Origin of the sequence: Paenarthrobacter aurescens, assembly GCF_025421775.1 — a bacterium.
GTDB lineage: Bacteria > Actinomycetota > Actinomycetes > Actinomycetales > Micrococcaceae > Arthrobacter > Arthrobacter aurescens_B.
This window is the reverse complement of record NZ_JAOEFX010000006.1, coordinates 1-115343: the sequence shown is the minus strand read 5'-3', so window position 1 is coordinate 115343 and position 115343 is coordinate 1. Positions and strand designations below refer to the sequence as shown.

The following is a 115343-nucleotide window of genomic DNA, read 5'->3' as shown; positions in this document are numbered from 1 at the left end:
CTGCGACGCGTTCACGGCCCTCCTGGGCCAGGCCGTGGCGTCGGCTCCTTCCCTTCCTTCGCGGCTGGTGTTTGCTGGAGTCCTCGGAGCCTTCGCTTCGGACGAGAACACGTACTTCCAGGATTGCTTCAATGAACTGGACGTACCTGAAGCAGACAGGACAACACCAGCCCTCGGACAGGCCACCCGCGATTTCGATGCCCTCATGCGCAGCGCCCTCGCCACCCGTTCCTACCCGGATGTCCTGGCCGTGCTGCTGGTTGCCGAGTGGCTCTACGGCGACTGGGCAGCGCGCGCAGGCAATCCTGACAGCTGGCCCGCCGAACCCAAGCACGCCGAGTGGATCCGTCTCCACAACAACCCTGGGTACAACGCGTGGGTGACGTGGTTGCGCGACGAGTTCGACGCCGTCGAACCTTCATCGCCGCAAGAGCGGCAACGCGTGGCTGCGACGTTTGCGGAAGCGGTGCGGCTGGAGCGGGCGTTCTTCGACGCGGCGCTTGTCAGCGCAGCTATCCGCTAGCTCTGCTTCCGCAGGGTGTAGCTGAGCTCCACCAGGCCTTGGTCGTAGCTGTTCACGTCCACGAGTTTCAACAGCGCGGGGTCGTGTCCGGCGGGGAAGACACCCCGGCCGGAGCCCTGCCCCACCGGCATGACCACCAACCGGACCGCGTCAACCTCGCCTGCCGCAAAGAACGTCTCACCGAGGGACAAGCTCCCCCACAGAACAATGTCCTTGGTGGACTCGCGCTTGATGCGGCGGATCGCTTCGATCGCATCGCCGGATTCAATGGTCGACGGCGGGAAATCACCCCACGGGGCTTCCTTCAGTTGGCGGGAAAACACGTGGCGGCGCAAACCATTCAGGGCTGGCGCGATGATCTCGCCCTCCGACGCGGGCGTCGGCCAGAACTCCACGAAGTATCTGTAGGTGTTGGCACCCAGAACCATGGCTTCAACGCTGCCGAGCCATTCGAGTTGGGCGCGATCGAACTCGGCTGTTCCACCCTCCAGCAGCTCATAGGCCTTGAACTCATTGTTGGTGTCGGCGGCGAATCCGTCGGCGGTGACAAAATCCTGGACGATCAGCTGTCCCATGGCTCACTCCTCGAATGCGGTGATGGCCTGCAGGAGCCTACGCCGCGAAGTATGAGCGGACAACCCTTCTGCGGTTCTCCTGCTCAGCGGACCCGTGTTCATCGGACCCGCGGCAGGCCTCAGGAGTTCCCGCCAGGTTCGTCCAGTGCCAGCTGTCAGGGCAGTCGTCGTTGTCGCAAAATTGCCAGGTCATGGGGTCCCTCATTGTCGCCTGTTCGTGTGTCCATAGATAGAGGACACACGAGCAGCCGGAACGTGACGAAGGAAGGACCGTGACCTGCGCCCCATTAACCTGCCGAAGTGAAGGTCAGCCTGCTGAGGTGAACGCGAAGATCAGCGCCGAGCCCAAGGACAGGAGACCGATGCCGTAGCCCACAGCCAAAGCGGCAATGGCGAATCCGCGTCCCCGTTCGCCGCGCTGCTGAATCTGGTTCAAGGCCACGTGTCCTGCCCCAACGACGAAGACCGCGATGACTGCCATGCCCGCGAAGAACAGCCCCACGAGGGCAACGACTGCCATTGCGGCGGCTACGAGGGCCAGCCGGTTGATCGGCTGGGTGGATGCTTCAGTGTGGTTAGCCTGAACGATCTCCGTTGACATGTTCTCTCCCCATTTGTAAGTGCACCGAGTCTATCCCCGCCGCACCCGAAAACACGCGCGAATTACCGGTGTTTGAACTCCGGTTGGCGCTTCTCGCTGAACGCCGCCATGCCTTCCTTCTGGTCCTCGGTAGCGAAGAGCGAGTGGAACACCCTCCGTTCGAAGACAACCCCTTGGGACAGTCCCATCTCGAAGGCCGCGTTCACTGCTTCCTTGGCCACCATGGCGGCGGGCTTGGATTTGGACGCGATGACTTCTGCTGCCTTGATTGCTTCGTCGATGACTTCAGCAGCGGGAACCACCCTGGAGACCAAGCCGGAGCGTTCGGCTTCGTCCGCGTCCATGAACCGGCCCGTCAAGACCATGTCCATCGCCTTCGCCTTGCCCACGGCGCGGGTCAACCGCTGGGAACCGCCCATGCCCGGGATCACGCCCAGGTTGATCTCCGGCTGGCCGAACTTGGCGTTATCTCCAGCGATGATGAAATCGGCCATCATGGCCAGTTCGCAACCGCCACCGAGGGCGAAACCGGAAACCGCAGCAATGACGGGAATGCGGAGGCGGGTGAGGTCCTCCCACCGACGGAACCAGTCTGCCGCGTACATGTCCATGTAGCTGTTGGAAGACATTTCCTTGATGTCGGCCCCGGCAGCGAACGCCTTGGCGGAGCCCGTGATCACCACGGCCCCCACTTCCGGGTCGGTGTCCATTGCCGTCACAGCATCCACGAGTTCATTCATGAGTGCCGTGTTCAGCGCATTCAACGCTTCCGGCCGGTTCAGGGTCACCAGTCCAACCCGGCCCCGCAACTCAACCACAATGTTCTGGTACTGCTCCGTCATGCTCTCCCTCTCCGCCAAGCCCAACAAATCCACAACCACTCAGTTCCAACCTCTCACACGGACTTGTCGCGGATCTCCGTAATGATGCCGGAGAAGTCCCTGCCGGCACCCTCGCCGGCGGCAAAAGCATCGTAAATACGCGACGCCAGCGGTCCCATCTCCGCCGCAACACCCGTGCTTTCCAACGCGTTCAATGCCAGGCGCAGGTCCTTGGCCATCAACGCACCGGCAAACCCCGGCTGGTAATCGCGGTTGGCAGGGCTGGTGGGCACCGGTCCCGGAACGGGGCAGTTGGTGGTCAGTGCCCAGCATTGCCCGGACGCGTTGGAGGCGACGTCGAACAACGCCTGGTGCGTCAGTCCCAGCTTCTCGCCGAGGACAAAAGCCTCGGCAACAGCGATCATGGACACGCCCAGAATCATGTTGTTGCAGACCTTGGCGGCCTGCCCGGCGCCGTGGTCCCCGCAGTGGACGATACGTTTGCCCATCAATTCCAAGATGGGCCGCACCGTCTCAAAGTCCTCCGGCAATGCACCCACCATGAACGTCAAGGTGCCCGCTTCAGCGCCCACCACGCCGCCGGAAACCGGCGCGTCAACGGACCGGTGCCCGGCTTCCACGGCGATCGCCGCGGCTTCCCGGGCTTCGTCCACATTGATGGTGGAGCAGTCCAGGAACAGGGTGTTCGGCTTCGCAACCGACAGCAGCCCCGGTCCGCCCACGCCACGGTAGGCGTCCAGGACGTGTTTGCCGCTGGGGAGCATGGTCAGAACCACTGCCGCCTCTGCTGCCGCTTCGTGAGCCGTTGAGGCCATGGGAATCCCGTGGGCCAGCGCTGCCTCGACGGCCGCAGGGACTGGGTCATAGCCGATGACTTCGTGCCCCGCTTTGATCAGGTTCGCCGCCATGGGTCCGCCCATGTGGCCGAGGCCGAGGAAAGCGATGAGTCCCGTTGCCGGGGCTTGGATATCTGACACGGCTGCGTTCTCTGTCATGTGGTCTCCTTCAATTCGACTGGCTGGTAAGTCGGGTCAGTCCCAGCTCCCGTTCGCCGAGCGACGCAAAGTAGCCTTCGACGTCGGACGGCTGGACTTCAGCCAGCGTCGGCGGCTTCCATTGGGGGTTGCGATCCTTGTCCACCACCTGCGCGCGGATTCCTTCGCGGAAATCGGGCCCGGCCAGGCAGCGAAGCCCCACGCGGTACTCCTGGTCCAGCGCCTCCTCAAGGGACAGTCCCCGGACCCTCCGCAGCGATTCCAGGGCTACCTTCACGGACGTGGGCGACTTCGCCTCAATCGTGTCCGCAACGGCGGCTGCTTCAGCCCCCGCGGAGCGAAGGCTCCGCACGATTTCCTCGGCATCGTCGTACGCGTATGCGACGTCGATCCACTCCTGTTGGGCTGCCAGGGCCGAGTCCGGCGCGGCTTGTGCGAAACGCTCGACGGCGGCCTCCGCCGTCGAGCTTTCCAGCGCTTCCGCCAGCGCGGGCAGGCTGCCAGACGGCACGAAGTGGTCTGCGAGCCCAAGGAACACTGCGTCAGCGCCGGAAAGGTGCGCACCCGTCAGCGCCGCATGGGTCCCCGTCTCCCCCGGCGCGCGTGAAAGCAGGAGGGTGCCACCGACGTCGGGCACGAATCCAATGGTGGTTTCCGGCATACCGGTCCGCGTGCGCTCGGTGACCACACGCAACGAACCATGCGCCGAGATACCCACGCCGCCGCCCAAAACAAGCCCGTCCATGAACGCCACATACGGTTTGGGGTAGTGGGCAATCAACGCGTTCAGCCGGTACTCGTCCGCCCAGAAATCAGCCGTTTCAGTCCCGCTGTGCAGCATGTCCTTGTAAATGGCAACGATGTCGCCGCCCGCGCACAGGCCACGGTCTCCAACGCCGCGCACCAAGACGGTGGAAATGGCGTCATCATCAGCCCAGTCCGCCAATTGCCGAAGCATGGCTTTCACCATTTCCGCGTTCAATGCGTTGACCGCTTTCGGGCGGTTCAGCGTCACAACACCCAGATGGCCGCGGCGTTCAAAGAGGACTTCGTCTTCTGTCTCCACAGCTCCCATCAGCTGCCTGCCGGCATGATGAAGCTGGCGCCCTGGCGGATTCCGGAAGGCCACCGCGACGTCACGGTCTTTGTCTTGGTATAGAAGCGGAAGGCGTCGGCACCGTGCTGGTTCAGGTCGCCGAAGCCGGACGCCTTCCAGCCACCGAAGGTGTAATAGGCAATCGGCACGGGGATGGGCACATTAATGCCCACCATGCCCACCTCCACGCGGCTGGCGAAGTCGCGGGCGGAGTCGCCGTCGCGGGTGAAAATTGCGACGCCGTTCCCAAACTCGTGTTCGCTGCAGAGCCGCAGCGCTTCGTCGTAGTCGGCTGCGCGGAGCACGCTGAGGACTGGTCCGAAGATCTCTTCCTTGTAGATCTTCATGTCCTTGGTGACGTTGTCGAACAGCGTGGGGCCCACCCAGAAGCCGCCGTCGTAGCCGTCCACGGTGAGGCCTCGCCCGTCAGTGACCAGGGTTGCGCCTTCATCCACGCCGGACTGGATGTAGCCCTCGATCCGTTCCTTGGCTGAAGCAGCCACCACGGGTCCGAAGTCCGAGTCCTTGTCCAGGCTGTGGCCCACCTTCAGGTCCTTGACGCGCTCGGTCAGTTTGGCCACCAAAGCATCGGCGGTTTCCTGACCCACCGGCACGGCAACGGAAATCGCCATGCAGCGCTCGCCCGCGGAACCGTACCCGGCGCCAATCAGGGCGTCGGCTGCCATGTCCAGATCGGCGTCGGGCATGATCACCATGTGGTTCTTCGCCCCACCAAAGCACTGTGCGCGCTTGCCGTGCGCCGCTGCGGTGGCGTAGATGTACTGGGCGATCGGTGTGGAGCCCACGAAGCCGATTGCCTTGACGCGCGGATCTTCAAGCAGCGCGTCCACGGCTTCCTTGTCACCGTTGATCACGTTGAAGACGCCGTTCGGAACCCCGGCTTCGCTGTACAGCTCGGCGAGGCGCAGGGGCACGGACGGGTCCCGCTCGGAGGGCTTGAGGATGAACGCATTTCCGGCGGCGAGCGCAGGGCCCGACTTCCACAGCGGGATCATGGCCGGGAAGTTGAATGGCGTGATGCCCGCGACGACGCCCAAGGGCTGGCGGAGCGAGTGGACATCGATCCCTTGGCCTGCGTTGTCCGAGAACTCGCCCTTGAGCAGGTGCGGCGCGCCTGCCGAGAACTCGACTACCTCGATGCCGCGCTGGATGTCTCCCTTGGCATCCGCGAATGTCTTGCCGTGCTCCGAGGAGAGCAGCGTGGCGAGTTCGTCCATGTTGTCGTTGACCAGGTCCACGAACTTGAGAAGGATGCGTCCCCGGCGTTGCGGGTTCATGGCCGCCCATTCGAGCTGGCCCTTCTCGGCATTTGCGACGGCGTTGCGAACCTCGTCCGCGCTGGCCAGCGGAAGCCGGGCCTGGACTTCGCCCGTGCAGGGATCGTAGACATCGCTGAACCGGCCGGACGTGCCGTCAATCCTTTGGCCGTCTACGTAGTGTGAAAGCTCGCGCACCATGGTGGAATGCTCCTTTGCATCGTGAATGACTGCCGTGCCGCTGGGTGCTGGGACCACTACGGGAACACGTGACCAAGTGTGATCCAGGTCATCTCTGAATCCGAATATACTCGGACTTCCTACTAATTTCCAGAGGGGTGTTCTTCCCTTGGACCGGCGCTAATGGACTTCCTTCATTCCCTTGTACGCTTCCAACGCCTCGGCCCGGGTGGTCTTGAGGTCCACGATCTCCTCCGGGTAATCCGGCGTGCCGAATTCCGGAATCCAGTGGGCAATGTACTTCCCCTGCGGATCGAACTTAACCCGCTGAGCCTCAGGGTTGAAGATCCTGAAGAACGGAGAGGCGTCTGCCCCGGAACCGGCCACCCACTGCCAGTTGGCGGGGTTCGACGCCGGATCGGCATCCACCAAGGTGTCCCAGAACCACTGCTCTCCGAGCTGCCAGTGGATGCCGAGATTCTTCACCAGGAAGCTCGCAGCAACCATGCGGACACGGTTGTGCATCCAACCCGTATGCCAGAGCTGACGCTGCCCGGCGTCCACCATGGGGAATCCGGTACGGCCCTGCTGCCAGGCTAGGAGCTCTTCGGGCGCACTTTCGTGGCCCGGATGCTTGCCGTTACTTCCGTTGCTGCCCGGCCACGCCCACGGGAAACGGTCGAACTCGGAACGGAGGTTGGCCGTTGCGAGCTGCGGGTTGTGGAAGTACTGGTGCCAGCAGAATTCGCGCCATCCCAGCTCCGAAGCATAAATACCTGCGCTTTCCGACCGTTTGGAACCCAGGGCGTGCCACACCTCGAACGGGCTAAGCTCACCCCACCGCAAGTAAGGCGAGAGGCAGCTGCTGCCATCAGTATCGGGACGGTTGCGGCCCTCGCTGTAATTCGAAAGCCCGTTCTCCACGAATTCCGCGAGGCGTTTGTGTCCGGCTGCCGCTCCCGGCGTCCACATATGGGCCAATCCGCCGGACCAGTCGGGCTTTGTGGGCAGGAGGCGCCAGGAATCCAACTCGTCACAGGCAGGCAAGATGCCGCCGTGTCCATGTCCCCGTTCAGGCACGGCCAGCGGCTCGCGGAAATCCTGCGCAGATACGGTTCGCCAGAAAGGAGTGAAGACCTTGTATTGCCCGCCTGTCTTGGTGGTCACTTCCCACGGCTCGTGGAGGAGGGAGGCCTGGAAACTGGAGACGTGCAGTCCTGCGTCACCCGCCCACGTCTTGATGCCGGCGTCGACCGTTCGCTCCGCCGAGCCGTACCGGCGGTTCCAGTAGAGCCCGCCGGCGCCAACCGCCGTCGTGATCTCCGGAACCACATCCGCAGCCGGTCCACGACGAAGCAGCAAAGGAATGCCAAGCTCGTCCAGATCCTCACGGAGCGCAGCCAGCGAATGGTGTAGCCACCAGCGGGCCGCACCACCATACGGGCGGACGCCGGGCGACTCTTCGTCGAGGACGTAAAGGGCCACAGCCGCACCGTCGTCGACGGCGGCACGCAAAGCAGGGTTGTCGGCGACCCGCAGGTCATCACGGAACCATACGATGGACGGTTTCATTAGTTCCTTTCAACAAACATCCCGGAAACGGGAACAGCCCATGCCCCCTAAGAATCCTAGGGGCATGGGCTGAACACTCGCTGTTTTATGCGGTTAGGCGATGGATGGAACAGCTTCCTCGACGATCTGGGAAAGCTCGGGAACGCTGGCGTGGTCTTCGTTCCACGTCGGGACGCTGTTAACCACGTAGTCCCTGGCAGCCGGTCCCACCATGCTCATGCCGGGATAGATTCTCTGGCCATTTTCTTTGATGGGCCTTAGGCCCTCAAGTCCGAGGGCGGTTTTGAAAGCGGAGTCGGGAATGGGAATTTTACGGCCGAGAACGCACCAACTGATGTAAAGGCCATAGAAGGTGTCAAAATCCAGGCCCTTCTCAGTGTCGTCCTCGAACACCACGCAGTCGCGTAGAAAGCTGCTTATTTGGGTGTCGGTCATTACGGGGCCTCCGGCGTCGGAAGGAAAAGCGGGCCGCCGGTCTGCATCAGCGAATGTCCTGTCCCTTCACTATAGACCTGTTGTGGTTTCCCGCACGCGGAAAAGAGGTTAACTCTGGATTGCGCACCAGGTTCGCACCTCCCCGAGGGGCGAAAGACTGGGCTCTGGTGCCGGCCCGCTCTCCGGCGTAGCGTCGCATACATCCATGCGGATGGCCGCTCGCCCAAGAGCGGCCGCAAGGCTCAGGCGATCCGCAGGCCCAGGGGTAAGGAGCATCAAGTGGTTGGATGGAACGCTGACACCACGGCCGGGCCCCTGGGGTCCGGAACGGTCACCTTGGTAGAAGGCTCGTCCTTCTGCATTTCCTCCGCCAACGGAGACATTCATCCCGAACGGCCCCATGGGGTCTTCCATCTGGACACCCGCATTCTTTCCCGGTGGGAGCTGACCATCAACGGCCAGGAGATCGAACCGCTGGCCGCAGAAACCCGGGAACCCTACCGCGCTCTGTTTGCAGGGCGCGTTGCCCGCTCGGACGGGTACGCGGACAGCCCCCTGCTGGTGGAGCGGCTGCGGGAAGTCGGAGCCGGCATCCTGGAGGAAATCACAGTCCGCAACTACTCCAAGCGACCTGCGGAATGCCGGATCCTCCTGACCGCCGAGTCGGATTTCGCAGATCTTTTTGAGGTCAAAGAAGCGCGAATCACCCGCGAATGGACAGAAACCCGTGTCCCGGAGGGCGATTCCTTGGTGATCCGCGGAAAGTGGGAGGGTATCCGGAAGGGCGTGGTGATCCGGGCCGAGGGCGCCGGTGCCGGCGCCAAGGCACTTGGCTTCACGGCAAGGATTCCGGCTTCGGGGAGTTGGAGCACCCGTGTCAGCGTTGTTCCCACCTCGGACGGAGCCGGAACGCACTTCGACCATCCATCCCGGGGCGAGTTGTCTCCCAGCGATCGCCGCCGACAAGAATGGGTGTCCCGCATCCCTCGCCTGCAGGTGGGAAACCGCTCCATTGAACGCACTCTCAAGCGCAGTTATGAAGACTTGGGAGCACTGCGAATCCAAGATCCGGACCATCCTGACAGGGTGGTCGTGGCCGCCGGAGCACCCTGGTTCATGACCTTGTTCGGCCGGGACTCCTTATGGGCGTCAGAGATGGCGCTGGCCGTTGACCCGTCTTTGGCACTGGGGACCCTCCGTACACTGGCTGACCGTCAAGGAACCGTGGTGGACACTGCCAGCGAGGAAGAGCCAGGGAAGATCCTGCATGAAGTCCGGCTGGATGTCTCCAGCGGCCTGGCTTTGGGAGGCAAGTCCGCTTACTACGGCAGCGTTGACGCCACGCCCCTTTTTGTCATTGTGCTGGGCTCCATCAGCCGCTGGGGTTTCGCCAAGGATGTGATTTCGGAGCTTCTGCCCAACGCGGACCGCGCGTTGGAATGGATACGCGACTACGGCGACCGGGATGGCGACGGCTTCGTGGAGTACGGGCGCCCCAACGAGCACGGCCTCATCAACCAGGGCTGGAAGGACTCCTGGGACGGTATCAACTATGCCGATGGCACCATCGCTGAACCGCCGTTGGCGTTGTGCGAAGTCCAGGCATACGTGCATGGCGCCTATATGGCGCGCGCTTGGATGGCTTACGACGACGGCGACCTCACCTTGGCAGCTGAGCTTCGGGAACGCGCGGATCGCCTGAAGAAGAAGTTCAACGAGGAGTTTTGGCTTCCGGACAAGGGGTACTACGCGATTGCCCTGGATAAGGACAAACGACCCGTCGACGCCTGTGCTTCAAACATGGGGCACTGCCTGTGGTTTGGATTAGTGGATGAAGACAAGGCTCCGCGTGTGGTGGAGCGGCTGATGTCTCCGGAGATGTTCAGCGGTTGGGGCGTCCGGACACTGGCCAGCGACATGGGCGCGTACAACCCGGCCAGCTACCATAACGGCTCGGTGTGGCCACATGACAATGCGCTGATAGCGGCAGGGCTGCTTCGCTACGGCTTCGTGGAGGAAGCCCAGCGCATCGCCACTGCCCTCTTTGAAGCTGCCGAGTATTCGGGTGGCAGGCTCCCCGAACTCTTCTGCGGCTTTGACCGCGAACAGTTCAGGGAGCCCGTGCCGTATCCCACGGCTTGTTCCCCACAGGCTTGGGCTGCCACCACTCCCATCCAGCTGATTACCGGGCTCATGCGCTACGACACCCACATTTCCCTGGGAGGCGTCTGGTTGGATCCGGTGTTGCCTGAGTCCTACGGTGACCTGCACATCACCAATGCCCCCATGGGAAGCGGGCGCATCACCATCGATGTGGTGGGTTCTTCCTCCCAGGTTGAGGGACTTCCGGATGGATTGACGCTCCATCGTGCCCAACGGCCATGGATCACGGAGCTCGTGGAGCGGGCCGCGCTACGGCGCCCTGAGCCTTCGCCTTAAGCTCTGGCTACGCGTCGATCACCATATCGGTCCTTGCGGTGGAGCAGCAGGGAAGGAACTTGCCTGCGTCGATCTCACGTGCCCGGATTCCGCCTTGGTGGTTCATCTCCACTTCGCCTGAAAGTTTGACCACCTTGCAGGAGCCGCACATGCCCTCTTTGCAGTTGGCACCGATCCTGACGCCCGCACGCTGGGCCGGGCCCAGGATGTGCTCGGACGGGTCCACGCGCACATTGATGCCGGTGCGCATGAAGGACAGGGTGAGGCTCCCCGTTCCCACCGTCTCAAAGCTCGAAGCATCGGGAGTTGAGACCTCCGCTCCCGCATCCGCACCGCCGTCGGAAGCTTCGGGACCGGTCAGGTCCGGCTCGGCGGATTCCAGCTCCAGGCCGGTCGCCTGCAGGGTTCCCCCGGCGTCGTAACCTGGCTCGTAGAGCCCAAACGCCGCGGGCTGGCTTTCGTAGTAATCCTCGGCGGATTCCGCTATTTCCTCGGCGATCTCCTCCGCGATGTCCGCCGCATGAGCAAGCTCCGCCGCGTATTCAAGGATGGTCTGGCGATCGCCGGTGAAGAACTCCATGTGGATGGAGGTGTCGTCCACGCCCACCTTCCCCAGGAGCTCAGTGGCGGTGTTCAGGTAGCCTTCGGGACCACACGCATAGACCTGCCGTCCGTTGGCATCCGGCGCCACCTCGTCCAACATGGCCGCCGTGAGCCTTCCACTCAGCCCTTCCCAGTCCGCGGGTTTGGCCCGGTCGCCCAGGGAGTAGAAGACCTTAATGCGCGAGTCCACCGAAGCGATGTAGGCGAGCTCCTTGTTAAAGGCAAAACCCTCGTCCGCCGCCCCGTGATAAAGCACCACCACATCGGCCTGTCCAGGGAGGGAATGGATGGTCCGCACCATGGACATGATGGGGGTGATGCCGGCCCCGGCAGCCAGCAGGAGGTACCGTGCCCGCCGGTCGGCGTCGGGCAGGTGGAAGGCCCCCACGGGCCCCAGCATCTCGAGGACGGTGCCGGGCTTGATGTTCTCGTGCACCCACGGTGAAACGAGGCCCGTCGGATCGCGTTTAACAGTGATGTCGAAGGTCCACGGCTTGGTGGGGGCGCTGGACAGCGAGTAGCTTCGGTCCGCTGGATCCTGGTCTTCCCCGTTCACAGGGAAAGCCACGTTCACGTACTGGCCGGCTCGGAACGCCAGGGGTGCACCATCGGAGCGACGGAACACGAAGGTCATCATGCCGCCCACTTCGGGAACAATCTCCACGCATTCGGCCATGAACTCCTGCGGATGCCAGGGACCCAACGCACGGGCTGCGCTGGCGGGTCCCTCGCTGCTTCCCATCACCCTGTTCCACGGCATTTCAAGACCGCGAATGCGATGTGGCTCCTGGACTACCGTCTCAGTGAGGAGTTCGGTCATGCCAAGTGCTCCTGGACACGCTGTACGTACCAGTTAATGAAGGCCTCCACCTGGTACTCGCTCTTCATGTATGGGCCGGGCTCGTAGGCAGGGCTGCCGGCGCCGGTCTGGCACAGCTCTACGAACTCCTTGTCCTGCAGGTTCGTCTGCTTCCAGGTGTAGGTGAGCTTCTCCAGGTCGTAGTCCACACCTTCCACCGCGTCGTCAGCTACCAGCCAGGTGGTTCGCACCAAGGACTGGTGTTCGTTGATGGGGAAGACACCGAACGTGATGACATGGTCGCTCTGGAAGTGGAACCAGCTGTTGGGCTGCAGGTGCATCGAGCAGCGGCCAAGGCGGAAGTCCGGCAAGTCACCGAGCAGCTTCTTGGAGAGCCTGCGCCCATCGGCCGAGAACGATTCGCCCTCGCCGTCGAGCGATTCACGTGAGATGCGGATTCCCGCAATGCGGGTATCGAGCTCCTCCACCACCTCGAAGGGAAGGGCGTAGCGGCGGCAACGCTCCTCGAGCGATGCCTGCGCTTCCTTGTTGCGGTCCCATACCTCTTCAAGGTGGGCAGGGATCAGACCCTCAGTCAGGCCCCAGGTGGGGAAGAGGGAACAGGCGAGCTCCGGGTGTCCGTCGCAGTGGTAGCACTCACGGTTGTTCTCCATGACGAGCTTCCAGTTGCCTTCCTCGATGATGTTCTGCTGGTAGGCGACTTTGGTCTTCGACAGATCGTGGGGCGCGAGGTACGGCTCAAAGATCTTGGACGTTTCGTCAAAATCCGCCGGCGGCTCGTCTGCGATGCAGACGAAGATGAGTCCGGCCACCACACGGCTGTGGGCGCGCTTGAGGCCGAAGCAGCTCTTGTCGAACTTCGTCTCTCCCGGTGCCGAGGCGTGGATCAGGTTGCCTTCCGGGGAGTATGTCCAGGAGTGGTAGCCGCACACCAGGTTTCCTGTTGACCCGGCAGCCTCGGTCAGGACGCGGGCTCCGCGGTGGCGGCAGACGTTGTGCAGGACATTCACGCCGCCGTCGTCATTGCGCAGCACGATCAGGGAGTAGGGACCGTAGTCCACCGTGACGTAGTCGCCCGGCTCCGGAAGCTCGGCGACGCTGCCGGCAAAAATCCAGTGCTGGCCAAAAATGGCTTCCATGTCGATCTTGAAGATCGTGGCATCGGTGTAGAAAGGCGCATCGAGGGAAAATCCCTTGCGCCGGAACTCGAACAACGCGCTGATCTCCGCCAGCTGCTCTGCAGACAAAGATGAGGCGAGTTTTCCGCGTGAGTTGAGGGGCAAGACTGGAGCAGACATATGTTTTCCTCCCGGGAGGCGTGGGTCAGAGTGTGTTTCGTGGGGAGCACCGCTGCGTTGGGGGCGGGCGGCGTGGTCGAAAACCTTATAGTCATGAGATTAGGGACGATTGAACCGCAACAAAAGCGCAAGATTCAGAAGATAACCGTGCACAATAGGTGCATGATTGATGCGAGGCTCATCACACTTCGGGTGTTTGCCCGGTGCGGCACCATTGGCGCAACCGCGGAGCTCACTGGTTATTCTCCTTCCGCCGTCTCCGCGCAGCTGCGGGAGCTGCAGCGGATGCTGGGAATGCAGCTTCTGACCAAGGACGGCCGGGGTGTACGACTGACCGCCACGGGCCGCTTTCTCGTGGCAGGATCCGACACCCTCATTGCCGAATGGGAGAGCCTGCGCGCTGCGGCCATGGAGGCCGGCGACCAGGTGCAGTCCCGTTTTGGCCTCGGCGGATTCTCGACGGCGGCCGCCCAACTGCTGGCGCCACTGGCCGCAACCCTGCGCTCTACACGCCCCCTCTTGGAGGTGCAGGTACTCGAAGCCAATCCGGCGCGCTGCTTCGACTTGCTGGTTGCCGAACGAATCGACCTTGCGGTCATTGTCGCCATGCAGTCCGACACCTATGTTGAGGACGATCCCCGCTTCGAACAGACCGTCCTGCTCGACGATCCCCTGGACGTGATCATTCCTTCAGACCATCCGCTGGCATCGCGGGAAACAGTGACGCTCGAAGAGCTCGCGTCGGAACCATGGATCACCGAATCCGCCGGTTCCACCTACCACTCCCTCTTTACGGCGGCATTCACGGCAGTTGGGGTGACGCCACGCATTGCCCATGAGGCCGTTGAATGGGAAACCCAAATCGCCCTTGTGGGAGCGGGGCTGGGCGTGGGCCTGCTGCCTCGCCTGGCACCCCTGCACAGCACCGAAAACGTGGTTCGACTACGCATCAGTGGCAAAGGGAAGCCTTCGCGCCGCATCGTCGCTGCTGTTCGCAGGGGCAGCATTGCATCGCCCCTCATCCAGGAGTCGCTCGCCATCCTTCAGGAGAGCGCTCATAGGATCCTCACGGCCCGTCCCGAGGACGATCGGTGACACTCCAATCGGTGGCTGCCGCACTTTTTCATTCACGACACCTGCATCCGGGCATCGACAGTCCTCGTGGGTGGCCGATACGAATATGCGCGTCGTCAACGGCACACAGGGCCGACGTGTCCGGCTAAGAGCCGCTCAGGCCCACACCTGATAGCCCGTCGACTTGTCGAACAGCTTCCTGGTGGAGAGACCCTCCGCCGCGATCCAGAGCACCGAATCATCATCCGCAGCCTGCTCCACCACCCCCGTGAGAATGTGGTGATCCAGCAGCCACACCTCCACCGTGTGGCCGATCAGCTGGGCCCAATCCTTCCTCAAGCCACGGCCGTGAACGGTTCTGACCAGACTGAGATCCGTCATTCGCCTTACCAGCCGCGTTCTGCGAGGCGGTGGGGCTGCGGAATGTCGTCGACGTTGATGCCGACCATCGCTTCGCCCAGGCCGCGGGAAACCTTGGCAATGACATCAGGATCGTCGTAGTAGGCAGTGGCGTTAACGACGGCGGCGGCGCGCTCTGCCGGGTTGCCGGACTTGAAGATGCCCGAGCCAACGAACACACCATCGGCGCCGAGCTGCATCATCATCGCAGCATCAGCCGGGGTGGCGATGCCACCGGCGGTGAACAGGACCACGGGGAGCTTGCCGGTGGCGGCAACTTCCTTGACCAGTTCGTACGGGGCCTGCAGTTCCTTGGCCGCAACGTAGAGCTCGTCCTCCGGGAGGGCGGCGAGCTTGGCGATCTCGGAACGGATCTTGCGCATGTGCCCGGTGGCGTTGGAAACATCGCCGGTGCCGGCTTCGCCCTTGGAACGGATCATCGCCGCGCCCTCGTTGATGCGGCGCAGGGCCTCACCGAGGTTGGTGGCACCACAAACGAAGGGGACGGTGAAGTTCCACTTGTCGATGTGGTTGATGTAGTCCGCCGGGGTCAGGACCTCGGACTCGTCGATGTAGTCAACACCGAGGGACTGCAGGACCTGGGCTTCGACGAAGTGGCCGATGCGGGCCTTAGCCATGACCGGGATGGACACGGCGGCGATGATCGCGTCGATCATGTCGGGATCGGACATGCGGGACACGCCACCCTGGGCGCGGATATCGGCAGGGACACGCTCGAGCGCCATGACAGCGACGGCACCGGCGTCCTCGGCGATGCGGGCCTGCTCGACGTTAACGACGTCCATGATGACGCCGCCCTTGAGCATCTCCGCCATGCCCCGCTTAACGCGGCTGCTGCCCGTCAACGGTATGTGTTCAAAAAGAAGGGGTCTTGTAGGCACGTGATACTCCAAGGGCTGAAGGCTGTGATTGCATCCCGGGCACCCGGATGCAGCAGGGGCCTAGAGGCCTCGCCCGCCTGATATCCGGGTGATATATTAGTGGGAGTCTTCAGTATGCAATCACCGAAGCGTGGAGTCAACAGTGGTGTTTACGTTGGAAACTAGGCCGCGAAAAGAGCCTGGCGCACAGCATGCTCGAAGCCGCTGACATGAACACGGGCCAGTTCGGCAGCCTTCTCCTCATCGCCATCAATGACGGCCCTCAACAGGTCCAGGTGCTCGCGCACATGATGCTCCAGATCCGGAAGGCGATCCAGGACCATGCACCAGATGCGGGTCGCCAGGTTGTCGTAGCGAATCAGGATGTCTTCAAGGTGCGGGTTCGCCGCCGCGGCATAGATCCCCTGGTGGACACTGGCATCGAGACGCAATGTTTCAACCACCGATGCGGCGCTGACGTCAAAGTCCTCCACGGCGCGCATCACATCACGCAGGCGTTGCTTCGTGGCGGCAGAAGCAACCCTGGCTGCACGTGCGGCAGCCAGCGGTTCCAGCTGGGCTCGAATCTCGGAAATGAAGGCAAGGTCGGTTACTTCAACGCGGGTGGCAAACGTTCCCCGCCTCGGATAGGTGATCACCAAACGATCCAGCTCAAGCCTCTTCAGGGCTTCGCGCACCGGAGTGCGCCCGATCTCCAGATCTTTAGCAAGCTGGTCATCATTGAGCAGGTCGCCCGGTTTGATCTCCAGCATCAACAGTCGATCGCGAAGGCGCTCATAGGCGACGTCGGCCAAGGACTTCTTCGTAGCGTCAGTACTGACCGCCAAGGTTTCAAAAGCCACAGCGCCTTCCCCTTCTTCATCTCCAAAAAACCTATTGACCCGCTTCAGCCATCAGTATACGCTGATTCCCAATTCTAATATATCAGTTCAGGACCGAAGAATATATCTTAAGGAGGCGACATGACCCTCATGGCGACAGATTCACCCGTAAGCATCCTGCCGAAGCCGGAAATGCTCAACGACGAGCAGGCACAGAAATTCGTACTCACATTGACGTGCGTCGAACGGGCCGGGATTGTGCAGGCAGTCACCACCTTCCTGTTCGAGCGTGGTTTCAACATCGAAGAGCACCAGCAGTTCGACGACGGCCTGCGCCAGACGCTGCACCTGCGGACAGCGTTCTCCGGCCCGCTGTCCTACTCGCCGGAGCGGCTCGAAGAGGAGTTCAGCGCCATTGCCGACCGCTTCGAGATGAAGTTCAGCTTCCATGACCAGACCAAGAAGCGGGTCCTGGTCATGGTGTCCAAGTTCGGCCACTGCCTGAACGATCTCATCTTCCGCTGGCGGGGCGGAAGCCTCGGTGGCGACCTCGTAGTGGTTGCCTCAAACCACGAGACCCACCGGGCCATGGCCGAAGCCGCCGGCCTGCCCTTCGTCTACATTCCCGTCACCCCCGATACCAAGGCAGACGCCGAGCAGCAGCTTTTGGATCTCGTGGAGGAATACAACGTAGACCTTGTGGTGCTCGCACGGTACATGCAGGTACTTTCGGACGACTTGTGCCGTGCCCTCGAAGGACGCGCCATCAACATCCACCACTCTTTCCTGCCGGGATTCAAGGGCGCCCGCCCTTACCACCAGGCCTATGACCGCGGCGTAAAGCTGGTGGGTGCCACTGCCCACTACGTGACCGCGGACCTGGACGAGGGACCAATCATCGAGCAGGAAGTCATCCGCGTCGATCACAGTTACGGTCCCACCACCCTCTCAACGGTGGGCCAGGACGCCGAAGCCCTGGCGTTGTCCCGCGCCGTCAGGTGGCACTGCGAACACCGCGTGCTGCTGGACCAGACCAGCACAGTGGTTTTCCGCTAAACCAAGCACTAGAACACCAGCAGACTCACCCCTTAACTTCAGCAGGAGAACCCCCATGGCATCCACGCCTCGCATTGTCATCATCGGAGCTGGGATTGTTGGCACCAACCTCGCCGACGAACTGGTCACCCGCGGTTGGAACAACATCACCGTCCTGGACCAAGGACCCCTGAACATGCCCGGTGGCTCCACGTCCCACGCACCGGGCCTCGTTTTCCAGACCAACCCCTCAAAGTCCATGGCACTCTTCGCCAAGTACACGGTGGAAAAGCTGCTGTCCCTCACTGAGGACGGCCAGAGCTGCTTCAACCAGGTGGGCGGACTCGAAGTTGCCACCACAGAGACCCGTTTGGCCGATCTGAAGCGCAAGCTTGGCTACGCACAGGCATGGGGCATTGACGGCAAGATCCTCTCCCGCGAGGAATGCAAGGAGCTCTACCCGCTCATCAACGAGGAAGACATCCTGGGTGGCCTCCACGTCCCCACCGATGGCCTGGCGCTTGCCGCCCGCGCCGTGCAGTTGCTGATCAAGCGCACGGAAGCCGCCGGCGTTAAGTACATCGGCAACACCGAGGTCACCGGAATTGAGCAGTCAAACCGCCGCGTGACCGGCGTCGAGACCGCCGACGGCGTGATCCCAGCGGACATCGTGGTTTCCTGTGCCGGCTTCTGGGGCGCCAAGGTGGGCGAGTTGATCGGAATGTCCGTTCCGCTCCTGCCGCTGGCACACCAATACGTCAAGACGACGCCGGTTCCCGCGCAGAAGGGCAAGAACGAGCTGCCCAACGGCGCCCAGCTGCCCATCCTGCGCCACCAGGACCAGGATCTCTACTACCGCGAGCACGGCGAGCGTTACGGCATTGGCTCCTACGCTCACCGCCCCATGCCCGTGGACCTCGATGAATTGGGTAGCTACGAGCCCAGCAGCATCACCGAACACAACATGCCCTCGCGCCTGGACTTCACGTTGGAAGACTTCCTCCCCGCGTGGGAAGCAACCAAGCAGATCCTGCCTGCGCTCCGCGAAAGCGAAATCGAGGATGGCTTCAACGGCATCTTCTCCTTCACCCCGGACGGCGGCTCGTTGGTGGGCGAATCCAAGGAAGTGGACGGCTTCTTCGTGGCCGAGGCCGTCTGGGTTACCCACTCCGCCGGGATTGCCCGCGCCGTGGCCGAACTGCTCGTGGACGGAAAGTCGCAGATTGATCTGGGAGACTGCGACATCCACCGCTTCGAAGAGGTCCAGCTGACTCCCGAGTACGTCAGCGAAACCTCCCAGCAGAACTTCGTGGAAATCTACGACGTCATGCACCCGCTCCAGCCCAAGCTCTCTCCCCGCAACCTTCGCGTCAGCCCCTTCCACGCCCGTCACAAGCAGTTGGGTGGCTACTTCCTGGAAGGCGCCGGATGGGAACGCCCTTACTGGTTCGAAGCCAACGCTGAGCTCCTCAAGGAAATGCCGGACGAGTGGCAGCCCCCGGCGCGTGACGCATGGTCCGGCATGTTCAGCTCGCCCATTGCCGCTGCCGAAGCGTGGAAGACCCGTACAGCAGTTGCGATGTACGACATGACGCCGCTGAAGCGCCTCGAAGTGTCGGGCCCCGGCGCCCTGAAGTTGCTGCAGGAACTGACCACTGGAGACTTGGCCAAGAAGCCCGGCGCAGTCACGTACACCCTGCTCCTGGACGAGGCCGGCGGCGTCCGAAGCGACATCACCGTGGCCCGCCTGAGCGAGGACACCTTCCAGCTCGGTGCCAACGGCAACATAGACACCGCCTACTTTGAGCGCGCAGCCCGGCAGCAAACGGCCAACGGCGACGCCGGCGACTGGGTTCAGGTCCGTGACACCACCGGCGGCACCTGCTGCATCGGCTTGTGGGGTCCGCTGGCCCGCGACCTCATCGGCACGGTCAGCAGCGATGACTTCAGCAATGACGGCCTGAAGTACTTCCGTTCCAAGAAGGTCACCATCGGAGGCGTCACCGTCACCGCGATGCGCCTTTCCTACGTGGGCGAACTCGGCTGGGAACTCTACACCAGCGCCGACAACGGACAGCGCCTCTGGGACGCTTTGTGGAAGGCCGGCCAGCCGTTCGGCGTCATCGCCGCAGGCCGCGCCGCTTTCAGCTCGCTGCGACTGGAAAAGGGCTACCGCTCCTGGGGCACGGACATGACCACCGAGCACGATCCCTACGAGGCCGGCCTCGGGTTTGCCGTGAAAATGACCAAGGAGAACTTCGTCGGGAAGGCCGCGTTGGAAGGCCGCACCGAGGAAGGATCCGCCCGCCGCCTGCGCTGCTTGACGGTCGACGACGGCAGGAGCCTGGTACTGGGCAAGGAACCGGTGTTCTACAAGGACCAGGCGGTGGGTTACGTCACCAGCGCCGCCTACGGCTACTCGGTCCGTAAGCCGATCGCCTACGCTTACCTGCCCTCCGCTGTCTCCCTGGGAGACTCCGTGGAAATCGAATACTTCGGACGCCGCATCCAGGCGACCGTCACCGAAGATCCGCTGTACGACCCCACCATGAGCCGGCTCCGCGGCTAGGACACCCGCAACCCCCAAAGGCATGCGGCCCGGACCCTGCCCCTCGCAACAGAGCGGGCCCGGGCCGCTGCTTTCCCCTCTTCAGCCAGGACCACACATGATCAGCTCAGAAACCATTAATGACTACCTCTCCCGGTTGGCGTCACGTCAGCCGACCCCCGGTGGCGGTGCCGCTGCAGCACTGCATGCAGCACAGGGTGCTGCATTGGTTGCCATGGTGGCCAGATACACCACCGGCGCCAAATATGAGGAGCATGCCGCACTGGTCACCCGGATCACCAGCGCCGCCGATCACCTGATCGTTGAATCCTTGCGTCTCGCGGACGCCGATGAGCACGCTTTCCAGTCCGTGATCGACTCCTACAAGCTTCCGTCGGACACCGACGAACTCAAGACCGTAAAAACAGCAGCCATCCAGGAAGCACTGGTTCAGGCAGCCCATACTCCGGCCCAGCTGATCAAAGTTGCCGGTGAGGTGGTGGACCTCGCCACCGAACTTTTTGATGTGGCCAACCCCAACGTCATCAGCGACGTCGCCGCTGCCGCGGACGCTGCCCGCGCAGCTGCCACAACGGCCAGGGTCAACATCGACATCAACGTAGTCGCCATCAAACGCGGCGAAGCCCGTTCCCGCCTGGCGGAACAGACGGACGGGATTGAGGACAAAGTGGTTCTCGCCGCCGATGCCCTGGTGAAGCGCGTCCGCGAAAGGATCCTGTCATGAGCACCGAAGTACGCGGGAACACCGAAGTACTGTCCGGCAAGCCGCTCGCTGCCCTCATCCAGCAGCGCGCCCAGGAGGAGTCCACCCTCCTGGACGATGAGGGCCTCCGGCCGGTCCTGGCTGTTGTTGTTGCAACGGAGGATCAATCCACGCACTGGTATGTCCGATCCATTGAGCGTGCTGCCGGGCGTGCAGGTATCGGCTGCAGGATCATCGATCTAGGCCACGACGCCACCGAACAGGTTCTGGCCAGTGTCCTGGCGGACCTCAGCGCGGAACCAACTGTTCACGGCATCATCCTCCAGACTCCCCTGCCGGCGGCTGTCCGCGCTGACCGGCTGGTGGGCCTCATCGCTCCGGAAAAGGACATCGACGGCGCCAACCCCCTCAGCCTCGGCCGCTTGGCTGTGGGGCAGCCCGCCTTCGCCCCCGCTACTGCCCAGGCTGTGGTGGAGTTGCTGGACCATTTCCAGATCCCGGTCGCAGGTCGGAACGTGGCCATCGTCGGGCGTTCCGCCGTGGTGGGCAAACCGCTGTCCCTGCTCCTCCTCGCCAGGGATGCCACCGTTACTGTCTGCCATTCCAAATCCGGACCGCTGGAACGCTACACCCGGCCTGCCGACGTCGTGGTGGTTGCCGCCGGGCGGACCGGGTTGCTGAAGGGCAGCCACATCTCGCCGGAGGCGGTGGTGATCGACGTCGGCACGAACGTCCTGGCCGACGGTTCCCTGGTGGGAGACGTGGACGAGGCCAGCGTCACCGGCGTTGCGGCCGGGTTGAGTCCTGTCCCGGGCGGCGTAGGATCAGTGACCACTGCTCTCCTGCTGCTGCACACCGTGGAAGCCGCGCGGCAGCAGTCCCGAACCACGCTGCTCACTGCTTCCACTTCCCGGATCTGAAGGGGTTCCCATGCATTCCAAAGCTCCACGCGAGAACATCGACGAGTCAAAGCTGACCGTCACCAAACCCAAAACCAAGGCCGTGGGCATCCCGGCTGTCGCCAACGCCTTGAAAATTTCGCTGGAACAGATGGGGCCCCTGCGGAGTGTCCAGACGCTGCTTGCGGTGAACCAGCTGGACGGGTTCGACTGCATGGGTTGTGCCTGGCCGGAACACGAAAAGCGCAATGCTGCAGAGTTCTGCGAGAACGGCGCCAAAGCAGTGGCGGAAGAAGCCACCCGTCGCCGTGTCACTCCGGAATTCTTTGCCCAACACTCCGTCGCTGACCTCAAGACCCGCGATGACTTCTGGCTTGGCCAGCAAGGGCGGCTCACGCACCCGATGTTCCTCGATGAAGGCGCAACCCACTACAGGGCAATCGACTGGGAGGAAGCCTATGACCTCATGGCCGAGGAGCTGCGGGGCATGGAACATCCCGATCAGTCGGTCTTCTACACGTCCGGCCGGACGTCCAACGAAGCGGCCTTCGTGTACCAGCTTCTGGTACGGGGAATTGGTACCAACAACCTCCCGGACTGCTCCAACATGTGCCATGAATCCTCCGGCTCCGCACTGGTGGAAACCATCGGCATCGGCAAGGGTTCAGTCAGCCTGACGGACCTGGAAACGGCATCGCTGATCTTTGTCGCGGGACAGAATCCCGGGACCAACCACCCCCGCATGCTCAGCGCCCTGGAGAAGGCCAAGAAGAACGGCGCGATCATCGTGTCCGTCAATCCCCTTCCCGAAGCAGGGCTTCTGCACTTTGAAAACCCACAGCACGTGGCCGGCATGGTGGTGGGAACCCAGCTGACGGATGACTTCCTGCAGATCCGCGCCGGCGGCGACCAGGCCCTCTTCCAAGGCCTGGGCAAATACCTTCTTGAAGCCGAAGCTGCCGGACGAAGCACCCCGGGGCTGCAAACGGTCCTGGACCACGACTTCATCAACAACCACACCGTGGGACTGAACGACTACCTGCGTTTCCTGGAAAAGGTGGAGTGGGATGACATCGTGGAGGCTACCGGCCTCACCCTGGAACAGATTCATGCGACAGGTGAGCGGATGCTCGCGTCCAGCGCCACCATCGTCTGCTGGGCCATGGGACTGACCCAACACAAGCATTCTGTTCCCACCCTCCGCGATGTAGTCAACGTCCTGCTGCTCCAGGGCAATATCGGCAAGCCCGGCGCCGGCGTTTGCCCGGTGCGCGGCCACTCCAACGTCCAAGGCGACCGCACCATGGGCATCTTCGAAAAGATGCCGGAGACCTTCCACGACCGTCTGGACCAGGAATTCGAGTTCCGGTCTCCCCGTGAGCACGGCTATGACACCGTGGCAGCCATCCGCGCCATGCGGGACGGAAAAGTCCGCTTCTTCATGGGAATGGGTGGCAACTTCGTCCGGGCCGCCCCTGATTCAGACGTCACCGAGCAAGCCTTGGCCAACACCCGGCTGAGCGTTCAGATCTCCACAAAACTGAACCACTCGCATCTTTCCACCGGGCGCCGGGCGCTGATCCTGCCCACCCTCGGACGCACCGAGAAGGACACCCAGCGCACCGGAGACCAGCGGGTCACCGTGGAAGACTCCATGAGCGCCGTCCACGCATCACGGGGACGCCTCAAACCCGCAAGCGAACACCTCCATTCCGAAGTAGCGATTGTCTGCAACCTCGCGGACAGGCTGTTCACCGATGGCCACAGCCGCCTGCCCAACACGCCCCAGGCTTCGTGGCTCGCCATGAGGGACGACTACACGCTGATCCGGAAGCATATTGAGGCCGTCTTCGATGGTTTTGAGGACTTTGAAGCACGGATCCAGCATCCTGGCGGCTTTGTGCTGCCCCACCCGCCGCGCGATGCCAGGAAGTTCGACACCGCGTCCGGGAAGGCACACTTCACAGGCAATGAGCTGGAGTTCATCAAGATCCCACCCGGCCGGTTGGTCCTGCAAACCCTGCGCTCACACGACCAGTACAACACCACCATCTACGGCAAGGACGACCGCTACCGTGGCATCCATGGCGGGCGACGCGTGGTGCTGGTCAACGCCCAGGACATCACCGAGCTGGGATTTTCCGACGGCGACATGGTCCACCTGATTTCGGAGTTCGAAGGAACGGACAGAAGGGCCGAGAACTTCCGGATCGTGTCGTATTCGACGCCGAAGGGTTGCGCGGCCGCGTACTACCCGGAAACCAACGTGCTGGTGCCCCTGGATTCAGTGGCGGATACCAGTGGGACGCCAACCTCAAAGTCCGTGATCATCCGGCTGGAGAAAGCCTAGATCCAGAACAAGATTTCCACCCGTCTAATTTTCCACCCGTCCGGTGGGCCGTGAAAGGTGCTTCGGTGCCTGAAACCTGGGGAGGTATTTCCTCATCGAAGCACCGTTTTCGGTCCACTGGGCAGCATTTTTCAGTAACAGCCAAAGAATAGGGAGTGACCATGTCAGGAAACAGAGCAGTCGCCTACAAGGAACCCGGTGTCGTCGAAATCATCGACACTGACTACCCAACGTTTGAGCTCAAGGACGGACCGGGCGTCAACCCGGCAAACGTGGGGCGGAAGGTGCCGCATGGCGCGATCCTCCGGACGGTGACCACCAACATCTGCGGTTCGGACCAGCACATGGTCCGCGGCCGCACCACAGCTCCGCAGGACCTGGTCCTCGGCCACGAAATCACCGGCGAAGTGGTGGAGGTGGGACCGGACGTCGAATTCATCAAGGTGGGCGACATCGTCTCGGTTCCGTTCAACATTTCCTGCGGCCGCTGCCGGAACTGCAAGGAGCAAAAGACCGGCATCTGCCTCAACGTCAACCCTGACCGCCCAGGCAGCGCCTACGGGTACGTGGACATGGGAGGCTGGGTGGGCGGGCAGGCTGAGTTCGTGCTGGTCCCCTACGCTGACTGGAACCTGCTGCGCTTCCCGGACCGCGACCAGGCACTGGAGAAGATCATGGACTTGACCATGCTCTCGGACATCTTCCCCACCGGCTTCCATGGCGCCGTCACCGCCGGAGTCGGCGTTGGCTCTACCGTCTACGTTGCGGGTGCCGGACCAGTGGGCCTTGCTGCCGCCGTGGGCGCACAGTTGCTGGGCGCCGCCGTCGTGATCGTGGGCGACATGAACGAGGACCGCCTGGCGCAGGCGCGCTCCTTCGGCTGCGAAACAGTCAACGTGTCCAACGGCGACCCGAAGGAACAGATCGCCCAGATCCTCGGAGTTCCGGAAGTGGATTGTGGCGTTGACGCGGTTGGCTTTGAAGCCCGCGGCCACGGCAAGGATGCCTCGCACGAGGCTCCCGCCACGGTATTGAACTCCCTCATGGACATCACCGCCGCCGGCGGATCCCTGGGCATCCCGGGCCTCTACGTCACCGGCGATCCGGGTGGAATCGACGACGCCGCCAAGCACGGCTCCCTCTCGCTGTCCCTTGGTACCGGCTGGGCCAAGTCCTTGTCCTTCACCACTGGCCAATGCCCGGTCATGAAGTACAACCGTCAGTTGATGATGGCCATCCTGCACGACAAGGTCCAGATCGCCAAGGCCGTCAACGCCCAAGCCATCCCGCTCGAGGACGCTCCCCGCGGCTACGCCGAATTCGACGCCGGAGCGGCAACAAAGTTCGTGCTGAACCCCAACGGCTACGTGAAGGCGTAGTACGAACCAAACCCAGTACGCACCAAACGGATACCGGGGACTGCGCGGCAAGAATTACGGGAAGGCCGTGCAGTCCCCGGTATCTGCGTCACAAGAAGCATTACCTCAGGAAGCGGACACCCATGCTTGCACCAGAAATCGTCGTCAACGCTCCCAGTCCCCCGGTTTCGGATCAACGAAGGCATGCCCTGACGTGGGCCGGGGCCCGTCAGGTGGCCTACGACTGTGCCGGCCCACTGACACCGCTGAACGTTCCCCTCGCCGATGCGGTGGGACACTCCCTGGTATCCGGGCTGATGGCCCGCCAGGCCATTCCGCACTATGCCTCCTCTGCCATGGACGGCTGGGCCATCAACGGCAGCGGTCCATGGACATTAACAGCGTCAGGCCGCCCGCTTGCCGTCGGTGAAGCCAGTGTGATCGCCACCGGCGGGCTGATTCCACCCGGCGCCACGGCAGTCCTGCGCAAGGAAAGCGGCGTGGTCTCCGGGGACATCCACCTCTCACTCAGGCACGATGCGAAGCACGGGGAAACACTCTCCGGCCGGCACATTCGTCCTGCCGGAGAAGAGGCCTCAGCGGGGGAAGTCCTCATACCCGCCCGAACGCTCCTTAACCCGGCACACCTTGCCCTCGCCGCTGTGGCGGGGTACGACGAACTGCGCGTACAGCGCAAGCCGAGGGTCGCCGTCGTACTGACCGGCTCGGAGGTGGTGACCTCCGGCGAGCCGGCACCGGGACAGGTCCGCGACGCGTTCGGCCCGCAGCTGGACGCAGTCATTTCGCAATTGGGCGGCGTGCCCGGCGGCCAGCTCAGGATTGGCGATTCCTACGATGAGTGGCTGGCAGCGCTTGCTTGCGCTTCCGAGGGTGCGCCGCCGGACGTGACCATTACCACCGGCGGAACCGGGAAATCCGCTACAGACCACTTCCGCGACGCCGTTGCGGCACTCGGTGGTCGGTTCCTCCTGGATGGGATCGCCATGCGGCCGGGTCATCCTGCAGTGTTGGCAGAACTTCCTGATGGCCGTTTCATCGTTGGCCTGCCGGGGAACCCACTGGCCGCCTTGATGGCACTCATGACCCTTGGCGAACCCCTTTTGGCCGCCCTGGGAAGCCGTCCTTTCCCGGCGGCAGCGCCCATGGTCTCCGGCGCGGACTTTGACCCTGCCCCGGGAAATACACGGCTTATCCCCTGCACCTTTATCCATGATCTCGCGTTACCCGCCTCCCACACCGGTCCCGGGATGATGCGCGGGCTTGCCTGCGCAGACGGGTACATGGTTGTTCCCCCTGAAGGCGTAGCGGCGGGCGCGCCCGTTCCCGTTCTGCCACTGCCGTGGACAGCGCCGATCAGTTCCGTTGACCGTCGAGGGAGGCATGCACCATGGCACGCATGACCCAGCGCAGGAAGATCCACCGTTTCCAGCTGAACGCCACAGGAACCGAGTATGCCGTGCGGTTCAAAGAGGATGTTCTGGCTGCCGAGGAGCCCTTGGAAATCCGGATTGGAGGCCAATCCTTTGCCGTGACCATGAGGACGCCCGGAGATGACTTTGATCTGGTAGCTGGCTTCCTGGTGTCTGAGGGCATCATCCGCAGCCAGTCCGAGCTGATCTCCCTGCGGTTCTGTGCCGGCGAAAAGGACGGGATGCAGACCTTCAATGTGGTGGAGGCCCAGCTGGGACCGGACGTAAAGATGCCGGACACCATGCGCCACGTCTATACCTCAAGCTCGTGTGGCATCTGCGGCACGGACTCCATCGAGGCCGTGCGAAAGACCATCCACTTTGATCCGTCCCTGGACGAAACTCAGGTTCCAGTGGACTTCCTCGCACAACTGCCGGAGCGGCTCCGCGAAGCGCAGGCTGTTTTCGACAGGACGGGCGGCGTGCATGCTGCGGGACTCTTCAAAGTAGATGGCCCCCACCCGGAACTGCTGTGCCTGCGCGAGGACGTCGGCCGACACAATGCGGTAGATAAAGTGGTGGGATGGGCACTCCGGCAGGACCTGCTGCCCCTGGCTGGTTTGGTCCTCCAAGTCTCGGGCAGGGCATCGTTCGAACTCGTCCAGAAGGCAGCTTTGGCCGGCATTCCCGTTCTGTCAGCTGTCAGTGCACCCTCAAGCCTTGCCGCCCAGCTGGCCGCGGAGACAGGAGTGACGCTGGTGGGGTTCAGTCGTGGACAAAGCCTGAATGTCTACGCCGGCAGGGAACGGGTGGCCAGCCCGCGAGAGGACCTGCCCGAAGCCGCCATCAGCGCGTAAACAAGGCCAGTCCCCATGGTGTGAAAGGGCGTGCAAAACTCCGTCTAGGATGTGGAAAGACGAAGGTGCAGGCCGGGCAGGGCAACCAGCCCCGGTCGGCCTGCCTGGACAACGGACACGAGGCACCATGGCCGCACGCAACAACCCTGACTCTGATAAGGACGCAGACGCCCAGGGCGGAGGGGTCCAGTCAGTAGACCGCGCCCTCCAGATCCTGGAAATCCTGGCCCGTGAAGGCGATGCCGGAGTCAGTGAAATCGCGGAAGAAATGGGCATCCACAAATCCACCGTGTCCAGGCTGGTGGGCTCCTTGGTTAACCGGGACATCGTCCGGCAGAACAGTGAGCGCGGAAAGTATCAGCTGGGCTTTGGGATCCTCCGCCTGGCATCTTCCATTCCCGGCCGTCTGAGCGTGGTGCATGAAGCACGGGAGGTCCTGGAGGCGCTGGCGGCCGAGTACAAGGAGACCGTCAACCTGGCCGTCCTGCGATCCAACTATGCCGTCAACGTGGATCAGGCAATGGGACCCTCAACCCTTGCCACCTACGACTGGGTGGGCAGCCTGACGCCGTTGCACGCCACGTCCAGTGGAAAGGTCCTGCTTGCCGCGCTGACCGCCGACGAACGCAACCAGATTCTCAAAGCAGTGGGCCTGCCCGCGCGTACGCCGCGGACCGTAACGAACCGCGGGGAGCTGGAAAAGCAACTGCTGGACGTGGCCCGCAACGGGTACGCCACAGTCCACGAAGAGTTTGAAATTGGCCTCACTGCCATCGCGGTGCCCATCTTCAACCACGCGGGAAGCGTCATTGCCGCCATCAGTATTTCCGGACCAGCGTTCCGCTTTTCGCCGGAGGACCAGCCTGGGCTTATTGAGGGCCTTCGGGAAGCCGGACTGGCTATCAGTACCCGGATGGGCTACAGGCGGCGCTAGCCCCGAAGGCCTTCTACTGACGCACTATTCGCAACGCAACCCATGATACGCAACGTTTTACTTCCAGCCAATTGATATATCAATATGCTGTTAAAGAGCGCGGATCCCTTGACTTTGCATGTGACGGAGCGCACTCTGTTGCATAGCGCGGATGTTGTTGATTCCTGCGGAACACGGCTTGGAGCACTCAACAGCCCCCGTCCCACGAACCAGAAGAGGTGCATCATCCCTATCGCCTGCCCGCTCCGTGACCGCGCACCCGGGGAGGCGCCACGGCCCGCCATGACCATCGGATCGGAGGAAGCCCCAACCTTCCCATCGACCCATTCACCAAGGCCTCGTAGAAATGCAGGCTCATGACACGCCGAGCAAAGGACCCGCTCATGGCTACAAACAGTGACACAAAACATCTGACACCCGAGGAATTACCTGCCAACGGTTCCGTGGCAGAAACCCCGGGTGCAGCCAGCCCAACCAACCCTGCCCACGCGGAGAACCCTGAAGCAGTCATCAGTGTCTCCCCCGACGACACCAACCTGGCAGCCCTCAACGCTGAGGACGGAGGCGCAGATTCACTCTCCGATTCCGTAGAACACGAACAAATCATGGAAGAGCTGCGCCACGCCAAGACCGAGCAGGCCGTCTCGGCCCGCCGGAACCGCAAACTTACCCTCGACAAAGTCACCTTCGGGATCACGGGCGCCATCGCCGTCGCCTTCGTGGTCTGGGGCTTTGTTGGACGGGACAGCCTCTCCGCTACCTCCAAGGGCGCCCTGAACTGGGTCATGGAGTACACCGGCTGGCTCTTCATGGTCCTCGCTTCCCTGTTCGTCGTCTTCGTCCTGTGGCTTGCCCTCGGCAAGTTCGGCAACATCCCGCTGGGCAAGGACGGCGAGAAGCCCGAGTTTCGCACCATTTCCTGGATAGCCATGATGTTCGCCGCCGGCATGGGCATCGGGCTCATGTTCTACGGTGTTGCCGAACCGCTGTACCACTACATCTCACCCCCACCCGGGACAGTGGACGGTCGCACACCCGCGGCCATTCAGACCGCCATGGCTACCTCGATCTTCCACTGGACCCTGCATCCCTGGGCCATGTACGCCGTAGTTGGCATCGCGATGGCCTATGGCACCTACCGCCTGGGCCGCAAGCAACTCGTTTCCGCGGCCTTCACCTCGCTCTTTGGCATCCGCATGGTGGAAGGGCCGCTCGGCAAGTTCATCAACATCCTGGCCATCTTCGCCACGCTCTTCGGAACTGCCGCCTCGCTGGGCCTCGGTGCCCTCCAGATCGGCAGCGGCATGACGTCCAACGGTTGGCTGGGTGAGATCGGCACCCCGGTACTGGTGGTCATCGTCGCCATCCTGACCTTCTGCTTCGTGGCATCAGCTGTTTCCGGCATCAGCCGCGGCATCCAGTGGCTGTCCAACATCAACATGGTCCTGGCCGTTGTTCTGGCCCTGATCGTGTTCGTCGCCGGACCCACCTTGTTCATCCTCAACCTGATCCCCTCAGCCGTGGGTGACTACGCCAGGGATTTGGCTGAAATGTCCTCGCGTACCGAAGCCGTGGGAGACGACTCCCTGCGCAGCTGGATGACCAGCTGGACCATCTTCTACTGGGCCTGGTGGATTTCCTGGACGCCCTTCGTGGGAATGTTCATCGCCCGCATCAGCCGTGGCCGCACCATCCGCCAGTTCGTCACCGGCGTACTGCTGGTGCCGAGCGTAGTCAGCGTGATCTGGTTCGGCATCTTCGGCGGTGCTGCCTTCCACGTTCAGCAAGAGGCGGATAAGGCCGGCACTCCCGGGCTTGTGACCATGGTGGACGGCGCTCCCTCCATCAACTTCGATGGCGCCCTCTTCGACCTCGTCAAGAACCTGGGTATGCCCGGTTGGCTGACCGCAGCCGTCATTGTCCTGGCCATGGTCCTGGTGGCGATCTTCTTCGTCACGGGTGCCGACGCAGCTTCCATCGTCATGGGATCCCTCAGCTCCAATGGTGCTGAGCACCCGCGTCGAGGAGTGGTGATCTTCTGGGGAAGCCTCACCGGTGCAGTGGCAGCGGTCATGTTGCTTGCCGGTGGCGATAAACCATCGGAAGCCTTGTCAGGCCTGCAAAGAGTGACCATTGTGGCCGCCCTGCCCTTTGTGGTCGTCATGCTGTTGCTCTGTTTCGCCTTGGTCAAGGACCTTCGCCGCGATCCCCTGCAATTGCACAAACGCTTGGCCACCTCAGTGGTGGAACGAGCCATCCGGACTGGCGTCGAGCAACACGGCGGCGTTCAGTTTGACCTCGTCACCAGGCACGATTGCGCCGAAAAATGCACGGAGTCCGATTGCGCCGGAGCAACACCCACGGGAACCATCCCCCTGGTTGGCAAACCCCAGCTGGAATCCGACGACAAATAGCCCGGCTCCGGCCAACACCATTCACACATCAGGAAGGTCCACCATGCCCAAAACCTCTGCCCCAGGCACCCTCCGTCTCAACACCCAGGCCAATCGCGCTACCCGAGCCAGCGAGGATGTGACCCTCACCTTGGACTCATCCAAGCCAATGACAGTCCGGATTGAGGTTGACCACTGCCCCTGCGGATCGGAACACAACAGGACCGGCTCCTACGTCGACAGTGACTTCGGCCGCTAGGCCTCGCCACAACACTCCGCAACACAACAAAGCAGGCGCCGGATTCCGGCGCCTGCTTTCGTTTAATGCTGGGTCAGGGCTAAGGCTTATTTCGGCATCAGCACTGAGTCGATCAGGTAGACCGTGGCGTTGGCGGTCTGGACGCCACCGCAGATCACGTTGGACGCTCCGTCAACCGTGAGGGCATCCTTGGTGCCGGCAACCGTCACTTCGCCACCCTGCACAGTCTTGTGGGTGCCGACGATCTGGTCCGGGGTCAGCTGACCGGGGACTACGTGGTAGGTGAGAATCTTGCTCAGCAGGGCATCATCCGTCTTGAGCGTCTCGATTGTTGCGGGATCGATCTTGGCGAAGGCATCGTCAACCGGTGCGAACACCGTGAATTCGCTGCCGTTCAGGGTGGAAACCAGGTCCACCTTGGGGTTGAGCTTGCCCGAGACCGCGGCGGTCAGGGTCTTGAGCAGCGGGTTGTTCGATGCTGCTACGGCTACCGGGTCCTTGGCCATACCCGTTACCGAACCGGCACCGTCCGGAACCTGTGCGGCGTAACCGGCGCAGCCGGGGCCCACAAGGTTAGCGGCCGGATCCATGGCGGCGCTGCTCATGGCGGAGGACGATGGCGAAGCAGACGGCATGGCCGACGACGTCTCCGGCGCGGAGGACGGAGCTGCCGACGAGGATGAAGGTGTGCTGGAACCACCACAGGCAGTGAGACCGAGAAGGGCGGCTGCAGTGAGGCCAACGAAGGCGAGGGCGGGGCGCTTTGTGGACAACATGTCATTCTCCTTGTTTTTGGAACCAGGGCGTTGGATCCATTGGGTGGTGGGACACGGGCTGCAGGTGCGGCTTTTGCTACACCGGCGGTTTGTGTCTCACCAGCTATTCGGAGGGTAGGACGGCATGGATGGGTGCGGATTGAAAAAGTTTTTTAAACCAAGCCAAGTCCTGCGCCGAACCACTGGCTACCTGTTCTTGAAGTACTGGAAAAGGTGCTTCTCCTTGGTGAAAAACACACCTGAGCAAGCGCCGACAACAAATGCGGCCGCCGCGACCACTGGCGGTTTGATTCCCAGCAAAGCCAAGGCCGCAGAATCCGCTGAATGAGCCATGGAGAGCACTGCGGAGACAGCGAGCACCAGTGAGGTGGCTGCTATCACCGTGGATTCAACAACCATCTGAAGTGCCTGGCTGAGGGCCGGGACACCGCTGTGCCGGGCAGAAGCGAGTTCCAACCGGCGGCTGCGAACGGAGATAAAACCCAGGGCCACGCTGACAGCGAAAGCTGCCATGGCCCCGAAACGGGAGATTCGTTCTTCGAAGACGGCAGGCCCGTTGAAGGTTAGCCCGTGCCGGGTATTCAACTGGCTCACGAGCGGAGGCTCCATGACCGCCGTTTCATCCACCGGGACCATGGACAAACGGATGAGCGTGCGTATTTCCTGGGACTGCGGCCACGCCCGGACCCAGCACTCGTCGAAGAGACCCGTAGGAGGGACGGGCTGCAGCACTCCATATCCAAATCCGGGCCGTCTACCGTCGGCCGGGTAGTCGTAAATGCCTGCGACGGCAGCATCGCCGAGCGTTGTCAGAAGAGCAGGCCGGCTACCGGCACCCAATGCTGTCAGACCAAACTGTTCTGCGACCTCCGTGGAAACAACAAGGCCACTTCCAGACGTCTGCTGGGCGCCCAGGACCGGCAGGAAACCCGTCGTTACTTCCCGGGCGGGTACCGTGGAGCCGGGCAGCGTCAAGATCCTCATCTCTCCTGAGCTTCGCAACGCACCCGCCGCTGACACTCCTGGCAGGTCTTTCAACTGTTCACAGCTGCGTCCATCGATGGCTCCCGCAGCCACGAGTGTAGTGATGTTCGCACCTGCCCCTTGGAAAGCCTCGGCTTGCGCCACCAGGCTGCTGGCGCTGGCCACTTCCGCCGCCCCGAAACCGGTGCCAACGACGGCAAGAGCCACCGCAAACCACACACCACGGGAAGCTCCCGTCACAATGTTCCGCCAGGCCTCGCTCAGCACTGCCGTGCAGTTCAAGGACGCAACGCCCCTAAATCGAGTACTACATGGCACGCATCGCGGGTGGCGGGATCGTGTGTCGCCACGATGACCACGCATCCGCGTGCTGATACCGCCTGCAGTGCACTATTCACAGAAGCCGCGGTCCGGGGGTCCAGCTGAGCCGTCGGTTCGTCGACCAACAGCACCTGGGGGCGGGCCGCCATGGCGCGGACGAGCATCAGCCGCTGGGCTTCCCCTCCGGAAAGCTCACTGAACCGGCGGTCCGCCACCACCGACAGTTCAACCGACGCCATCAGTTCCAGCGCGGTCCCCTCGGCATCGCTCCTTGAATACCCCTGGGCCAGGAGCGGTAAAACTACATGATCAAGCGCCGTGCGGGGACCCACTCCATGTGGGTTCTGAAAGACCCACGAAATCCGGTCTATCTGGTCCCGGATCACCCTTCCGGAGCTTGGCGGCATCCAGCCGGCAATAATGCTGAGGAGAGTGCTCTTTCCTGAACCAGACGGGCCCGTCAGGGCGTACTTACGACCCTCCACAAAGTCGTAGCTCAAGTCCGCGAAGAGAGGTGGCTGGCCGCCAAAGACGCACTGCACCTCCACCAGGCTCAGCTGCATGACGCAGCCAGGTCTGGTGCAAGATCGACTTCAGTGAGATGCATGATGCCTTCTCCTGCAACGAAGGTGGTCCCAAGCTGGGAGCCAACAACTGTGACCCGGTGAACTACCCCACCGGAGGTCAGGCAGCCGTCCGAGTCCTCAACGTCGAAAAGAGCGCTTGGAGGAACGCTCAGCACCGGCACGCCCTCGGTCAACTCATACTTCGCTGCGAACCCCGCTTGGCCATCGGTCGATTGGGCTGATGCGAAGCTCGGCAGCCGCATAAGCCCAGTCAGTGCCGCAGGGTCCTCAATCCGTCCGTCTGCTGATACGGCAAAGGCGGAGGCATCGACAATAATCCGGCGCTTGCCTTCCGCAGCGTCGGAGGGAATGTTAGTGACTCTGGCCCCCGTCGCCAGAGGAGGGAAATCGGCCAGCGATTGTCCTTTGTTGATCCTCGACCCCAACGCGACAGGGCATCTGATCACCACCGGCTCGTTGCGGGGTAACCAAACAATTCGCTTCAGGTGGATGGCCGGTCCCATCGCAGCGTCGGGATCCGTCGTGGTCAACAAGGCCGCGAACGCATCCACGGTGCCAAAGGAGACAGTCCCTGTCACTTCCACCGTATGTCCAAGCCTGGTCAGCTCGGTCTGGAGGGCACGCACGTCTTCGCCGGACTCGCCGACGTGAAGGTCGCGCCAGAGTGGGGTTTCCGTCGCAAGGCCGAGCAACGGAATACCGTCCACGGCGAACGGGCTGGCGCCCGATTGCAAAGGCCTTCCTTCACTGCACGCCGATGCCGTCACCACACCCTCCACTCCGGAAGTGACCACTTGTGGCCCTGATTGCTCCACAGCGATTTGCACTGTCCGGGAGTCCTTAAAGTTTGTGGGAGAGACCGTTGCGCTTCTGGCCGGGCCCAGGGAGGCCAAGGCATCAGGCTTGGGCGCGACACTGAGACCCAGTGCGAAAGCAAACAAGCCAACTACCATGACAGCCAGAAGCACCAGTCTTCCGCCCCTGGTATTCCTTGCAACTATCCAGTCCCTCAAGGCGCGCTTCCTTCGAGATTAAGTGGATCCAAACTGCAGGACCGGAACCTGGAGTCTTCGGCGTCGAAGGAATATTTTTGCTCTTTGAACCCCGCCTCGTAGTCCTGCGCGGAATACCCGGGTTCCGCTAAACCGCTTTTGGCCAGACACTCGGCCATAATGGCGAACTCATCCCTATTGTCAGGGTTCCGACCCATTTGGTAGTAGAGACCAGATATTTGACCCGATGTATCTGCCCTGCAATCATTGCTTATTTCGTTGTATTTGGCGTCGGTCATCGACGACGGTGCTACAGACTTGATTGAATCCTTTTCCTGCAGTTCCACGTGGATATCAAACGCAGCCATGCAGGACACAAAGGCGGTCCTGACCTCATTGTTTTCTTGTTCCGTGATTTTCTCATCGGACAGAACCTCCCGCTGAAGATCCGTAGTAGCAGCAGAATAGGCGGAGCGGAAGTAATCGGCCCAGGGCCCGGAAAAATCCGGGGTCTCTGAATTTTGCCGGCCCTGTGGGCCGATTTCCTCGGCGTTCCCATCACTCGAACAACCGGCGATCGATAGTGCCGTGGCGAAGAGGATCACGGCATGTCGCCTGTAGCGATGAGGACGGGTCATGGCTTGCTACACCCGAGCCCAACCGTAGGAGGTCATGTTGGCATAGTTCATCAACTGCCAGGACTCACTGCAGCGTCCCTCTACTGCGGCTGCAGGCTGGGCAACCGCAGCCATCGTTCCGACGACCAAGAGGCCTGTTACGGCTGCAGCAGCGGAATTCTTCTTAAAGGTAGGAACAGACATGCCAATACCGCCCTTTTAATGCAGCGGCGTTTGTCGTCGCTGCTGTACGGCGAACCTAGGCCTTCACCTTTCGGGGCAACAAGTCACACTAACAACGCCTGTGGATAACTCATTGGCAGGGGGCTTGAATATCACGGCGGAGTGTCTAGCGCAGGTTCGCAGGCCAGTGACAAGATGGGCGCCATGGCAATCGAAGTGCGGCCCGCAACAGAGTTCGATGACGTGAAGACCATGGTGGGGCCCAAGAGCCCTGATTCCAACGTGTGCTGGTGCCTGAGTTACAGGATCCCGTCCAAACTGAACCAGGAGCTCCAGAAACAGGAGCGCGGGAAGTTCGTGAAGAAGCTGGTCTCAGAGGACCCGCCTCCCGGCGTGTTGGCCTACGACGGCGACGAAGTAGTCGGGTGGGCAGCAGTCCACCCCCGCGCGGACACCACTTTCGCGAAGAACCGCAAGATCCCCCACATGGACGAGAGCAATGTGTGGTCGGTGTGGTGCATCCGTGTCAGGCCCGGGCATCGCGGCAAAGGCATCTCCCATGAACTCCTGCGCGGAGCCATCGACTTCGCCAAGAGCCACGGCGCGCCCGCCATTGAGGGTTATCCCGTGGACAATAAGGGCGGCAAGGTTGATCTGACCATGGCCTACGTAGGCACGCGGAAGCTCTTCGAGAAGGCAGGTTTCAAGAAGGTAGCTGAGACGACCTCCGTGCTCAACGGCTTCCCCCGGGTGCTGATGCGCCTCGACCTCAGCTAGCCGCCCTGCAACCTGGCCGTCATTCGGTGGGCTTCCTCGAGCAACAGCTTGCCCAGGAATTCCTGACGGTCCGCCCGGAACCTGGGCTCGATCCCCGTCAAGGAAAGAGCCCACATAGGCCGTCCCTGTTGGTCGAAGACGGCGGCGCCCATCCCCCAGCTTCCTTCCAAGATCAGCCCGGGATTGACGGAGTAACCCGTCAGCCGCGTCCGTTCCAGGTTGTCCAGCACCACGGCAGCAGGATGCCCCAGGGCGAAGTCGCCGGCATGTCCTGGCCAGTCCCCCAGCAGGGATTCCTGTTCGTCAGTCGGTAGGAAAGCCATGATGGCCGTCCCCGCAGAGGCCACTCCCAGCGGAAAGCGCACGCCCTCGTGCAGCACAAAGGACCTCACCGGGAACGAGCCCTCTTCGCGCAACACGCACACAGTTTCATTCCCGCGACGGATCGAGAAGAACGCGCTCTCCCCCGTCTCCGCAGCCAATCTGCGCAGGGACGGCCGGGCAATGTCCTCCATAGGGAAACGAGCAGCAGCTACTGATCCCAGCAGGAAGATCTCCGGGCCCAGGACCCATTTCCCGGTGCCGGAGTGGTGTTCAAGCAAGCCCTCGGCAGCCAACGACGTCAGGAGCCGGTGGACGGTGGGACGCGTAAGCCCGGATTCACGGACCAAGCCCGCCAGGGACGTCCCTTCCGGTTTGCGCCCCACCAGTCGCATCAGCAAGGCCACCCTGCCTACAACCTGCGCTCCTTGCACCGCCACGGGACCCTTTCGAAGAATTCATCCACAATATGGACACCTTCCAGCCTAGCGTCCACACCGTGAGTAGCCAATACCCCCGCTCGTTGACCACTCCCCCAGAAGGAACCTAGGCTCCAGTGCAGAGGGAACGAGTCCACAAAGTGGATACCATCCAGCCACACTCAATGAGGAGTCCAGAATGTCCATAATCCACGCGAGCGCAGCCCAGGCGCTCCATGACCTGATGGCAGATGGCCTGACCATCGCCGTCGGGGGTTTTGGCCTCAGCGGCATCCCCGCCGACCTGATAGACGCCGTCCGCGAGTCGGGTGCGAAGGACCTCACCATCGTCTCCAACAACATGGGCGTGGACGGCAAGGGACTCGGCGTTCTGATCGAAGCCGGTCAGGTCCGGAAGGTCATCGCGTCTTATGTCGGCGAAAACAAGCTCTTCGCTGAGCAGTACCTGGCCGGCCAACTGGAGGTCGAGTTCACGCCGCAGGGCACCCTCGCCGAGCGTCTCCGCGCCGGCGGCGCAGGCATTCCCGCCTTCTACACGCGGACCGGCGTCGGCACCTTGGTTGCCGAAGGCAAACCGCTGGAAGAGTTCGACGGCGTGACGTACGTCCGCGAGCGCGCCATCACTGCCGACGTCGCGCTGGTCCACGCCCACACGGCAGATACAGACGGCAACCTGATTTACCGCTATACCGCGCGGAACTTCAACCCCGTGGTCGCCACCGCAGGCAAGGTGACCATCGCCGAGGCCGAAGTCATTGTGCAGCCGGGCGAGCTGGACCCCAACCACGTCGTCACCCCGGGCGTCTACGTCCAACGGCTGGTGCAGGCGACCGATCGCGTCAAGGACATCGAACAACGCACGGTCCGGCCCCGCCCTGAAGTGCAGCGGGCCGAAGCCCTCACGGTTTAGAAGCAAAGGAGCACATCACCATGGCATGGACACGCGACGAAATGGCAGCGATTGCGGCCGAAGAACTGAACGACGGCGACTACGTCAACCTCGGGATCGGCATCCCCACGCTGGTGGCCAACAACCTGCCCGACGGCGTACGGGTGGTCCTTCAAAGCGAGAACGGCCTGCTCGGTATGGGCCCCTTCCCCTACGAAGGCGAGGAAGACGCTGACCTCATTAACGCCGGGAAGCAGACCGTAACCATCACCCCCGGCGGGAGTATCTTCGACTCCGCTACCTCGTTCGGCATGATCCGCGGCGGGCACGTGAAGGTGGCCATCCTGGGCGCGATGCAGGTGTCCGGCAACGGCGACCTCGCAAACTGGACCATCCCGGGAAAGATGGTGAAAGGCATGGGCGGTGCGATGGATCTGGTGGCGGGAACGCCGCGGGTGGTTGTTCTTACGGAACACAACGCCAAGGATGGCGCGGCCAAGATCGTCACCGAATGCACCCTCCCCTTGACCGGGCTCGGATGCGTTGACCGGATCATCACAGATCTGGCGGTTTTCGATATCGCACCGGATGAAGAAACGCACGACGGCGGCGCCCGGCTGCGCCTGACCCGTCTCGCCCCCGGCATCACCGTTGAGGAAGTCCGCAGCAGGACGGACGCAGAGTTTGCGGTCGCCCTCGAAAAAGCACAGGAAAACACCCTCGAAGGAGCACACGCATGAGCTTGAAAGACCAGTTCGGCAAAGACATCCTGCTCACCGGGTGGGGGCACAGCAAGTTCGGCAAACTGGCTGATGACACCCTGGAATCACTGATCGTCCAAGTGGCGGGCGAAGCAATCAGCAACTCCGGGCTGGACCCCAAGGACATCGACGAGATCTACCTCGGCCAGTTCAACTCCGGCATGCAGCCACTGGGCTTCACGTCGTCCCTGGCCCTCCAGCTCTCCGCAGACCTCGCCAACGTCCCCGCCACCCGCACGGAGAACGCCTGTGCTTCCGGCTCAGCGGCGTTCCAGCAAGGAGTGAAGGCTGTACTCGCCGGAACCGCCCGGAACGTGCTGGTGATCGGTGCCGAGAAGATGACCGACGCCGGCGCGGATGTGGTGGGGGCAGCCCTCCTCGGAGCTTCCTACGAAATGGCCGGCAAGGCGTCCAGCACGGGATTCACGGGCCTGTTCGCAGAGGTGGCCAAGCATTACGACAAGCGTTACGGGGCAAAGATAGCGGGTGAATCGCTGGGCGACGTTCTCGGTTCCATCGCCGCCAAGAACCACCACAACGGCATGGACAACCCGTATGCCCAGATGCACCGCGACTTCGGCGTAGAGTTCTGCCGGACCATTTCCGAGAAGAACCCCATGGTGGCCGAGCCCTTGCGCCGCACGGACTGTTCGCCGGTCTCGGACGGAGCGGCCGCCGTCGTGCTCTCAACGTCGGCAACCGGAGGCGCAACCGCACCTGTGCGCTTGGCTGGTTTTGGCCACGCGAACGACTTCTTCCCGGCGGAGAAGCGCGATCCCACCGAATTCGCCGCCACCAGGGCGTCGTGGGAGCGTGCATTCACCATGGCAGGCGTCGGCATTGAGGGCCTGGACTTCGCCGAGGTCCACGACTGCTTCACCATCGCGGAACTCATCATGTACGAAGCCATGGGCCTGACACCGCGCGGCGAAGGCAGTCGCGCCGTCCAGGAAGGGTGGGTCTTCAAGGACGGCAGGCTGCCCATCAACGTCTCCGGCGGCCTGAAAGCAAAGGGCCACCCAGTGGGTGCCACGGGTGTGTCGCAGCACGTCATCGCGGCCATGCAGCTCAGCGGCACGGCCGGCGACATGCAGCTCCCGAATGCCCGTCGGGGTGCCGTCCAGAACATGGGCGGCGTGGGCATCGCCAACTACGTGAGCGTGCTGGAGGCCATCTAGCCCCGGATCAGCGCCGCGATCTCCTTGAATCCGAGCCGCTCTGCATTGTGCAGGGCGGTTCGGCCCTGGGGATCGCGGATGTTCGGGTTGGCTCCGGCCGCGAGAAGTTGCCGGACCACGTCCTGCTGCTTGGGGCCGCCGTTGTTGAGCAGGATGGCTTCCTGCATGGCGGTCCATCCAAGATTATTGACGTGGTCCACGGGCACACCGGCGGCGATGAGGATCCGGACCGTCTCCGTATGCCCGTGTTCACTCGCCGGGATCAGGGCCGTGCCGCCGTACCTATTAATGCTGCGTACATCGGCTCCGGCAGCCAGCGTCAACTGAAGGACCTCGTTGAAGCCTTCGGCTCCGGCGTAGAGGAACGCTGAGTCCTGGATGTCGTCCTTGGCATTGACGTTGCCGCCGGCCGCGATCAGTTCGCGGACCCTCGCCACATCGTTGGCTTTCGCGGCGAGGATCAGTTGCTGGTCGGTTTCCGTTTGGACCTCCGGTGAGAGTTTGGGCGGCGACGCGTTCGACGACGCCGGGCCGGGACTTGGGCTCGACGCCGCGGTTGAGGTGGGGGCTGCGGGAGTCGGGACGGGGCTGGAAGGCTGCGGGCTGGAAGCCTGCGCGCCGGACTGCGGGGTTGCCGCCGTCGTACATCCGGACAGCAGCGCAAGCACCAGCAATCCCGCCCCAACCACGGGAGTTTTTGTACAGAAAACGCCCCTAAAACGCTTCCATAAGGGCGGTATCTGTACAAAAACTCCACGAGGATTCATGGCTACTTCGCTGCCACGGCCAGGGCCTCAGCACCCGCGGTGGCGCAGGCTTCGTCGAGCGCGCCGTCGGGAGCGCCGCCGACGCCGATGCCTGCCACCGAAACACCGTTGACCTTGAGCGGGACGCCGCCGCCCAGGAAGAGCGTGCCGGGGAGGTCGGCGATGGACGGGCCGTTGCCGTTGATGCGCTTGGCGAGTTCGCTGGTGGGAGCACCGAAGGCTGCAGCCGTGTAGGCCTTCTGCTTGGCGGCTTCGATGGTGTGCTCGGCAGCGTTGTCGCCGCGGAGCAGGGCCTGGACGGTGCCGAAACGGTCAACCAGAGCCACAGTCACGAACGGCAGCTTGTCCGCCTGGCACTTGGCAAGCGCAGCGTTGACGGCCTTGCTCGAGGCGCCCACGGTGATGCGGTTCTGGGCAACGACGTTCTCCGGTGCAGGCTGAACATCTGCGGCAACCTTCGCCGGCGCGGCAACGGGTGCGGCCGCCGGTGCCACGGCATTGGCTACGGCCGTGATTCCGCCGGTGAGCAACAGTGCTCCGGCAGCGGCAGCGGCAATCATCTTGTTGGACTTCTTCACGGAATTCTCCTCATAGTAAGCATCGGGTACACCTCCATGCTCCCGGGACGGAACCGCTGCGGCATCGGCCCGAAGCAGGCGCCGGGCTCATACCTTTCGCCGGCCGTATCAGCCAAAAGGTGGAGAGACCAACAACGGCAAGGGACCTAGCATGGAAAGAACGCCCCCAACGGAATCGGGAACACCCCATGCCAACTGCTCCTCCACGGCCCGGGCCGGGCAGCCGGATCGACAGCCGCATTGACGCCGTGGTGCACCTGGGCTTCGCCGTCCTGATGGTTGCCTCGGCAGTCCGGTACGTGATGCGCCACTCCCCCGCAGACAACCTGTGGACGGTGGCCCTGGCCGGGTCAGTGTGCGTGTTGTATGCGGTGACCGCCGTGGTGGCCCATCGACGCGCCGTTCAGCGGCGACCATTGTGGATTCCCTGGATGATCGCCCTGGTGGCAGCATGGGCGGCGCTGGTTATCGTCGCCCCGAGCTTCGCCTGGTGTTCGTTCGCCATCTTCTTCCTGACGCGTACAGCCTTCCGCGGATGGGCGGGGTACGTGGCGGGCGGCGCGACGGCGGCCGCCACCGCCGTCGGGCTCTTCCGGATGAGCGACTGGACGGATGTCGCCATGCTGCTGGGCCCCCTCGCCGCCGGAGCCCTGCTCACGTTGATTTACGACAAGATCGAGCGCGACCAGGAGCGACTCGCCTCCAGCGAACGCGCCGCAGGAATCGCTGCCGAGCGCGAGCGCGTTTCACGTGAAATCCACGACACCGTGACGCAGGGGCTGGCCAGCAGCCTGCTCCTCCTCGAGGCAGCCCAGCGCTCCTGGCCGGCTGAAACTGCCCATGATGACGTACGCAGAGCAAGCAATCTGTTGAGGCGCAACCTGGCCGATACCCGTAGCCTGGTGCACGAACTCTCCGCTCCTGGCCTCGAAACGGGACCTCTTCCCGAGGCCTTGGAGCACGCGGCACGGCAGTACTTTGAGACCGTCAGCATCCACGTCACCGGGGACCCGCAACCGCTTCCCTCCGAAGTACGGCATGCCCTGCTCCGCGTCACCCAGAGCGCCGTGGCCAACATCAAACTGCATTCCCACGCAGACCACGCCAGCGTGACCCTCGGGTACCTTCCGGAGGCCGTCACCTTGGACGTGTACGACGACGGCCGCGGCTTTGATCCCGGAACGGTGCCGCCGCCGTCGGAAACCGGAGGATACGGCTTGCGGGCCATGCGGCAGCGTGTGGAACAGTTGGGCGGAGAGTTGTCAGTGGAAAGCATGCCGGGTGAAGGCACCATCATCGCGGCGCAACTGCCTGTGATCCCGCCGGCAGCCCCGGCAAACGTTGCCAAGGAGGCCCTGTGAACACCATCTCCGTCCTCCTCGTGGACGACCACACCGTTGTCCGGAGCGGACTCAAGGCGTTGTTGGGCACCCAAGCCGATATCGCCGTCGTCGGTGAAGCCTCTTCCGGTGAGGAAGCTGTGGAAGCGGCCCAACAGCACTCACCTGCAGTAATCCTCATGGACTTGGCCATGGGTACCGGAATGGACGGCATCGAAGCCATCAAGCAAATCCGTCAGCGCCACCCGAAGCAAGCGGTCATCGTCTTCACCACCTACGACTCCGATGCGGATATTGTCCGCGCCGTGGATGCCGGAGCAATGGGGTATCTACTTAAGGACGCCGCGCCGGAAGAGATTTTCGCAGCGGTCCGGGGTGCTGTGCAGGGGAAGAGCGTGATGAGCGCCCCGGTGGCCTCACGCCTGTTCCAACAAATGCGCAATCCGGACGAAATCCTCACCCCTCGCGAAGCCGAGTTGCTCAGCCTGCTGACCGAGGGGCTCAGCAACCGCGATCTCGGAAAACGGCTGTTCATTTCTGAAGCAACAGTGAAGACGCACCTCGCCCACATCTACGCGAAGCTCGGCGTGGAGACGCGAGCGGCAGCCATCGCAACAGCCATACGGCGCGAGGGGATGCGGTAGGACACGTGGTTGGCTACGCTGACCGTATGTCGGACGCAGCGGATCGCAAAATGTTCAAAACCCCGGGAACGGCCTTGATCGTCCGGGGTGTCCTCGCCATCGTCTTTGGCCTCTTAATCCTTCTCCTGCCGAGTGCCACCGCGTTTGTGGTGGTTGTGATGTTCGGGGTCTTCGCGATCATTGACGGCATCATCAGCGTGGCGCACTACTTCTACGATCCCGCGGGCCGTTCCCGCTGGTCCATGGTGGGTGGCTTCATCTCCATAGCGGCAGGCATTGTGGCAGTTGCCTGGCCCGGTTTCACCGCCGCGGCTGTAGGCGTCCTCATAGGATTGTGGGCACTGGTCCTCGGGCTATCACAAATCGTCCTGTCCCTGGCCGCACGGAGCTTCGTGCGGAGTTGGGGTATCTGGTTCCTGACCGGGCTCATCACCACCGTGTTCGGCATCGTTGTCCTGGTCAACCCGGGCTTGGGTATCCTGGGCCTCGTGGCGATGCTGGCCGCTTTCGCGATCCTGACCGGGATGCTGCTCATCGCATCCGGCATAGGGCTCCGGAAACTGGCTGCTTCACCGCCGCTGTTCGCCCGCTGACCGCGGGAGTCCGCACAGTAAAAAGCCGTCAGGGGATGCGCTCAGCGCCAAGTTCGGTAAGTTAGTGGCTGTGAAGATAGCTACCTGGAATGTGAACTCCCTCCGCGCCCGTGCCGACCGCGTTGAAGCCTGGCTTGAGCGCAGCGACTGCGATGTCCTGGCCATCCAGGAGACCAAGTGCAAGGACGAGAACTTCCCGTGGGAGCTTTTTGAGCGCATGGGTTACGAGGTTGCGCATTTTGGCGTGAACCAATGGAACGGTGTTGCCATCGCTTCCCGCGTCGGTTTGGACGACGTGGAGCGCACGTTCCTGGACCAGCCGGCGTTCGGCAAGGCAGGCAAGGATCCTGCGCAGGAAGCCCGTGCCATCGCAGCCACGTGCGGCGGCATCCGCATCTGGAGCCTCTACGTTCCCAACGGCCGTTCACTTGATGACGAACACATGCCGTACAAGATCAAGTGGCTGGACGTCCTTCAGGGCCACGCGGCCGAGTGGGTCAAGTCCGATCCGACGGCCCAGATCGCGCTCATGGGCGACTGGAACATCGCCCCGTTCGACGACGACGTGTGGGACATCGAGCTGTTCCGCAACAACAACTACACCCACGTCTCCGAACCCGAGCGCGCGGCCTTCCACGCCTTCGAGGCCGCCGGGTTCACCGACGTCGTCCGCCCCTACACCCCCGGCCCGGGCGTTTACACCTACTGGGACTACACGCAGCTGCGCTTCCCCAAGAAGGAAGGCATGCGCATCGACTTCTGCCTCGCCTCCCCGGCGCTGGCTTCGAGGGTCACGGGTGCGTCCATTGACCGCGAGGAACGCAAGGGCAAGGGCGCCTCGGACCACGCCCCCGTGATTGTGGAGCTCGCAGACTAACCACACGACCACCACGACGAAAGGAGCCGGCCGGACATGACTGGGAACCTCTATCGGGGCCAGGCGGGACTGCCGTTCTCTTCGTCGCTGCGCATTTACGAGCCCCTCGAAGCCTTTCCGCCTGAGCAGCAGGGCCAGCTGGTGGCGGAGGGCGGCAAGATAAGTTCCCGGGCCGCCGTCGAAAATGCGGAACTGCAGGCCTCGTTGGGCCGCATCACGCGGTCCGGCGGCGATCCGTTCCCCACCGGGCGCACGGACCTGGTCCGTATGACGCGCGTGCCCATTGGGCGGCATGCCGCTGCGACGGACAAGGAAGACCACGACGCCGGACGGCTGCTTTATTGCCCCAGCCAACTGGTGATTCGGGCTGGCTTGGCGGCCAACGCGCTCATGGACGGCGTGCATAGCCCCCTCGCTGACCTTCTCATTCCCGTTTCGCAACGGGACAAGCACCAAGTCAGAATTGATCGCATCAATGCCGGCGAAGACGCCAAGCGCGTCCATACCCGTGCCTCAACGTGGGGAATCCCGTTCAGTTGGTTCTCGCTTTTCGCCGAGTCTGACCGCAAGGACGTGGTGGAATCCGAGGGGCGCATTCTGACCGTGCGGGTGTGGACTCCCCTGACAGAAGCCCTGGACCGGGCGCGCTTCGCCGTGGCCAACCTGGCCCTGGCTGCACCGGATCTGGACATGCTGGATGACCTGACACAGCTCACCGAGTGGCTGGAGCTGTTTCACATTCAGTCGATGGTCGAGCTGGACTACGGAGCCGTGGCTGACAAGGTGTACCCGGACGAGTCGCCCATGGATGTGCGGCTGGGCATCGAGTGCCTGGCTGAGGGCGACATGACCGGCGCGGCTGCCGCCTACCGGCGCCTCGCCTCGCGGTGGATCCCCATCCGTCAGTTGGCCCGCGCTTCCTAGCCGGTGCACTATGCGCTGGGCGGCGCCGTTGTCTCGCGCACGATCAACTCGTGGGGGGCAACTTCCGAATGCACGGCTTCGGGGTTGCCGTCCAGCTCGTCCAGGAGCATTTTCGTGGCAAGTTCGGCCTGGTTGTCGGGCCGTTGGCCCACGGTGGTCAGGCCAATGGAGGACGAGAAGTCGTGGTCGTCAATGCCGATGACCGAGAGATCCTGCGGCACCCTGACCCCGTGGCGGCCCGCCTCGAAAATAACGCCCATCGCCATCTCGTCTGAAGAGCAGAAGATGGCCGTGGGCTTGCGCCCCGGCTGGCTCCAGAGCCTGTTGAAGGCCTGCTGGCCGCTGGCAACTGTGAAATCGCCCCACTGGTCCCATTCGGGGCGGACTTCCAGCCCGGCGTCGGTCATTACTTCCTGGAAGGCGCGGATCCGCACGCGGGGAACATCGAAGTTCAGGTCCGTTTCGTCGTCGCCATGGAGCAGGGCGATGTCCTTGTGGCCGAGGTCCAGGAGATGCCGCACCGCGGTTGACGCGGCGTCGTAGTCGTTGATGCCGATGTACGCACAGTCCTCAACATGGCCGCCGACCACTACCAGCGGGATGTCGATCTTGTGGAGGTGCTCCAACTCTTCCTCGGTCAAGGACATACACAGCACCAGCAGGGCATCAATCTGCTTGTAGACCATGGTGGAGCTGAAGAGCCGCTCACGGTTGCTGCCGTGGCCGCCCAGGTTGAACAGGGAAAGGTTGTACTTCCGCGAATGCAGCTCCCGGTCCGCGCCTTCGATGGCCTTGGAGAAGAACCAGCGGCTGACGAAAGGGGCCAGGACACCGATGGTGCGTGTGCGGCCCGTCGCCAACCCCGAGGCCGACGACGACGCCACGTACCCCAGGGAACTGGCTACTTCGAGGATCTTCTCGCGGGTTGCAGGAGACACCCGCGGCAGTCCGCGGACCGCCCGCGAGACGGTCGCCGTCGAGACTCCAGCGGCTGCAGCGACGTCCTCAATACTGACGCCCGTGTGGCCGCCGCGTTGGGACCTACCCGTTGTTCGTGACACAGGCTCCCCTCTCCGGCCGCCGTTGCTCCGCCTTCACCTTAATTGCGGTTCTGTTGTTTGCAGCCCTCGGTTACGCAGCGACGTAATGCGCTGCGCAACCGAGGGTGCAGTTGTTATCCCTTGAGACCGCCGGACAGCAGGCCTCGCACGAAGTAGCGCTGCAGGCCGAAGAACACCAGGAGCGGGATGATGATGGAAACGAATGCTGCCGCCGGGTTCAGGTAGTCCCTGGCGCCGCGTGTACCGGAAATCTCCGCCAAACGCTGCGTAATCGGGGCTACGTCCGCTGTTCCACCGGAGAACACCAAGGCCACCAGCAGGTCGTTCCAGACCCACAGGAACTGGAAGATGGCCAGAGACGCCAGCGCCGGAACGGAGAGCGGAAGGATGATCCGCCAGAAGATGGTGCTGTGTCCGGCACCGTCCACCCTTGCCGCCTCGATGACTTCACCGGGAATCTCGGAGATGAAGTTGTGGAGGAGGAAGATACCCAGCGGGAGACCGAACATGGTGTGGGCGATCCACAGCTGGGCGTAGGAACCGGCAGGCAGGTGCAGTGTCTGCGTGAAGAACTGCAGCAACGGAATCAGCGCCATCTGAAGCGGAATGATCTGCAGGGCAAAGACGAAGATGAACAACGCGTCGCGGCCCTTGAACTTTCCCCAGGCGAACACATACGCAGCCATGGACGCGAGCACCAGCACAAAGATGGTGACGGGAATGACGATCGCAATGGAGTTCACGAAGTACTGGGAAAGATTGGCTGACTGCGAGCCCGCCGGGGTAAGGACGTCAGCGTAGTTCTTGAACGTGAACTGCCAGTCGACGAAGGCATTCCACCAGCCGTCGGACCGGGGACCTACCTGCTTGGCGGCAGGACGGAACGAGGTGACGAAGAGACCGAACGTCGGCACAGACCATACGACGGCGATGATGATCGCTGCCGCTGTTGCCCACTTGGAAGTGAGCTTGGTCTTGACGCGGCGCATGATGGGCTGGGCGTCCTCCGTGGGGTCGGATCCAGGACGCTGCCGGGTGGCCTTGGAGGCCTCTTTCGGGGCTGGCGTGGCTGTCAATGGATCTCCCTTTGCTTGCGAAGGACTCGAGCGTTGTACACGACGATGGGCAGGACCATCAGGAACAGGACCAGAGCCAAAGCGGCACCACGTCCAGGTTCACCGGCCCGGAAAGCCTGGGTGTACATTTCATTGGCCACCACCGAGGTGTCATAGTTGCCGGCGGTCATGGTCCGGACAATGTCGAAGACCTTCAGCGTGGCAATGGTAATGGTGGTCAGGACCACCACCAGGGCTCCCCGGATGCCGGGTACTGTGACGTTCCGGAACTGCTGCCATGCGTTGGCACCGTCCAAGCGGGCTGCTTCGATGAGTTCCACCGGAACACCCTTAATGGCCGCGGACAAAATCACCATGGCAAAACCGGTCTGGATCCAGACCATCACAATGATGAGGAAGATGGTGTTTTCCGGGGCGTCCAGCAGGAACTGCTTGGGGTCCATTCCCAGGGCAACCCTGAAGAAGTTGATGACACCGGTCTGCTCGATGTTCGGACCGCGGTAGTCGTACACGAGCTTCCAAATGATGCCGGCACCCACGAAAGAGATTGCCATCGGCATGAAGACCAGCGACTTCAGCACCCGCTCGCCGCGTGCCTTATCAATGAACACAGCGTAGGCAAGGCCAAAGCTCGTGGACAGCAGCGGAACCAGGACTGTCCAGATGACCGTGTTCCGAAGCGTGGTCAGCGCCTCGGGCTGCGTGAACATCCATACAAAGTTGTCGAACCCGTTGGCATTTCCGCCGGCGTCCGTAAAAGCGAGCATCGACGTGCGGATGGCCGGATAGACCAGGCCCACCAGCATCAGGATGGCGGCAGGGGCAAGGAAGCCCGCCACCGTGACCTTGTCTTTGACTGATTTAGGTGCCCTGTCCACCAGCAACATGATGAGGCCGATGACCGCAGCGAAAATCGCCAGGGCTATCACTACTTGTAGGAGTTTTTCTCCAATAAATTCCATACCCAACCTCCGGGGCGTGAGTGAATCACTAAGTTCCGGGTAAAGCACTGCCTCCCCGGCTGGGCGCACCAGTCAGGGGAGGCAGCACTCTGGGAGTTAGCTCTTAGGCCAGCTGGATTCGATGCTGTTGGCAACTTCCTGGGAGGATGTGCCGTTGATCCACTGCACGATGCCCTTCCAGAACGAGTTGGCGCCAACGGCACTCGGCATCAGGTCCGAGCCGTCGAAACGGAACACCGTGTCCGGGTCCTGGAGGATCTGGACGGTCAGCTTGTCAAGGTCAGACTGCGCGTTGGCGGGATCCAGGCCCTTGTTTGCACTGACTACGCCGCCGAGCTTGACGCGGTTGTTGGCGAAGTCGGCGCTGGCCAGGTATGCCAGGAAGGACTGAACCTCAGGGGTGTCCTTGTACGCGCCAACCATTTCGCCGCCACCGGTGACTGCCTTGCCTTTGCTTTCGTCAATCGGCGGGGTGATGAAGGCCCAGACGTCGCCGTCCTCTGAAACGTTTGTTCCTGCAGGCCAGTTGGCAGCCTGGAAGTTGGCCTGGTGGTGCATGGCGCAGGTGCCGTCAAGGACCGGCTGGCCGGCCTGGGCGAAACCGGTGCTCAAGATGGACCGGACGTCACCGAAGCCACCGTTGACCATGTCCGGGTTGAGCAGGATATCGCCGGCTTTGTTAAACGAATCCACGATCTTGGGGTCGTTGAACGGAATCTGGTGGGCTACCCACTGGTCGTAAACCTCGGGGCCGTGTTCACGCAGGACGACGTCTTCGATCCAGTCCGTGCCGGGCCAGCCCGTGGCCTCGCCGGATTCGAAGCCTGCACACCACGGCTTCATGTTCTTGTCATCTGCCGCGATCTTCTTGGACAGCTCGATCATTTCGTCCCACGTCTTGGGGACTTCCCAGCCCTTGTCCTTGAACGTCTTGGGTGCGTACCAAACGAAGCCCTTGACGTTGGCGAGCATCGGAGCGGCGTAGAACTTGCCATCCACCGTGCCGTACTTCTTCCAGTCCGGGGACCAGTTCTTGTCCACCAAATCGGACACGGTCTGCGGAGCGGGCTTCAGGTAACCGGCCCGGACCTGGGTGGCAAGGAGACCAGGCTGCGGGAAGATGGCAACGTCAGGGGCGGTGCCGGACTGGGCACGCACGCCGATCTGCGTTTCAAATTCCTTGCTGCCCTCATACTTGACGGTGATGCCGGTGCAGGATTCAAACTGCTTCCAGGATTCCTCGAGGTTGGTTGCTTCGATATCGACGATTGTCGAGTAGACGGAGACGGTCTTGCCGTCGTGCTTGCCATAGCTTTCGTAGGCGGAGCAATCATCCGAGCCGGCGGTAGATCCCCCACCGCCACCATCTCCGCTGCAGGCGGAAAGGGTAAGTGCCAGAACACCGGCGGCTGCGACCGGTAGCAGGTACTTGGTTTTCTTCATGCTAAAGACTCCTCGCTGAGTACAAGTGATTCGGGGGCGCAATTGATGTGGTGACGCTCACACTAGCGAGGATGGGCGTCGAAATGCAAGCGCTTACACCGAACGTAATCGCATCGATACCAAGTAACCTGTCGGCCTCAACGAGAAGGCCTCCGCGGGGTCTTGCGGCGGGGCAGCGGAGCGGATACCCCCGCCAACTGGAGGCCGCTTCGATTTGATTACCCAATGTTGCCTATGGAAAGGTAGGAAGTGTGGATGAACTCGAAGCACTGCAGACTATCGGCCGATTGATCAAAGAAGAACGCTTGGCCCAAGGATTGAGCCAGGTTCAGTTGGCCAAGCAGGCTGGTACCGCCATCAAGACCGTCCGCACGCTGGAATCGGGAACGCGGCGCACCCAGGAAATCAATCAGCGCAAGCTTGAGCACGCCTTGGGTTGGCGGGCAGGGTCGGTTTCAGAGGTTCTCAAGGGAAAGTCCACCTTTGCCCCGGACATGATCACTCCGGACGACATGCGCTCGGGAGACGAAGCCCGGCAGGGACCGCCCCGTGTAACGGTTCCGGCAGCACCCATCGCCCGCGCGTCACACCTTTCCGATGAGGAGCTCCTCGCCGAACTCACGTACCGGATGATGCACCGCAACCGGGGCTAGGTATCCGGGCACGAAAAAGGGCGGCTCCCCAAGCGTGGGAGCCGCCCTTTTGGCTGTCAGGGCATTGGCTGGTTTATGAGGCCTGCCGTGCCTCGCGGACCAACTCCGCGCACCGCTCGCCGATCATCATGGTGGTGATGTTGGGGTTCACGGTAGTCAGCTCCGGCATAACGGAAGCGTCAGCAACCCGGAGTCCGGTGACGCCCTTTACCCGGAGTTCGGGGTCCAGCGGAGACATGGCATCCTCAACCGCGCCCATCCGCACCGTTCCAGCCGGGTGGTACACGGTGTTGTGGGTAGCGCGGATGTAGTCCGCGATCTGCTCGTCGCTCTGGACGTCCTCGCCAGGGTACAGCTCCGTGCCCACCCACTCCGCCAAGGCGGGCTGGGCCGCGATCTCACGGGCCTTCTTGATCCCGGCAACCATGACACGCATGTCATGCGGGTCGGTGAAGTAGCGGGGATCCACTTTCGGCTTGTCGCGGAAGTCGCGGCTGCGCAACCTTACCGTGCCCCGGGAACGGGCGTGCGTGACGTTCGGCGTCAAGCAGAAGCCGTTCTCCGTCGTCGGGAATCCTTGCCTCAGCGTGTGCATATCGAAAGGCACGGACCCGTAGTGGAACATCAGGTCCGGCCGGTCCAGGCCCTCTTCGGTCGTAGTGAAAATGCCGGCCTCCCACCACTGCGTGGACGTCTCCGTCATGGGCTGTTTGGCTTCCCACTGGATAACCCCCTCCGGATGGTCCTGAAGGTGTTCGCCCACGCCAGGGGAATCAACGCGTACCGGGATGCCGAACCCCTCAAGCTGGGCAGCCGGGCCTATGCCGGAGAGCATCAGGAGCTTGGGAGAATCGATCGCGCCCGTGGAGACAATCACCTCGGAGCGCGCTGTCAGGTGATGGGTCCTGGCAAAAGCGTTGTCCACCACGGCCACGCCCGTGCAGCGGTTGTCGGCGTCGAAAGTGAGTTCCTTGGCGCGAAGTCCCGTCAGGAGCGTGAAATTCTCCCGCTCCATGATCGGGTGGATGTAGGACACAGACGACGACGCGCGGGTGCCGTCAGCCTGTCGGTTGATCTGGAAGAAGCTGGCACCGTTGATCACAGTCTCGCCAGTATTGAAGTGCACTTTGGGGATGCCGGACTGTTCACAGGCATCCAGCAATGCGCGGCCCGTGGGATCGGATGCCGGGACGTTCATCAGGTGCACAGGGCCGCTGTCTCCATGGTGCGGAGCGTCCGGCCCGGCGTCCTCGTTGCTTTCCAGCTGCTTGAACAGGCGGAAAGCCATCTCCGAGTTCCATCCTGTGGCACCAAACTTCTGCTCCCACTCGTCAATGTCCTCCCGGGGTGCCCAGAAGGCAATACACGAGTTGTGGCTGGAGCAGCCGCCCATCACCTTGGCACGGGCATGGCGCATGAACGAGTTGCCGTTCTCCTGCTCCTCGATGGGGTAGTCCCAGTCGTAGCCTGATTCCAGCAGCTCCATCCAGCGGTCCAGTTGGAGAATCTCGGGAATCCCGCGATCGTCCGGTCCGGCCTCCACCAGTGCCACCTCAAGGGAGGGGTCCTCGCTCAGGCGCGATGCCACGGCTGCGCCGGCAGAGCCGCCGCCAACCACGATGTAGTCGAACTCAGTCTTTGCCTCGGATGTCATGCGTCACTTCCCGTCTGTCAGTGCATCAGTGGCGGCGTGGTCCTTGAACCAGCCCGTCACCTGTGGGTCGATGTTCTGGTAAATGTGCTTGGCTTCCTGGTACTCGGCCAGGCCTGTGGGGCCGAGCTCACGCCCAACGCCGGACTGGCCAAAGCCACCCCATTCCGCCTGCGGCAAGTACGGGTGGAAATCGTTGATCCAGATAGTGCCGTGGCGCAGGGCCCGGGCCACGCGCTGGGTCTTTCCCGCGTCCTGCGACCAGACAGCACCAGCCAGGCCGTAGTGGGTGTCGTTGCCGATCTTGATGGCTTCTTCTTCCGTACTGAAGGTTTCCACCGTCACCACCGGGCCGAAGGCCTCATCCACCACGACGGACATGCCGCTCTTGACCTGGTCCAGGATGGTGGGGAGGTAATAGAAGCCCTTCTCCAGATCGCCCTCGCCCCATTTTCCGCCGCAGCGCAGGCGTGCACCCTCTGCGACGCCCTTGTCCACGTAGGCGGTGACCTTGTCCCGGTGTGCTGCGGAGATCAGCGGTCCGGTCTCGGCCGCGGGATCGAAGGGTCCACCCAAACGGATCTGCTCCGCGCGGCGCACCAGTTCGTCCACGAATTTCTCCGAGATGGATTCTTCCACGATCAACCGGGCACCAGCCGAGCAAACCTGGCCGGAGTGCACGAACGCGGCATTGAGTGCATTGTCCAATGCTGCGTCGAAGTCGGCGTCGGCAAAGATGATGTTGGGGTTCTTCCCGCCCAGTTCCAGCGCCACCTTCTTGACCGATGCTGCGGCCGAGGCAGCAATCGTCTTCCCGGTTTCCAAACCGCCGGTGAAGGACACCAGGTCAACGTCAGGGTGACTTGAGAGGACGGTGCCCACCGTCTTGCCTGCACCCAGGATCAGGTTGGCAACTCCGGCAGGAAGTCCCAACTCCTGGAGAACGTCCATCATGAGGATGGAGGTGTGCGGGGTAAGCTCGCTGGGTTTCAGGACAAAGCTGCAGCCTGCGGCCAACGCCGGTGCGATCTTCCAGGACGCTTGGAGGAGCGGATAGTTCCATGGCGCAATCAGCGAGCAAACGCCTACGGGCTCGTACTCGATCCGGCTCACTACGGTTGCGCTTCCGGCGTCCACCATCCGTCCGGATTCCTGGCCGGAGAGCTTCCCGAAGTACTCGAAGCAATTGGCGATGTCGTCCATGTCGATTTCGCTCTCCACCAGGCGTTTCCCAGTGTCGAGCGTCTCTGCCCGGGCAAATTCGTCTTTACGTTCGCGCAACCTGTTCGCGACGCTGATCAGGAAGGAACCCCGCTCCAGGGGGGATTTTCCCGACCATTCGCCCGAGTCGAACGCCGCCCTGGCGGCCTCGACGGCGCGTGCGGAGTCCTCGGCCGTTCCCTCAGAGACGGTACCCACCAGTTCGCCGTCGGCGGGGCAGTGGATTTCCCGGGTGCCGCCGTCGGATGCTGCAGTCCAGTTGCCGCCGATGTAAAGCGTTTCGGTGCTCATTTAGTTTCCTCCTGCGTTTCGAAGTCAGATTCCCAATTGTCTTTAGCCACCTGGTCCTCCACCATCACGGTGATTCCAGGGGCTGCACGGTTCAGGTGCAGGAATTCAAGGTGCTGTTCGTAGTGGTCAAGGACGTCCGTGATGACCTGCTCCTTGGTGTATCCCATGAGGTCGTAGCCGCGGCTGCCTTCCAGGGAGAACACCTCCATCCGGTAGTAGTGGTCATCCGGATCGACGCGACGGGTGGCATAGCTGGGCGTCTCGTACTGGACCGGGTAGATCTGGTACTTGAAGGGCCGTTCCTCCCCCATGGCCAGCTGCAGGTCGATGCTTTGGATGCCACAGGCTTCTACGGTGGCTATCGTCAGGGCAGTCTCGGCACCTTGGGCCTTCAGTTCGGCCTCGACTTCCTGCAGGGCCGGGATAGCCACGGTATCGGCAAAGCGTGTGGTCTGCTTGCGGCCGGGGTAGCTCATGGCCCGGGAGAGCCGCTGGCGCCACGTGCGCCCACTCCGCTGATCGCTGGAGCGCCCCGTGATGATGCCAGGCAGGCTGGCTCGGTAGCTGTCATTGAGGGTGTTCTCCACTCTCAGCGCCTTGTACAGCCCCAGCATGATCAATACCAGCAGCAGCGACAACGGCAATCCCATGACAATCGTGGCGTTCTGCAGTGTCGCCACACCGCCCACGGTCAACATGGCGAGCGTCAGCAGGCCCGTGGCCACAGCCCAGAACACGCGCATCCATTCCGGTCCGTCAGAATCGGCATCCTTCAGATGGGACGTGAAGTTGGACATCACCAGCGCGCCGGAATCAGCCGAGGTCACGTAGAACAGCAGGCCGGTGAACGTTGCCACCGCAGCAGTGACGGGAACAGCAGGGAATTCGGCCAGGAGACTGTAGAAGCCCCGTTCCGGGTGGCTCATGGCCGCCTCCCCAAAGGCAGCGTTTCCGTTCATGATCAGATCCAGGCTGGAGTTTCCGAACACGGAGATCCACAACAGGATGAACATGAAGGGAATGGTCATGGTGCCCAGCACAAACTGGCGGATGGTGCGGCCGCGGGAGATCCGGGCCAGGAACAGTCCCACAAAGGGCGCCCACGCGATCCACCAGGCCCAGAAGAACAGGGTCCAGGCGTTCAGCCAATCCGTTGGCCTGTCGTAAGCGAACGTATCCAGGGTCATTCCGGGGAATCGGCTGATGACATCGCCGATGTTCTGGACAATGCCGTCCAAGAGGAAGTTGGTCTTACCCGTCACCAGGACAAATAGCATCAATGCCAGTGCCAGGATCACATTGAGCTCGGACAGGCGACGGATTCCCTTTTCCACGCCGGCCACCACGGAAACCGTGGCCATCACCACGGACAATGCGATCAGGCCGATCTGCACCGCCAGGTTCTCCGGAATCCCGAACATGAAGTTGAGTCCGTAGTTGAGCTGCACGACGCCGATGCCCAATGACGTTGCGATGCCAAAGATGGTGCCCAGCAGCGCGGCGATGTCCACCGCATGTCCCACGGGCCCTTCGATCTTCTTCCCGAAAATCGGATACAGGGCGGATCGGATACTGAGCGGCAGGTTGTGGCGATAGGAGAAGTAGCCAAGGGCCAGCCCCATCAAGGCGTACAAGGCCCAGCCCGCAATTCCGTAGTGAAAGAGCGTCCACACCAAGGCCTGCCGGGCGGCTTCAGCCGTTCCGCCCTCACCTTGTGGCGGTGCCAGATACTGGCTCACGGGTTCGGAGACCGAGAAAAACATCAGGTCGATTCCGATTCCGGCCGCGAACAGCATGGCAGCCCAAGTGAACATGCCGAACTGCGGTTTGGAATGGTCCGGCCCCAGCTTGGTCTTGCCCACCCGGGATAAGGCCACCACCAAGACAAAGACCACCACGGCAGTGACGATCAGGAAGTAGTACCAACCCATATTCGTGGATACCCAGGACACCATGGCGCCGATCACGGCATCGGCGTTCTCCTTGGCGAAAATAGCCCATAGGGCGATAGCCACAACACCAATAGCGGAACCGAAAAAGACGGTCTTGTTCACACGGGTCTTGGCTTCAGGTGCCGCGCCAGCCATTCCGGCGGCGTTTTGTGGCAGCTTGTTTTCTTCAGATTGAGCCCCTGCGGAGCCCGCAGGGGGTTTCGAATTCTGGCTCATCGGGGTCCATTTCAGTTTTGAGGCTTAGTGCAGACGTGGCTCCCTGGGCGTGCCCATGGATACGTCAGCCCGCATCATCGTGAGTCTGGCTTGGCTTTCGACGCTACCAACGCACTACGGAAAGGGTCGATTTATATGAGTCCTGTCACTATGCACCCACCCCGGATTCCGCAGGGCGTCCCCCGCTATTTGCTACGTGCCCGCTTTGCGGCGGACCATCTCGTTGATCCAACTGGGGGCAAAGGGGGACGTGCAATTAGGCGGCGTCGGATAATCCTTGAGGACCTCCAGGCGTTCGCCGATACCCAAGGCACGGGCACGGAGGCCAGGGTGTTCAATCCCTATCTGGGCCAACGTGTGGTTCATGGCCCATTGAAGGCGATCTGGGGCTTCCTTCATCTCGGCTTCGATGGTGTCCAGCAGCTGCTCCAAGGCCAGGCCCTCAGGTTTCTTGACGACCCGCTCGGACGTCAGCGCCCACCCCGCACTCGCCACTACAGGGTCAGCGTCAGCGAACCATTCCTGGCGCAGGTCCTCGCAGTGCGGGCTCTTCTTCACCACGTAGTTCACCAGCCAGTCCTGCACCTTGGGAGTACGTGCTTCCCGCAGCATGCGGTCCAGTTCATCGCGTCCGAACGCCTTGGGTTTACAGATCAGGAGTGAGAGCAACCGGGCTGCGGTATCGCCCGTGTCCCAAAGTTCCTTGGAGAGGTCCTGCTGTGTTTTCAGCCTTTTCGCCACAGCACGCAGTTTGCCGAGATTCACGCCGTGATCGTCGCCGTGTTTCTCGTTCACCTCTCGGGCACGGGGATCCTCCAAGCCGGCAAGCTCAGCCATCACACCGGCCACCGTCGAATCGAACACCGCTGTTTCAGCCACCGGCTACCTCCTGTCCGTCGAGTGTGAACCTCAGGCTACTCGTTAAAAGGGGAGGGATGGCAGGTCATCACCGTGCTTCCGCATCGGCTGAGAGCTGCCATCCCGGGTGTGGAGCAGTGGGCCGGGTTACTTTTCACCCTTGAACATGCCGGCGATCTTTGAACCGAGGTCCTTGAGATTTTCGGCCGCATCCCCGGCGATCTCCTTGGACTTCCCAGCGACATCTTCTGCCAGTTCCTTGGCGTTCTCTCCGACGTCACCGGAGAAGAACTCCTTGACGTTTTCGGTGGCTTCGCCAGCAAATTCCTTCACGTTCTCAGCCGCTGCACCTGCAAACTCCTTGGCGTTCTCAACGGCGTCGCCAGCAAATTCCTTGACGTTTTCAACGGCCTCGCCAGCGAAATCCTTCGCGTTTTCTGCCGCCCCGTTTGCCGCTTCGGCGCCGGTGGTCTCTTCACTCATAGTGCTCTCCTCTGTGACGGTTGGAACTGTGACAACACGTTCAAAGGGAGGTGCTCCCCCTTTGAACTCAAACTATGGGCACCGGCGTTGATTTGGCAACGTCAGCGAACCCTTTCGGCCTTGGTGAACCTGGACCGGGCGCCGGAAATCATATGCACCAGCACTGGGGTCTTCTGTCCGATCACAAGGTCCAGGGCCTCGACCAGTTGCGAGACTTCAGCGGCGAGGATGTGCGGTGCAACGCCCTGCCGGGGTTGGATTCGTATGCGCAGGCCAGCTTGCCCCTCCACCTCATAGGTGGCAACGGAGGCACCTGCGAGGTCGGTCCTTTCGGACAACGCGGCTCTGAGTGCTTGTTCGGCGACAGCGCCGCCTATCCTGACTTCGCCGTCGACGTCGCTGTCGTCGTCGCTGGCCACCAGAAGGTTCGCCCGGCCCTTACCTTGCTGCGAGAGCCAGGCGACCATCGCGATGATGATGGCCACCAGGATCACTCCGGCCACAATCCACAGCCAGCTCTCCTGGCGCCCGGGTAGCCGCGTTTGCCGGAAGAGGTCCTCTGCCCCCGCCCAGACAGCGGCGGACCAGCCGTGCCACCAGGTAGCAACGGCTGGCACGGTAGCGAGCAATAGAAGCAGCAGTCCGACGGCCAGAAGCGTCGCACCAATGATGAAAAGGAGAACCCGGTTGAGGGCCCGGGGTGTGCCGTTCACGCTCCGACCACCCCCGACGCCGCCACGTTCACCCGAACAGCCGGCATGGGCACAGGCGACATTTCCTCCAACTCAGCCTGCACGGCGGCCAGCACGGATTCCTCGCTGACACGGCTCCCGGAGGTAGGCCGCACGTTGACCACCACTAATTGCCTGGACACAATCACCATGACCTGTTCCTGCGACACATTCGCGGCTGTCCGGGCCCGACGCGCCAGAGCCGAAGCGAGTACTTCATCATCAACCACGACGGCAGTGCGCGGGTCCCGCAGCAAATGGCGGGCACGCCTGCCAGGCAGCACTGCGTGCAGGAGGAAGAACAAACCGATCATGGCTATCACTGCGCCACCCGCACCGAGCAGCAACGGCGAAATCCCGTCCGGGAGGGCGATGATGCGCTCGGCTGCTGTGGTGGGTTCGATCAGCCATGGAGGTTGTCCAACGGCACGAACACCGGCTTCAAGCAACGCGTAAACGCAAAGGAGTATCACCAGGACCGCTGCAATCCCGGCCGCCCCGGCGCGTGACGAATGGGTCTCCCGGCGAAGAATGCGGGTCATGGCTGGGTCCTCGCCAGCCACCGGCCTGACGCCTGGTGCTGTGTCATCCACAATGTCAGTCTGATCCTGTGTCACTGAACGCGCCCTCCCTCCGAAACGTGCGCTCCGCTGATCCTGATGTCCACCCGGCTGAGCTGCGATCCGCTGAGTCGGGTGAGGGTCTCCAGCACCGATGCTTTTGCCGCTACTGCACGGTCCCAGATGGATCCGCCGAAGCCTTGGACCCGCTGCGGGTTCCGCAGTACTTCGTTCAAAGCCGGGATGCTGATAGGTGCCACGATCGACAAAGCCAGCAGGCCGTCGTCGTCCGCCCAATCAGCGCGGATATCGCCCGGCGCAACGCCCAGAGCCTCGGCGGCAGCGGCTCGGGCCAACGATGTCAATGCCTGGGTACTGATCCGGTTGTGGCCGGCCAGGCTGCTGGTGGATTCCACAGCCTCAGCCACGCTCATGACGAGGAGCGCCGGCCCGTAATGGCGTCAAGGACGCTCCGGAGATCCAGCTTGCCGTCAGCGGCGCGGCCAAGGAACGCACCGATACCCATAAAAAGCAGGGAGATAAGGAAGCCCCACAACCCGAACGAGAGGGACATAAACGCCACAAAGGCGCCGATCGCAATACCCACAACGGTCAAGCTCATTGGAGTGCCTCCCTTTCAACTACCGCAGTTTTGGTTCCGGCGGGTTTGGCCGGTGGGGCGATAAAGACATCGTTGATTTCGATGTTCACTTCGATGACCTGCAGGCCGACGAGTTCTTCCACGGCCCGGTAAACGGCGGCCCGGACCTGGTTGGCGACGCCATGCAGGGGGTGTCCATAGAGGGCTACCAGATTGATATCCACGGCCACTTGGGTTTCGCCCACCTCGGCACGGACACCGGCCGCGTGGTCCGAACTGCCAACAGCATCGCGAATTGCGCCGAGAGCACGTGATGGGCCTGACCCCAAGGAGTAGACGCCGGGCACTGTGCGGGCAGCGATGCCTGCAACTTTAGCCACGGCGGCCTCGGAGATAATGGTGCGTCCGGTACCGAGGATTTCGCCCCCGGGCACGGGATCAAGCTGCACGTTCTGGTCTTCCATGGAGCACTCCCCTTCTCTTGAGTACCACCCTAGCGTCTAGCTCCGACGCTTTGGGAGAAGCGTCGGAGAGAAGGGAGTGCGCGCGGCGGCGGCTACGTGCAGTTCTTGTCCGTCCAGTCCTGGATGGGTTTCATCAGCTCTTCGAACTGTCCGTCCCCGTACTTGCTGAAGTCTGAGCCCGCAGCCTCCGTGAAGGCCCGCAGCTTCTCGAATGCCGGCTTCAGTTCGTCCGGTACCTTGCCCTGCATCTGGGACAGTTCCCGCTTGGCTTTGTCGATGTCCTCAGGATTCCCGCCCACCAGTCCTGCCAACGGCAGGATGGTGACACTCAGCATCGTGGCACTGACGGAAAGACACGCTTCCGACATCGACGGGAACTCACCGTAGACCCCGCCGGTTCCGGTGGACGTGCCGGGACTCGCCGTTGTGTCCGGGCTTGCGCTTGTGGGCGCGGCGGAGGTTGTGCCCACCTCCGCCGCCGGCGCCTCCGACGACGGACTGGGCGACGACTGCGCAACCGGTGCCGGGAAGGAGCAGGCACTGAGCGTGAGGGTGGCTATCAGGAGGGCTACCGGAATGAGGCGGCCAGGCTTGGGCGTACTCGAACGTGAAATGGTAACCATGGTTCCCCCATAGATGAGTGCGATGACGAGCCGGCGAGGCAAGAATACGCCCACCCCCATGCCGTGAACAGAGCCAGGTTATCCACAAGCCCGGGTTCGTGACTGTGGTGGGCCCATTCGCCCCACCTAGACTGGCCGACACGTCACCAAAACAGCTGCTGGGGAGCTTGCCATGCCACGCCTTTCGTCTGCCACTTTTCCTTCTGCCCGAGCCCGGACCGCGGCAGTGATTGGCATGACACTGGCGTTGCTTCTTTGCAGCTGCCAAGGCGGCTCCACCCCCAGCGGCTCACCTTCCGAAACGGGCTCGACGACGGCGTCCCCCGCCGTAAGCTCCACTCCTCCCCCGGGTTCTCCCACCCCTTCAGCGTCCGCTGTCTACAAGCCCGCCGATGCGAAGGGCAAGGCCCAGAACGTCCCTGTGCCCGTGATGCCCGAGCTGGCAAAGGAGAACTCGAAGGCGGGGTTGGAGGCGTTTATTGGGTACTGGTATGAGGTCGGTAACTATGCCGATGAGACCGGCGATATCTCCGGGCTAAGCACTCTGAGTACCCCCGAATGCAAAGCTTGTACCCAATTCCAAAAGGCCGCCTTGGATGGCTCCAGGGATGGCCGGTGGATTGTAGGCGGGAAGGTAAGTACCCCGAGAATTGATGTCTCGTGGAACTCCGGGGAGGCCACCCATCAAGCCAACGTCCAAGTTATCCAAGAAGCGATCACTTACTACAACGCAGACGGCACGGAAGGGCGCCCAGCGGACCCGGCAACGAATGACGCGTTTGTTATCGCCGCCAGTTTCGATTCGACGTGGAAAGTTGTGGACATCGGTGTCATTCGTTGACAAAGCCTGTCGCCAAATTCTGAGCCTTGGCCTAACCGCAGCCGTGCTCACCAATTCAATGCCAGTTCAAATGGCTCATGCAGATGACGATTGGGCATCTACGAACAGAGCAGCCGGGACCATCGATGTGGGGTCCCGTTGGGTGTTCGACCCAACCACAGGGACATCTTCTCCGGCCCTCAGCGGTACGGCGACTTCGTCCACGGCGGTTGACCCGAACCAGTACATGGCTGATACCCACTGCCGCTCCGACGGGCCCGACACCAAGGACCCTGGCTGCGACGCCCTCGAATGCCCGGCAACCACCCCCGGCGGGGACGAAGGCACACCGGTCATCTGGAAAGAGGCACCCAAAGCCATCACCAACCCCGGATGGACCGACTGGATCCCCGTCAGCGGACCCACGTGCTTGTACGACGCCCAACCCGAAAACGTCCTGGCCAACATCGCCGCCCGCATCCTCAACGACTTCCGCCAACTACCCATCAACCCCGGAAACCTCGAAGCCCAACCGTTCCCGCACACCCTCAAAGGCGGACCCACCAACTTCTACGCCACCGCAGGAGAACAGGGCTTCGACGTCACCATCCTCGGCCAAACCGTGCACCTGACCGCAACACCCGCCAGCTACACCTACACCTACGGCGACGGAACAGCCCTTGGACCAACACCGGGGGCCGGCTACTCCATCCCCCAAACCGAATGGCTCACCAACGACACGCGCACCAGCCACATCTACACCGAAACCGGCAACTACCAAGCCGCCCTCACCACCAGCTTCACCGGAACCTACTCCGTCAACAACGGCCCACCCCTGCCCATCAACGGAACCCTGGACCTCACCACACCGGCCAAAACCATCCAGGTCTGGAAAACAGAAAGAGCACTCGTCGCCGACACCTGCCAGGAAAACCCCAACTCCTGGGGCTGCCCCGGCGCAGAATCGGCACGGTAGGCAGCTGATCGGCGGCAACGACGAGGAAAGACGAGGAAATACGTACCGTCACCACCAACTTTGAACAGCTATGAGCTTTGACACACGGAGAATTGCGGCGCGTCATGGACCCGAAGAATCAAAGTGGGTCGTGGCGGCACACGCTCGAACGTCGGTTGAAACCCGGACAAAGGGTTAAAAGAAGAAAAGCACCAGTTCCGAAGAACTGATGCTTCCCAGTGGTGGCTCCGACCGGCGTCGATCCGGTGACCTTTCGATTTTCAGTCGAACGCTCTACCAACTGAGCTACAGAGCCTAGGTGACATGTCACCTTGAGAACCGAATTTCTTCGGCGCTCAGAGCGACCCTGACGGGACTTGAACCCGCGACCTCCGCCGTGACAGGGCGGCGCGCTAACCAACTGCGCTACAGGGCCTTGCGTTTGCAGTATCTCTACCGCGTTTTTTTCAAGGCTTCTAGCTTACCAGACTTTTTTCATCCGGTTTACCACTTCCTTGCGTACCCCCAACGGGATTCGAACCCGTGCCGCCGCCGTGAAAGGGCGGTGTCCTAGGCCGCTAGACGATGGGGGCCTGAACTCAATTCGGATTCTGCAAGGAAAAGCGACGCTTTACGCGTTCTTTCCGTGTCTCGCTCGTCCGAACTGGACTCTAAAACTTTAGAGCATAGATGGCGATATTCCCAAATCGAGGTCTGCGGACGGTCCAGGGACGCCGAGCTGAGGCTCATCGAGGGGCGAACTCTCGGTGCTTGGAAGAGTCGAAGGCCCACCCCTCGCGAGCGCACTCACCAAATCAACCATCCCGGCCACCAAAGATTGGCAGGATCTTGTCCTGAGGCGTCCGAAAACCGCCAGCCGCCTTCGCTGTGCGACGGCTAGATTGGCCTTATGACAACCACCTCCCCGGCCGAACCCGGCCAGCCTTCCCCGGACTTGCCACCGCGCACCACCCCCGCGCCGGCGTCGGGCATCAGCAAACTCGGCATCGCGGCGGTCCTCATCACCGTCGTCCTGTGGGCGTCGGCGTTTGTAGGCATCCGTGCAGTCGGCCCCAGCTTCTCCCCCGGTTCCTTGACGCTCGGACGGTTGGCGGTTGCCGCCGTCGTGCTTGGAATCGTGGTGCTGCCGACGCTGAAGGTCTGGCCAAGCGGCCGGGAATGGTTGCCGATCGTTGCCTACGGAGTGATGTGGTTCGGCGGCTACAACGTTGCACTGAACGCCGCGGAGCACATGCTCGACGCCGGCACCAGCGCCATGCTGATCAACGTCTCGCCCATCCTGATCGCGATCCTTGCAGGAGTCTTCCTCAAGGAGGGCTTCCCGCGGTGGCTGCTGATCGGCAGCGGCGTGGCATTCTGCGGCGTCGCAATGATCGCCTTGGGTTCCGGGCAGCGTTCGACGGCGGATGTCGCCGGTGTGCTGCTGTGTTTGCTTGCCGCTGTGCTCGCCTCGGTGAGCGCGATCCTGCAGAAGCCCGTGCTCCGGAAGTTCACGGCAGGCCAAGCGACATGGTTCGGGATCATGGTCGGCGCGATCTGCTGCTTGCCGTGGACAGGCCAGCTGATTTCCGAAGTCCAAGCGGCACCGCTCCCTGCAACGTTGGGCCTGATCTATCTGGGCATCTTCCCCACAGCCATCGCGTTCACCACCTGGGCATACGCGCTCTCCCTGATCTCGGCCGGAAAGCTGGCCGCCACAACGTACCTGGTGCCGGGCACCACCATCCTGATTTCGTGGGCCGTACTTCAAGAGGTCCCCACAATCTGGGGACTGATTGGTGGCGTAGTGTGCCTGATCGGCGTGGGCCTGACCCGGCGTCGGACCCGCTAGCTCACCGTTAGCGGGCCATGCCAGCCAAGAGTTCGCGGTGTGTTGGCGGGTTGGCTCCCGGGCGTCCCACGGCAATCGAGGCGGCCATGGATGCAATGGTGCCGATCCGTTCCATGACGGTAGGAGCCAGTCCGTCGCTGCCACGTAGCAGCAGCCCCATTATGAGCGCAGCCGTGTAGGAGTCGCCGGCGCCGATGGTGTCCGCGACAGTGGCCGGGACGGCCGGGACGTTGAGCTGTATGTGCCGGGTGGCCATGAGCGAACCCTTGACCCCTTGGGTCACCACAGCCAATCCGGTGCCCAGGGCGAGGAGGTGGTTCGCCGTATCCTCGAGCGCTTTGCCCGGATACAGCCAGCGGGCGTCGGTGCCGCTGAGCTTTACGACGTCGGTCAGCGGCACTATTTCCTCGAACAGGGCGAGTGCCTCGTGGTGGCTTCCCAGAAGATCGGCGCGGATATTGGGGTCGTAGGTGACCATGCACCCGCCCTGGGCTTGCTCCAGCAAACTCCGGACCACGCTTGCGCCGGGCTCCAGGAACGTGGCGATGGAACCCGTGTGCAGGATCCTCGGTGCATAAGGCAGTGCCAACGGGGCCAAGGCCCAGTCAATATCGAAGGTGTAATCGGCCGAACCGTCGGCAGCTATCAGGGCCGTCGCCGTCGCGGTCTTGCCCAGTGACATGGACCCTGGCAACAGCACCACGCCCGCACTCTGCAGATGGGCGGCGATAGCGTCGCCACGTTCATCACGGCCAATGGCTGTCAGCAATCCTGTCTTTACGTCCAAGAGGCCAAGACCATAGGCGACATTGGCCGGCGAACCACCGGGGTACTCCACCTGTCCATCGGAGGACTGCACGATGTCGATCAACGCCTCACCAACAACGACGACGTCGAGGGGCTCAGGCGCGGGGGAAGGGATGCCGGTCATGCGGTTCCTGTGTCTGTCGAAAAGTCGAAAAGAGGATTGGTTTTCAGTATCTCTCATCACACACCGCGCTATTGCGGCATTCGCGGACTAAAGTCGAATCATGCCCGCGAATCTTCCTCCCGGCCTTCCCATAGTTCCGGACGGCGATCGCCCGTCATCGCCGCTCCAGGAACGGAACGCGGTGCACAGTCCGGTTGAGCACGGCCAAATTGACGAGGCATACGCAGCTGGAGTGGCCCGGCCTTTCGAAATGTCGCCCGAGGATTTCGAAGAGGCCGTCAGCGATGCCCTCCAACTGATCCCGCCCAAAGCGGCCAGCGCCATGGACAACGTAGCGATATTCATTGAGGACGACTACACGCCGCAACCCGGCGAAGATCCGGACACTGTGTTGTTGGGACTCTACGAGGGCGTGCCGCTGACCGAACGTGATTCCTGGTGGGAGGCCGGTTCCCTACCGGACCGGATCACCATCTACCGGCAGCCGATCCTGGACATCTGCGGCACGCGGGAAGAGGTCATTGATGAAGTGGCCATCACTGTGGTCCACGAGATCGCGCACCACTTCGGGATAGACGACGACCGCTTGCATGAGCTCGGCTGGGGCTAGCCTTATAGACATGGGGCACGACCACAACCACTCCCACGGAGTCACAGCAACCGGCAAGCATCGCAAGCGGCTCATCGCCGTCCTGGCCATCACCCTGGGGGTGGTGGGCATCCAGGTGGTTGGCGCCGTCGTGTCTGGCTCCTTGGCGCTGCTGGCGGATGCCGGCCATATGCTTTCTGATGCCGCAGGCGTCTTCATCGCGCTCATGGCAGCGTGGATTGCTACGCGCCCCGCCAGCGATCAGCGCACGTACGGCTACCAGCGGGCCGAAGTGCTGGCCGCGCTGGCCAATGCCCTGATCCTCATCGTCATCGCTGTGGTAATCATGATCGAGGCGATCCGACGCTTTGGCGAGACCACGGAAATTCATACGGACGTCATGCTGTGGGCAGCCATTCTGGGCGCCGTGGCAAACCTCATCTCGCTCTTGATCCTGCAGGGCGCACAAAAGGAAAGCCTCAACGTCCGTGGCGCCTACCTTGAAGTCCTCGGCGACCTCCTGGGTTCCATCGCGGTCATCGTTGCGGCAATTGTCATCATGACCACAGGATTCAGTGCTGCGGACCCCATCGCCTCGGTGCTGATCGCCCTGATGATCATTCCCCGCGCCTGGCACCTGCTTCGGGACGTGGTGGACGTCCTCCTGGAGGCCACTCCCAAGGGCGTGGACGTCAACATGATCCGCGAACACATCCTCGCCGTGGATGGCGTTGTGGAAGCTCACGACATCCACATATGGACCATCACGTCCGGCGTCCCTGTGTTCTCGGCCCACGTTGTGGTGGAAGACGACGTCCTCAATGCCAGCGGGGCGGACAACATCCTGGATCAGCTGGGGTCCTGCCTGGGACGGCACTTCGACACGGACCACTGCACCTTCCAATTGGAGCCCGTCAGCCACTCCGAGCACGAATCACACCAGCACGCCTAGGCACTCCCACCAGTGGCGTCCTCGATGCTGACCGTCCCTGCCGCTCCGTCCACGGTGACCTGCTGACCCGTAGTTAGGCGCGAAGCGGCGTTTGGAACCCCTACTACCGCCGGGATGCCATACTCGCGGGCCACTACGGCTCCGTGCGAGTTGGGGCCTCCCATTTCCATGACAAGCCCTCCGGCGGTCAGGAACAGCGGTGTCCAGCCAGGGTCCGTTGACGGCGCAACGAGGATTTCGCCCGGCTCCAGGTGCGCACCTACGGGATCCATGATGACGCGCACCGGCGCGGTCACCAGGCCTGCCGACGCCGGACTGCCGGACAAAGTGCCAGGGCGCTGTTTTCCGCTGATCCCGGCCGTGGCTTCTGGTTCTGTCCCATCAGATAACAGCACCCGTGGGATGTGCCTGCGCCGGAGTTCCTGCTCATAAAGGGCGCGACGTTCTGAAACCAACTCGTGCAGGTTGTCTCCTGCCAGCGCGGTCTCGGCTTCGTCGAGGTCCAGGAAGAAGACGTCCTCGGCATGCCCAATGTGCTGGGAGGCAGCAAGCTCGTTTCCGACCAGGAGCAACTGCTCCCGCGCAGCGGCCAGCCCCAGGACGAGGTTGTATTTGGGCAACTCCCGCAGTCCCGCAAACCTCCGGGTCCGGTCCAAGGCAGTTCGCACGATTACCGCGTGCACCGGGCTCTTCGTCCTGGCCCGCGCCACGAAGCGCGCCACCTGGTCATCGGCTTCCCGGGCGGCCCTTTTGAACTGCTGGTCCGGGGACTCTGCACCGTCCGGAAGCCTCAAGTAGTTGGCTACGACTCTAATGATGTGGGTGGGGTCATCCGACCAGCGCGGCATGCCGAGGTCGATCTCGGCAATGGCACGGTGCCCGAACGTCCTGAGGAACGAGCTCAATCCGGCTTGGGCAACGGCGGGGAGCTTTCCGTCCCGATACTGCTCCGTCAGTTCGGCCGCCGTTCGACCGGTCATGGAGCCAACGGCGTCGGGGTCTTTCCGAATCTCAGCGGCGAGCTGCCACAAGGTCAGATCCATCTCCGTGGTGACGTTGTGGGGCAGGCCGCGGATGACCGTTTGGAGCTCGTCATGGGAAGCTTGTTCGCCCAGGAGCCGCCTCACCAGCCCCAGCATCGCAAAGCCGAGCGCAGGAAGGGGCAGTACCTGCGGCACTGTGGCGAAGAGTTCCTCTCCAAGGATCCTCTGGACATGGCCGAGCCGCTGATGGGGCGTCGCTCCACGCGGGACCACAAGGGTGGCGCGCAATTCCGCGGTGAGTTTCTCCACCCGTTTCATGGCCGAAGCCGGGCGGAACAGGCCGCGGAACAGTGACTCGGGAACGCGGTACTTGGCCGCAACCGGAGCTACATGACGAATCAGCTTCAGAGGTGTCTTGATGGTCACCGGGAAGCGTGGGTCCTCGAAGAGACCACGCATCAGCGTGGCTGAGCGGGCTTCCATGACATCGAAAACCCGCGGCGCGATCGCCCGGCCTGCCCGGCTCCGCAGCACGGGCGTGAGGTCGAAGAAGATGCGTTGTCCGGCCTCGTAGTATGGCGCCGGCCCGGACCGGGGATCAGGCACGTCGAACGCGGCCGTCCTGGCGACGCACGATGCTATGAGGCGGATGCCGGCCAAACCCATGGGCGTCAGGGGCCTTGTGAGGCCCTGCGCGAGGCTGAAGTTCAGGAAGGCGTGCTCTCCGGGGGTCGGAGGGCTACGCGTGGGTTCCGGGTACAGGGTGGTGATGGGCCGGGCTTGGGTGAGCCACAATTTTCCCTCGTGGTCGATGGCCCATTCGATGTCCTGCGGGGCTCCGTAATGCTCTTGGACCTTGGTGCCCAACCTCACCAGGGCGAGGACTTGCCCTTCGCTGAGGCAGGGTTGCGGGTTTGCACCGTCAGGTTGATGCTGGCTGGGACGTTCAACCCGTTCCGTGCCGCCGCCCGGTAGAGAGCGGATCTCCACCTGCCTGTCACCCAAGGTTGTTTTTGCAATGGCACCGCGACGGACGTCCACCACATACTGGTCCGGATTCACGGCCCCGGACACCACTGCCTCCCCCAAGCCCGGGCTGGCGTCAATCACCGCCTCGTGCCGATTGCCTGTCACCGGGTTGGCGGTGAACATGACCCCAGCGACGGCTGAGTCCACCATTTCCTGTACCACCACAGCCAGGGTGACCGACGCATGGTCAATCCCGTTGATGTTCCGGTAGGTCACAGCACGGTCTGTCCAGAGCGAAGCCCAACAGCGACTCACGGCGTCCAGGACAGCGTCCACGCCCACCACGTTCAGGAAGGTGTCCTGTTGACCGGCAAAACTCGCGAAGGCCAGGTCCTCGGCGGTAGCTGAAGACCTGACGGCGACCGGGACGTTGTCCCCCAACTGCTCGTAGGTGGACCGCACCGCTTCGGCGACCTCAGCGGGGACACCGGCGTCGAGCACCAGGGACCGTGCCCGGGCGGCAAGCCCGTTCAGTTGTTCCAGATCGGAAGAGCCCGCCTCCTTCAAAGCAGCAAAGACCTCGTCCAGGCCAATGGCCGAGAGAGCGTGCCTGTATGCAGCCGTGGTGAGGCAGAAGCCGGGTGGCACGGGCAGGCCGGCGCTGGCAAGCTCGCCCAAATTCGCCGCCTTGCCACCCACGTCTGGAAGCATTCTTCCGCGGATTTCGGCGATGTCCAGAATGAACACCGTGCCCGACATCCCAAGGCCGGCGCCCTGATCCTGCGGCTGTTCCCCGGCCTGCTGGCTGTTCATGGGGGGTGAGGGGCCCTGGCCTAAGCAGCGCCGAGCATCGGCCCGAATTTGTGGCGGTCAGCGAGCCTGGGATCCTCACGGTCAGGAACAACCAACACTGGCCCCTTGGCGTGGTGCAGGACGCCGTCCGACGTGGAGCCCAGAAGCATGCCCGCGAATCCACCGCGACCTCGTGTGCCCAAAACCACCAACTCGACGCTGCGGCTTGTTTCCACCAGAACGTCTACCGGCGAACCGTCCCGGAGTTCCGTCTCGATGGTCAATTGCGGGAAGTGGCTCTTGAGCCACGCCACACCGGCGTCAAGCTGAACCCGGATGTCGGCAAACAAGGCATCGCGGTCCAAGGGAGCCGGAACCCAGGCAAGGGAACCGCTGTACTGCGGTACTGCGCAGATCACCCGGACCTTGGCTCCCATGCGCTGGGCCTGCTCTGCCGCTTCGAGCACTGCCACACGGGCTTGCTCTGAGCCGTCCACGCCCACTGCAACAACGTTTTCCACTGTGCGCGGGCCGGCCTTGGCATGCTCGGCCTTGATGTGTTTGTCCTCGGTGTTCTCCCCCAGGCGGTCGGCGCAATACAGCGGAACCGTCACAGTGGGGCATTTGGCGTGGGCTGGCAACGCGCTGCTGACCGACCCCAGGAGGCGTCCGACGAAGCCGCCACGGCCCCGGCTACCGAAAACAAGAAGGGCAGCGTCCGCAGAGAGGTCCAGCAGGACACCGGCGGCGTCGCCGTTTTCCACGGAAGCGTCAACGTCGATGGCATAGCCGGAGATTTTGTCCATGGCCTGTTTAACGATCGCGTCCGCACCCTCGCGAATTACCGAGTCGTCCACAGTTGCGTAACCACCATCCAGCCCGGATGCGGCAAAGATGGGCACGGAGTATGCCGTGACGATGTGCAAGGGGAGCTGCCTGCGCTCCGCCTCGCGTGCGGCCCAAACCAAGGCGCACTGACCGTGCTCTGAACCGTCCACTCCGACGACAATGCCGCCCGGGGCAACAGCCTGGTCATCGCCCTGCTGTGGCTCTTCACTGTGTCTGCCGTGCTGGTCCATGGGGCCCGCCTCTCCACCTACTGCTTGATGTTCCGGCTATTCTGCCAGAGGTTCTCCGAGTCGGATTCCCTGACTGCTTCATTGTCAATGGCCGGGGCAGGAGAAAGCTGAAACTTTCTCCTTCCACTGCTCACTATTCTCGGTCGGCAACGCCGAATCAAGGCGACTTTGGGCTATGTCTATAACGGTCCGGGCTCGGTTGCCGCAGGCCCATTTTGCGCTCCGGATGAACAACGGAAACACGCGGATACGGGAGGCTATCCATGGCCGAAAAAGTTCGGTAGTGTTCGAGTCACCGAATGGCCGGCAAAAGTGTTCCACCACACACTCCGGTCATTTATTTGCGGCCGCTTGGGGACTCGGACGCGAGCCCACGCGATGCCGAAAGGCACACACGTCAAGGAGGAACCAAGCAGTGTCACTCACGCCTGATTCCGCCACGGAACGCACCACCACCGTGGTCATCGGAGCCGGCCTGTCCGGCTTGGCAGTTGCCAGTGAGCTCAGCCGCTACGGCGTGGGCTCCATCGTGGTAGACGGGTTTGGAGCGTTGTCAGCCACGGGCCCCTCGGTCCACACGGGCATGCTTAAACGCACCGACACAGCCGATCCGGCAGCAATGCAGGAACGCAACGAGATCCTTCGCCACCTGCGCAACTACGCCGCAAGCCATCATCTTGACGTCCGCAACACCACCCGCGCCGTGCGCCTTGATTTCCTGGGCTCAGACCCGTCCCAGCAAATCGGTTACGGCTTGGCCGCCAGCATGACGACGGCGGGGCTGAGGACCGGGCTCCACGTTTCCGGCCCACTCGAATCCATGCCGCGGCAGTGGGCCGTCCACACCGCCCAAGGGGTTCTCTTGGCCGACCACATCGTGGTCACGCGCTGTGCGCAGAGCCAGTTGCGCCGGATGCTGGCGGAACTCGGAATTGCCATTGGGCAGAACCTGGCCGCCGCCATGCGGGCAGTCGGGATGCACCTTGTGGGCGTCGGCGAACTCATCACCCCCACACCCAAGGAAGTGCTCCGCCAGGCGAAGGCCGTGGGCCAGGCAATCTCGGCCAAAGTTGCCCTTCCGGCCGGGCCGGGTATCGCCACCGCATAACGGGTCAAGCCCGCAAACACCGGCTCCCAACCCGGCAAAGGCCGGCTGGTCCGCCGTCGTACATCCGCTGGGAAACTTTTTCGCACAAAACTTAACGCCAAAGGCCGGTGCCTTCGGAGACGAAAGTCTCCGAAGGCACCGGCCTTTGAACTGAAGCGTGAGGCTTATGCGCCAGCGCGTACGTACGTGAGGGGACCCGTTGCGGTCAACCAGCTGATCGGGTGGATGCCCGTCTGGTTGCCGTTGATGCCACCACTGATGGCCTGGCCGTTGCCGATGAAGATGGCGACGTGGCCGGACTGGACGATCATGTCACCGGGCTGGGGGTCGCTGACAACCTTGCCGTAGTTCATGAACTGCATGGGGCCGAGGTCACCTACGGGGATACCTGCGGAGCCGAGGGCCTTTTCCACCATGGCGGTGCAGTCCTGCATGATGCCGATCTGGGCGTAAGCCGAGGCAACCATGGCTGCGTTGACGCCACCGACTGCCGGGGCTGCAGCAGCGGGAGCAGCAGCAGCAGCCGGAGCGGCAGCTGCAGCCTTGGCGACCGGAGCCGTTGCAGCGGCAGTGGTAACTGCTGCCTTCTTGGCTACGGGAGCGGGAGCAACCGGTGCCGGCTTTTCGATGACCGGAGCTGCTACGGAGGCAACAGCGGGGCGCTCGAAGTTGATGGTTGCCGTGGATGCGGCGGTAACAACCTGGGTGGGAGCCTCGGATACGGTCTCAGCGACCGTTGCCGGGCTGGAATCCCGCTGTACCGGAGCTTCGGCTGCGTGGGCAGCAATGGATCCGGTCAAAACGAGACCCGAGGCTGCTGCGATGACGGCTGCCTGGCGGCCAGCGCCGGAAGCGTTGCTGGCAACTGCCTTGGAGATGGAGATGAACGGATTAGGACGTACGCTGTCCGCCTTACGACGGCCGCGAAGAATGCGTGAAGACATGAAAGAGCCTCTCCCGATGCCTGCGAGGTTAGCTGTCGGATTCGGATGGGAGTCACCCGGTCACTATCCCCCGCTGTTCAGCGGAAGCTTCGTGACTTCACCCCAAGGCACGCTCGAAAGCGACCTAAAATGGGTTCCCCGTCTCTGCCGTAAGGTTTGTCTGCGAACGGATTCCGGACTGCGGCAGAGCTAGGCAATCAGGCCGGAAGTGCCTGCTACGTGGAACAGGCACAGGTACAACCGTACGCGATGATCACGCGGAAGTCACATTTAAGTAACGAGAAGCGTGGTTCTGGCGTGTCGCGGTGATCGTTTCGAGATATTCGCAGGTACGTAGAAAACCCCGTCATTCCGCGGGAGTATCGCCATCCGGGTCGTTTGAAGCGGCAAGTTTCTTCCTTGCCGTAACAGCCAGGAAGATCACGAGACCGATAGCAACAACTGCCAGTCCGACGATGCTCCACGGGAAGGGCTGGGAAGCATCCGGGGCAGGCTCACTGTTGCCGGTTCCCGGCGCCGCGGTTCCCGCCGTCGGCACTGCTGCGGTCGGTGCTGCTGACGATGCCGAGGCCGTCGGTGAGGCACCCGCTGAACCGCTTGCCGGCGTCGTGCCTCCTGCGGTGGCCGTGAAGGTAAAGGTGCCCTCGATCGGGTGCGAATCGGAGCTGACCACGCGCCAAACCACCGTGTATTCGCCGGCCGGCGCGCCATCGCGCAGCTTCTGGACCGCCTGGTTGTCGATGATTTCAACCGGGCCATCGGCCCAGTTTTCGCCGCCCGCAGTGACCGTCACGCCGGATCCGATGGCCAGCGGCCGGTTGTTGAAAGTAATGGCGACCGACGCCGGTACTTCCGTCACGCTGGCACCGTTGGCCGGCGTAGTGGATTCGGCGACGTCGTGTGCGGACGCCGGAGCCGCAGAAAACAGCAGGGCGGACGCGAAGGCAAGAGCAGCGACGACGGCGGCCAGAAGCGGGCGGATGGTGCGCATGGGGCGGTTTCTCCTAGTGTTGGCTTCCTTACAGACTAGGCGAATCGTCGGAAGCGCCCGTATCCGACCGCATAGGATTTGAGAGCACACTCCCCTCGATCCCCGGAGTCCTCCATGCTTAAACAAGGTTCTGCAGTCGACCGCTACTTCAAAATCACTGAACGTGGATCCACGTACTCGCGGGAAATTCGCGGCGGCTTCGCAACGTTCTTTGCCATGAGTTACATCGTGGTGCTGAACCCGCTGATCCTCTCCGGAGCGGACTCGAGTGGAGCGTCCCTGGGCTTCACGGCGGTCGCAGCCACTACCGCCTTCGTGGCCGGCATCCTGACCATCCTCATGGGCGCCTGGGCCAAGCACCCGTTCGCCGTGGCAACGGGACTTGGCGTCAACGCTTTCGTGGCAGTCACAGTCGCCTCCCATCCTGAGCTGACCTGGCCGGACATGATGGGGCTCGTGGTGCTCTCCGGCATCACGATGCTCATTCTGGTCCTCACCGGTTTCCGTACTGCCGTGTTCAAGGCTGTGCCGGAAGCCCTGAAGACCGCGATCGTGGTGGGCATTGGCCTCTTTATTGCACTGATCGGCTTGGTCAACGCAGGATTCGTGCGCCGGATCCCTGACGCCGCCGGCACCACTGTTCCGCTGGGACTTGGCGTCGACGGCAAGCTCATGGGCTGGCCGACGCTGGTGTTCGCCGTTGGCCTGATCCTGACCATCGCACTGGTGGTCCGTAAGGTCCGTGGTGCCATCCTGATCGGCATCGTGGTCTCAACGGCGCTGGCTGCCATCCTTGAGTTCACGCTCCACATCGGGCCCAGCTTTGACGGCACCACGGTCAACCCGCGCGGCTGGTCATTGGTGGCGCCAACACTCTCCGAGTGGGGTGCCCCGGACCTCTCCCTGATCGGCAAGGCCAACCCGTTCGGCGCCTTCGAGCACCTGGGGTTCATCGCCGCCGCACTGCTGGCCTTCGTGATCCTGCTCAGCATCTTCTTCGACGCCATGGGCACCATGGTGGGCCTGGCCAACGAGGCCGGAACCGTAGATAAGGACGGCAACATCCCCAACGTGGACCGCGTTCTCCAGGTGGACGCGCTCGGAGCGATCGTGGGCGGCGGCGCGTCCGTTTCTTCCAACCAGATCTTCGTTGAATCCGGCGCGGGCATCGGTGAAGGCGCCCGCACGGGCCTCGCCTCGATCGTCACCGGCCTGCTTTTCCTGGTGGCCATGTTCTTCACGCCGTTGATCAACCTTGTCCCGTTTGAAGCAGTTGCCCCGGCGCTGGTGGTCGTGGGCTTCATGATGGTGTCCCAGGTGGGCAAGATCGACTGGCAGGATTGGGGCGTCGGCATTCCCGCGTTCCTTACTATCTCGCTCATGCCGTTCACCTACTCCATCGCCAACGGCCTCGGCGCCGGTTTCATCTCCTACGTCCTGATCCGCACCTTCCAAGGCCGTGCACGCGAAGTCCACCCCCTCATGTGGGCTGTGGCCGGCGCGTTCCTGCTGTTCTTCGGCATCGGAACCGTTGAGGAACTCCTGGGCGTCAAATAGGCATTCCGGTATTTCAGACACTCCGGACCCGGAACTGCTGGTATTGGCAGTCCGGGTCCGGTGTGCTTAAAGCATGCAAACCAGCACCATCACTGTAGATGTCAGCCCCACGCCCTGGACCGGCCGATTCGATGGCGACGGCGTAGAGCACCGGCGCTGGTGGCAAGCCGTGACACCCCACACACCCGCAGCGGCCGCTGCTGCCTCGCGTCCCGCCGTCGTGCTTGGCTTCTGCAGCGACGCCGGCGTCCTCCGCAACAAGGGCCGCGTGGGTGCGGCTGCGGCTCCGGCCGCCATCCGCACGGCGCTGGGCCCCATGGCTTACCACCTCCAGCGGAACGTATTCGACGCCGGTGATGTGGTTGTGGAGGACGACTCGCTGGAGGCGGGTCAAGAGCGTGCCGGCCGCGCCATTGCGGAACTGCTCGACGCCGGCAACCTCACCGTGGTGCTGGGCGGCGGACACGAGACCGCGTTTGCCAGCTACTTGGGCGTCGCCGGTTCTGAGCCGGTCCGCGGCAAGCGGCTGGGCGTGCTGAACCTGGATGCCCACTTCGACCTGCGCGACGAACCCACGCCAAGCTCGGGCACGCCCTTCCTGCAGATGGCCCAAGCGGAAGCTGCCGCGGGCCGGGAACTCAAGTACGCCGTCGTCGGAATATCCGAACCCAACAACACGCGGACGCTCTTCGACACGGCGGACCGCCTGGGCGTGAAGTACTTGCTCGATGAAGCGTGCTCTCCGGAGGCCGTGGAGGTTTTCGTTTCTGACTTCCTGTCAGGCGTGGATGTGCTGTACCTGACGATCGACCTTGACGTGATGCCTGCCTCCGTAGCTCCCGGGGTGAGTGCACCCGCTGCCTACGGTGTGCCCTTGCCGGTGATCAGCGCAGTTTGCCGGCAGGTTGCAGCGAGCGGGAAGCTGCTCCACCTGGACGTTGCAGAGCTGAATCCTGAGTTCGATATCGATAACCGGACCGCCAAGGTGGCTGCACGGCTGGTGAACACGCTCCTGGCATAGGCGTCTGGCCCCTTTCCCAGCCGGCTTCCTCCGCTTAGCCTGTGGGGAGGGAAGGACGGCGATGAGCGCAACTCCTGTGCAGGACAAGTGGGCCTGGGTGGCCGGGCCAGTGGCTGTGATTCTGGGACTGGCAGCCCACATGGTCGCTGGTGGCAGTGCGCCGGCCATACCTGTCCTCCTGGCTTTCGCCGCCTTCTGCGCCTTGGCCGCCCAGTTGATCGCCCGCTGGGTGCACGGACCCTTGTTGTTGCTGCTCCTTTCCGGGCTGGCGCAGCAACTGCTTCACGTCGGCTTCGACGCCTTCGGTGGCTATTTTCCAGGCAGCGGGCTGCTGGACCACTTGCATGGCGGCTTGACCTTGGGGGACGTGCCCGCGGGGCCAGCCGCCAGTGCGGGCAACGTCCACCTCCTCCTCTATACGCACATGGCAGCGGCCATTCTGACGCTCTTGGTAGCGTCCGGGGTCACAAAGTTGGCCAGGCACACGTCATTGGCCGCAACCAGAAGCAACACCGCGTAGCCCCGCGAAAGCTGGGGAAACGAACTTTGATCGCGCCGCATCCGGCCGCCTAGTGTCGTTTGCACGTGGTGCACCCGAGAGGCCAGGGAGCTGCCTGCAAAGCAGCGCACGCGGGTTCGAATCCCGCCACCACGTCTTGGGGATCCTGGAGCGGGAAAACCCCTCGCGAGAAACATTGGCATCAAATGCCATCTCGCGGGAGCATGAAGTGAGGCGCAGGGACTTCGCCCGACCGCAGAGCACGGCCGCTCCTTTGCGCAGCGGAGGCGCAGCGACATGTCACCCAGCACGGAGCCGACAGACGGATTCCTGACCGACTACTACGAGCACGTGTCCGCGGACGACGCCCGCAACTATGCGCCCGAAACGCTGCTGGAACGTGCCCGCTACCACCGGTCGTTGGCCGAGCGGCGTGAGCCAGGGCAAGCAGTGATCGGGGTGCTCAACGAGGCCGACGCCAGCGTGGTGGCAATCGTCACCGATGACATGCCCTACCTCCTCCCCTCCGTCACTGCCGAGATTGCCCGGGACACGGCGTCCATCCGCTTCCTGGTCCACCCAACCTTCAGCGTGGCGCGCGACCCGGCCACCCACCGCCTCACCCAAATCCACAGGGCACCACCCCGCACAGGGCTGCCGACCGGCGTCGAACCTTCCGCCGCCGACTCTCCTGCCCGGCCGGTCACCCAACAGAACCACGACGGCGGACCGCTCGCCGAGGCGTGGATGGCCATCGAAGTCCCCCGGCTTCCGGATGAGGCCAGCGCGGAACTCCTTGTTGACCGCCTGCAGGGGGTCCTCCGCGACGTGAGGGCTGCGGCGGAAGACACCGAGGCAATCCACCAGGAACTTGCAGATGAAGTGAGGAGGCTTGCCGGGCGCGCGGAGTCGGCCAGGGAAGCGGGGGAAGCAGGGGCGGCCAAGGAAGCGACGGAAGCACAGGAACTGCTGCGTTGGTTGGACGAAGGAAACTTTGTCTTCCTGGGCTATCGCGGGCGTCGTGGCCTCGGCCTGCTGCGGGAATCAATGGGCATGGAACCTGCAGACACCGGCTCGCCGGAGCACCCGCTCCTCACCCTCACCAAGTCCACCCAGCGCTCCACAGTCCTGCGCCGCGCCTACTTGGACGAAATACGGGTAGGCCCGGGGTACGGCGTGGACGGTAGCGGGCAAACCTTCGTGGGCCTTTTTTCGCCCAGCTCGACCTCCCGCTCAGCCCTGGAGATCCCCGTCATCCGGGACACCGTGAAGGAAGCGCTGCAAGCGTTCGGCTACCCGCCGAGTTCGCATCATGGCAAGGAGCTTCTGGCCGTGATGGAGGGCTACCCCCGCGATGAGCTGTTCCATATAAAACGCCGAACAGCTCGTTTCCCATGCCCGCGAGACCCTGCGTCTGCAGGAACGCCACAGCACCCGGTTGTTCCTTCGCCCGGACTCGTACGGCCGGTTCATGACTGCGCTCGTCTTCCTCCCCCGCCGCCGGTACAGCACCGCCGTCAGGCTCACCATTGAGCGTGAACTTCGTGAGGCCTTCAATTCGGACTCCATCGAGTTTGAGCTCCGTTTGGGCGAATCCGCCATGGCACGGGTGTTTTTCCGGGTGCTGCTGCCGCAGGCAGCTTCGACTCCAGGTGGGACTTCCGGCGTCGTGGATGCCTCGGTACTGGAGCCGCGAATCATCGCCGCCACGAGGACCTGGGCCCAGGGCTTGGCCGAGGCGCTGCAGGCCCGCTATCCGGCGGATGAGGTGACGCGGCTCTCCCGTGAGTGGGCTGCCGCGTTCCCCGCCAGTTACAAAGCCGATTTCGAGGTAGAGGACGCTGTTGAGGACATTTCGAAGTTCGAGAGCTTTCCGCCTGACGAAGGCAGGGAAACCGACCCGCTGCTGACCGTTTACAAACGTCCCGGTACTGCCGTCCTCACGGAAGATGCCCGCATCCGGCTGTACCTGACCCGCCCGCAAAGCCTCACCCAGATCCTCCCCTTTTTCCACAACCTCGGACTCAAGGTCCTGGACCAGCGTCCCTTCGACGTGCAGCGCGCCGACGGCCGGCAGTTCTTCCTGTACGACCTCGGACTCAAGTACCCGCGCGGGTTGGATCCCCTGGCCACGGATGATCTACTGGCCGGCGCGTTCTGCGCCGCCATGCGCGGCGATGCGGAATCGGATGCCTTCGATGCCCTGGTCATCCGGGAAGGCATCGACTGGCGGAGGGTGACCATCCTGCGCGCTTATGCGAAGTACTTGCGGCAACTTGGCAGCACCAACTCGTACGGCTTCATCGCCGACACACTCCGCGAAAATGCCATGGCAACGCACGCGCTGCTGGAGTTGTTCGAAGCGAAGTTCAACCCTGACAGCTATGAGCCGGACCTGTTCGACCCTGAGGTCACCAGCCGGGCTGCCGACCCTTCCCAAGGTGATGTTTTCGAGGAAGGCAGCAGCGAACTGAGCCATCGGACGCAGGCAATCCACAGTGCCCGGGCGAAGCTGTTGGAAGCAATCGATGCCATTCCGGTGTTGGACGCTGACCGTCTCCTCCGGACGCTTGCCAGCCTGGTGGAAGCCACGCTGCGCACCAATTTCTACTTGGACAAACCCCATGTCAGCTTCAAACTCAACCCTTCGATCCTCCCGGCAGCCCCGGCACCCCGGCCACGCTTCGAAATCTGGGTGTACTCCCCGCGCGTTGAAGGTGTCCACCTGCGCTTCGGTCCGATAGCCCGCGGCGGACTCCGATGGTCCGACAGGCGCGAGGACTTCCGGACGGAAATCCTCGGCTTGGTGAAGGCGCAGACGGTCAAGAACGCCGTGATCGTTCCTACTGGAGCCAAGGGCGGCTTCTTTCCCAAGCGACTCCCGGACCCTGCCGAAGACCGCACGGCCTGGCTCGCGGAGGGCCAGGAAAGCTATCGGACTTTCATCCGCGGGCTGTTGGACATCACGGACAACCTGGTACCGGATCCCGACGGCGGCACCAACGGTCGCGTGGTGACTCCATCCCGAGTGGTGCGTCACGACGTCGACGACTACTACCTGGTGGTCGCTGCAGACAAGGGAACCGCCGCTTTCTCGGACATCGCCAACGCCCTGGCCGCCGAGTACGGCTTCTGGCTTGGGGACGCCTTCGCTTCGGGCGGATCGGTGGGCTACGACCACAAGCAGATGGGCATCACCGCCCGCGGCGCCTGGGTCTCCGTGCGGCACCATTTCAGCGAACTGATGATCGACTCCGAAGCCGAGGATTTCACTGTGGTGGGAATCGGCGACATGAGCGGCGACGTCTTCGGCAACGGCATGCTCCTGTCCAACCACATCAAGCTGGTGGCCGCGTTCGATCACCGGCACATCTTCCTGGACCCCACCCCGGACCCCATCGTGTCCTACGCCGAGCGTGAACGGCTCTTCAAGCTCCCCCGCTCCAGCTGGGCGGACTACGATCCCGGCAAACTCAGCCCGGGCGGAGGCGTCTTCGCGCGCACGGACAAATCCATTGTGATTACCGAAGAGGTCCGGCTGGCTTTGGGTTTGGAAGAGGGCGCCGATCCGAGCGGCGCCATCGCGATGAGTCCTCCGGAGCTTCTCAGGGCAGTCCTCATGGCCCCGGTCGACCTGTTGTACAACGGCGGAATCGGCACGTACGTCAAGGCATCCACGGAGTCCCATGCCGACGTCGGGGATAAAGCGAACGATGCCATCCGCGTCGATGGTGGCCAGCTTCGCACCCACATCATCGCCGAAGGCGGCAACCTCGGCGTCACCCAGCGCGGCAGGATCGAGGCTGCGCTGGCGGGCATCCTGGTGAACACGGACGCGATCGACAACTCGGCAGGGGTGGACTGTTCGGACCATGAGGTCAACATCAAGATCTTCCTGGACCGAATGATCGCCGCGGGCCGGATGTCCGGGGCCGAACGGACGGCGTTCCTTCAGTCCCTGCAGGGCGAAGTCGGACGCCTTGTGCTGAAGACCAATGATGACCAGAACGTGTTGCTCCTCAATGACAAGCAGTTGGCCGTCGAGTGGAGCCCCAGCTTCGAAAGGACCATGGACTGGCTGGAGTCCGTCACGGACCTGGACCGGAGCCTGGAGTTCCTCCCGGGCAACGAGGAACTACAGGCCCGCGTCCTCACGGGAAAGGGACTCACGACTCCCGAGCTGGCCGTCCTGGCCGCCTACGCCAAGATCGAGCTTGCCCGGGAGCTCACGGATGGCGGCCTTGCCGACGATCCGTGGTTCTCGCAAACACTCCGCGACTACTTCCCCCACCAGGTTTCGGAGCGATTCGGGGAACACCTCTCCACGCACCCTCTCCGGGGGCAAATCGTGGCCACGGTTGTGGCCAACGACATGATCAACATGGGCGGCATTGCTTTCGCCTTCCGGGCCATGGAAGAGACCACCGTGTCAGCGGCGGCAGTGGCCCGCGGCTTTGTGGTGATGCGGAAGATCTGGGATCTGGACTCGGTGACCCAGGCCATCGCCGAGCTGCCTGCCAGCACACCCAGCGAGCATGGTGCCGCCGTAGCGCTGGACATGCGCCGCCTGCTGGACCGCTCCGTGCGCTGGTACGTGACGCATGATTTCCGCGACAAGCCCGTTGCCGATGCCTTGGCCCGGCTGGAACAGCCGATGTCCCTGACACGGGCCAACTTCACCGGCTTCCTGCACGGCATCAACCTGGCGCACTCACTCAAGCGGCTTGCCCATACGGATTCCGTGGGCCTGCCCCATCCCCTGGGGATCCGGGCTTCCGAGCTTTTGGTCAGTTACGGCCTCTTGGACATTTCGGCCATTGCCGAGGAGCTGCAGGAACCAGCGGAAGCCGTGGCAGAGGTGTACTTTGCCGTCTTCGAGCGGATTTCTGCCATCCCCCTGCTGGAACACATCACCATGCTCCCGCGAGCCACCCACTGGGAGTCCTTGGCAAGAGCTGCCTTGAGGGATGACATGTACTTGGTGTTGGCCGACATGACCAAAGCCGTGGTCAGGCACACGCCACGCTCCTCCATGCCAACTGATCCCGTGAAACGAATCATGGATTGGGAGCACGGGAACATCGAACAATTGGCGCGCATCCAAGAAACCATCCAGGAGGCCATCAAGCCAGGTCCGGTGGATATCGCAGCACTTTCGGTGGCCGTGAAGCTACTCCGCGCCATGGTTCGCAGATGAGACCCAGGTCACTCACCTGCCAGTCATCTTACAAATATTCGACTTCCACCGACTATGATTGACGGGTCGCCCTCGCATGCGACATGTAATAGGAGGCCCCCAATGACCCCTGCAATGACTGCAGAACGCGAAATTCGCCTGTCCTTTTCCAAGGCAGCCGAGATCCACGACGGACTCGACCGCGCCGTGGATGCCCTGATCGAAAACGCAGCAGCCGACGCTGCATGCGGAATTCTGGTGACGCGCCACGAGCCCGGCACCTACACCGTGGCCCTGGACGAATCCGTTCCCTTCGGTCAGACCCACGAAGTCCTCGCCGCCTGATACCCCAACGTATTTCCGGCAGCGACGCCAAAAACCGGGGCCCGTTCCCTTCCGCATCTACTACCCGCGGAAGGGAACGAGCCCCGGTTTCTGTTTAACAAGTATCTCTGCGGAACCTCCGCCTATGCCCGGCGGAGCGTCACGCCGTCGGACTTCATGAACAGTTCCTTGCCCTCTTCGGTAACGCCGGGGCCCGAGTGCTCAAGCCACACCACGTTTCCGCTGCTGGAAATTTCCTCGACCAGACCGGCGGCGATCACGTGGGCGTACTTGACCACTTCCACCCTCTCGCCAACCTTCAGCGTCTTCCAGTCGGATACCGTAGCCGAGTGAGCGTTTCGCCTGGACAGGACTGCTCCGCGTGCCTTCATTGAACTTCTACCCCTTTGTGGATGTTCTCTGTTGTGTATTGAGTTGTGTGAACGGTTGACCGTCAGGCCCACGACATCGTTGGCGTGGACGTGACGTACACCATAAGTTCTACTACATTTGCCACGCCCCGGTGATTGCGTTGCGAACAAAGACCGGGGCATGACAAATATGCCCATCAAATGAGCGTTTTATTCGACGTCAGGCCAATATCCCGACGGCGGATTCGGCGGCCGCGCGGACCGCGCCGGAGCCCACCAAACGGTCAGCCGCTTCCAGTTCCGGTGACAGGAACCGGTCGGTACCCGGGCCTTGAACCACTTCACGAAGCACCTCAAGCACTGCCGTACCGGCAGGACCCGGGGTGAGTTCGCCGTCGGACATTTGCGTCCGCATGTCAATGGCGCGGGCGCTGGTGACAAGCTCGACGGCGAGCACGCGGCGGAGGTTCTCCACGGCCTTGCGCAGCTTCCGGGCAGCGTGCCAACCCATGGACACGTGGTCTTCCTGCATAGCGGAGCTCGGGATGGAGTCCACGGACGCCGGGACGGCAAGGCGCTTGTTATCCGAAACCAAACCGGCCTGCGTGTACTGGGCGATCATGAGGCCGGAGTCCACGCCGGGGTCTCCTGCGAGGAAGGCCGGGAGCCCGTGTGAGCGGGCCGGATCCAGCATGCGGTCCGTGCGGCGCTCGGCAATGGAGCTGAGGTCCGCTACGGCGATGGCCAGGAAGTCCAGGACGTAGGCGACGGGGGCGCCGTGGAAGTTGCCGTTGGACGTGACGCGGCCGTCCGGAAGGACCACCGGATTATCGATGGCTGCGGCGAGTTCGCGGGACGCCACCAGTGCGGCGTGGTCCACGGTGTCGCGGACGGCGCCGGCAACCTGCGGAGCGCAACGCAGCGAGTAGGCGTCCTGCACCTTGGTGTCGTTGATCCGGTGGGATGCGACGATCGGCGAGTTGGACAGTACGCGGAGCATGTTGTCCGCGCTGGCAGCCTGGCCCGGGTGCGGCCTCAGTGCGGCGTGGAGCTCCGGCAGGAACACCTGGTCTGTACCGAGGAGCGCCTCGACGCTGAGCGCGGCGGTGACGTCCGCCGTCGCGAGCAGCAAACGGATGTCGGCGATGGCCATCAGCAACATGCCGAGCATGCCTTCGGTGCCGTTGACGAGGGCCAGGCCCTCCTTCTCAGCGAGGGTGACCGGCTCGATGCCGTGCTGCGCAAGAAGCTCAGCGACAGGCGGCTTGCCTGCAGTTCCGTACAGTTCGCCGTCGGGACCGGTCGCTTCGCCTTCGCCCATGAGGACCAGCGCGCAGTGGGACAGCGGGGCGAGGTCGCCGGAGCAGCCGAGCGAACCGAATTCGCGGACCAACGGGGTGATGCCGGCGTTGAGGACGTCAACCATGGTCTGGAGAACCACGGGTCGGACGCCCGTGCGGCCGGAGGCCAGGGTCTTGGCGCGGAGGAACATGATGCCGCGGACCACTTCGCGTTCAACAGCCGGGCCCATGCCCGCAGCGTGGCTGCGGATCAGCGACTTCTGCAGCTGGGTGCGGAGGTCGTTGGGGATGTGGCGGTTGGCCAGGGCACCGAAGCCTGTGGAGATGCCGTACGCCGGGACATCGCTTGTGGCGAGGCTGTCGATGTGCGCACGGACCTTGGCGACGTTGTCCAGGGCATCCTGGGAGATGGTCACCTTGGCGTCGTGGCGTGCGACGGCGACGACGTCTTCCGGGGTTACGCCGCTGGAGCCGAGGGTGACGGTGAGCTGTTCGTTGGAGGTAATAGTCATGTTCTTAGTTCTCGTTCATGGGGATGCGGACGCCGCGTTCGTTGGCGACCTCGATGGCGCGGTCGTAACCGGCGTCGACGTGGCGGATGACGCCCATGCCGGGGTCGTTGGTCAGGAGCCGTTCGAGCTTCTCGGCAGCCAGGTCGGTGCCGTCGGCGACGGAAACCTGCCCGGCGTGCAGGGACCGGCCAATACCGACACCGCCGCCGTGGTGGATCGAGACCCACGTGGCACCGGAGGACGTGTTGAGCATGGCGTTGAGCAGCGGCCAGTCAGCAATCGCGTCCGAACCGTCAGCCATGGATTCGGTCTCACGGTACGGGGAAGCGACCGAGCCGGAGTCCAGGTGGTCGCGGCCGATCACGATCGGAGCCTTGACCTTGCCTTCTTTCACGAGCTGGTTGAACAGCAGGCCGGCCTTGGCCCGTTCGCCGTAACCGAGCCAGCAAATACGTGCCGGCAGGCCTTCGAATTCCACGCGGTCCGCTGCAGCGTCCAGCCACTTGTGCAGGTGGGTGTTCTCAGGGAACAGCTCCTTGATGGCCTTGTCCGTGACGGCGATGTCCTCGGGGTCACCTGACAGGGCAACCCAGCGGAACGGGCCAAGGCCCTCGCAGAACAACGGACGGATGTACGCCGGGACGAAGCCCGGGAACTCGAACGCCCGGTCATAGCCGCCCTTACGGGCCTCATCCCGGATGGAGTTGCCGTAGTCGAAGACTTCGGCGCCGGCGTCCTGGAATTCCACCATGGCCTGTACGTGGCGGGCCATGGATGCCTGTGCCTTCTTGGTGAACCCTTCGGGGTCCGCTTCGGCTTCGGTGTGCCACTCATCGACGTTGATGCCCTCGGGCAGGTAGGACAGCGGATCGTGCGCGGACGTCTGGTCCGTGACCACATCAATGGTCAGCTCTCCGGCCTTGTGGCGGCGCAGCAGTTCCGGGAACACCTCCGCGGCGTTGCCCACGTAACCGACGGACCAGCCACGGCGCTCGTCCTTGGCCTTCTGGACCTTGGCGATCGCGGCATCCAGATCGGTTTCGACCTCGTCCAGGTAGCGCTTGCCCGCGCGGCGGCGCAGACGGGTCTCATCAACGTCCACGATCAAGCACGCGCCGTCGTTCAACGTCACGGCCAGCGGCTGGGCCCCGCCCATGCCACCGCACCCACCCGTCAAGGTCAGGGTGCCGGCCAGCGGGCCCTCGGTGGAACCCTCCGCGGCGGGTGCCGGGTGGCGGACGGTGTTCTGCCTGACAGCAGCAAGCTTGTTGCCGACGGCGGCAAACGTTTCGTACGTCCCCTGCAGGATGCCCTGGGTGCCGATGTAGATCCAGGACCCGGCGGTCATCTGGCCGTACATCATCAAACCCTCAGCCTCGAGCCGGCGGAACTCAGGCCACGTAGCCCAGTCACCGACGAGGTTGGAGTTGGCGAGGAGAACACGGGGCGCCCACTCGTTGGTGCGGAACACACCCACCGGCTTGCCGGACTGGACCAGGAGGGTTTCGTCCTTTTCCATGGTCTCAAGCGTCCGGGTGATCGCATCAAACGCAGCCCAGGAACGCACAGCACGGCCCGTGCCGCCGTAAACCACCAGATCATCCGGGCGCTCAGCGACCTCGGGATCCAGGTTGTTCATCAGCATGCGCAACGGCGCCTCGGTCTGCCACGACTTGGCAGTAAGTTCAGTACCCCGGGCGGCCTTGACCGGACGGGCACCAGTGGTGAAATCGGCGGGTGCCATGGTGACTCCTTCGTCTGTGGGAAGTGTGTGGTGGAAAGATCTTCTGCTTCTACTAAAGCCCCTTTATCAAGCGGCCGGAACGGCTTTTAGAGTGGTCCTGTCCGGGATTACAGACCCGCACCAACCCCTCGCATTCGCTCGACAATGAGCGCATGCTGGACCCATGGCAACGTTCCGAGTGACGACGCTCGTTGCAGCACCGCCTGAGCGTGTGTTTGCAGCCTGGACGGACCTGGACCGGTTCCCGGAGTGGATCGGCGGGGTCACCCGCGTGACTGACCGCGTCGGCTCAATCGACCAGGCCGGCAGCCGCTACACGGTGTGGTTCGGGCGGATGGCAAGCCCCACCGAGATCCTTGAGGTGGAGAGGCCCCGGTTCATCCGCACCCGCTTCGGCAACGCAATATTGAAGGGCGAGTCTGCGGTAACGTTCGAGCCCGAGGGCGAGGGCACGCGCATTCACCAGGAGTTCGCGACCCGCGGATTCATCTCAGCGATCATGGGGCGAATCTTCGCCATGGGGTCCTACCGGGGCAGCTTCCAAGGCGAGCTGGAGACCTTCCGTCAACTCGTCGAGAGCGAAACCCCAGGTAACAGCAGGCAGGGCTAGCCGGCCGGGCGCCCGTGGATCCGCACCGATAGTTCGTCCGCCGCTTTTTGGATGCGGGCAGCGAGCACCGGCCACTGCTCAGCAGGAACTTTGTCCTCCAGGAACGTCACGGCGACTGCCGCCGTCGGCCATCCCACATGGTCCGTCACAGCGGCGGCGATGGAGCCGAAACCAGGCGTGATTTCGCCGTTCTCCGTGGCGTAGCCGCGTTGGCGCACCTGGTCCAAATGCGACGACAAGGCAGAGTATTTCATGATGGGGAATTCCACCTCGTGGCGGGAGGTGAAGGCGGCGGCATTTGGGTAGAGTGCCCGAACCTGCGACTTTGGCAGTGCGGCCAGAATGGCTCGGCCCGAGGCAGTGAGGTGGCTGGGAAGGCGAACCCCGACGTCGGTCACCAGGCTCGGGCGGTTCTTGGCGCGCTCCTCAACGATGTACAGGACGTCGCGGCCGTGGAGCACCGCGAGGTGTGCACTTTCGCCGATCACGTCAACCAATGAAGCGAGCATCGGCCGGCCGAGCCGGGACAAGGGTTCCTGCCGCGAATACGCCGAGCTGAGCTCGAAGGCGCTGATGCCGAGTCCGTAACGCTGCTCCTCATGAAGGTGCAGGACGAAACCGTTGGCCTCCATGACGCCGAGCAGGTGATAGACACTGGAACGCGGGAGGCCAAGCGCTGTTGCGATGTTCGACGCCGCCATCGGCCCCCGACGCGAGGCCAACAGTTTCAGGATGCGCAGGGTGTTTTCCGCGGCCGGGACTTTGGACGTGGCCTTGCCTGTGGCGGTTGGCGTCGTTGTCATGGTTCCTCACTGCAGGGGCTTGGCGGGGGACCCCCGAAACCAAGCTGTCCGGTATCCCGTACTTAAGCCTGCACCTTCTGCAGCCGGGGCACCAGACCACCACGCCGTTGCGATGTCTGAAATGCCAGACTATTCCGCGCGCTGTCTGCGATCAAAGACACCAAAGCCCCGTGAGTCCGATCACAAGGCCCCCAAAAGTGATCTGCTGGATAGCGATCCCCTCCCAAAGACGAGAAGGTTTACTATGCAACAAACCAAGCTGGCAACGGAGAGCTCTGTCCTCCAAGCCGCGGGTACGGCGCTCAGCCGAGGCCTCAGCGTCCGCCACATCCGCTTCATGGCGCTCGGATCCGCGATCGGTACGGGCCTCTTTTACGGCTCCGCCTCCGCCATCCAGAAAGCCGGTCCGGCCGTCCTGCTGGCCTACATCATTGGCGGCGCGGCCGTGTTCATGGTGATGCGCGCCCTCGGCGAAATGGCTGTTCGACACCCCGTGTCCGGCTCCTTCGGCCAGTACGCAAGCAAGTACTTGGGACCGTTCGCGGGCTTCGTGACCGGCTGGACCTACGTTTTCGAAATGGCGATCGTGGCTATCGCCGATGTCACCGCTTTCAGTATCTATATGGGCTTCTGGTTCCCACAGGTGGACAGATGGATCTGGGTCCTGGCAATCATCCTGTTCCTGGGTGCCATGAACCTGCTCAGCGTGAAGGTGTTCGGTGAGCTGGAGTTCTGGTTCTCGCTCATCAAGGTGGTGGCGATCATCGCCATGATCGTGGGCGGTGCGGCGATCGTCGTGTTTGGTTTCCAAACGGGCGACGGCGGTGGAGTGGCACCCGGACTGGGGAACCTCGTCAATCACGGCGGGTTGTTCCCGAACGGTTTCGAGGGGCTCCTGGCCGCGTTCGCCGTCGTGATGTTTGCCTTTGGCGGGATCGAAACGATCGGTATCACCGCCGGCGAAGCCGCCAATCCCAAGAAGGTCATCCCGCAAGCCGTCAACACTGTGCCGGTCCGCGTCCTGCTCTTCTACGTGCTGACCCTGGGCGTATTGATGAGCATCTTCCCGTGGAACGAGATTGGCAGCAGCGGTAGCCCGTTCGTGCAGATTTTCGACGGTTTGGGCATCCCTGCTGCGCCGCACATTCTGAACGCAGTAGTCATCACGGCCGCCCTTTCCGCCATCAACAGCGACATCTTCGGAGCCGGCCGTATCCTGTTTGGCCTGGCCCAGCAGGGTCACGCGCCCAAGAGCTTCAGCAAGATTTCCCGGCACGGTGTTCCGTGGATGACTGTGGTGATGATGGGCTGCATCCTGCTGGTGGGCGTCGTTCTGAACGCCGTCATTCCGGAGGACGTGTTCGTGCTGATTGCATCGATCGCAACTTTCGCCACCGTGTGGGTCTGGGTGATGATTCTGGCTTCGCACGTCGCGATGAAGCGGGAGATCAAGCGCAAGGGCCTGCCGGCGTCGGAGTTCGGGTCGCCGCTGTGGCCCGTTGCTTCCGTCCTGGCCATGGCCTTCATGGCCATGGTGATCGTGATCCTGGGTGTCTTTGAGGACACGCGGGTAGCCCTGTATGTGGGCGGCACGTGGCTGGTCCTGCTGTTCGTGGCGTACAAACTGTGGGTTCGTGGTGGAGGCCTGCGCCGTGCAGAGCTGGTGGACGAGACAGCGTAACTGTCACCCCGCGGAGGTGTTTACCGGGCCGACCAGCCACCGTCCATGGTGTAGCTCGCGCCGGTGACCATACCGGCGTCGTCGGAGGCCATCCAGGCCGCCAACGACGCAACTTCCTCCACCTCCACCAGCCGTTTCACCGCGGACTCCGTGAGCATCACCTTGGCCAGGACCTCGGCTTCGGGGATGCCGTGGAGCCGGGCCTGATCGGCGATCTGCCGTTCAACCAACGGCGTGCGGACGTACCCGGGGTTGATGCAGTTGGATGTCACGCCGTGCTCGCCACCCTCCAAGGCAGTGACCTTGCTGAGTCCCTCAAGGCCGTGCTTGGCGGAGACGTACGCGCTCTTGTAGGCGGAGGCCCGGAGACCGTGGACCGATGAGATATTGATGATCCTGCCGAACCCGTTGGCGTACATGTGCGGGAGAGCGGCCCTGATGAGGAGGAACGGTGCCTCCAGCATCAGGGCCAGGATCCGCCGGAACTCCGCGGGTTCGAACTCCTCGATCGGCGCAACCTTTTGGATGCCGGCGTTGTTGACCAGGATGTCGCAGTCGAGGCTGAGCGCGGCCAGGGCGTCGACGTCCAACAGATCCACTGTCCAGGCGGTGCCGCCCAGCTCATCGGCGAGGGCCGCAGCCCCGGAGGCATCGACGTCGGCCACTACTACTTTCGCCCCTCGGGCGGCGAGCGCACGGGCACAGGCAGCCCCGATCCCACTCGCCCCGCCGGTCACCAGAGCTTTGCGTCCATTCAGGGAGTTGTCCACGGATTCAGCCTTTCGAAGTAGATGACGTTGTCAGCCCGTGGCGGATGGCATCGGCCTCGTCCACTTCCTGCAGCGCGATGCCCTTGGTCTCCTTCAGCGATACAACGGCGACAACGGTGATGGCGCAAGCGACCACCAGATAGATGGCGGTGGGAACCCAGGATCCGGTGTCCTTGAGCCACTGGGTTGCCAGCAGCGGCGCAAGTGAGCCGGCGAAGATCGACGTGACCTGCGAGCCGAGTGAAACACCGGAGTAGCGCATGCGGGTGGGGAAGAGCTCGGACATGATGGCCGGCTGCCCGGCATACATGAAGGCGTGCAGGCAGAGGCCGATGGTTACGGCGAGCACAATCACCACGGCGTTTTTGGTATCGAACATGGGGAAGGCGAAGAACGGCCAGGTTGCGCCGGTGATCGCGCCCACAAGATACACGGGCTTGCGTCCCCACGAATCCACCAGGCGTCCCACCTGCGGGATGACCAGGAAGTGGATGACGTGGGCGATCAGCAGGGCCAGCAGGAGCGAGGAGGTGTCGTACTTGTGAACGCTCTTGAGGTAGACGATCGCGAAGCTCACCACGAGGTAGTACATGATGTTCTCTGCGAAGCGGAGGCCCATGGCCTGCAGGATGCCCTTGGGGTACTTGCGGATGACCTCGCCCACGCCGTAGCTGATGGCCTTGGACTCCTCCACCTGCGCCTTGGCTTCAAGGAAGATCGGGGCTTCGGTGACGTGGGTGCGGATGTAGTAGCCAACGAACACGATCACTGCGGAGAGCCAGAATGCGACACGCCAGCCCCAGCCGAGGAAGGCTTCGCTGCTGAGGGTGGTGGACATGACGAACAGGACCAGCGTGGCCAGGAGGTTACCCACCGGCACTGCGGCCTGTGGCCACGATGACCAGAAACCGCGGGACTTGTTGGGGCTGTGCTCAGCCACGAGCAGCACGGCGCCGCCCCATTCGCCGCCCAGCGCGAAGCCCTGGATGAAGCGGAGCGCCACCAGCATGGCCGGTGCCCAGTATCCGATGTCCATGAAACCCGGGAGGCAACCCATCAGGAAAGTGGAGACGCCCACGATCACGATGGTCAGCTGCAGGGTGGGCTTGCGGCCCAGCTTGTCGCCGATCTGGCCGAACACGATGCCACCGAGAGGGCGGGCAACGAATCCGACGGCATAGGTGATGAAAGCCTGGATGATGCCGTCCAGTTCATTGCCGGTGCTCGGGAAGAAGTACTTGCCGAAAACCAACGTGGCTGCCGTGGCGTACAGGAAGAACTCGTACCACTCCACCACGGTGCCCACCATCGAGGCCGCGACGATCTTCTTGAGTCCGGAGCCTTCGCCGGCCCCTTTCCCTGCTCTTGATGCGGAGCGCTGCTCTACGCTCATATCCATCTCCTCAGTGTCCTCTTTGACCCTTTTGAACGTGATGTGATCCACAACACGAAATGCTCCACTGAGTATTGCCGCAGATTTGTTGTCTCTCAATGACCAAAGAGGCACCCTATGTGTGCAAAATTGCAGATATGAAGCCGAACCCGGACGACCTCCTCATCTTCCTCGCCGTCTCACGTTCAGGAAAATTTACGACGGCGGCCCAAGCCCTGGGGCTCAACCACACCACTGTTTCGCGCAGGATAGCGGCGCTGGAGAAGGCGCTGGGCGGCAGGATCCTCGCGCGTGCCGCGGGCGGATGGGAGGTGACCGAGCTGGGTGCGGATGCCGTTCTGGTCGCAGAACGGATTGAGGCTGCGGTGGGCGCGCTGGGACCGTCCGACCGCGCGCCCGACCCCATTACCGGCGTCGTACGCATGACCGCGACCGATGGCTTCAGTGCCTATATCGCGGCCCCAGCTGTGGCGCGCTTGCGAAGGGAGCACCCTGGGCTGAGTGTGGAAATCGTGACGGTGACGCGCCGGGCGCTCCAGCAACGGTCCGGTTTGGACATCGAGGTGGTGGTGGGAACACCGCAGGTGCACCGTGCGGAGGCGGTCCGGCTGGGCGAGTACCGGTTGGGAATGTACGCCTCGCGCACCTACCTTGCGGACAACGGGACGCCCTCCAGCATTGAGGAACTGACGCAGCACCAGCTGGTGTATTTCGTGGACTCAATGCTGCAAGTGGATGACTTGGATGCTCCCCGCAGGCTGGTCCCCACCATGCGCGATGGCCTGAGTTCCACCAACGTTTTTGTCCATGTTGAAGCGACGCGGGCAGGCGCCGGCGTGGGATTCCTCCCCTGCTTCATGGCGGATCGGCACGCAGACCTGGTGCGGTTGCTGCCCTCGGACTTCGCCGAGCTTCTCCCCTACTGGATGGTCCTCCGCCCGGACTCCATGCGCCGCCCCGCGGTAGCCGCCGTCGTGCAGGCTTTACGCGAGGAAACGGAGAACCGGCGGGAAGAGCTGCTGGGCACCTGGGCCAAATGACGTTCATGGTTGCTGCATGGATACAGCCCTCCGAAGCCAGGCCGCCGCAAGCCAGGCCGTGACGAAGTCCGCAACGATAACTGCCAAAGCCGGGGCCACATGCGAGGAATGGGCCGCGGCCACGTCCGTCAAAGGCACGACGCCGTGCACGTGGTTCACGGGAGCAGCAACACCCATGATGAGCACCGCGTGCAGGACCGCCATTGCCAATGACATGCCCACAAGCATCCTGGCCGTACGCAGCGAGGGGGCGCGCCACATGGTCCAGGCGCAGGGGATGCAAACCAGAGCCATGCAGAGCCCCATGGCCATCATCCAGCCCCCGGACGAAACCATAGCGACGTGGGCTGCGATTCCGGCGCACGCCGCTGCGGCCGTTGCCTTTGACAGGAGCTGTTCCATGAATCAGCCGCCCAGGTCCGTGGCGTAATCGAGAACCAGCCCCTTGCGCCGGCGATACGCGGCGTACGCCCAACCGGCGGCAGCGGCCACCGGAATCAGCAAAAGCAGCAAACGCGCGGTCTCATCCGCTGCTCCCAGGAACTGGTAGTTCTGGATCGCCAGGACCAGGACACAGACCATTCCGAGCGCGGCAACGGCAGGAGCGACCCGCGTCGCCCACACATTTCCGGAGGCTTCATGCCGTGAAAAGAAGATGAGGATAGAGACGCTGACCAGAGAAAGGACAGCCAGCAGACCCACCGTGCCCAAGCCCACCAGCCAACTGTAGGTAACGGCCACAGGATCCGCTCCCGCCAGCGTAAAGGCGAGCATCACAACAGCAATGGTGCCCGTCACCGCCAAGGACGCAGCTGCCGGGTTGCCGTTGCCGCCCTTGGTAGCTCCCAGTCTCCGGGGCAGCGCCCCTGCCCGGGCAAGGGCGAAGACGTAACGTGAAATCATGCTCTGGAAGCCGATGAAGAGGGCCAGGAAACTTGTGGCCACCAGAATTTCCAGGAAGCGGGTAAACCCAGGCCCCATGGCACTTTCCGTGACGGCGAAGAAGAATCCAGCGGGATCTTCGGCGGCCATTGACTGCACAGCGTCTGGGCCGACGTGGACGGTGATCAACCAGCTTGTCACCGCGTAGAAGCCAGTGACGAAGCCCAGCGAGACGTAGACCGCACGCCGGATAGTGCGGCGGGGGTCCCGGGCTTCCTCCGAGAAGACCACGGTTGCCTCCAGCCCGCTGTAGCAGGTCATGGACAGCAGGAGGGCTACTCCGAAGCCAGGACCGATGACCACGGCTGGATCAAAGCCCGCCAGGGAATAACCCTGCGGCCCACCTTGAATCAGGAGGGCAACGGCAACAACCCCCAATGCCGCAACCTCAACAGCGAGCAGCATCACCAGGAGCTTGACGTTCACCGAGACACCTAGATAGCCAAGAACTCCGACGACCGCGATGCCGGCGAACGTGACCCAATACGCGTTGATGTCCAGCCCGAAGGTTCCAGCCGCCACCACCCCGGCGATTGCATAGAAGGCAACCAGGGCTGCCAGATAAAACAGCAAGGTGACGGCGGCTGTCGCCGTGCCGGCCGTGGGGCCCATGGCCCTGGCGACGTATGCCACGAAACCGCCGGCGTTCACCATGTGCCTGCTCATCGCAACGTAGCCCACGGAGAAGACAGCGAACAGAAGTCCGGCAATCAGGTAGCTGGCCGGAGTGGCCGGGCCGTGCACGGCAAAGATCACCGGAGTGGCCGCGGCCATGACGGACACGGGGGCAACAGCTGACACCACCAGACTGGCAATCGACAGTGTTCCCAAACGATTTCGGGTGAGCGCAGGGCCCCCTGGGTCGGTCAGCGTGGAATTTCGTCGCTCTGGGAGTTCTTCATTGGACATGGTTTTCTACTTTCTCTCAGATGACCACCGTCATTGGTGGCGATGAGCAGTTTCCGGTCTGGGGAGGGGAAGTCAGGGCGCCAGTGCGTGAACAACGCACTGGAAGGCTGGTTGTCGGGGGTCAATGAATGCGTAGTGGCCGGTTTCGGCGAGTACCGTCAGAGTGACGTCTTCACCTGCGGTCAAGGCGGCAGCGGCGTATCGGCGACTTTGAGTGGCGGGCACGGTCTGGTCATGGGTGCCGTGAAGCATCACATGACGTGCTCCTGTTGGCCACTTACGTCGCAGACGTGACGCCTTGTAGATCTCCGGGCTGTGGTCGGGTGACGCGCGGAGCCAGGTGGAAACTGCGCCGTCGTCGTCACCCGAACGTGCGGAATCCTCAAGGTCCGTGACTGCGGCCAGAGTGACCACGAGGTCCACCGGTTCCAGGGCCGAAGCCCACTCTGCGAGGTACCCACCGGCAGAGTGGCCCACCAGAGCAACCCTGCTGGATTCAGACGCTGCAGCGAAGGTGACCGCCCTGCGGATGTCATCGGTGGTTTCCCTGAAGCCGCCGTGGCCAGGGGCCGCACGCCGGTACTCCACATTCCACACAGTGAATCCCCGGCAGGCGAGGGCCCTCGAAAGTGGGGTATGTATTTCCCGCTTGTATTCTTCGGCGAAGAATCCTCCGTGGATGCTCACCACCACACGGCCCGTTGCGTTACCGACGGGCTGCCATACGTCGGCCACCTGGTCCTGGTGATCGCCATAATGCACAGTCCGCACGGAAACCGTGGCTCCATCGATACTCTCCCTGTCCCACTTTTCGAGGTCGGCGAACCAACTGTCCAGCAGACTGTCCGGCGGGTCATAGGCAGGCATCAGGAGGCCAGTTCCACCCGAAGGACCACAGCTACCGCGCTGTCCCCGGCGGCGCAGCCTGTGAACAGACCCGTGCCACCGCCGCGCAAAGTCAGCGCTTCGATCAGTTCGGCCATGGCCCGCATGCCCGTGGGCGCCTGGGGGTGGCCGTAGATCAAGCTCGACCCGTAAGGATTGAGCACCTCCGGATCCAGGCCAAGCTCACGGCAAAGCCACAGATCGTTGACGACGAAAGGATTGTGGGTTGTGACCACATCAAGAGCGCCCGGTTCAACGCCGGCGTCCCGGAGGGCGTGTCCAGCCGCAAGAACCGGCGCCTTTGGCATTGCCCCGAGTTCGGCTCGTCCTGTGCCCACCGAGAGTATTTGGGCAACGCCGTGATTGCTCAGCGACAAGGCACGGGGCCGGGTGGTGACCAACATCCCGGCCGCACCGTCGGCTGGATGGGTCTGGGATCCGGCGGTCACCACACCACCAAGCACCGTCGGCGCCAAGGCAGCCAAACCCTCCTTTGTGGACTCCCGGACACCCTCGTCCGCGTCAACCACCCGGACGGTTCCACGCGGTCCGGGGACTTCGACCGGGACGAAGTAGCGACGCTGAAATGCCCGGTCCCCAGCAAGGGCCCGCTGGTACTGCCCGGAACGAAGCAGGGTCATGTCGTCAAGCTGCGCCCTGGAGAATCCTGCTTCGCGGGCAACCCGCTCCGCGGTCTCAACCATCGGTTTCCCGGTAAGCGGATCGCGTGCAAAGTTGTCGAGCACCCAGTCCTCGGACTGAACACGGCCGGCCCCCGTGGGGTACACCAGATGGGGACCATTGCTGGTGCGGTCTGCGGTGACCGCCAGCACGAGTTCGTCCTCATTGCTGCCTTCGACAGTTTGCGCGGCGTGGGAGAGGACGGCGGCCGAGGTGGCGCAGGCTTGTGCAATCATGGGGCCGCCCAAGGTGGGGGCTCCGATCCGGTACGCCAAGCTCGGTGTCGCGTAAAAGGCCTCAGGCTGAGGAATTGTCATACCCAGCGCGATGTTGGTGAGCGAAGCGGGATCCACTCCACGGTCGGCGAGCGCCCGCCTGGTCACATCGGCAGCAACATCCAGGCTGGACAGAGATGCCAGGCTGCCCTGCCAACGGCTGAACGGTGTGGACCAGGCAGCCCCCAAGGGGATAAATGCGCGTTCGAACCTCATGCGCGTTCCCCTGTGTCCGTGGCGGCCTGCACCCGGATCAGGCGCGTTTTGCCTTCTGAACGTTCCAGGGTGCCACGTGGAACCAGCTCAACCTCGCAGCGGGCAATCAACCGATCACGCAGCTCCCGCTCAAGGTCCGTCTTGAGCGAGCCCGGATCTTCGGTCCCGCCGTGCTCAACGCGGAGATGCACGGGTGGCTCGACCAGGGGCGGTGTCTGGCTCAGCAGAATCTCAAAGACACCTGTTGTCCGCGGCGACATGGAGGCTACGACGTCGCTGATGGCTGACGGCCAGACGTTCACACCATTGACGATGAGGAGGTCGTCGGTTCGCCCAATGCAGGTGATGCGGGGAGACTGCCGGCCGCAGGGGCACAAACCGGCCCTGACGCGTACGCGGTCCCGCGTGCGGAAACGGATCAAGGGCACGCATTGTCGCGCAAGATGCGTTGTCACCAGCTCACCCTCGGCGCCGTCTACCCAGTCCATGACGTTCCCTGTATCAGGATCGATCAGTTCGAAAATGACGTGGTCTTCGGCGAGCAGGTGGTTCCCGTCAAATTCCCCGCACATAGCCGAGTAAACGGGCAGGACATCGGCGTTGCCAACGCTCTCGTAGACCTCCGCCCGGAAAGCCGACTCGATCTCCTGGCGGACCGACGGAATGGATCCGCCAGGTTCGGCCCCGACCAAAATTCGCCGGAATCCCAGGGTCCGGGGGTCTTCCCCCAACCGGTTTCGCATGTAATCGATGAGGTAGCGCGCGAAAGACGGTGTACAGGAGAGGACGGTTGCGCCCAGATCCCGTGCACTCTGTACCAAGCGGTCTGTAGCACCAATTCCAACGGGGACGAACGTCGCCCCTGTACGCTGCACTCCTTCGGCGAGCGGCAATCCGCCAACGAAGAAGCCCAACGCCAAGCCATGAATCACCACGTCGTCTTCGGTGACGCCCTGGCAGCGGTAGATACGGGCTGCGACCTCGGCCCAGGCGTCTGCGTCTTTTGCCGTGACGCCAACGTAGCTCGGCCGACCAGTGGTTCCGCTGGACGCGTGGACTCTCACCACATCCCTCAGTGCCGCGGCCGCGTGGTCGCCCAACGGAGGGGTTGTTAGCTGGCTTTCCCGTAGTTCAGACTTTTCCGTGAAGGGAAGAGCCGCCAGGTCTGCGATTGAACGGATCGCTGGGAAGTCGATGCCGGCGTCGGCAAACTTTTGCCGGTAAAACGTTGAGTGCTGTTGAACGTATTCGAGTTGGACCCGGAGCCGTTCTTCCTGGAGGTGACGGACCTGGCGGCGGTCGAGGCCCGCGGTTTCCGTCGTGGTGGCGGTTGCTTGCATTGTTGCTCCTGATGGCGTTAAGGCGCGGAGGCCTGGGGAGCGAGCCTGCCGCTGGTGTCATTTCTCTTGCGACCGGTGCCGGGTGACAAGGGCCGTAATTTGCTGCTTCAGTTCGTGGTCCTCAGAGATGACCAGCACCAGCCCCTGGCTGGGGTCCTCTTCCCCTGTGGAGGAACCGTGCTGGGCCGTCGCGAAAAGAGCGTGTGCGGACCGGCGGACAAGAACCCTTGCCCGGTCCAGCAGCGCTGGAAGATCGACGTTTTCCTGGAAAGCCCACGTGTCCAAAACACTGTCCACGGCCGCCACCAAACCCGCTGCGAAAATGCGGGCGGCAAGCTCCGTCTCCGACTGGCTTTCCTGGCCGCTGCTGTCCGGGTGGCCGAGCTGGCCGACGAGAAACTCCTCGAGGGCCAGCTCGTACGCACGGTCGGCAATACGTTCGTGATCACGCAAGGCCGGTTCGGTATGGACCAGCCGGTACCGTGGCCGGTATAGCTCCGGCTGTTCGAAATACTCGTGCGCGGATGCCAGGCTCACGTCGATGGCGGCCTCAATCGGGTCGGTGCTGAGCGCATGTGCCGCCAATGCCCCCTTGAACCTCTGGACACGTTCCTCATGGTCGGGGAAAGCGGCCTGCTCTTTGGTGGGGAAGTAACGGAAGAACGTGCGTGCCGCGATGCCGGCCTCCGCTGCAATCTCTTCGGCCGTGACGGCGTCATACCCGCGGTCGATGAACAATTTGATGGCAGTGGCTGCAATGGCGTATTTGCGACGCTCGCTCGTTGGCGACATGGGCTAGTACCTCCCGGTAGGGCTTCTAACAGTGACCCTCGCAGTGTCCCACGGCCTCGGAGGGAGGCACGTCGATTGCCGGACTCTGCGTAAAGAACCCCGATGGCTTGAGGGCGAAGCCCATCCGCGCTACAGGCATGACCGGCCAGTCTTCAGGACGGACCAAGTGGTGATGGCCCAGCGTGTACCACAGGACCACGTCCTCATCACGGATGTTCCGGTCCTCCGCAGTCCAGACTTGGAGTCCGTCCGCACCTGGATCCTGGTTCGGGAACATCCCGGCAGGGTACTTCTCGTCCTTGTTCCAAGGTGTCACCCACAGATGGTGGTACATGTACTCAGCCCGGGCGGCAATGGATGATCCCGGCTGGGCATAAGGCTTACAGTTCTCACCCGGCACCAACCGGTAGCCGGGGGTTCCGCCCAGCGCATTCTTGGTGGTGGAACTCTCGATCACCCATGAACGGGAGGTCTCCAAGTTCAGGTCACGGATTGCTTCCAACTCGGTGTTGAAGGTTGTCTTCACCGGATAGAAGGCGTTGCCGTAGGGGTTGCTTGGTCCGATAGGGTCCGCTTGGGTGTTGACCTCGGTGACGCGGTTCTGGATGCCGTCCACCATCGGGTCCAAGCGGACGCAGAAGAAGTGCTGATGGTGAGGCGCGTACAGGTTGGCGCCCAGCTTGGTCCCGTGCCGGTTCGTTTCGCCGTCGTGCAGGGCTCCGGTCTGGACGATGCCGGTAGCCTTGACTTCCAGCTCCATGGTGCCGTCCTGATAGAAGTACCAGTAGAACCCATACTCGTAGTTGCCGATGGTGGAGATGGACGAGATCACCAGGCGCCGGGAGCGGCGCACCTCGGTCTTGTCGGTGCGCTGGTCGTAATGCTTCCAAAGGATCCCGGCATCTTCCTCATGGAGGCAGATCACGTTGTTGCGGGGATCCAGGTCACCTTGGGCGCTGATGACCGTCGAGTCGAAGTAGTAGATCTCCCCGAGGCAGTCGCACCCAAGTTCCAGGGCGTTGGCGCACATTCCGAGCCCGTACTCACCAACATCAAATGCGTTCTTGCGACGCTGGGTGAGGGATGTGTCACCGTACGGAACGGTCATTTCCGCAATGGAAGCCCGGTACATGATCGACCGGTCGTTTCCGTTGTCGTTATAGCGGATGTCGTGCAGAACCAGGCCTTCACGCTGGCTGAAGCCGACTCGGAAACTCCACTTCTGCCAGTTGACCTTCCAGCCCTCGACGGTGAAACTCGGCCCTTGCGGCTGGACAATGTCGAGGGGCTTGATGTCCTCACGCATGGTGTCGATGAACTTGGCCCCATAGTTGGCGTCTTCCATCGGGACCGGGTAGACGTGCTCGTCCTCCAGCCCCACCAATTCCAGCGTGTCCAGATCGATAAGGGCCACCAGCCCGTCAACCGGGTGGGCGTACTGGTTGTCGTCGTTCTGGGACCGCATGTAGAAGACCCCCCGGGCGATGCGCCGCCCTTGCTCCTCCTCCACACCAAAGTTGCCAGCGGACCAAGGATCCACCATGACCATGGCGCGCTGCTGCAAGTCGAGGCCACGCTTGCGCAAAGCTTCCTGCACCCGCGGGTCGGATTTTGTCTCTATTTCGATGTCAACGAACTCATCGATAGTGATGGCCGGTTGCTGACCGGGCATGTCCGTCCAGGACAGAACCGATTTCTTGCGGACATCAACGCTGACCAGGTGGGTGACCCGGCGTCGTCCATCAAGAAGCAGCACTTCGGCTTGTCGCTCGATATCCGCGCCGCTGGCCAGTTGCTGTTTGGTGGGTTCCGTGAGTTCAATCGACGCGAACCGCATGTGGTAGTCAAAGCGGGCGTCGTGGCGGACTGTGCTGGCCACACGCTCGTATTCATCAGGGGACAGCGGGTCCAGCGGGTGCGCGAATTCTGCGAGTTCCTCCGCACGGGCGGCGTACCGCTCGCGGAGAGTCTGCACCTTACGAGCCCTGGTCACTGCCCGTTCGGGCGACCGGCGGGTGTCTCCAATCGACAGTCCGGTTGCCTGTTCTTCCAGGCTGAGACCCTGGGCCTCCTCCAATTGTTTGCTCATTTCACTTGCTCCTCTTCAGACACAACTCAGTAGGCAATGCACACCGACTTGGTCTCGGTGTAGTGCTCGATCGCCGCTTTGCCATGCTCACGGCCCAAGCCCGACTGCTTGAACCCTCCGAATGGCATGTTCGCGTCGAGGACGCCGTGGGTGTTGACCCATATGGTTCCTGCTTTGAGTCGGGGCACGAGTTCGTGGACCCGGCTGATGTTCTGGCTCCAGATACTCGCGGCCAAGGCATATTCGGAGTCGTTGGCCATTTCGACAAGTTGCTCAATATCGTCGTATGGCATGGCAACCAGCACGGGGCCGAAGATCTCTTCCTGGACCACCCTCATGGAATGATCGGTGTTCGCCAGGATGGTCGGTTCCACGAAATAGCCGGGCCCGTCGATGGCGTTTCCTCCCAGAATGACCTCGGCGCCCTCAGCGCGGCCTGACTCGATGTAGCTGCAGACACGGTCACGTTGTTCTGCCGAAATCAGGGGACCAAGATGAACATTGGAGTCAAAGGGTGACCCGATACGAAGGCTGTCAGCGAGTGACGTGATCCTCGTAAGGTATTCGTCGTAGCGCCGACGTGGCAGATACAGCCGCGAGCCGGCAACGCATTGCTGGCCGGAGTTGAAGAAGAGCGCACGCAACATCCCCGCACCAATGAATTCCGGGTCAATGTCGTCCAGCACCACTACCGGGGACTTGCCGCCCAGCTCCAGCGAGGTCCGGGTCATGTTCTTCATGGCCTCGATACCGATGAGCTTGCCGACGCTGGTGGAGCCGGTGAAAGCGATTTTGTCGATCCCCGGGTGCTTGCTCAGCGCCGCGCCAGCCTGGTGACCCAACCCGGTGACGACGTTGAGGACGCCGGGCGGGAAGCCGGCCTCGAGCACGAGCTCGGCGAGCAGCAGCGCGGTCAGCGGGGTTTGCTCTGCCGGTTTGAGCACCACAGTGCACCCGGTGGCAAGCGCCGGTGCTACCTTCCACACAGCCATGAGATGGGGGAAGTTCCACGGCACGATGGCAGCCACTACACCCACTGGCTCACGCCGGGTGAAGGCATGGAACCGCGTGCCGTCGTCGTCGGTGGGCGAAAGGTCGAAGGTGCTGCCCTCGATCTTGGTGGCCCACCCGGCCATGTACCGGATGTAGTCGGCCGCCATGCCGACCTCAACGGTCCGGGCGACATCGAGAAGCTTTCCCTGCTCAAGGGCTTCCAAGGCCGCGATCTCCTCGCCGCGCTCCTCGATGAGGTCGGCGAGGCGGTGCATCAGCTGAGCGCGCTGATGCGGCAGCACCGAGCCCCACCGTCCCTCCAACGCTATCCGGGCGGCGCTCACCGCGAGGTCCACATCCAGCTCGTCGCCAGCGGGAACTTTGGCGATGAAGCCGCCCGTGGACGGATCAACGACGTCGATCTCCGCGCCACTTGCGGCATCCACCCACTGGTCCGCGATCAGCATCCGATGCGCACGTGCAAGGAAGGAATCGAGGACCTGGGGTGGAACAAACTCTGTTGAAACAAACATATGACACACCTCACTAAATGACAGTAAGTGACAGATTAGTGGCATTCACTGACAAGCACAATAGGTAAGGCGGAATTGCTGAAGAGGTTGCGTGGTTGAGGCTTTCGCCGAGGTGGCAGGAAGGGGCCGTGAGGCTAGGAGTAGGACCCCAGCGGAATCACCAGGGGCGTATGGCTCACGGGGTCGTCGATCACCATGCATGGCAGGCCGAACACGTGCTCCACCAGCTCGGCCGTCACCACATCTGCAGGCCGGCCCTCGGCAACCACCGCGCCGTCCTTCATCGCGATCAGATGCGTGGCATAGCGGCAGGCGTGGTTGAGATCGTGGAGCACGGCCACCAGGGTGTTGCCTTCGCGATTGAGCCGGCGGAACAGTTCCAGAAGCTCGATCTGGTGCGCGATATCAAGGAACGTAGTGGGCTCATCCAACAAAAGCAGCGGGGTTTGCTGGGCGAGGACCATGGCCACCCACACGCGTTGCCGCTGCCCACCGGAGAGCTCGTCTACCAAACGGCCGGACAGCCCACCAACATTGGTAGCTTCCAACGCCTGAAGCACCGCGTCCTCATCTGCCTCAGACCACTGCCGCAACAACTTCTGGTGCGGGTAGCGCCCCCTGGCAACGAGGTCCGCCACGGTGATTCCGTCGGGCGCGATGGAGCTTTGCGGCAACAAGCCGAGACGTCGGGCCACTTCCTTGGCCCCGAAGGACGAGATGCTCTTGCCGTCCAACAGCACGGACCCGGAGCTGGGCTCCAGCAGCCGGGACAGCGCCCGCAGCAGCGTCGACTTACCGCAAGCGTTCGGGCCCACAATCACGGTGAACTCACCGTCGGGGATGCGAACATCCAAGGCGGAAGACACCGTGCGTCCAGCGTAGCCAAGGCTCACATTCCGGGCGCTGAGCCGCGAACCAGAGAGGCCCGAACCAGCGGGACGCGCGGCACCCGGCGCCGAACCAGGAACAACTACCGATTCAACCAACACGTCAGACATAGCAGTCTCCTTCAATTCTTCAGTCATTGCCGCTTCACTTCACGGGCAAGGAGCCATACGAGGTAGCAGCCACCGATACTGACGGTCACCACACCCACGGGCAGTTGGATCGGCGCGAAAAGGTTCTGCGCCACGATGTCGCTGGCCACCAAAAGGAACGCACCCATGGCGGCCGACGGAACCATTCCCACAGAAGCGGAGCGGGTGAGGCGGCGTGCCAGCTGCGGGGCAGCCAGGGAAACAAAGGCGATCGGGCCGGCAGCAGCAGTGACCATTGCCGTCAAAGCCACACCCACCACGGCGAGGACCAGCCGCGAGCCTTCCAGCCGAACGCCCAAGGCCCGGGCGGCGTCGTCGCCCATCTCCAAGAGGCCCAGCCGCCGCCCGTAAGCTGACAACACCGCCAGCAGCACCACGAAGACGGCCACCACCGGCAGCACCTGATCCCACGTGATCTTGTTCAGGGAACCGGCACCCCAAACGGCCGCGGACATGGCCTGTTCAAGCGAGGCCTTGAGGATCATGAAGGTGTTCACCGAGGCCAACATGGCGCTCACAGCGATGCCCGCAATAATGAGCCGGAAACCCTGGATGCCCTTCTTGTAGGCGAACAAGTACACGAGTGCCGCGGTTACCAGACCACCCACCAGCGCACCGGCAGACACTGCAAAGTAGCCGCCGCCCATCAGCAGAATGACCATCAGCGCGCCGGTGTAGGCGCCGGTGTTGAAGCCGATCACATCCGGACTTCCCAGCGCATTGCGGGTCAGAGATTGGAAGATTGCCCCGCTGACCCCCATGGCCGCCCCCAACAACAAGGCCAGGAGGACGCGGGGCAGTCTCCACTCCACCACCACCATGTGCACGGCGCCGCTGGAGTGACCCAGCAGCGCAGAAACAACGTCCGGTACCGCAACGCTGAACTCGCCCAAGCCAAGGGCGACGACGGCGAGCGCCAGGGCGGCGGCAAACAGGACGGCGGTGACAACCAGGGTGCGGACGTCGATGCGAAGTGAGACGCGTCCGCCAAAGCGCCGGATGGCGAAGGTGCGCCGGCCGAAGTCGATGGACGCCGCCTGGTCAAGGGAAGTCGCTTGGTCAACCGAAGTCACAGGGTGCTCACTTTCCGGCGTCGGATGAGCCAAATGAGGACGGGCGCCCCAACGAAAGCGGTGATGATTCCTACCTGCATTTCGCCGGGGCGGAGAACAAGGCGCCCCACGATGTCGGACACGAGCAGCAGCACGGGCGAGAGCACCAGGGTGTAGGCCAGTATCCAGCGCTGGTCCGGGCCGACGATCCAGCGGGAAACGTGCGGGATCATGAGGCCCACGAAACCGACGGGGCCGGCGGCTGCCGTCGCGGCGCCGCAAAGCAAGGTGACGGACACGATGGTCCAGATCCGGGTGCGCACGATGTTGGCGCCGAGTGACCTGGCAGTGTCATCCCCCATTGCCACGGCATTCAGGGGCCGGGCCATGGCCAGCGCTATGAGCGTTCCAACAATGATGAACGGCGCCACCGTGGTGAAGATTTCCCACGTGCGGTTGCTCAAGGTGCCCGCGCTCCAACTGCGCATGCTGTCGAAAACGGCAGGGCGCAGGAGCGTGATGCCGGACGAAATACCGCCCAGGACAGCTCCCAGGGCAACTCCGGCGAGGGTGAGGCGGAGCGGGGTTGTCCCGCCCCTCCCCCTTGACCCGATGAAGTACACGGCCACAGTAGCCACCACTGCGCCCGCGAAGGAGAACCAGATATATTCCTGAATGCTGGTGACTCCAAAGAGCGCTACACCCAGGACCACGAAGAACCCCGCACCAGCGTTGACGCCCAGGATGCCGGGGTCCGCCAACGGGTTGCGTGTCAGCGCCTGGATCAGCGCCCCGGACAGCCCGAGGGCAATGCCCACCACCACTCCGGTGACAGTGCGGGGCAGGCGGAGGTCGTGGATGATCACGTGCTCCGGCGAGCCGTCGTACGCGATGATCGCCGGCCAAAGCTTGCCCATGTCCACATCCTTGGAGCCCACCACCAGGCTCAACCACAGGACCAGTGCCAATGCGGCAACAGCTGCGAGTAATCCCAGCAGCCGGTATCGGTTCATGGCCACCAAGCCCGCTGGGCGTGGACCACCCGGGCGCGCGCCCTTGGCTGAAACCGGCGCCGCGTCCTGCACTTCAGTGACAGCAGAACGCGGCGCCATGGTTCCGGACGCCATTTAGAGGCCCAGCAATTCGAACTTGGCGTCCTGCAGATCCACGATTTCCTCGCGATCCCGCTTCTCGTTGGACCAGAGGTCGTCGAACCAGCGGCGGGTGTCGGCGTCGAGGTTTTCCCAGCGCTCTTCCCAGGCTTCGCTCTTGTCCGTCCAGTAGCCGATCAGCTTGTAGGACCCGGGCGTGAGCTTCTTGTCGTGCCGAAGGTACTTGCGGATCCCGCGCAGCACCTTGGTCTCGCCGGCCACCCAGATGTAGCCTGTGCCGCCGGGAAGTTCCATGGAACGCAGGACCTCGTCAAGACGGGACTGGCTGTGGCCGTTCCCGCCGTAAATCCAGGCCACCTCGGTTCCAGCACCGAGCGTGAGCTCCTGTTGGTGGGATGGGTCCTCAACCTCGATCAGCACCCGGGTCCGGACACCGGGCGGCGTCTGCTCGACGAGGCGTGCCACTGCCGGCAGGCCGGTGGCGTCTGCCAGCAGGATCTGCCATTGCAGGCCCGCCGGCGGTTCATACAGTCCGGTTGGAGAGTTGAGCCCGACGACGTCACCCATCTGGGCGCGCTGAGCCCAGGAAGCTGCCAATCCGCCGTCGTGAACCACGAAGTCGATGTCCACGGTTCCTGCGGGAGCGTCCACGGCGCGGACCGTGTACGTCCGCATGGCGGACGGCTCGACGCCCTCCGACCAGTCCCAGGAGTCCCCGGTGGAAATGGGCAGGCGTGCTTCATGGGTGCCGGGATCCGGCAGGAACACGCGGAGGTATTCGTCGCCGACACCTGTCGTTTCGAAGCCGGCGAGCCCGGGACCGCCGAAGGTAATCCGCACCATTCCAGGAGTCAGCAGGCGCGTGGAAATGACCTCGGCCCGGTAGATGCCCATCATGGCAGGAGCGCCTTTTCGATCTTCTCCAGCAGGGCGTACTGTCCGCTCGGGGAGCCGTAGATCATTTCGAGGTCGTACGTGTGGATTTCCTTGTTCGCAACGAAGGGCAGCGAGGTCCACAGCTTGTTGTTTGCCAGCGGCGCGAAGGCGTCCGGGTTGGCGCCGTCCTTTTCCGGAACCTCGGTGGTGATTGCGACGTCGATGCCGTTGAGCTGTTCGAGCTGCTCTGCACTCAGCTTGGCGCCTTCACCATCGGCCAGTGGGGAGATCTTCAAGCCCAGGTCCTTGATGACCAGGCATGGCGTTCCGTAGCAGCTGACGGAAACCTGGTCCTCGTAGTAGTCCACAGGACCCACCACGAGGTCACTCTTGCCGGCGGCAGCAAGACGCTTCTTCACGTCGTCCACCTTCGCCTGGTACTTGTCCATCCACGCCTGGTACTGCCCGGTCTTGCCAAACGCCTCGGCCACGGTCTTGAACTTGGTGCGCCAGTCGCTGCCGTCGAATCCGTTGAAAGTGTAGGTCGGGGCGATGTCGGAGAGCTTGGCGTCAAGCTCCTTCTCGTAACCCAGGCCGTTCAGGATGACATCCGGCTGCGCCTTGAGGATGGCCTCAAAGTTGAACTCCGGGTAGTTGGTGAACGGCGTGATGCCCTCCAGCGCCTTCTGGTCGAAGAAGTACGGGAAGCCGTTGTAGCCACTGTCACGGATGGGCTGCTGGCTCGCGAGTGGGATGCCGAGGGTGATGAGCATGTCCAGGTCAGTGGTGTACATGCCCAGGGCCTTTTTCGGCTCGGCCGGCATGACAACTTCCTTGACCTCGCTTTGGACCGTCCGGGTTGCTGATGTGGTGGTGGCGCTGGCGTCAGTGGTGGCGCAACCGCTCAAGAGCAGAGCTGCGGAAGCCAAGGCCGCAACGGCGGCAGACATGGTTTTAGAGCGTGAAATCACTGCGGTCCTCTTGATTCTCAGGGGAGACGGAGAGCTCCCGGTAGCGGCCGCATGTATCTGAACTGGCCGCCGAAGTTAGGTATACCTACCCTAACAATGCCTGAGCGTCGAAAACCGGTGGATTCTATTCGGAACCGGCCAAAGAGTGGTGGTTTCCGGCCTTAAGCGAGGATACGTACCAGCCGGGAGTGTGCCCCATGACCTTTCGGAACACCTGGACGAAGGCGCTGGGATTGTTGTAGCCCACCCGCCTGCTGACGGACGAAACGGGATACCCGGCCGCCAGCATTCCCAGCGCCACGCGCACCCGGGCGTGGATGCGCCACTGTGCAAACGTCATGCCGGTTTCCTTATGGAACAGGCGGGACAGGTTGCGGACACTGATGGACACTTCAACGCTCCATTCCTCCAACGAGCGGTCCAGGGCAGGGTCGTCCAGGAGGGCGCGGGCAATAAGCTCCAGCCGCGGATCGGTGGGCATCGGCAGCAGCATGGGGCGCGCATCCACTACGTCGAGCAACCCCAGCACCACCTGCTCCGAACGCTTCCTCAGGGAGTCGTCCATGTCGAAGGCGCTCATATGGCGCAACAGCTCCTGAGCGGCAGTGGGCACCGTGACCGCCACAGTCCGAGCTGCCAGGTTCGGGGCAACCCGCGCATCAATATGCGAACAGTAAAACCCGGTCCCCTGCGTGGATTTCACGGCATGGACCACGCCCGCGGGAATCCAGAGCCCCAAGGTGGCCGGAACAGCATAGAAGCCACCGTCGGCCTCAACGGTCAGCACACCCCGGGCGCCCCACAGCAGCTCATGGGTTTCGTGGACATGGTCAGTCCACGTCGCGGGCGTGGCGCACTCGAAGTATCCCGTGTAGACGCCGTACACCGGAAAGGACGCCGGGTCCTCGTCGGGGGCATCCGGCCGCAAGTCCGGCTCTGCATCCACCGGCGGTACGGACTGTCCGGATTGCGATAAAGCTTGGCGGGTCATCTGGCCTTCTTGAAGTTAGGTGAGCCTTACTATGGTAAGCATGCCCTCCAGTTCCGCCATTCCGTCCTGCCCACCCGGGCGTAACAAGCAAGCACCTTGGAAGGTCTCCAGACTTTTCACCGTCGCACTGTTCGCCAATGGCCGCTGGAAGCTCCTGCTGGCCGGTTGTGCCGGGCTTGGACTGCATCAGGTCAGCGAGGCTTTGGTCCCTGCAACCATCGGCGCCGCAGTGGACAACGCCATTCAACCGAACAATTTCGGCGCCCTCCTCGGATGGCTCGGCGCGTTGGCTGTGGTGTTCGTCGTGCTGGCACTTTCCTGGCGGCTTGGCACACTGGCCACCGAGCGTTCCTTCCTTCTGAGCTCCCACGACCTCCGGCAACTTGCCGTGGAGCGCACCCTGCACCCCCGCGGGATGGCCGCCCGGCGCGCACCCGGCGAAATTGTTGCCATTGCATCCTCCGACGCTGACAGGGTGGCCGGCTTGGCGTGGCTGATCGCCGGTGCCCTCGCTGCCACGGCCGGCGTCGTCACATCAGCCGTAACACTCCTCCTCATTTCCGTCCCTCTGGGACTGGCCGTTCTCATTGCGACTCCCGTGATGCTGTTGGTCATGCGCCGGCTCACCAAACCCTTGGAGGACCGAAGCGACGTGGAGCAGTCGACGGCGGCCCGCGCCGGCGCCCTGGCGACGGACTTCATCACGGGATCACGACCCCTCAAAGGTTTGGGCGCCGAAGATGCAGCAGTGACCCGCTATCGGACCGCCAGCCGGACATCCTTGGTGGCGGGGTTGCGGGCTGTCCGTTCCCGATCTGCCTATAACGGCGCCAGCACCGCGCTGTCGGCAGCGTTCCTGGCCGGAATCGCCTTCTTCGCGGCCTGGTTCGCCGTCCAGGGCAGCATCACTGTGGGGCAGTTGGTAGCAGTTGTTGGCGTGACGCAATTCGTTCAGGGCCCCATGACCGCACTTGGCTTCCTCAGCGTCGAACTCGCCCGGAAGCGCGCCTCAGCTGCCCGCATAGCAGTCCTGCTCGCGGAACCGGACGCTGTCCCCGCACCTGAATCAGAAGAACGCACGACGGCGGCAGCCAACCCAGCAGCAACGCTCGCCTCCCAGGGCGAACCAGTGCCGCTGCTGGAACTCCGGCCCGGCTCCGGCGACGCTGCTTTCCCTCCCTTCACAGCCTCGGCAGGTGAAATCGTGGGCGTCGTGCTTCCCAGCGGCACTCAAGCCCGGCTCCTGGTGGACACCCTGGGCTTTCGCACGCCCGCTCCCCGCGGATTGGTGGCCATCGATGGCCAGGACGCCGCAGACCTGGACCCGGTCCACTTCCGGTCCAGGATCTTCGCAGACAGCCATGACGGAGTACTGTTCCGCGGCAGTGTCCGCGAAAACATCGCAGTAGCCAGCACCGAACTGCAGGAGCGCGCCATGGCGGCTGCCGCCGTCGAGGACTTCGTCCCGCAACTGCCGGGAGGCACCGAAACTATCCTCACCGGACATGGCCAGAGCCTGTCCGGCGGCCAGCGGCAGCGGCTGGTCCTTGGCCGATCCCTGCACCAGCAGCAACCGGTACTGGTCCTGCACGACCCCACAACCGCCGTCGACACCGCCACCGAAGCTGTGATCGCCGACGGACTGCGCAACTTCCCGGACAAGGCCTTGGTCCTCGTGACCACCAGCCCCACGCTGCTGGCCGTGTGCCATCGGGTGGTGGTGGGCGGAGCCGACGGGACGTCTGAAACCGGTACACACCGCGAACTTCTTGCCACGTCCCCTGATTACCGCGAGGTGGTGGGCTCTTGAGCGCCGACATCCTTCCCATTGCCACCCCCCGTGAGACCCGGAAGGCCATGTGGCGCCTGCTGGCGCAGCGCCCGGGCCGGCTCGCCCTGACCATAATTGTCTTGCTCGCGGCGTCCTGTTGCGGACTGGCGGCCCCGGCGATCCTGGGCATCATGGTCAACATCGCAGCCAGCGGTGGCGACGTCATGTCCCTCCTCTGGCTGGCGATCGGGCTCTTGGTTGCCGGTGGTCTGGGTGCCCTGCTGGGCATTATGGGTCAGAACCTGCTGGCACGGATCTGCGAGGAGGCCCTGGCCGGGCTGCGCGAGGAAGTGTTCGCTGCAGCTGTCCGCAAGCCGCTCGCGAAACTGGAAAAGGCCGGCATCGGCGACGTCGTGGCCCGCGTGTCCGGCGATGTCGAAGCCGTCAGCGAAGCGATCTCGGGAGTCCTGCCCGCGTTCACCAGCGCGGCCTTCACCATCGCTGTGACGCTGCTGGGTCTGGGCGTGATCGACTGGCGTTTCGCCGTCGCGGTGCTCATTGCCGCGCCGTTGCAGATCTTCACCTTGCGCTGGTTCCTCAAGCGAACCGCCCCTATCTACCGGACCGTTCGGATCACCGAGGCCAACCGGACGGAGCAGATCATCGAGACAGTCCATGGTTCACCGTCTGTCCTGGCTTTGGGCATCGGTTCACGCCACGCTGATCTTGTTGCTGCAGCTTCCCAGGAGAACATCGGCCATGCACTCAAGGGCGTCAACTACCTGACCCGTTTCTACAACCGACTCAATTTGGCCGAGCTCATCGGTTTGTCCGCCGTGCTGGTGGTGGGCTTCTGGCTCCACGCCGAGGGCGCCGTGACAATTGGTGCCGCCACGGCCGCTGCCCTGTACTTCTACCGGCTGTTCGATCCGATCGGCCTGGTCCTGGGACAGTTCGACGAGCTCCAGAAGGCAGCTGCCGGTTTGGGCCGGATGTTCGGGCTGACCATGTCCGCGGCGCCGACCACCGTCCCGGCCATGGCCCCGCTTACTGACGCAGTCCCGCTTAATGCCGCAGGCGTCGTCCTGGACGAGGTCACCTTTGCTTATCCCGGTCAGCGGCCCGCACTCCACGGTGTCTCGCTCACCGTGAGGCCCGGCGAGCGCGTGGCGATCGTAGGAACCTCGGGCGCCGGCAAGACCACCCTGGCCAAGGTGATCATGGGATTGGAGCACCCGCAGAGCGGGACCGCATGGGTGGGCGGGGTGGACTCCGCCGCAGCTCCGCCGTCAGATCTTCATGAGCGCATCGCAATGGTCAGCCAGGAAGTGCACGTCTTTTCCGGCACACTCGCCGAGGACCTCCTCCTCGCCAAGCCCGATGCTTCACCCGGGGAACTCGCGCACGCCCTGCACGCCGTGGGTGCTTCCTGGTTTGAAACGCTCGACGACGGACTGGAAACTCCCGTAGGCGCCGGCGGCCACCAGCTCACCCCGGAGCAGGCACAGCAACTGGCTCTTGCCCGCCTGATGCTCAAGGACCCGCCCATTGCAGTCCTCGACGAAGCCACGGCAGAGGCGGGAACAGGGTCTGCCACCATGCTGGATCAGGCAGCCGAAGCCGCCCTGGCGGGCAGGACCTCAGTGGTGATCGCGCACCGCTTGTCCCAGGCTGCCACCGCGGACACCGTAGTAGTGATGGAGCATGGGCGGATTGTCGAGTCGGGGTCGCACGCGGAATTGCTGGTCAACGGCGGGCGCTATGCCCATCTGTGGGAAGCGTGGAACAGCTCACTCAGCCGGAATTGAAGCCTCGGCGGCGCGTTCGGCAACCGGATCGTGCCGCACCGGCGTTCCGGCGGCGAACGCGCGTACCTTGGCATCATCCCAAATGTGCGCGGGAACGCCTCCGCCCAAGAGCCTGCGGGCCAGTGTGGGGTCGTCGCCGAACGGCGCGTGGCTGCCGGCCATGATCATGTTCCCGTAGCGCCGGCCCTTGAGCATTGCCGGGTCCGCGATGATCATGGTGTGCTCGAACGTGTCCGCGATGGTGGCGGCGTCGGCCCGGGCGTTCTTGAGGTCCGGAGCGTCACCGGAATTGACGACGTACAGCCCATCGGGGGCGAGGACCGAGTCCGCATGCGCCGTGAACTCGCGGGTGATGAGTGCCCGGGGCGTGAAGGCACCAGCGAACACATCGCGGATGATGAGATCGCGCGTGTCCGGAGTGAGCGACTCTGTCACTTCCCGCGCCTCGCCCACGCGAATCCGCAGCAGAGGGGCCTTGGGAAGGTCGAACCAGCCGCGGACGTAGTCAGCCAACTTTCCGTCCAGCTCAACAACTACCTGTCGCGCTTCCGGGTAGGCAGCGTGGAAGTACCGTGCCATGGAGCACGCTCCCCCGCCAAGATGCAGGGCACGCAGCTTCGGCTTTTGCTCCCGAGGCCAACGTGATTCAACCAAGGCAGCGATCCAGCGCATGTACTCAAAATCCAGGAACAGCGGATCGGCGAGGTCAATGTGCGAGCTCATGACCCCGTTGATCTTGAGCAGCCAGCCATTGGAGTTGTCCTGGTCCGGGATGAGCTCGCAGTCGCCGGTATCGATGTAGTAAATCCCGGCGACCGGACCGTCAGGACGGGTTCCGGCCGGCACCTCGACGACTCCCGTCGTCGACTTCTTACCGCGTTTCGCCACTACTTCCGCCCTGCCTGAGTCATGCTTCAAGCCTAGTGGAGCCAGAGCCACACCAGTGATAAGGATGCTTACAGTTTTACTGCCTGGGCCATAAGATCTCATCATGGAGCTTGGCGAATTGGTGTGGGCGGAGGTTTTGACCGTCGCGGTGGCCTGGCTGACTGTTGTCTGCCTGCTGCTGGCCCGAGTGCCCAAACCGCCGGGCTTGCTGGACTCGCCGCTGGACATGGATCAGCCCGAAGACCCGGAATCCCGTTATGAGGATTTCCGGCAAGGCCTGCGGTCTACCAACGTCGGGCTTCGCGGATGGAAGTGGGTTCGTAGACCATGACCGAGCCAACCGCCGGCGCCAGGCAGGTCAGCTGACACGGCGGTGAGCGGCGGGCCTGCAGTTCCACATCGATATGCGCCGGGCGGGGCGGGCGGCCGGTGATGTGGATGCGCCAGTACTCGCCCTCACGCACGGTCTCGGTAACCACATAATCGTTCCGCCCGGCGGGGCCGAACTGGCCGAGCACGGCCGCCACGGCTGCTTGTTGTGGTGGGAAGAGATCCGTATACCCGCGGAGATACTCTGCGTGGATGCGGCCCGAGAGGTGTTCCCCGACCGTAGCAACGGAGGACTCCGCGTCGAGCCCGCCGTAGTACACCCCGTCGGGGACGATGACGGCGTTGGCCGCGAACCTGTCACCGCCAATGTGGGAGCACTCCCACACCAGCTCTGGCCAACGCTCACCGAGAGCACGTCCCACGGGTCGTCCGCGCACTGCGCAGCAGGCGTCATGCTGACCATGGGCGCAGACCAGGATGACCGGCGGGAAACCGGGCCTTCCGGGAGAGGCCAGGGCCGAAGCAATCTGCGCCAGGTCCACATCCCGGTCCCACGTTCCCCATAGTTGCAGATACGCGCCGGAGCTTTGATGACGCAGAACGGCCCAACGGCCGGGACCGGGGCGCCGGCGGGTGCCGGGCCGCCGCACCAGGAGAACCCGCGCATTCGCCGTCCGCGCGGCGGCTAATACGAGGGCTTTGGTCCCTGCCTCCAGATTGAGGCCCTCGAAGCCATTGGGCGGCCACCCGCCCCGGTACTCGATGAGGATCCACACCAAGCCTGGCGGCGCGGTACCTGCCATCGAGTCGCCCCGCATCCGGGCGCTTTCCGCGCAGAAGAACCGTCCTGTCGCAGCCACTGGGGACGTCACGGTTCGAGGCCCCTGTTCAACTCAGGCCACTGTTCAACTCAAGGTCACCGTTCAACTCAAGGTCACTGTTCAACGGGGACGAGAACTCCTGCGCGCAACAGCCTTTCGACGAGTTCAACGCCGAGATCAGACGCCAAGTGATTCCCGCCGTCCATCAGGCGCCGTACGGACGGCAGGTTCGCCTCGGGGAAGTCGAGCCAGCCCACGCGCGTCGTCAAGCGTGAGCCCTCGAGACGCGCTTCCAGTGCATCCCGAAGCCGCACCGACGACTCGGGGCCGAGGCCCTCGATGGCCGCGAGCTGGGCTACCGGTCCAAGCGGGGCCGGGCGTCCCTGTCCCCTCCGGGCGCGGTGGAAAAGGGAAGTGGTGTCGGCGTCAAGGACAGCAGCGGCGAGACGCTCACGGATGGCGGCGATCTCCCCATCGGGTCCATCCACTCCCAACGGCAAGGATCGGCGCATCCCGGGATCGTCTCCCAGCGCTGCCAGTGCGGCCTGTGCGAGGTGTTCAGCCAGCGCATGGCGGGTCCAGTTGTGGACTCCCAATGTCAGATGGATGGAGACCTTGCCCTGCGCCTGGGCGGCATGCAACCAACCACGCGGCAAGTAGAGGACATCGCCTGGTTCCAGGACCGTGTCGATATAAGCCTCGCCTTGAGCGGCCTCCGCGACGGCGGAGCGGCGATCGGTCCAAGGCTGGCTCCGCAGCGGGTCCTCATGGACAGGCTCATGGATGATCCAGCGCTTGGTGCCCTCGATCTGCAGGACGAAGACGTCGTGGACGTCATAGTGGTCATCGAAACCACGGTTCTGAGGCGGGGTGATATAGGCATTGGCCTGCACAGGATGGCCAAGCTCGGTGCTCAGCTGAGTGCTGAAGCGCGACACGGGCTCCCATGTGCGGTGCAGCGCCTGCAGGACGAGGGTGGCACCGTCGGCAAATTTGCGCCAAAGCTCAGTGTCGTCGAGCTGGTCCCCGATAGTGGCACCCACACCCGCCGGGGCAGTGAACGAAGACTCGGGAAGTGTGGAGCCACCCTTGGCGACCCGCAGGAAAGGCGTCCGTAGTCCTCGGCGCGAAATCAGTTCGTCAACGGCGTTGGCTGAGAACACGTCGGAGAAGTCGCTGACACCACGCGTGAGCAGCGCAGCGCGCCCCCAGACGTCGTTGGCGAACCTCTCACGGCCGATGTCAATCAGGCGTGTTTCCAAGACCCCGGCGCCGTTCACCGCGCCGAGGTCCTGGAAATCAGTGCTGGTGGAGCTCAAACTCAGCTGCCTCGTTGTTCGGCACCGCCATCAGCGCCACCGTCGGCGCCACCGTCAGCGCCGCCATCAGCGCCGCCGTCGTGGGTGCCCGGGGTGCCGTCCGCGCCACCGTCCGCGGGGCCTTCAGCACCACCGTCTGCGCCCCCATCGGCACCGCCATCAGCGCCGCCGTCGTGGACGCCCGGGGTGCCGGCCGCGCCACCGTCCGCGGGGCCTTCAGCACCACCGTCTGCGCCACCGTCTGCGCCCCCATCGGCACCGCCATCAGCGCCGCCGTCGTGGACGCCCGGGGTGCCGGCCGCGCCACCGTC

General features: G+C 63.1%; 107 protein-coding genes, 4 tRNA genes, 1 pseudogene and 1 riboswitch (1 of these 113 running past the window's edge). Of the genes and pseudogenes, 43 read left to right on the top strand and 69 right to left on the bottom strand.

The window, feature by feature from the left end:
- Positions 1-523, top strand: the 3' portion of a protein-coding gene (locus N7568_RS14145; protein WP_261610433.1) for a TenA family protein. The gene continues 140 nt to the left of window position 1, outside the view; the window shows 523 of its 663 coding nt (coding positions 141-663); the start codon falls outside the window, past its left edge; the stop codon is at positions 521-523.
- Here the strand turns inward: N7568_RS14145 and N7568_RS14140 are convergent.
- The 9 genes from N7568_RS14140 to N7568_RS14100 form a co-directional block, all read right to left on the bottom strand.
- Entirely contained in the window at positions 520-1098 is a 579-nt protein-coding gene (locus tag N7568_RS14140) for a dihydrofolate reductase family protein (protein ID WP_261610432.1), read from the bottom strand. The two genes, N7568_RS14145 and N7568_RS14140, sit on opposite strands and share 4 nt — an antisense overlap.
- A 37-nt stretch (positions 1099-1135) precedes the next feature.
- Positions 1136-1291, bottom strand: coding sequence for a hypothetical protein (locus N7568_RS14135; protein ID WP_261610431.1), 156 nt, complete (start codon positions 1289-1291; stop codon positions 1136-1138).
- A gap of 114 nt (positions 1292-1405) precedes the next feature.
- The gene (locus N7568_RS14130; protein ID WP_261610430.1) at positions 1406-1699 is read right to left on the bottom strand and encodes a DUF4190 domain-containing protein; all 294 of its coding nucleotides are present in this window, start codon (positions 1697-1699) and stop codon (positions 1406-1408) included.
- Between the two features lie 62 nt (positions 1700-1761).
- Positions 1762-2541, bottom strand: coding sequence for an enoyl-CoA hydratase (locus N7568_RS14125; RefSeq protein WP_261610429.1), 780 nt, complete (start codon positions 2539-2541; stop codon positions 1762-1764).
- A gap of 53 nt (positions 2542-2594) precedes the next feature.
- Positions 2595-3536 (bottom strand): 3-hydroxyisobutyrate dehydrogenase, encoded by a 942-nt coding sequence (gene mmsB, locus N7568_RS14120; protein WP_261610428.1) that lies wholly within the window; start codon positions 3534-3536, stop codon positions 2595-2597.
- 10 nt (positions 3537-3546) lie between these two features.
- Complete coding sequence (locus N7568_RS14115; protein WP_261610427.1) at positions 3547-4611, bottom strand: enoyl-CoA hydratase/isomerase family protein; 1065 nt, start codon at positions 4609-4611, stop codon at positions 3547-3549.
- Positions 4611-6110, bottom strand: coding sequence for a CoA-acylating methylmalonate-semialdehyde dehydrogenase (locus N7568_RS14110; RefSeq protein WP_261610426.1), 1500 nt, complete (start codon positions 6108-6110; stop codon positions 4611-4613). Before N7568_RS14110 ends, N7568_RS14115 begins: the two co-directional genes overlap by 1 nt.
- Before the next feature lie 159 nt (positions 6111-6269).
- Complete coding sequence (locus tag N7568_RS14105) at positions 6270-7661, bottom strand: cryptochrome/photolyase family protein (RefSeq protein WP_261610425.1); 1392 nt, start codon at positions 7659-7661, stop codon at positions 6270-6272.
- Positions 7662-7754: 93 nt separating this feature from the next.
- The gene (locus N7568_RS14100; RefSeq protein ID WP_261610424.1) at positions 7755-8096 is read right to left on the bottom strand and encodes a hypothetical protein; all 342 of its coding nucleotides are present in this window, start codon (positions 8094-8096) and stop codon (positions 7755-7757) included.
- A gap of 279 nt (positions 8097-8375) precedes the next feature.
- On the opposite strand from N7568_RS14100, the gene N7568_RS14095 reads away from it, so the two are divergent.
- Complete coding sequence (locus N7568_RS14095) at positions 8376-10535, top strand: amylo-alpha-1,6-glucosidase (RefSeq protein WP_261610423.1); 2160 nt, start codon at positions 8376-8378, stop codon at positions 10533-10535.
- A 7-nt stretch (positions 10536-10542) separates the two neighbouring features.
- Here the strand turns inward: N7568_RS14095 and N7568_RS14090 are convergent, their stop codons facing one another.
- Entirely contained in the window at positions 10543-11958 is a 1416-nt protein-coding gene (locus N7568_RS14090; RefSeq protein WP_261610422.1) for a ferredoxin reductase, read from the bottom strand.
- Positions 11955-13256, bottom strand: coding sequence for an aromatic ring-hydroxylating oxygenase subunit alpha (locus N7568_RS14085; protein ID WP_261610421.1), 1302 nt, complete (start codon positions 13254-13256; stop codon positions 11955-11957). Before N7568_RS14085 ends, N7568_RS14090 begins: the two co-directional genes overlap by 4 nt.
- Positions 13257-13418: 162 nt before the next feature.
- Between N7568_RS14085 and N7568_RS14080 the strand changes: the two genes are divergently transcribed.
- Positions 13419-14351: a LysR family transcriptional regulator gene (locus N7568_RS14080; RefSeq protein ID WP_261610420.1), complete on the top strand. Its 933-nt coding sequence runs from the start codon at positions 13419-13421 to the stop codon at positions 14349-14351.
- Positions 14352-14486: 135 nt separating this feature from the next.
- Here the strand turns inward: N7568_RS14080 and N7568_RS14075 are convergent, their stop codons facing one another.
- The 3 genes from N7568_RS14075 to N7568_RS14065 form a co-directional block, all read right to left on the bottom strand.
- Positions 14487-14711, bottom strand: a complete 225-nt coding sequence (locus N7568_RS14075) for a hypothetical protein (protein WP_261610419.1) — start codon at positions 14709-14711, stop codon at positions 14487-14489.
- Between the two features lie 5 nt (positions 14712-14716).
- On the bottom strand, positions 14717-15631 hold the full coding sequence (gene pdxS / locus N7568_RS14070) for a pyridoxal 5'-phosphate synthase lyase subunit PdxS (protein ID WP_368736518.1): 915 nt from the start codon (positions 15629-15631) through the stop codon (positions 14717-14719).
- Positions 15632-15792: 161 nt separating this feature from the next.
- Positions 15793-16473 carry a GntR family transcriptional regulator gene (locus N7568_RS14065; protein ID WP_261610418.1) on the bottom strand — a complete coding sequence of 227 codons (681 nt, stop codon included), beginning with the start codon at positions 16471-16473 and terminating at the stop codon, positions 15793-15795.
- 120 nt (positions 16474-16593) lie between these two features.
- On the opposite strand from N7568_RS14065, the gene purU reads away from it, so the two are divergent.
- The 11 genes from purU to N7568_RS14010 all read left to right on the top strand — a co-directional run bounded on the left by purU (position 16594) and on the right by N7568_RS14010 (position 31239).
- The gene (purU, locus tag N7568_RS14060; RefSeq protein ID WP_261610417.1) at positions 16594-17508 is read left to right on the top strand and encodes a formyltetrahydrofolate deformylase; all 915 of its coding nucleotides are present in this window, start codon (positions 16594-16596) and stop codon (positions 17506-17508) included.
- Positions 17509-17563: 55 nt separating this feature from the next.
- Positions 17564-20056 (top strand): GcvT family protein, encoded by a 2493-nt coding sequence (locus tag N7568_RS14055; RefSeq protein ID WP_261610416.1) that lies wholly within the window; start codon positions 17564-17566, stop codon positions 20054-20056.
- Positions 20057-20153: 97 nt separating this feature from the next.
- A complete protein-coding gene (locus N7568_RS14050; RefSeq protein WP_261610415.1) occupies positions 20154-20780 on the top strand; it encodes a cyclodeaminase/cyclohydrolase family protein in 627 nt (208 codons plus the stop codon).
- Positions 20777-21679, top strand: a complete 903-nt coding sequence (locus N7568_RS14045) for a bifunctional 5,10-methylenetetrahydrofolate dehydrogenase/5,10-methenyltetrahydrofolate cyclohydrolase (RefSeq protein ID WP_261610414.1) — start codon at positions 20777-20779, stop codon at positions 21677-21679. Before N7568_RS14050 ends, N7568_RS14045 begins: the two co-directional genes overlap by 4 nt.
- A 10-nt stretch (positions 21680-21689) precedes the next feature.
- Positions 21690-24008, top strand: coding sequence for an FdhF/YdeP family oxidoreductase (locus N7568_RS14040; RefSeq protein ID WP_261610413.1), 2319 nt, complete (start codon positions 21690-21692; stop codon positions 24006-24008).
- Positions 24009-24169: 161 nt separating this feature from the next.
- Positions 24170-25387 (top strand): formaldehyde dehydrogenase, glutathione-independent, encoded by a 1218-nt coding sequence (gene fdhA, locus N7568_RS14035; protein ID WP_026005570.1) that lies wholly within the window; start codon positions 24170-24172, stop codon positions 25385-25387.
- A 122-nt stretch (positions 25388-25509) separates the two neighbouring features.
- Positions 25510-26787: a molybdopterin molybdotransferase MoeA gene (locus tag N7568_RS14030; protein WP_261610412.1), complete on the top strand. Its 1278-nt coding sequence runs from the start codon at positions 25510-25512 to the stop codon at positions 26785-26787.
- Positions 26775-27653, top strand: a complete 879-nt coding sequence (fdhD, locus tag N7568_RS14025) for a formate dehydrogenase accessory sulfurtransferase FdhD (protein ID WP_261610411.1) — start codon at positions 26775-26777, stop codon at positions 27651-27653. Before N7568_RS14030 ends, fdhD begins: the two co-directional genes overlap by 13 nt.
- Before the next feature lie 127 nt (positions 27654-27780).
- Entirely contained in the window at positions 27781-28587 is an 807-nt protein-coding gene (locus N7568_RS14020; RefSeq protein ID WP_261610410.1) for an IclR family transcriptional regulator, read from the top strand.
- Between the two features lie 383 nt (positions 28588-28970).
- A complete protein-coding gene (locus tag N7568_RS14015; RefSeq protein ID WP_261610409.1) occupies positions 28971-31001 on the top strand; it encodes a BCCT family transporter in 2031 nt (676 codons plus the stop codon).
- Between the two features lie 43 nt (positions 31002-31044).
- Positions 31045-31239 carry a hypothetical protein gene (locus N7568_RS14010; RefSeq protein WP_261610408.1) on the top strand — a complete coding sequence of 65 codons (195 nt, stop codon included), beginning with the start codon at positions 31045-31047 and terminating at the stop codon, positions 31237-31239.
- An 86-nt stretch (positions 31240-31325) separates the two neighbouring features.
- Here the strand turns inward: N7568_RS14010 and N7568_RS14005 are convergent, their stop codons facing one another.
- The 6 genes from N7568_RS14005 to N7568_RS13980 all read right to left on the bottom strand — a co-directional run bounded on the left by N7568_RS14005 (position 31326) and on the right by N7568_RS13980 (position 35720).
- Positions 31326-32015, bottom strand: coding sequence for a fasciclin domain-containing protein (locus tag N7568_RS14005; RefSeq protein ID WP_261610407.1), 690 nt, complete (start codon positions 32013-32015; stop codon positions 31326-31328).
- A gap of 186 nt (positions 32016-32201) precedes the next feature.
- Positions 32202-33281, bottom strand: a complete 1080-nt coding sequence (locus N7568_RS14000; protein ID WP_261610406.1) for a hypothetical protein — start codon at positions 33279-33281, stop codon at positions 32202-32204.
- Positions 33278-33883, bottom strand: a complete 606-nt coding sequence (locus N7568_RS13995) for an ATP-binding cassette domain-containing protein (RefSeq protein ID WP_261610405.1) — start codon at positions 33881-33883, stop codon at positions 33278-33280. Before N7568_RS13995 ends, N7568_RS14000 begins: the two co-directional genes overlap by 4 nt.
- Positions 33874-34734 carry a peptidoglycan-binding domain-containing protein gene (locus N7568_RS13990; RefSeq protein ID WP_261610404.1) on the bottom strand — a complete coding sequence of 287 codons (861 nt, stop codon included), beginning with the start codon at positions 34732-34734 and terminating at the stop codon, positions 33874-33876. The genes N7568_RS13995 and N7568_RS13990 overlap by 10 nt, the downstream gene beginning before the upstream one ends.
- A gap of 182 nt (positions 34735-34916) precedes the next feature.
- On the bottom strand, positions 34917-35504 hold the full coding sequence (locus N7568_RS13985) for a hypothetical protein (RefSeq protein ID WP_261610403.1): 588 nt from the start codon (positions 35502-35504) through the stop codon (positions 34917-34919).
- Between the two features lie 39 nt (positions 35505-35543).
- Positions 35544-35720, bottom strand: a complete 177-nt coding sequence (locus N7568_RS13980; RefSeq protein ID WP_261610402.1) for a hypothetical protein — start codon at positions 35718-35720, stop codon at positions 35544-35546.
- A gap of 183 nt (positions 35721-35903) precedes the next feature.
- Here N7568_RS13980 and N7568_RS13975 point away from each other — a divergent pair, with 183 nt between their 5' ends.
- A complete protein-coding gene (locus tag N7568_RS13975; protein WP_261610401.1) occupies positions 35904-36476 on the top strand; it encodes a GNAT family N-acetyltransferase in 573 nt (190 codons plus the stop codon).
- On the opposite strand, the gene N7568_RS13970 is transcribed toward N7568_RS13975, so the two are convergent.
- Positions 36473-37192: an IclR family transcriptional regulator gene (locus tag N7568_RS13970; RefSeq protein ID WP_261610623.1), complete on the bottom strand. Its 720-nt coding sequence runs from the start codon at positions 37190-37192 to the stop codon at positions 36473-36475. The genes N7568_RS13975 and N7568_RS13970 overlap by 4 nt on opposite strands.
- Before the next feature lie 223 nt (positions 37193-37415).
- Between N7568_RS13970 and N7568_RS13965 the strand changes: the two genes are divergently transcribed.
- The 3 genes from N7568_RS13965 to N7568_RS13955 are packed head-to-tail and all read left to right on the top strand — an operon-like array spanning position 37416 to position 40065.
- Positions 37416-38147: a CoA transferase subunit A gene (locus tag N7568_RS13965; RefSeq protein ID WP_261610400.1), complete on the top strand. Its 732-nt coding sequence runs from the start codon at positions 37416-37418 to the stop codon at positions 38145-38147.
- Between the two features lie 20 nt (positions 38148-38167).
- Positions 38168-38866, top strand: coding sequence for a CoA transferase subunit B (locus N7568_RS13960; RefSeq protein ID WP_261610399.1), 699 nt, complete (start codon positions 38168-38170; stop codon positions 38864-38866).
- Positions 38863-40065, top strand: a complete 1203-nt coding sequence (locus N7568_RS13955; protein WP_261610398.1) for an acetyl-CoA acetyltransferase — start codon at positions 38863-38865, stop codon at positions 40063-40065. Before N7568_RS13960 ends, N7568_RS13955 begins: the two co-directional genes overlap by 4 nt.
- Here the strand turns inward: N7568_RS13955 and N7568_RS13950 are convergent.
- Entirely contained in the window at positions 40062-40754 is a 693-nt protein-coding gene (locus tag N7568_RS13950) for an ankyrin repeat domain-containing protein (RefSeq protein WP_261610397.1), read from the bottom strand. The genes N7568_RS13955 and N7568_RS13950 overlap by 4 nt on opposite strands.
- An 80-nt stretch (positions 40755-40834) precedes the next feature.
- Positions 40835-41410: a GlcG/HbpS family heme-binding protein gene (locus N7568_RS13945; RefSeq protein ID WP_261610396.1), complete on the bottom strand. Its 576-nt coding sequence runs from the start codon at positions 41408-41410 to the stop codon at positions 40835-40837.
- 188 nt (positions 41411-41598) lie between these two features.
- Between N7568_RS13945 and N7568_RS13940 the strand changes: the two genes are divergently transcribed.
- The 5 genes from N7568_RS13940 to N7568_RS13920 all read left to right on the top strand — a co-directional run bounded on the left by N7568_RS13940 (position 41599) and on the right by N7568_RS13920 (position 45788).
- Positions 41599-42771 (top strand): sensor histidine kinase, encoded by a 1173-nt coding sequence (locus N7568_RS13940; RefSeq protein ID WP_261610395.1) that lies wholly within the window; start codon positions 41599-41601, stop codon positions 42769-42771.
- Positions 42768-43394 carry a response regulator gene (locus N7568_RS13935; protein ID WP_261610394.1) on the top strand — a complete coding sequence of 209 codons (627 nt, stop codon included), beginning with the start codon at positions 42768-42770 and terminating at the stop codon, positions 43392-43394. The genes N7568_RS13940 and N7568_RS13935 overlap by 4 nt, the downstream gene beginning before the upstream one ends.
- A 26-nt stretch (positions 43395-43420) precedes the next feature.
- Positions 43421-43987, top strand: coding sequence for an HdeD family acid-resistance protein (locus tag N7568_RS13930; RefSeq protein ID WP_261610393.1), 567 nt, complete (start codon positions 43421-43423; stop codon positions 43985-43987).
- 70 nt (positions 43988-44057) lie between these two features.
- Positions 44058-44864, top strand: coding sequence for an exodeoxyribonuclease III (locus tag N7568_RS13925; protein WP_261610392.1), 807 nt, complete (start codon positions 44058-44060; stop codon positions 44862-44864).
- Between the two features lie 36 nt (positions 44865-44900).
- Positions 44901-45788, top strand: coding sequence for a hypothetical protein (locus tag N7568_RS13920; protein WP_261610391.1), 888 nt, complete (start codon positions 44901-44903; stop codon positions 45786-45788).
- An 8-nt stretch (positions 45789-45796) separates the two neighbouring features.
- On the opposite strand, the gene N7568_RS13915 is transcribed toward N7568_RS13920, so the two are convergent.
- The 4 genes from N7568_RS13915 to N7568_RS13900 form a co-directional block, all read right to left on the bottom strand.
- Positions 45797-46849 (bottom strand): LacI family DNA-binding transcriptional regulator, encoded by a 1053-nt coding sequence (locus tag N7568_RS13915; RefSeq protein WP_261610390.1) that lies wholly within the window; start codon positions 46847-46849, stop codon positions 45797-45799.
- A 113-nt stretch (positions 46850-46962) separates the two neighbouring features.
- Positions 46963-47925 (bottom strand): carbohydrate ABC transporter permease, encoded by a 963-nt coding sequence (locus tag N7568_RS13910; protein ID WP_261610389.1) that lies wholly within the window; start codon positions 47923-47925, stop codon positions 46963-46965.
- Positions 47922-48887, bottom strand: coding sequence for a carbohydrate ABC transporter permease (locus N7568_RS13905; RefSeq protein WP_261610388.1), 966 nt, complete (start codon positions 48885-48887; stop codon positions 47922-47924). The genes N7568_RS13910 and N7568_RS13905 overlap by 4 nt, the downstream gene beginning before the upstream one ends.
- A gap of 96 nt (positions 48888-48983) precedes the next feature.
- Positions 48984-50330 (bottom strand): ABC transporter substrate-binding protein, encoded by a 1347-nt coding sequence (locus N7568_RS13900; RefSeq protein WP_261610387.1) that lies wholly within the window; start codon positions 50328-50330, stop codon positions 48984-48986.
- 251 nt (positions 50331-50581) lie between these two features.
- Between N7568_RS13900 and N7568_RS13895 the strand changes: the two genes are divergently transcribed.
- Positions 50582-50983, top strand: a complete 402-nt coding sequence (locus N7568_RS13895) for a helix-turn-helix domain-containing protein (protein ID WP_261610386.1) — start codon at positions 50582-50584, stop codon at positions 50981-50983.
- A gap of 73 nt (positions 50984-51056) precedes the next feature.
- Here the strand turns inward: N7568_RS13895 and N7568_RS13890 are convergent, their stop codons facing one another.
- From N7568_RS13890 to N7568_RS13840, 11 genes are all read right to left on the bottom strand, one after another.
- Positions 51057-52637 (bottom strand): GMC family oxidoreductase, encoded by a 1581-nt coding sequence (locus N7568_RS13890; RefSeq protein WP_261610385.1) that lies wholly within the window; start codon positions 52635-52637, stop codon positions 51057-51059.
- A 3-nt stretch (positions 52638-52640) separates the two neighbouring features.
- Positions 52641-54146: an aldehyde dehydrogenase family protein gene (locus tag N7568_RS13885; protein ID WP_261610384.1), complete on the bottom strand. Its 1506-nt coding sequence runs from the start codon at positions 54144-54146 to the stop codon at positions 52641-52643.
- The gene (gene betT / locus N7568_RS13880; RefSeq protein ID WP_306422917.1) at positions 54143-56314 is read right to left on the bottom strand and encodes a choline BCCT transporter BetT; all 2172 of its coding nucleotides are present in this window, start codon (positions 56312-56314) and stop codon (positions 54143-54145) included. The genes N7568_RS13885 and betT overlap by 4 nt, the downstream gene beginning before the upstream one ends.
- A gap of 192 nt (positions 56315-56506) precedes the next feature.
- Positions 56507-57151, bottom strand: a complete 645-nt coding sequence (locus N7568_RS13875) for a DNA alkylation repair protein (protein WP_261610621.1) — start codon at positions 57149-57151, stop codon at positions 56507-56509.
- Positions 57152-57319: 168 nt separating this feature from the next.
- Positions 57320-57655, bottom strand: coding sequence for a hypothetical protein (locus N7568_RS13870; protein WP_261610383.1), 336 nt, complete (start codon positions 57653-57655; stop codon positions 57320-57322).
- 101 nt (positions 57656-57756) lie between these two features.
- Positions 57757-58368 carry a hypothetical protein gene (locus N7568_RS13865; RefSeq protein WP_261610382.1) on the bottom strand — a complete coding sequence of 204 codons (612 nt, stop codon included), beginning with the start codon at positions 58366-58368 and terminating at the stop codon, positions 57757-57759.
- The gene (locus N7568_RS13860; protein ID WP_261610381.1) at positions 58365-59003 is read right to left on the bottom strand and encodes a DUF6286 domain-containing protein; all 639 of its coding nucleotides are present in this window, start codon (positions 59001-59003) and stop codon (positions 58365-58367) included. Before N7568_RS13860 ends, N7568_RS13865 begins: the two co-directional genes overlap by 4 nt.
- Positions 59000-59380 (bottom strand): hypothetical protein, encoded by a 381-nt coding sequence (locus tag N7568_RS13855; protein WP_261610380.1) that lies wholly within the window; start codon positions 59378-59380, stop codon positions 59000-59002. The genes N7568_RS13860 and N7568_RS13855 overlap by 4 nt, the downstream gene beginning before the upstream one ends.
- Positions 59377-59568, bottom strand: a complete 192-nt coding sequence (locus N7568_RS13850; RefSeq protein WP_261610379.1) for a DUF2273 domain-containing protein — start codon at positions 59566-59568, stop codon at positions 59377-59379. The genes N7568_RS13855 and N7568_RS13850 overlap by 4 nt, the downstream gene beginning before the upstream one ends.
- A complete protein-coding gene (locus N7568_RS13845) occupies positions 59565-60011 on the bottom strand; it encodes an Asp23/Gls24 family envelope stress response protein (RefSeq protein ID WP_261610378.1) in 447 nt (148 codons plus the stop codon). The genes N7568_RS13850 and N7568_RS13845 overlap by 4 nt, the downstream gene beginning before the upstream one ends.
- A gap of 92 nt (positions 60012-60103) precedes the next feature.
- Positions 60104-60634: a hypothetical protein gene (locus N7568_RS13840; RefSeq protein ID WP_261610377.1), complete on the bottom strand. Its 531-nt coding sequence runs from the start codon at positions 60632-60634 to the stop codon at positions 60104-60106.
- 172 nt (positions 60635-60806) lie between these two features.
- Between N7568_RS13840 and N7568_RS13835 the strand changes: the two genes are divergently transcribed.
- A complete protein-coding gene (locus tag N7568_RS13835; protein WP_261610376.1) occupies positions 60807-61475 on the top strand; it encodes a DUF6318 family protein in 669 nt (222 codons plus the stop codon).
- A gap of 70 nt (positions 61476-61545) precedes the next feature.
- A complete protein-coding gene (locus tag N7568_RS13830) occupies positions 61546-62430 on the top strand; it encodes a hypothetical protein (RefSeq protein WP_261610375.1) in 885 nt (294 codons plus the stop codon).
- Positions 62431-62649: 219 nt separating this feature from the next.
- Here the strand turns inward: N7568_RS13830 and N7568_RS13825 are convergent.
- From N7568_RS13825 to N7568_RS13815, 3 genes are all read right to left on the bottom strand, one after another.
- Positions 62650-62725, bottom strand: a tRNA-Phe gene (locus N7568_RS13825).
- A 46-nt stretch (positions 62726-62771) separates the two neighbouring features.
- Positions 62772-62845: transfer RNA gene (locus N7568_RS13820), tRNA-Asp, on the bottom strand.
- An 84-nt stretch (positions 62846-62929) separates the two neighbouring features.
- A tRNA-Glu gene (locus N7568_RS13815) sits at positions 62930-63002 on the bottom strand.
- A gap of 317 nt (positions 63003-63319) precedes the next feature.
- On the opposite strand from N7568_RS13815, the gene N7568_RS13810 reads away from it, so the two are divergent.
- On the top strand, positions 63320-64261 hold the full coding sequence (locus N7568_RS13810) for a DMT family transporter (protein WP_261610374.1): 942 nt from the start codon (positions 63320-63322) through the stop codon (positions 64259-64261).
- Between the two features lie 7 nt (positions 64262-64268).
- Here N7568_RS13810 and N7568_RS13805 read toward each other — a convergent pair whose 3' ends face one another.
- Positions 64269-65192, bottom strand: a complete 924-nt coding sequence (locus N7568_RS13805) for a PfkB family carbohydrate kinase (protein WP_261610373.1) — start codon at positions 65190-65192, stop codon at positions 64269-64271.
- A 100-nt stretch (positions 65193-65292) separates the two neighbouring features.
- On the opposite strand from N7568_RS13805, the gene N7568_RS13800 reads away from it, so the two are divergent.
- Together N7568_RS13800 and N7568_RS13795 are read left to right on the top strand one after the other, a co-directional pair.
- On the top strand, positions 65293-65802 hold the full coding sequence (locus N7568_RS13800; RefSeq protein ID WP_261610372.1) for a metallopeptidase family protein: 510 nt from the start codon (positions 65293-65295) through the stop codon (positions 65800-65802).
- A gap of 10 nt (positions 65803-65812) precedes the next feature.
- Positions 65813-66733, top strand: coding sequence for a cation diffusion facilitator family transporter (locus N7568_RS13795; protein ID WP_261610371.1), 921 nt, complete (start codon positions 65813-65815; stop codon positions 66731-66733).
- Here the strand turns inward: N7568_RS13795 and N7568_RS13790 are convergent.
- Positions 66730-69498: a PEP/pyruvate-binding domain-containing protein gene (locus tag N7568_RS13790; protein ID WP_261610370.1), complete on the bottom strand. Its 2769-nt coding sequence runs from the start codon at positions 69496-69498 to the stop codon at positions 66730-66732. The genes N7568_RS13795 and N7568_RS13790 overlap by 4 nt on opposite strands.
- Before the next feature lie 20 nt (positions 69499-69518).
- Entirely contained in the window at positions 69519-70556 is a 1038-nt protein-coding gene (locus N7568_RS13785; RefSeq protein WP_261610369.1) for a universal stress protein, read from the bottom strand.
- Positions 70557-70971: 415 nt separating this feature from the next.
- Between N7568_RS13785 and N7568_RS13780 the strand changes: the two genes are divergently transcribed.
- On the top strand, positions 70972-71664 hold the full coding sequence (locus N7568_RS13780) for an FAD-binding protein (protein WP_261610368.1): 693 nt from the start codon (positions 70972-70974) through the stop codon (positions 71662-71664).
- Positions 71665-71828: 164 nt separating this feature from the next.
- On the opposite strand, the gene N7568_RS13775 is transcribed toward N7568_RS13780, so the two are convergent.
- Both N7568_RS13775 and N7568_RS13770 read right to left on the bottom strand, forming a co-directional pair.
- Entirely contained in the window at positions 71829-72608 is a 780-nt protein-coding gene (locus N7568_RS13775) for a hypothetical protein (protein ID WP_261610367.1), read from the bottom strand.
- 3 nt (positions 72609-72611) lie between these two features.
- Positions 72612-72780: riboswitch (cyclic di-AMP (ydaO/yuaA leader) on the bottom strand.
- A gap of 174 nt (positions 72781-72954) precedes the next feature.
- Positions 72955-73599, bottom strand: coding sequence for a copper resistance CopC family protein (locus N7568_RS13770; protein WP_261610366.1), 645 nt, complete (start codon positions 73597-73599; stop codon positions 72955-72957).
- A gap of 114 nt (positions 73600-73713) precedes the next feature.
- On the opposite strand from N7568_RS13770, the gene N7568_RS13765 reads away from it, so the two are divergent.
- From N7568_RS13765 to N7568_RS13740, 6 genes and pseudogenes are all read left to right on the top strand, one after another.
- On the top strand, positions 73714-75156 hold the full coding sequence (locus tag N7568_RS13765; RefSeq protein ID WP_261610365.1) for an NCS2 family permease: 1443 nt from the start codon (positions 73714-73716) through the stop codon (positions 75154-75156).
- Positions 75157-75229: 73 nt separating this feature from the next.
- A complete protein-coding gene (gene hutG / locus N7568_RS13760; protein WP_261610364.1) occupies positions 75230-76177 on the top strand; it encodes a formimidoylglutamase in 948 nt (315 codons plus the stop codon).
- A 61-nt stretch (positions 76178-76238) separates the two neighbouring features.
- Positions 76239-76697 carry a hypothetical protein gene (locus N7568_RS13755; protein ID WP_261610363.1) on the top strand — a complete coding sequence of 153 codons (459 nt, stop codon included), beginning with the start codon at positions 76239-76241 and terminating at the stop codon, positions 76695-76697.
- 64 nt (positions 76698-76761) lie between these two features.
- A tRNA-Cys gene (locus tag N7568_RS13750) sits at positions 76762-76832 on the top strand.
- Positions 76833-76973: 141 nt separating this feature from the next.
- A pseudogene (locus N7568_RS13745) lies at positions 76974-81873 on the top strand (NAD-glutamate dehydrogenase).
- Positions 81874-81975: 102 nt separating this feature from the next.
- Positions 81976-82197 (top strand): hypothetical protein, encoded by a 222-nt coding sequence (locus N7568_RS13740; protein WP_261610362.1) that lies wholly within the window; start codon positions 81976-81978, stop codon positions 82195-82197.
- Positions 82198-82319: 122 nt separating this feature from the next.
- Here N7568_RS13740 and N7568_RS13735 read toward each other — a convergent pair whose 3' ends face one another.
- From N7568_RS13735 to N7568_RS13725, 3 genes are all read right to left on the bottom strand, one after another.
- Positions 82320-82568: a hypothetical protein gene (locus tag N7568_RS13735; protein ID WP_144651965.1), complete on the bottom strand. Its 249-nt coding sequence runs from the start codon at positions 82566-82568 to the stop codon at positions 82320-82322.
- A 199-nt stretch (positions 82569-82767) separates the two neighbouring features.
- Positions 82768-84360, bottom strand: a complete 1593-nt coding sequence (gene hutH, locus N7568_RS13730) for a histidine ammonia-lyase (protein ID WP_261610361.1) — start codon at positions 84358-84360, stop codon at positions 82768-82770.
- Positions 84361-84364: 4 nt separating this feature from the next.
- Entirely contained in the window at positions 84365-86104 is a 1740-nt protein-coding gene (locus N7568_RS13725; RefSeq protein WP_261610360.1) for a urocanate hydratase, read from the bottom strand.
- A gap of 163 nt (positions 86105-86267) precedes the next feature.
- On the opposite strand from N7568_RS13725, the gene N7568_RS13720 reads away from it, so the two are divergent.
- Entirely contained in the window at positions 86268-86714 is a 447-nt protein-coding gene (locus N7568_RS13720; protein ID WP_261610359.1) for an SRPBCC family protein, read from the top strand.
- Here N7568_RS13720 and N7568_RS13715 read toward each other — a convergent pair.
- A complete protein-coding gene (locus N7568_RS13715) occupies positions 86711-87517 on the bottom strand; it encodes an IclR family transcriptional regulator (protein ID WP_261610358.1) in 807 nt (268 codons plus the stop codon). The genes N7568_RS13720 and N7568_RS13715 overlap by 4 nt on opposite strands.
- Positions 87518-87761: 244 nt before the next feature.
- On the opposite strand from N7568_RS13715, the gene N7568_RS13710 reads away from it, so the two are divergent.
- Positions 87762-89198, top strand: a complete 1437-nt coding sequence (locus N7568_RS13710; protein ID WP_261610357.1) for an amino acid permease — start codon at positions 87762-87764, stop codon at positions 89196-89198.
- A gap of 20 nt (positions 89199-89218) precedes the next feature.
- On the opposite strand, the gene N7568_RS13705 is transcribed toward N7568_RS13710, so the two are convergent.
- Both N7568_RS13705 and N7568_RS13700 read right to left on the bottom strand, forming a co-directional pair.
- Positions 89219-89968 carry a 3-hydroxybutyrate dehydrogenase gene (locus N7568_RS13705; RefSeq protein WP_224094915.1) on the bottom strand — a complete coding sequence of 250 codons (750 nt, stop codon included), beginning with the start codon at positions 89966-89968 and terminating at the stop codon, positions 89219-89221.
- Between the two features lie 4 nt (positions 89969-89972).
- On the bottom strand, positions 89973-91361 hold the full coding sequence (locus tag N7568_RS13700; protein WP_261610356.1) for an MFS transporter: 1389 nt from the start codon (positions 91359-91361) through the stop codon (positions 89973-89975).
- A 137-nt stretch (positions 91362-91498) separates the two neighbouring features.
- Here N7568_RS13700 and N7568_RS13695 point away from each other — a divergent pair, with 137 nt between their 5' ends.
- The gene (locus tag N7568_RS13695; RefSeq protein ID WP_261610355.1) at positions 91499-92401 is read left to right on the top strand and encodes a LysR family transcriptional regulator; all 903 of its coding nucleotides are present in this window, start codon (positions 91499-91501) and stop codon (positions 92399-92401) included.
- 3 nt (positions 92402-92404) lie between these two features.
- On the opposite strand, the gene N7568_RS13690 is transcribed toward N7568_RS13695, so the two are convergent.
- The 14 genes from N7568_RS13690 to N7568_RS13625 form a co-directional block, all read right to left on the bottom strand.
- The gene (locus N7568_RS13690) at positions 92405-92803 is read right to left on the bottom strand and encodes a hypothetical protein (RefSeq protein WP_261610354.1); all 399 of its coding nucleotides are present in this window, start codon (positions 92801-92803) and stop codon (positions 92405-92407) included.
- A 3-nt stretch (positions 92804-92806) separates the two neighbouring features.
- Positions 92807-94252 carry an APC family permease gene (locus N7568_RS13685; RefSeq protein ID WP_261610353.1) on the bottom strand — a complete coding sequence of 482 codons (1446 nt, stop codon included), beginning with the start codon at positions 94250-94252 and terminating at the stop codon, positions 92807-92809.
- 72 nt (positions 94253-94324) lie between these two features.
- Complete coding sequence (locus tag N7568_RS13680) at positions 94325-95119, bottom strand: alpha/beta hydrolase family protein (protein ID WP_261610352.1); 795 nt, start codon at positions 95117-95119, stop codon at positions 94325-94327.
- On the bottom strand, positions 95119-96309 hold the full coding sequence (locus N7568_RS13675) for a thiolase family protein (protein WP_261610351.1): 1191 nt from the start codon (positions 96307-96309) through the stop codon (positions 95119-95121). The genes N7568_RS13680 and N7568_RS13675 overlap by 1 nt, the downstream gene beginning before the upstream one ends.
- Positions 96306-97649 (bottom strand): phenylacetate--CoA ligase family protein, encoded by a 1344-nt coding sequence (locus tag N7568_RS13670; protein ID WP_261610350.1) that lies wholly within the window; start codon positions 97647-97649, stop codon positions 96306-96308. The genes N7568_RS13675 and N7568_RS13670 overlap by 4 nt, the downstream gene beginning before the upstream one ends.
- A gap of 57 nt (positions 97650-97706) precedes the next feature.
- Entirely contained in the window at positions 97707-98441 is a 735-nt protein-coding gene (locus N7568_RS13665; RefSeq protein WP_261610349.1) for a TetR family transcriptional regulator, read from the bottom strand.
- Positions 98442-98466: 25 nt separating this feature from the next.
- Positions 98467-100530: a primary-amine oxidase gene (locus tag N7568_RS13660; protein WP_261610348.1), complete on the bottom strand. Its 2064-nt coding sequence runs from the start codon at positions 100528-100530 to the stop codon at positions 98467-98469.
- A gap of 26 nt (positions 100531-100556) precedes the next feature.
- Positions 100557-102056: an aldehyde dehydrogenase family protein gene (locus N7568_RS13655; RefSeq protein WP_261610347.1), complete on the bottom strand. Its 1500-nt coding sequence runs from the start codon at positions 102054-102056 to the stop codon at positions 100557-100559.
- A gap of 134 nt (positions 102057-102190) precedes the next feature.
- Positions 102191-103054 (bottom strand): ABC transporter ATP-binding protein, encoded by an 864-nt coding sequence (locus N7568_RS13650; protein WP_261610346.1) that lies wholly within the window; start codon positions 103052-103054, stop codon positions 102191-102193.
- Between the two features lie 23 nt (positions 103055-103077).
- Entirely contained in the window at positions 103078-104166 is a 1089-nt protein-coding gene (locus tag N7568_RS13645; protein ID WP_261610345.1) for a FecCD family ABC transporter permease, read from the bottom strand.
- Positions 104163-105272, bottom strand: a complete 1110-nt coding sequence (locus N7568_RS13640; RefSeq protein ID WP_261610344.1) for an iron chelate uptake ABC transporter family permease subunit — start codon at positions 105270-105272, stop codon at positions 104163-104165. The genes N7568_RS13645 and N7568_RS13640 overlap by 4 nt, the downstream gene beginning before the upstream one ends.
- Positions 105273-106154, bottom strand: coding sequence for a siderophore-interacting protein (locus tag N7568_RS13635; protein WP_261610343.1), 882 nt, complete (start codon positions 106152-106154; stop codon positions 105273-105275).
- Complete coding sequence (locus N7568_RS13630) at positions 106151-107083, bottom strand: ABC transporter substrate-binding protein (protein ID WP_261610342.1); 933 nt, start codon at positions 107081-107083, stop codon at positions 106151-106153. Before N7568_RS13630 ends, N7568_RS13635 begins: the two co-directional genes overlap by 4 nt.
- Positions 107084-107228: 145 nt before the next feature.
- Complete coding sequence (locus N7568_RS13625) at positions 107229-108095, bottom strand: helix-turn-helix domain-containing protein (protein ID WP_261610341.1); 867 nt, start codon at positions 108093-108095, stop codon at positions 107229-107231.
- Between the two features lie 40 nt (positions 108096-108135).
- On the opposite strand from N7568_RS13625, the gene N7568_RS13620 reads away from it, so the two are divergent.
- Together N7568_RS13620 and N7568_RS13615 are read left to right on the top strand one after the other, a co-directional pair.
- Entirely contained in the window at positions 108136-109905 is a 1770-nt protein-coding gene (locus N7568_RS13620; RefSeq protein ID WP_261610340.1) for an ABC transporter ATP-binding protein, read from the top strand.
- A complete protein-coding gene (locus N7568_RS13615; RefSeq protein ID WP_261610339.1) occupies positions 109902-111674 on the top strand; it encodes an ABC transporter ATP-binding protein in 1773 nt (590 codons plus the stop codon). The genes N7568_RS13620 and N7568_RS13615 overlap by 4 nt, the downstream gene beginning before the upstream one ends.
- Here N7568_RS13615 and N7568_RS13610 read toward each other — a convergent pair.
- Entirely contained in the window at positions 111657-112562 is a 906-nt protein-coding gene (locus N7568_RS13610) for a spermidine synthase (protein WP_261610338.1), read from the bottom strand. The genes N7568_RS13615 and N7568_RS13610 overlap by 18 nt on opposite strands.
- A 103-nt stretch (positions 112563-112665) precedes the next feature.
- Between N7568_RS13610 and N7568_RS13605 the strand changes: the two genes are divergently transcribed.
- The gene (locus tag N7568_RS13605; protein WP_261610337.1) at positions 112666-112893 is read left to right on the top strand and encodes a hypothetical protein; all 228 of its coding nucleotides are present in this window, start codon (positions 112666-112668) and stop codon (positions 112891-112893) included.
- Here N7568_RS13605 and N7568_RS13600 read toward each other — a convergent pair.
- Positions 112847-113695, bottom strand: coding sequence for a sucrase ferredoxin (locus tag N7568_RS13600; RefSeq protein WP_306422924.1), 849 nt, complete (start codon positions 113693-113695; stop codon positions 112847-112849). The genes N7568_RS13605 and N7568_RS13600 overlap by 47 nt on opposite strands.
- Positions 113696-113826: 131 nt before the next feature.
- A complete protein-coding gene (locus N7568_RS13595) occupies positions 113827-115032 on the bottom strand; it encodes a cupin domain-containing protein (RefSeq protein WP_261610335.1) in 1206 nt (401 codons plus the stop codon).
- A 14-nt stretch (positions 115033-115046) separates the two neighbouring features.
- Between N7568_RS13595 and N7568_RS13590 the strand changes: the two genes are divergently transcribed.
- A partial coding sequence (locus N7568_RS13590; protein WP_261610334.1) for a hypothetical protein occupies positions 115047-115343 on the top strand: 297 nt, incomplete at its 3' end.

Excerpts from the sequence above, each read along its gene's own strand:
- N7568_RS13720 (WP_261610359.1), top strand. The coding sequence starts at position 86,268 with ATGGCAACGTTCCGAGTGACGACGCTCGTTGCAGCACCGCCTGAGCGT.
- N7568_RS13630 (WP_261610342.1), bottom strand. The coding sequence starts at position 107,083 with ATGTCTGCCGCCGTTGCGGCCTTGGCTTCCGCAGCTCTGCTCTTGAGC.
- N7568_RS13650 (WP_261610346.1), bottom strand. The coding sequence starts at position 103,054 with ATGTCTGACGTGTTGGTTGAATCGGTAGTTGTTCCTGGTTCGGCGCCG.
- N7568_RS13685 (WP_261610353.1), bottom strand. The coding sequence starts at position 94,252 with ATGTCCAATGAAGAACTCCCAGAGCGACGAAATTCCACGCTGACCGAC.
- N7568_RS14005 (WP_261610407.1), bottom strand. The coding sequence starts at position 32,015 with ATGTTGTCCACAAAGCGCCCCGCCCTCGCCTTCGTTGGCCTCACTGCA.
- N7568_RS14085 (WP_261610421.1), bottom strand. The coding sequence starts at position 13,256 with ATGTCTGCTCCAGTCTTGCCCCTCAACTCACGCGGAAAACTCGCCTCA.
- N7568_RS14090 (WP_261610422.1), bottom strand. The coding sequence starts at position 11,958 with ATGACCGAACTCCTCACTGAGACGGTAGTCCAGGAGCCACATCGCATT.
- N7568_RS13620 (WP_261610340.1), top strand. The coding sequence starts at position 108,136 with ATGCCCTCCAGTTCCGCCATTCCGTCCTGCCCACCCGGGCGTAACAAG.
- N7568_RS13970 (WP_261610623.1), bottom strand. The coding sequence starts at position 37,192 with ATGCGACTGGTGGGGCGCAAACCGGAAGGGACGTCCCTGGCGGGCTTG.
- N7568_RS13840 (WP_261610377.1), bottom strand. The coding sequence starts at position 60,634 with ATGGTTACCATTTCACGTTCGAGTACGCCCAAGCCTGGCCGCCTCATT.
- hutH (WP_261610361.1), bottom strand. The coding sequence starts at position 84,360 with ATGACTATTACCTCCAACGAACAGCTCACCGTCACCCTCGGCTCCAGC.
- N7568_RS13850 (WP_261610379.1), bottom strand. The coding sequence starts at position 59,568 with ATGAGCTTGACCGTTGTGGGTATTGCGATCGGCGCCTTTGTGGCGTTT.
- N7568_RS13900 (WP_261610387.1), bottom strand. The coding sequence starts at position 50,330 with ATGAAGAAAACCAAGTACCTGCTACCGGTCGCAGCCGCCGGTGTTCTG.
- N7568_RS13715 (WP_261610358.1), bottom strand. The coding sequence starts at position 87,517 with ATGACAACGACGCCAACCGCCACAGGCAAGGCCACGTCCAAAGTCCCG.
- N7568_RS14135 (WP_261610431.1), bottom strand. The coding sequence starts at position 1,291 with ATGACCTGGCAATTTTGCGACAACGACGACTGCCCTGACAGCTGGCAC.
- N7568_RS13845 (WP_261610378.1), bottom strand. The coding sequence starts at position 60,011 with ATGGAAGACCAGAACGTGCAGCTTGATCCCGTGCCCGGGGGCGAAATC.
- N7568_RS13800 (WP_261610372.1), top strand. The coding sequence starts at position 65,293 with ATGCCCGCGAATCTTCCTCCCGGCCTTCCCATAGTTCCGGACGGCGAT.
- fdhD (WP_261610411.1), top strand. The coding sequence starts at position 26,775 with ATGGCACGCATGACCCAGCGCAGGAAGATCCACCGTTTCCAGCTGAAC.
- N7568_RS13965 (WP_261610400.1), top strand. The coding sequence starts at position 37,416 with ATGTCCATAATCCACGCGAGCGCAGCCCAGGCGCTCCATGACCTGATG.
- N7568_RS13835 (WP_261610376.1), top strand. The coding sequence starts at position 60,807 with ATGCCACGCCTTTCGTCTGCCACTTTTCCTTCTGCCCGAGCCCGGACC.
- purU (WP_261610417.1), top strand. The coding sequence starts at position 16,594 with ATGACCCTCATGGCGACAGATTCACCCGTAAGCATCCTGCCGAAGCCG.
- N7568_RS13670 (WP_261610350.1), bottom strand. The coding sequence starts at position 97,649 with ATGCAAGCAACCGCCACCACGACGGAAACCGCGGGCCTCGACCGCCGC.
- N7568_RS13855 (WP_261610380.1), bottom strand. The coding sequence starts at position 59,380 with ATGAGCGTGGCTGAGGCTGTGGAATCCACCAGCAGCCTGGCCGGCCAC.
- N7568_RS13660 (WP_261610348.1), bottom strand. The coding sequence starts at position 100,530 with ATGAGCAAACAATTGGAGGAGGCCCAGGGTCTCAGCCTGGAAGAACAG.
- N7568_RS13805 (WP_261610373.1), bottom strand. The coding sequence starts at position 65,192 with ATGACCGGCATCCCTTCCCCCGCGCCTGAGCCCCTCGACGTCGTCGTT.
- mmsB (WP_261610428.1), bottom strand. The coding sequence starts at position 3,536 with ATGACAGAGAACGCAGCCGTGTCAGATATCCAAGCCCCGGCAACGGGA.
- N7568_RS13790 (WP_261610370.1), bottom strand. The coding sequence starts at position 69,498 with ATGAACAGCCAGCAGGCCGGGGAACAGCCGCAGGATCAGGGCGCCGGC.
- N7568_RS13765 (WP_261610365.1), top strand. The coding sequence starts at position 73,714 with ATGCTTAAACAAGGTTCTGCAGTCGACCGCTACTTCAAAATCACTGAA.
- N7568_RS13640 (WP_261610344.1), bottom strand. The coding sequence starts at position 105,272 with ATGGCGTCCGGAACCATGGCGCCGCGTTCTGCTGTCACTGAAGTGCAG.
- N7568_RS13775 (WP_261610367.1), bottom strand. The coding sequence starts at position 72,608 with ATGTCTTCACGCATTCTTCGCGGCCGTCGTAAGGCGGACAGCGTACGT.
- N7568_RS13975 (WP_261610401.1), top strand. The coding sequence starts at position 35,904 with ATGGCAATCGAAGTGCGGCCCGCAACAGAGTTCGATGACGTGAAGACC.
- N7568_RS13725 (WP_261610360.1), bottom strand. The coding sequence starts at position 86,104 with ATGGCACCCGCCGATTTCACCACTGGTGCCCGTCCGGTCAAGGCCGCC.
- N7568_RS13830 (WP_261610375.1), top strand. The coding sequence starts at position 61,546 with ATGGCTCATGCAGATGACGATTGGGCATCTACGAACAGAGCAGCCGGG.
- N7568_RS14140 (WP_261610432.1), bottom strand. The coding sequence starts at position 1,098 with ATGGGACAGCTGATCGTCCAGGATTTTGTCACCGCCGACGGATTCGCC.
- N7568_RS13795 (WP_261610371.1), top strand. The coding sequence starts at position 65,813 with ATGGGGCACGACCACAACCACTCCCACGGAGTCACAGCAACCGGCAAG.
- N7568_RS13905 (WP_261610388.1), bottom strand. The coding sequence starts at position 48,887 with ATGGAATTTATTGGAGAAAAACTCCTACAAGTAGTGATAGCCCTGGCG.
- N7568_RS14050 (WP_261610415.1), top strand. The coding sequence starts at position 20,154 with ATGATCAGCTCAGAAACCATTAATGACTACCTCTCCCGGTTGGCGTCA.
- N7568_RS13940 (WP_261610395.1), top strand. The coding sequence starts at position 41,599 with ATGCCAACTGCTCCTCCACGGCCCGGGCCGGGCAGCCGGATCGACAGC.
- betT (WP_306422917.1), bottom strand. The coding sequence starts at position 56,314 with ATGAGCCAGAATTCGAAACCCCCTGCGGGCTCCGCAGGGGCTCAATCT.
- N7568_RS13980 (WP_261610402.1), bottom strand. The coding sequence starts at position 35,720 with ATGTCTGTTCCTACCTTTAAGAAGAATTCCGCTGCTGCAGCCGTAACA.
- N7568_RS13890 (WP_261610385.1), bottom strand. The coding sequence starts at position 52,637 with ATGACATCCGAGGCAAAGACTGAGTTCGACTACATCGTGGTTGGCGGC.
- N7568_RS13665 (WP_261610349.1), bottom strand. The coding sequence starts at position 98,441 with ATGTCGCCAACGAGCGAGCGTCGCAAATACGCCATTGCAGCCACTGCC.
- N7568_RS13635 (WP_261610343.1), bottom strand. The coding sequence starts at position 106,154 with ATGATGGGCATCTACCGGGCCGAGGTCATTTCCACGCGCCTGCTGACT.
- N7568_RS13625 (WP_261610341.1), bottom strand. The coding sequence starts at position 108,095 with ATGACCCGCCAAGCTTTATCGCAATCCGGACAGTCCGTACCGCCGGTG.
- N7568_RS13655 (WP_261610347.1), bottom strand. The coding sequence starts at position 102,056 with ATGTTTGTTTCAACAGAGTTTGTTCCACCCCAGGTCCTCGATTCCTTC.
- N7568_RS13920 (WP_261610391.1), top strand. The coding sequence starts at position 44,901 with ATGACTGGGAACCTCTATCGGGGCCAGGCGGGACTGCCGTTCTCTTCG.
- N7568_RS13810 (WP_261610374.1), top strand. The coding sequence starts at position 63,320 with ATGACAACCACCTCCCCGGCCGAACCCGGCCAGCCTTCCCCGGACTTG.
- N7568_RS14080 (WP_261610420.1), top strand. The coding sequence starts at position 13,419 with ATGATTGATGCGAGGCTCATCACACTTCGGGTGTTTGCCCGGTGCGGC.
- N7568_RS13675 (WP_261610351.1), bottom strand. The coding sequence starts at position 96,309 with ATGAGGTTCGAACGCGCATTTATCCCCTTGGGGGCTGCCTGGTCCACA.
- N7568_RS13930 (WP_261610393.1), top strand. The coding sequence starts at position 43,421 with ATGTCGGACGCAGCGGATCGCAAAATGTTCAAAACCCCGGGAACGGCC.
- N7568_RS14115 (WP_261610427.1), bottom strand. The coding sequence starts at position 4,611 with ATGGGAGCTGTGGAGACAGAAGACGAAGTCCTCTTTGAACGCCGCGGC.
- N7568_RS14055 (WP_261610416.1), top strand. The coding sequence starts at position 17,564 with ATGGCATCCACGCCTCGCATTGTCATCATCGGAGCTGGGATTGTTGGC.
- N7568_RS13770 (WP_261610366.1), bottom strand. The coding sequence starts at position 73,599 with ATGCGCACCATCCGCCCGCTTCTGGCCGCCGTCGTCGCTGCTCTTGCC.
- N7568_RS14020 (WP_261610410.1), top strand. The coding sequence starts at position 27,781 with ATGGCCGCACGCAACAACCCTGACTCTGATAAGGACGCAGACGCCCAG.
- N7568_RS14010 (WP_261610408.1), top strand. The coding sequence starts at position 31,045 with ATGCCCAAAACCTCTGCCCCAGGCACCCTCCGTCTCAACACCCAGGCC.
- N7568_RS13885 (WP_261610384.1), bottom strand. The coding sequence starts at position 54,146 with ATGAGCACCGAAACGCTTTACATCGGCGGCAACTGGACTGCAGCATCC.
- N7568_RS13690 (WP_261610354.1), bottom strand. The coding sequence starts at position 92,803 with ATGGAACAGCTCCTGTCAAAGGCAACGGCCGCAGCGGCGTGCGCCGGA.
- N7568_RS14105 (WP_261610425.1), bottom strand. The coding sequence starts at position 7,661 with ATGAAACCGTCCATCGTATGGTTCCGTGATGACCTGCGGGTCGCCGAC.
- N7568_RS13740 (WP_261610362.1), top strand. The coding sequence starts at position 81,976 with ATGACCCCTGCAATGACTGCAGAACGCGAAATTCGCCTGTCCTTTTCC.
- N7568_RS14045 (WP_261610414.1), top strand. The coding sequence starts at position 20,777 with ATGAGCACCGAAGTACGCGGGAACACCGAAGTACTGTCCGGCAAGCCG.
- N7568_RS14100 (WP_261610424.1), bottom strand. The coding sequence starts at position 8,096 with ATGACCGACACCCAAATAAGCAGCTTTCTACGCGACTGCGTGGTGTTC.
- N7568_RS13695 (WP_261610355.1), top strand. The coding sequence starts at position 91,499 with ATGAAGCCGAACCCGGACGACCTCCTCATCTTCCTCGCCGTCTCACGT.
- N7568_RS13875 (WP_261610621.1), bottom strand. The coding sequence starts at position 57,151 with ATGGCTGAGCTTGCCGGCTTGGAGGATCCCCGTGCCCGAGAGGTGAAC.
- N7568_RS13870 (WP_261610383.1), bottom strand. The coding sequence starts at position 57,655 with ATGAGTGAAGAGACCACCGGCGCCGAAGCGGCAAACGGGGCGGCAGAA.
- N7568_RS13960 (WP_261610399.1), top strand. The coding sequence starts at position 38,168 with ATGGCATGGACACGCGACGAAATGGCAGCGATTGCGGCCGAAGAACTG.
- hutG (WP_261610364.1), top strand. The coding sequence starts at position 75,230 with ATGCAAACCAGCACCATCACTGTAGATGTCAGCCCCACGCCCTGGACC.
- N7568_RS13600 (WP_306422924.1), bottom strand. The coding sequence starts at position 113,695 with ATGGCAGGTACCGCGCCGCCAGGCTTGGTGTGGATCCTCATCGAGTAC.
- N7568_RS13755 (WP_261610363.1), top strand. The coding sequence starts at position 76,239 with ATGAGCGCAACTCCTGTGCAGGACAAGTGGGCCTGGGTGGCCGGGCCA.
- N7568_RS13955 (WP_261610398.1), top strand. The coding sequence starts at position 38,863 with ATGAGCTTGAAAGACCAGTTCGGCAAAGACATCCTGCTCACCGGGTGG.
- N7568_RS13710 (WP_261610357.1), top strand. The coding sequence starts at position 87,762 with ATGCAACAAACCAAGCTGGCAACGGAGAGCTCTGTCCTCCAAGCCGCG.
- N7568_RS13700 (WP_261610356.1), bottom strand. The coding sequence starts at position 91,361 with ATGAGCGTAGAGCAGCGCTCCGCATCAAGAGCAGGGAAAGGGGCCGGC.
- N7568_RS13605 (WP_261610337.1), top strand. The coding sequence starts at position 112,666 with ATGGAGCTTGGCGAATTGGTGTGGGCGGAGGTTTTGACCGTCGCGGTG.
- N7568_RS14015 (WP_261610409.1), top strand. The coding sequence starts at position 28,971 with ATGGCTACAAACAGTGACACAAAACATCTGACACCCGAGGAATTACCT.
- N7568_RS13735 (WP_144651965.1), bottom strand. The coding sequence starts at position 82,568 with ATGAAGGCACGCGGAGCAGTCCTGTCCAGGCGAAACGCTCACTCGGCT.
- N7568_RS14040 (WP_261610413.1), top strand. The coding sequence starts at position 21,690 with ATGCATTCCAAAGCTCCACGCGAGAACATCGACGAGTCAAAGCTGACC.
- N7568_RS14125 (WP_261610429.1), bottom strand. The coding sequence starts at position 2,541 with ATGACGGAGCAGTACCAGAACATTGTGGTTGAGTTGCGGGGCCGGGTT.
- N7568_RS14110 (WP_261610426.1), bottom strand. The coding sequence starts at position 6,110 with ATGGTGCGCGAGCTTTCACACTACGTAGACGGCCAAAGGATTGACGGC.
- N7568_RS13680 (WP_261610352.1), bottom strand. The coding sequence starts at position 95,119 with ATGCCTGCCTATGACCCGCCGGACAGTCTGCTGGACAGTTGGTTCGCC.
- N7568_RS14130 (WP_261610430.1), bottom strand. The coding sequence starts at position 1,699 with ATGTCAACGGAGATCGTTCAGGCTAACCACACTGAAGCATCCACCCAG.
- fdhA (WP_026005570.1), top strand. The coding sequence starts at position 24,170 with ATGTCAGGAAACAGAGCAGTCGCCTACAAGGAACCCGGTGTCGTCGAA.
- N7568_RS14030 (WP_261610412.1), top strand. The coding sequence starts at position 25,510 with ATGCTTGCACCAGAAATCGTCGTCAACGCTCCCAGTCCCCCGGTTTCG.
- N7568_RS13785 (WP_261610369.1), bottom strand. The coding sequence starts at position 70,556 with ATGGACCAGCACGGCAGACACAGTGAAGAGCCACAGCAGGGCGATGAC.
- N7568_RS14075 (WP_261610419.1), bottom strand. The coding sequence starts at position 14,711 with ATGACGGATCTCAGTCTGGTCAGAACCGTTCACGGCCGTGGCTTGAGG.
- N7568_RS13995 (WP_261610405.1), bottom strand. The coding sequence starts at position 33,883 with ATGCAGCTGAGCCTGGTGGAGGTGCAGTGCGTCTTTGGCGGCCAGCCA.